General features: G+C 74.2%; 97 protein-coding genes and 5 pseudogenes (1 of these 102 cut by a window edge). 62 read left to right on the top strand and 40 right to left on the bottom strand.

Annotated elements, in window-relative coordinates:
• The 6 genes and pseudogenes from SM577_RS25830 to SM577_RS25855 all read right to left on the bottom strand — a co-directional run.
• The coding region (locus tag SM577_RS25830; RefSeq protein ID WP_474588195.1) for an SDR family oxidoreductase at window positions 1-426 on the bottom strand (426 nt) is incomplete at its 3' end.
• Window positions 427-512: 86 nt separating this feature from the next.
• A pseudogene (locus tag SM577_RS25835) lies at window positions 513-2,015 on the bottom strand (PfkB family carbohydrate kinase); the annotation flags it as partial.
• 11 nt (window positions 2,016-2,026) lie between these two features.
• On the bottom strand, window positions 2,027-2,710 hold the full coding sequence (locus SM577_RS25840; protein ID WP_474583002.1) for a D-sedoheptulose-7-phosphate isomerase: 684 nt from the start codon (window positions 2,708-2,710) through the stop codon (window positions 2,027-2,029).
• On the bottom strand, window positions 2,710-3,927 hold the full coding sequence (locus tag SM577_RS25845; protein ID WP_474583003.1) for a glycosyltransferase: 1,218 nt from the start codon (window positions 3,925-3,927) through the stop codon (window positions 2,710-2,712). The genes SM577_RS25840 and SM577_RS25845 overlap by 1 nt, the downstream gene beginning before the upstream one ends.
• Window positions 3,912-4,889, bottom strand: a complete 978-nt coding sequence (locus tag SM577_RS25850) for a glycosyltransferase (RefSeq protein WP_474583004.1) — start codon at window positions 4,887-4,889, stop codon at window positions 3,912-3,914. The genes SM577_RS25845 and SM577_RS25850 overlap by 16 nt, the downstream gene beginning before the upstream one ends.
• Entirely contained in the window at window positions 4,886-6,622 is a 1,737-nt protein-coding gene (locus tag SM577_RS25855) for an HAD-IIIA family hydrolase (RefSeq protein ID WP_474588245.1), read from the bottom strand. Before SM577_RS25855 ends, SM577_RS25850 begins: the two co-directional genes overlap by 4 nt.
• A 261-nt stretch (window positions 6,623-6,883) precedes the next feature.
• Between SM577_RS25855 and SM577_RS25860 the strand changes: the two genes are divergently transcribed.
• The 3 genes from SM577_RS25860 (at window position 6,884) to SM577_RS25870 (ending at window position 9,227) form a co-directional block, all read left to right on the top strand.
• Window positions 6,884-7,330 (top strand): SRPBCC family protein, encoded by a 447-nt coding sequence (locus SM577_RS25860; protein ID WP_302922940.1) that lies wholly within the window; start codon window positions 6,884-6,886, stop codon window positions 7,328-7,330.
• Window positions 7,327-8,328, top strand: coding sequence for an SDR family oxidoreductase (locus SM577_RS25865; protein WP_302922939.1), 1,002 nt, complete (start codon window positions 7,327-7,329; stop codon window positions 8,326-8,328). The genes SM577_RS25860 and SM577_RS25865 overlap by 4 nt, the downstream gene beginning before the upstream one ends.
• A 131-nt stretch (window positions 8,329-8,459) precedes the next feature.
• Complete coding sequence (locus SM577_RS25870; protein WP_302922938.1) at window positions 8,460-9,227, top strand: polyprenol monophosphomannose synthase; 768 nt, start codon at window positions 8,460-8,462, stop codon at window positions 9,225-9,227.
• 140 nt (window positions 9,228-9,367) lie between these two features.
• Here the strand turns inward: SM577_RS25870 and SM577_RS25875 are convergent, their stop codons facing one another.
• Complete coding sequence (locus tag SM577_RS25875) at window positions 9,368-10,972, bottom strand: phytoene desaturase family protein (protein ID WP_474581829.1); 1,605 nt, start codon at window positions 10,970-10,972, stop codon at window positions 9,368-9,370.
• Window positions 10,973-11,044: 72 nt separating this feature from the next.
• Between SM577_RS25875 and SM577_RS25880 the strand changes: the two genes are divergently transcribed.
• On the top strand, window positions 11,045-12,478 hold the full coding sequence (locus SM577_RS25880) for an aldehyde dehydrogenase family protein (protein ID WP_474588196.1): 1,434 nt from the start codon (window positions 11,045-11,047) through the stop codon (window positions 12,476-12,478).
• A 55-nt stretch (window positions 12,479-12,533) separates the two neighbouring features.
• On the opposite strand, the gene SM577_RS25885 is transcribed toward SM577_RS25880, so the two are convergent.
• Window positions 12,534-12,953 carry a ChaB family protein gene (locus SM577_RS25885; protein WP_109905607.1) on the bottom strand — a complete coding sequence of 140 codons (420 nt, stop codon included), beginning with the start codon at window positions 12,951-12,953 and terminating at the stop codon, window positions 12,534-12,536.
• A gap of 175 nt (window positions 12,954-13,128) precedes the next feature.
• On the opposite strand from SM577_RS25885, the gene SM577_RS25890 reads away from it, so the two are divergent.
• From SM577_RS25890 to SM577_RS25905, 4 genes are all read left to right on the top strand, one after another.
• A complete protein-coding gene (locus SM577_RS25890; RefSeq protein WP_302922936.1) occupies window positions 13,129-14,109 on the top strand; it encodes a YihY/virulence factor BrkB family protein in 981 nt (326 codons plus the stop codon).
• 46 nt (window positions 14,110-14,155) lie between these two features.
• Complete coding sequence (locus SM577_RS25895; protein WP_302922935.1) at window positions 14,156-14,572, top strand: DUF2795 domain-containing protein; 417 nt, start codon at window positions 14,156-14,158, stop codon at window positions 14,570-14,572.
• Window positions 14,573-14,624: 52 nt separating this feature from the next.
• Window positions 14,625-15,086 carry an SRPBCC family protein gene (locus SM577_RS25900; RefSeq protein ID WP_474588197.1) on the top strand — a complete coding sequence of 154 codons (462 nt, stop codon included), beginning with the start codon at window positions 14,625-14,627 and terminating at the stop codon, window positions 15,084-15,086.
• A gap of 167 nt (window positions 15,087-15,253) precedes the next feature.
• Window positions 15,254-15,514: a hypothetical protein gene (locus tag SM577_RS25905; protein ID WP_302922933.1), complete on the top strand. Its 261-nt coding sequence runs from the start codon at window positions 15,254-15,256 to the stop codon at window positions 15,512-15,514.
• Window positions 15,515-15,600: 86 nt separating this feature from the next.
• Here the strand turns inward: SM577_RS25905 and SM577_RS25910 are convergent, their stop codons facing one another.
• Window positions 15,601-16,848 carry an MFS transporter gene (locus SM577_RS25910; RefSeq protein WP_474588198.1) on the bottom strand — a complete coding sequence of 416 codons (1,248 nt, stop codon included), beginning with the start codon at window positions 16,846-16,848 and terminating at the stop codon, window positions 15,601-15,603.
• A gap of 153 nt (window positions 16,849-17,001) precedes the next feature.
• Between SM577_RS25910 and SM577_RS25915 the strand changes: the two genes are divergently transcribed.
• Window positions 17,002-17,214, top strand: coding sequence for a hypothetical protein (locus tag SM577_RS25915; RefSeq protein WP_302922931.1), 213 nt, complete (start codon window positions 17,002-17,004; stop codon window positions 17,212-17,214).
• On the opposite strand, the gene SM577_RS25920 is transcribed toward SM577_RS25915, so the two are convergent.
• Window positions 17,211-17,660, bottom strand: a complete 450-nt coding sequence (locus SM577_RS25920; protein ID WP_302922930.1) for a hypothetical protein — start codon at window positions 17,658-17,660, stop codon at window positions 17,211-17,213. The two genes, SM577_RS25915 and SM577_RS25920, sit on opposite strands and share 4 nt — an antisense overlap.
• 163 nt (window positions 17,661-17,823) lie before the next feature.
• Here SM577_RS25920 and SM577_RS25925 point away from each other — a divergent pair, with 163 nt between their 5' ends.
• On the top strand, window positions 17,824-18,201 hold the full coding sequence (locus tag SM577_RS25925) for a DUF6401 family natural product biosynthesis protein (protein ID WP_302922929.1): 378 nt from the start codon (window positions 17,824-17,826) through the stop codon (window positions 18,199-18,201).
• A 62-nt stretch (window positions 18,202-18,263) separates the two neighbouring features.
• On the opposite strand, the gene SM577_RS25930 is transcribed toward SM577_RS25925, so the two are convergent.
• The gene (locus SM577_RS25930; protein ID WP_302922952.1) at window positions 18,264-19,106 is read right to left on the bottom strand and encodes a mechanosensitive ion channel family protein; all 843 of its coding nucleotides are present in this window, start codon (window positions 19,104-19,106) and stop codon (window positions 18,264-18,266) included.
• Window positions 19,107-19,295: 189 nt separating this feature from the next.
• On the opposite strand from SM577_RS25930, the gene SM577_RS25935 reads away from it, so the two are divergent.
• The 3 genes from SM577_RS25935 (at window position 19,296) to SM577_RS25945 (ending at window position 23,544) form a co-directional block, all read left to right on the top strand.
• Window positions 19,296-21,425 (top strand): ATP-binding SpoIIE family protein phosphatase, encoded by a 2,130-nt coding sequence (locus SM577_RS25935; RefSeq protein ID WP_302922928.1) that lies wholly within the window; start codon window positions 19,296-19,298, stop codon window positions 21,423-21,425.
• Between the two features lie 45 nt (window positions 21,426-21,470).
• Entirely contained in the window at window positions 21,471-22,148 is a 678-nt protein-coding gene (locus SM577_RS25940) for an HAD family hydrolase (RefSeq protein ID WP_474581825.1), read from the top strand.
• 106 nt (window positions 22,149-22,254) lie between these two features.
• Window positions 22,255-23,544: a cation:proton antiporter gene (locus tag SM577_RS25945; RefSeq protein WP_474588199.1), complete on the top strand. Its 1,290-nt coding sequence runs from the start codon at window positions 22,255-22,257 to the stop codon at window positions 23,542-23,544.
• 27 nt (window positions 23,545-23,571) lie between these two features.
• Here SM577_RS25945 and SM577_RS25950 read toward each other — a convergent pair whose 3' ends face one another.
• The gene (locus SM577_RS25950) at window positions 23,572-24,507 is read right to left on the bottom strand and encodes an NAD(P)/FAD-dependent oxidoreductase (protein WP_474581836.1); all 936 of its coding nucleotides are present in this window, start codon (window positions 24,505-24,507) and stop codon (window positions 23,572-23,574) included.
• Between the two features lie 204 nt (window positions 24,508-24,711).
• Here SM577_RS25950 and SM577_RS25955 point away from each other — a divergent pair, with 204 nt between their 5' ends.
• A complete protein-coding gene (locus SM577_RS25955) occupies window positions 24,712-24,927 on the top strand; it encodes a DUF3072 domain-containing protein (protein ID WP_302922925.1) in 216 nt (71 codons plus the stop codon).
• A gap of 4 nt (window positions 24,928-24,931) precedes the next feature.
• On the opposite strand, the gene SM577_RS25960 is transcribed toward SM577_RS25955, so the two are convergent.
• The gene (locus SM577_RS25960; protein WP_302922924.1) at window positions 24,932-25,432 is read right to left on the bottom strand and encodes a metallophosphoesterase family protein; all 501 of its coding nucleotides are present in this window, start codon (window positions 25,430-25,432) and stop codon (window positions 24,932-24,934) included.
• Between the two features lie 146 nt (window positions 25,433-25,578).
• Here SM577_RS25960 and SM577_RS25965 point away from each other — a divergent pair, with 146 nt between their 5' ends.
• The 4 genes from SM577_RS25965 (at window position 25,579) to SM577_RS25980 (ending at window position 29,512) form a co-directional block, all read left to right on the top strand.
• Window positions 25,579-26,937, top strand: a complete 1,359-nt coding sequence (locus tag SM577_RS25965; protein WP_302922923.1) for a glycoside hydrolase family 6 protein — start codon at window positions 25,579-25,581, stop codon at window positions 26,935-26,937.
• 255 nt (window positions 26,938-27,192) lie between these two features.
• Window positions 27,193-27,774, top strand: a complete 582-nt coding sequence (locus SM577_RS25970) for a general stress protein (protein ID WP_302922922.1) — start codon at window positions 27,193-27,195, stop codon at window positions 27,772-27,774.
• A gap of 251 nt (window positions 27,775-28,025) precedes the next feature.
• Window positions 28,026-28,514 carry a MarR family winged helix-turn-helix transcriptional regulator gene (locus tag SM577_RS25975; protein WP_474588200.1) on the top strand — a complete coding sequence of 163 codons (489 nt, stop codon included), beginning with the start codon at window positions 28,026-28,028 and terminating at the stop codon, window positions 28,512-28,514.
• Window positions 28,515-28,525: 11 nt separating this feature from the next.
• A complete protein-coding gene (locus tag SM577_RS25980; RefSeq protein WP_302922920.1) occupies window positions 28,526-29,512 on the top strand; it encodes a pirin family protein in 987 nt (328 codons plus the stop codon).
• A 68-nt stretch (window positions 29,513-29,580) separates the two neighbouring features.
• Here SM577_RS25980 and SM577_RS25985 read toward each other — a convergent pair whose 3' ends face one another.
• Window positions 29,581-29,709, bottom strand: a complete 129-nt coding sequence (locus SM577_RS25985; RefSeq protein WP_302922919.1) for a hypothetical protein — start codon at window positions 29,707-29,709, stop codon at window positions 29,581-29,583.
• Window positions 29,710-29,851: 142 nt separating this feature from the next.
• Between SM577_RS25985 and SM577_RS25990 the strand changes: the two genes are divergently transcribed.
• The gene (locus tag SM577_RS25990; protein WP_302922918.1) at window positions 29,852-31,441 is read left to right on the top strand and encodes a phospholipase D family protein; all 1,590 of its coding nucleotides are present in this window, start codon (window positions 29,852-29,854) and stop codon (window positions 31,439-31,441) included.
• Here the strand turns inward: SM577_RS25990 and SM577_RS25995 are convergent.
• Entirely contained in the window at window positions 31,390-32,187 is a 798-nt protein-coding gene (locus SM577_RS25995) for an acetoacetate decarboxylase family protein (RefSeq protein ID WP_302922917.1), read from the bottom strand. The two genes, SM577_RS25990 and SM577_RS25995, sit on opposite strands and share 52 nt — an antisense overlap.
• Before the next feature lie 378 nt (window positions 32,188-32,565).
• On the opposite strand from SM577_RS25995, the gene SM577_RS26000 reads away from it, so the two are divergent.
• Window positions 32,566-33,387: a SigB/SigF/SigG family RNA polymerase sigma factor gene (locus SM577_RS26000; protein WP_088994961.1), complete on the top strand. Its 822-nt coding sequence runs from the start codon at window positions 32,566-32,568 to the stop codon at window positions 33,385-33,387.
• Between the two features lie 119 nt (window positions 33,388-33,506).
• Here the strand turns inward: SM577_RS26000 and SM577_RS26005 are convergent.
• The 3 genes and pseudogenes from SM577_RS26005 to SM577_RS26015 all read right to left on the bottom strand — a co-directional run.
• Window positions 33,507-33,659 (bottom strand): annotated as a pseudogene (locus SM577_RS26005) (GNAT family N-acetyltransferase); the annotation flags it as partial.
• A 52-nt stretch (window positions 33,660-33,711) separates the two neighbouring features.
• Window positions 33,712-33,858, bottom strand: a complete 147-nt coding sequence (locus SM577_RS26010) for a hypothetical protein (protein WP_474581821.1) — start codon at window positions 33,856-33,858, stop codon at window positions 33,712-33,714.
• Window positions 33,859-34,114: 256 nt separating this feature from the next.
• Window positions 34,115-34,723 carry an ABATE domain-containing protein gene (locus SM577_RS26015; RefSeq protein ID WP_474588246.1) on the bottom strand — a complete coding sequence of 203 codons (609 nt, stop codon included), beginning with the start codon at window positions 34,721-34,723 and terminating at the stop codon, window positions 34,115-34,117.
• A gap of 80 nt (window positions 34,724-34,803) precedes the next feature.
• Between SM577_RS26015 and SM577_RS26020 the strand changes: the two genes are divergently transcribed.
• The 4 genes and pseudogenes from SM577_RS26020 to hrpB all read left to right on the top strand — a co-directional run bounded on the left by SM577_RS26020 (window position 34,804) and on the right by hrpB (window position 39,395).
• Complete coding sequence (locus SM577_RS26020; RefSeq protein ID WP_474588201.1) at window positions 34,804-35,598, top strand: MBL fold metallo-hydrolase; 795 nt, start codon at window positions 34,804-34,806, stop codon at window positions 35,596-35,598.
• A gap of 187 nt (window positions 35,599-35,785) precedes the next feature.
• Window positions 35,786-36,555, top strand: a pseudogene (locus SM577_RS26025) (helix-turn-helix domain-containing protein).
• Window positions 36,556-36,634: 79 nt separating this feature from the next.
• A pseudogene (locus tag SM577_RS26030) lies at window positions 36,635-36,799 on the top strand (DUF397 domain-containing protein); the annotation flags it as partial.
• Window positions 36,800-36,827: 28 nt separating this feature from the next.
• Window positions 36,828-39,395 (top strand): ATP-dependent helicase HrpB, encoded by a 2,568-nt coding sequence (gene hrpB, locus SM577_RS26035; RefSeq protein WP_474588247.1) that lies wholly within the window; start codon window positions 36,828-36,830, stop codon window positions 39,393-39,395.
• A gap of 40 nt (window positions 39,396-39,435) precedes the next feature.
• On the opposite strand, the gene SM577_RS26040 is transcribed toward hrpB, so the two are convergent.
• The gene (locus tag SM577_RS26040) at window positions 39,436-40,161 is read right to left on the bottom strand and encodes a PP2C family protein-serine/threonine phosphatase (protein WP_302922914.1); all 726 of its coding nucleotides are present in this window, start codon (window positions 40,159-40,161) and stop codon (window positions 39,436-39,438) included.
• A 220-nt stretch (window positions 40,162-40,381) separates the two neighbouring features.
• On the opposite strand from SM577_RS26040, the gene SM577_RS26045 reads away from it, so the two are divergent.
• Window positions 40,382-42,991 carry a glycoside hydrolase family 9 protein gene (locus tag SM577_RS26045; protein ID WP_474581820.1) on the top strand — a complete coding sequence of 870 codons (2,610 nt, stop codon included), beginning with the start codon at window positions 40,382-40,384 and terminating at the stop codon, window positions 42,989-42,991.
• Window positions 42,992-43,210: 219 nt separating this feature from the next.
• Window positions 43,211-43,744: a GNAT family N-acetyltransferase gene (locus SM577_RS26050; RefSeq protein WP_474588202.1), complete on the top strand. Its 534-nt coding sequence runs from the start codon at window positions 43,211-43,213 to the stop codon at window positions 43,742-43,744.
• A gap of 12 nt (window positions 43,745-43,756) precedes the next feature.
• On the opposite strand, the gene SM577_RS26055 is transcribed toward SM577_RS26050, so the two are convergent.
• From SM577_RS26055 to SM577_RS26075, 5 genes are read right to left on the bottom strand one after another with little or no spacing between them, the layout of a single operon-like run.
• Complete coding sequence (locus tag SM577_RS26055) at window positions 43,757-44,014, bottom strand: UBP-type zinc finger domain-containing protein (RefSeq protein WP_474581818.1); 258 nt, start codon at window positions 44,012-44,014, stop codon at window positions 43,757-43,759.
• Window positions 44,014-45,585 carry a Na+/H+ antiporter gene (locus SM577_RS26060; RefSeq protein ID WP_302922910.1) on the bottom strand — a complete coding sequence of 524 codons (1,572 nt, stop codon included), beginning with the start codon at window positions 45,583-45,585 and terminating at the stop codon, window positions 44,014-44,016. The genes SM577_RS26055 and SM577_RS26060 overlap by 1 nt, the downstream gene beginning before the upstream one ends.
• 37 nt (window positions 45,586-45,622) lie before the next feature.
• Window positions 45,623-46,588, bottom strand: a complete 966-nt coding sequence (locus tag SM577_RS26065) for a TIGR03885 family FMN-dependent LLM class oxidoreductase (RefSeq protein WP_302922909.1) — start codon at window positions 46,586-46,588, stop codon at window positions 45,623-45,625.
• A gap of 57 nt (window positions 46,589-46,645) precedes the next feature.
• Window positions 46,646-48,058 carry an NADP-dependent succinic semialdehyde dehydrogenase gene (locus tag SM577_RS26070; RefSeq protein ID WP_474581817.1) on the bottom strand — a complete coding sequence of 471 codons (1,413 nt, stop codon included), beginning with the start codon at window positions 48,056-48,058 and terminating at the stop codon, window positions 46,646-46,648.
• A 12-nt stretch (window positions 48,059-48,070) separates the two neighbouring features.
• Window positions 48,071-48,334 carry a DUF6343 family protein gene (locus SM577_RS26075; protein ID WP_302922907.1) on the bottom strand — a complete coding sequence of 88 codons (264 nt, stop codon included), beginning with the start codon at window positions 48,332-48,334 and terminating at the stop codon, window positions 48,071-48,073.
• 217 nt (window positions 48,335-48,551) lie between these two features.
• Here SM577_RS26075 and SM577_RS26080 point away from each other — a divergent pair, with 217 nt between their 5' ends.
• Both SM577_RS26080 and SM577_RS26085 read left to right on the top strand, forming a co-directional pair.
• The gene (locus SM577_RS26080; RefSeq protein WP_302922906.1) at window positions 48,552-49,160 is read left to right on the top strand and encodes an antibiotic biosynthesis monooxygenase; all 609 of its coding nucleotides are present in this window, start codon (window positions 48,552-48,554) and stop codon (window positions 49,158-49,160) included.
• 136 nt (window positions 49,161-49,296) lie between these two features.
• Complete coding sequence (locus SM577_RS26085) at window positions 49,297-50,136, top strand: GDSL-type esterase/lipase family protein (protein WP_474581816.1); 840 nt, start codon at window positions 49,297-49,299, stop codon at window positions 50,134-50,136.
• A 111-nt stretch (window positions 50,137-50,247) separates the two neighbouring features.
• Here SM577_RS26085 and SM577_RS26090 read toward each other — a convergent pair whose 3' ends face one another.
• From SM577_RS26090 to SM577_RS26100, 3 genes are all read right to left on the bottom strand, one after another.
• On the bottom strand, window positions 50,248-50,991 hold the full coding sequence (locus SM577_RS26090; protein WP_302922904.1) for an EcsC family protein: 744 nt from the start codon (window positions 50,989-50,991) through the stop codon (window positions 50,248-50,250).
• 40 nt (window positions 50,992-51,031) lie between these two features.
• Complete coding sequence (locus SM577_RS26095; protein WP_302922903.1) at window positions 51,032-51,175, bottom strand: hypothetical protein; 144 nt, start codon at window positions 51,173-51,175, stop codon at window positions 51,032-51,034.
• Window positions 51,176-51,279: 104 nt separating this feature from the next.
• The gene (locus SM577_RS26100) at window positions 51,280-52,122 is read right to left on the bottom strand and encodes a peptidase M23 (RefSeq protein ID WP_302922902.1); all 843 of its coding nucleotides are present in this window, start codon (window positions 52,120-52,122) and stop codon (window positions 51,280-51,282) included.
• Between the two features lie 420 nt (window positions 52,123-52,542).
• Between SM577_RS26100 and SM577_RS26105 the strand changes: the two genes are divergently transcribed.
• From SM577_RS26105 to SM577_RS26115, 3 genes are all read left to right on the top strand, one after another.
• The gene (locus tag SM577_RS26105; RefSeq protein WP_302922901.1) at window positions 52,543-53,463 is read left to right on the top strand and encodes a proteasome assembly chaperone family protein; all 921 of its coding nucleotides are present in this window, start codon (window positions 52,543-52,545) and stop codon (window positions 53,461-53,463) included.
• Window positions 53,464-53,573: 110 nt separating this feature from the next.
• Entirely contained in the window at window positions 53,574-54,371 is a 798-nt protein-coding gene (locus SM577_RS26110) for an exodeoxyribonuclease III (RefSeq protein ID WP_302922900.1), read from the top strand.
• Window positions 54,372-54,453: 82 nt separating this feature from the next.
• Window positions 54,454-54,765 carry an antibiotic biosynthesis monooxygenase family protein gene (locus SM577_RS26115; protein ID WP_302922899.1) on the top strand — a complete coding sequence of 104 codons (312 nt, stop codon included), beginning with the start codon at window positions 54,454-54,456 and terminating at the stop codon, window positions 54,763-54,765.
• Between the two features lie 64 nt (window positions 54,766-54,829).
• On the opposite strand, the gene SM577_RS26120 is transcribed toward SM577_RS26115, so the two are convergent.
• Both SM577_RS26120 and SM577_RS26125 read right to left on the bottom strand, forming a co-directional pair.
• A complete protein-coding gene (locus SM577_RS26120; RefSeq protein WP_302922898.1) occupies window positions 54,830-55,495 on the bottom strand; it encodes a class F sortase in 666 nt (221 codons plus the stop codon).
• Window positions 55,496-55,505: 10 nt separating this feature from the next.
• Entirely contained in the window at window positions 55,506-56,039 is a 534-nt protein-coding gene (locus tag SM577_RS26125) for a hypothetical protein (RefSeq protein WP_302922947.1), read from the bottom strand.
• Between the two features lie 132 nt (window positions 56,040-56,171).
• On the opposite strand from SM577_RS26125, the gene trmB reads away from it, so the two are divergent.
• The 6 genes from trmB (at window position 56,172) to SM577_RS26155 (ending at window position 65,082) form a co-directional block, all read left to right on the top strand.
• The gene (gene trmB / locus SM577_RS26130; RefSeq protein ID WP_474581813.1) at window positions 56,172-56,885 is read left to right on the top strand and encodes a tRNA (guanosine(46)-N7)-methyltransferase TrmB; all 714 of its coding nucleotides are present in this window, start codon (window positions 56,172-56,174) and stop codon (window positions 56,883-56,885) included.
• Window positions 56,886-56,967: 82 nt separating this feature from the next.
• Entirely contained in the window at window positions 56,968-59,472 is a 2,505-nt protein-coding gene (locus SM577_RS26135; RefSeq protein ID WP_302922897.1) for a DEAD/DEAH box helicase, read from the top strand.
• Between the two features lie 196 nt (window positions 59,473-59,668).
• A complete protein-coding gene (locus SM577_RS26140) occupies window positions 59,669-62,407 on the top strand; it encodes an ATP-binding protein (protein WP_474588203.1) in 2,739 nt (912 codons plus the stop codon).
• 222 nt (window positions 62,408-62,629) lie between these two features.
• Window positions 62,630-63,121: an SRPBCC domain-containing protein gene (locus tag SM577_RS26145; protein WP_474588204.1), complete on the top strand. Its 492-nt coding sequence runs from the start codon at window positions 62,630-62,632 to the stop codon at window positions 63,119-63,121.
• Window positions 63,122-63,313: 192 nt separating this feature from the next.
• Window positions 63,314-63,958, top strand: coding sequence for a hypothetical protein (locus SM577_RS26150; RefSeq protein ID WP_302922894.1), 645 nt, complete (start codon window positions 63,314-63,316; stop codon window positions 63,956-63,958).
• A gap of 218 nt (window positions 63,959-64,176) precedes the next feature.
• Window positions 64,177-65,082, top strand: a complete 906-nt coding sequence (locus SM577_RS26155; RefSeq protein WP_474588205.1) for an endonuclease domain-containing protein — start codon at window positions 64,177-64,179, stop codon at window positions 65,080-65,082.
• 107 nt (window positions 65,083-65,189) lie between these two features.
• Here SM577_RS26155 and SM577_RS26160 read toward each other — a convergent pair whose 3' ends face one another.
• From SM577_RS26160 to SM577_RS26175, 4 genes and pseudogenes are all read right to left on the bottom strand, one after another.
• A complete protein-coding gene (locus tag SM577_RS26160; protein ID WP_302922892.1) occupies window positions 65,190-66,134 on the bottom strand; it encodes an ABC transporter substrate-binding protein in 945 nt (314 codons plus the stop codon).
• 236 nt (window positions 66,135-66,370) lie between these two features.
• Window positions 66,371-67,222: pseudogene (locus SM577_RS26165) on the bottom strand (ABC transporter ATP-binding protein); the annotation flags it as partial.
• A gap of 62 nt (window positions 67,223-67,284) precedes the next feature.
• Window positions 67,285-68,376: a FecCD family ABC transporter permease gene (locus SM577_RS26170; RefSeq protein WP_474588206.1), complete on the bottom strand. Its 1,092-nt coding sequence runs from the start codon at window positions 68,374-68,376 to the stop codon at window positions 67,285-67,287.
• Window positions 68,373-69,419: a FecCD family ABC transporter permease gene (locus tag SM577_RS26175; protein ID WP_474581809.1), complete on the bottom strand. Its 1,047-nt coding sequence runs from the start codon at window positions 69,417-69,419 to the stop codon at window positions 68,373-68,375. Before SM577_RS26175 ends, SM577_RS26170 begins: the two co-directional genes overlap by 4 nt.
• A gap of 153 nt (window positions 69,420-69,572) precedes the next feature.
• On the opposite strand from SM577_RS26175, the gene SM577_RS26180 reads away from it, so the two are divergent.
• Complete coding sequence (locus SM577_RS26180; protein ID WP_302922889.1) at window positions 69,573-69,932, top strand: YciI family protein; 360 nt, start codon at window positions 69,573-69,575, stop codon at window positions 69,930-69,932.
• Between the two features lie 22 nt (window positions 69,933-69,954).
• Here the strand turns inward: SM577_RS26180 and SM577_RS26185 are convergent, their stop codons facing one another.
• Entirely contained in the window at window positions 69,955-70,395 is a 441-nt protein-coding gene (locus SM577_RS26185) for a cytidine deaminase family protein (RefSeq protein WP_302922888.1), read from the bottom strand.
• Window positions 70,396-70,662: 267 nt separating this feature from the next.
• Here SM577_RS26185 and hrpA point away from each other — a divergent pair, with 267 nt between their 5' ends.
• Window positions 70,663-74,721, top strand: a complete 4,059-nt coding sequence (gene hrpA / locus SM577_RS26190; RefSeq protein ID WP_474588207.1) for an ATP-dependent RNA helicase HrpA — start codon at window positions 70,663-70,665, stop codon at window positions 74,719-74,721.
• 13 nt (window positions 74,722-74,734) lie between these two features.
• On the opposite strand, the gene SM577_RS26195 is transcribed toward hrpA, so the two are convergent.
• On the bottom strand, window positions 74,735-75,667 hold the full coding sequence (locus SM577_RS26195) for a LysR family transcriptional regulator (RefSeq protein ID WP_302922886.1): 933 nt from the start codon (window positions 75,665-75,667) through the stop codon (window positions 74,735-74,737).
• A gap of 35 nt (window positions 75,668-75,702) precedes the next feature.
• On the opposite strand from SM577_RS26195, the gene SM577_RS26200 reads away from it, so the two are divergent.
• The 7 genes from SM577_RS26200 (at window position 75,703) to SM577_RS26230 (ending at window position 83,831) form a co-directional block, all read left to right on the top strand.
• Window positions 75,703-76,434, top strand: coding sequence for a succinate dehydrogenase cytochrome b subunit (locus SM577_RS26200; RefSeq protein WP_474588208.1), 732 nt, complete (start codon window positions 75,703-75,705; stop codon window positions 76,432-76,434).
• A gap of 1 nt (window position 76,435) precedes the next feature.
• The gene (locus SM577_RS26205) at window positions 76,436-78,373 is read left to right on the top strand and encodes a fumarate reductase/succinate dehydrogenase flavoprotein subunit (RefSeq protein ID WP_302922884.1); all 1,938 of its coding nucleotides are present in this window, start codon (window positions 76,436-76,438) and stop codon (window positions 78,371-78,373) included.
• Window positions 78,370-79,131, top strand: coding sequence for a succinate dehydrogenase/fumarate reductase iron-sulfur subunit (locus SM577_RS26210; RefSeq protein ID WP_302922883.1), 762 nt, complete (start codon window positions 78,370-78,372; stop codon window positions 79,129-79,131). The genes SM577_RS26205 and SM577_RS26210 overlap by 4 nt, the downstream gene beginning before the upstream one ends.
• A 230-nt stretch (window positions 79,132-79,361) precedes the next feature.
• The gene (locus SM577_RS26215; protein ID WP_302922882.1) at window positions 79,362-80,546 is read left to right on the top strand and encodes a zinc-dependent alcohol dehydrogenase; all 1,185 of its coding nucleotides are present in this window, start codon (window positions 79,362-79,364) and stop codon (window positions 80,544-80,546) included.
• Window positions 80,543-81,487 (top strand): SDR family NAD(P)-dependent oxidoreductase, encoded by a 945-nt coding sequence (locus SM577_RS26220; RefSeq protein ID WP_302922881.1) that lies wholly within the window; start codon window positions 80,543-80,545, stop codon window positions 81,485-81,487. The genes SM577_RS26215 and SM577_RS26220 overlap by 4 nt, the downstream gene beginning before the upstream one ends.
• 87 nt (window positions 81,488-81,574) lie before the next feature.
• Entirely contained in the window at window positions 81,575-82,591 is a 1,017-nt protein-coding gene (locus SM577_RS26225; protein ID WP_474588209.1) for a serine hydrolase, read from the top strand.
• Window positions 82,592-82,685: 94 nt separating this feature from the next.
• Window positions 82,686-83,831: an MBL fold metallo-hydrolase gene (locus SM577_RS26230; RefSeq protein WP_302922879.1), complete on the top strand. Its 1,146-nt coding sequence runs from the start codon at window positions 82,686-82,688 to the stop codon at window positions 83,829-83,831.
• Window positions 83,832-83,930: 99 nt separating this feature from the next.
• On the opposite strand, the gene SM577_RS26235 is transcribed toward SM577_RS26230, so the two are convergent.
• Window positions 83,931-85,442 carry a deoxyguanosinetriphosphate triphosphohydrolase family protein gene (locus SM577_RS26235; protein ID WP_302922878.1) on the bottom strand — a complete coding sequence of 504 codons (1,512 nt, stop codon included), beginning with the start codon at window positions 85,440-85,442 and terminating at the stop codon, window positions 83,931-83,933.
• A 93-nt stretch (window positions 85,443-85,535) separates the two neighbouring features.
• Here SM577_RS26235 and SM577_RS26240 point away from each other — a divergent pair, with 93 nt between their 5' ends.
• On the top strand, window positions 85,536-88,037 hold the full coding sequence (locus SM577_RS26240) for a Tex family protein (RefSeq protein WP_474588210.1): 2,502 nt from the start codon (window positions 85,536-85,538) through the stop codon (window positions 88,035-88,037).
• 550 nt (window positions 88,038-88,587) lie between these two features.
• Window positions 88,588-89,022: a hypothetical protein gene (locus SM577_RS26245; RefSeq protein ID WP_474588211.1), complete on the top strand. Its 435-nt coding sequence runs from the start codon at window positions 88,588-88,590 to the stop codon at window positions 89,020-89,022.
• A gap of 145 nt (window positions 89,023-89,167) precedes the next feature.
• Here the strand turns inward: SM577_RS26245 and SM577_RS26250 are convergent, their stop codons facing one another.
• The gene (locus tag SM577_RS26250; protein ID WP_302922875.1) at window positions 89,168-90,124 is read right to left on the bottom strand and encodes a DUF389 domain-containing protein; all 957 of its coding nucleotides are present in this window, start codon (window positions 90,122-90,124) and stop codon (window positions 89,168-89,170) included.
• A 215-nt stretch (window positions 90,125-90,339) separates the two neighbouring features.
• Here SM577_RS26250 and SM577_RS26255 point away from each other — a divergent pair, with 215 nt between their 5' ends.
• The 10 genes from SM577_RS26255 (at window position 90,340) to SM577_RS26300 (ending at window position 103,448) form a co-directional block, all read left to right on the top strand.
• On the top strand, window positions 90,340-91,083 hold the full coding sequence (locus SM577_RS26255) for a sugar transferase (RefSeq protein WP_474588212.1): 744 nt from the start codon (window positions 90,340-90,342) through the stop codon (window positions 91,081-91,083).
• A 107-nt stretch (window positions 91,084-91,190) separates the two neighbouring features.
• Window positions 91,191-92,339, top strand: a complete 1,149-nt coding sequence (locus SM577_RS26260; RefSeq protein ID WP_474588213.1) for an aminotransferase class I/II-fold pyridoxal phosphate-dependent enzyme — start codon at window positions 91,191-91,193, stop codon at window positions 92,337-92,339.
• An 11-nt stretch (window positions 92,340-92,350) separates the two neighbouring features.
• Window positions 92,351-92,980 carry an acetyltransferase gene (locus tag SM577_RS26265; protein WP_474588248.1) on the top strand — a complete coding sequence of 210 codons (630 nt, stop codon included), beginning with the start codon at window positions 92,351-92,353 and terminating at the stop codon, window positions 92,978-92,980.
• 131 nt (window positions 92,981-93,111) lie between these two features.
• Window positions 93,112-95,676 (top strand): O-antigen ligase family protein, encoded by a 2,565-nt coding sequence (locus SM577_RS26270; protein WP_474588214.1) that lies wholly within the window; start codon window positions 93,112-93,114, stop codon window positions 95,674-95,676.
• The gene (locus SM577_RS26275; RefSeq protein ID WP_474588215.1) at window positions 95,673-96,875 is read left to right on the top strand and encodes a glycosyltransferase family 4 protein; all 1,203 of its coding nucleotides are present in this window, start codon (window positions 95,673-95,675) and stop codon (window positions 96,873-96,875) included. The genes SM577_RS26270 and SM577_RS26275 overlap by 4 nt, the downstream gene beginning before the upstream one ends.
• 5 nt (window positions 96,876-96,880) lie before the next feature.
• Complete coding sequence (locus tag SM577_RS26280) at window positions 96,881-97,786, top strand: D-glucuronyl C5-epimerase family protein (protein WP_474588249.1); 906 nt, start codon at window positions 96,881-96,883, stop codon at window positions 97,784-97,786.
• On the top strand, window positions 97,779-99,023 hold the full coding sequence (locus tag SM577_RS26285) for a glycosyltransferase family 4 protein (protein WP_474588216.1): 1,245 nt from the start codon (window positions 97,779-97,781) through the stop codon (window positions 99,021-99,023). Before SM577_RS26280 ends, SM577_RS26285 begins: the two co-directional genes overlap by 8 nt.
• A gap of 12 nt (window positions 99,024-99,035) precedes the next feature.
• Window positions 99,036-100,298 carry a glycosyltransferase family 4 protein gene (locus SM577_RS26290; protein WP_474588217.1) on the top strand — a complete coding sequence of 421 codons (1,263 nt, stop codon included), beginning with the start codon at window positions 99,036-99,038 and terminating at the stop codon, window positions 100,296-100,298.
• A gap of 138 nt (window positions 100,299-100,436) precedes the next feature.
• Entirely contained in the window at window positions 100,437-102,305 is a 1,869-nt protein-coding gene (locus SM577_RS26295) for a polysaccharide biosynthesis protein (protein WP_474588218.1), read from the top strand.
• Window positions 102,306-102,518: 213 nt separating this feature from the next.
• Entirely contained in the window at window positions 102,519-103,448 is a 930-nt protein-coding gene (locus tag SM577_RS26300) for an NAD(+)/NADH kinase (RefSeq protein WP_302922862.1), read from the top strand.
• Window positions 103,449-103,464: 16 nt separating this feature from the next.
• Here the strand turns inward: SM577_RS26300 and pgm are convergent, their stop codons facing one another.
• A complete protein-coding gene (gene pgm, locus SM577_RS26305; RefSeq protein ID WP_302922861.1) occupies window positions 103,465-105,108 on the bottom strand; it encodes a phosphoglucomutase (alpha-D-glucose-1,6-bisphosphate-dependent) in 1,644 nt (547 codons plus the stop codon).
• A 74-nt stretch (window positions 105,109-105,182) separates the two neighbouring features.
• Window positions 105,183-106,415 carry a glucose-1-phosphate adenylyltransferase gene (glgC, locus tag SM577_RS26310; protein WP_302922860.1) on the bottom strand — a complete coding sequence of 411 codons (1,233 nt, stop codon included), beginning with the start codon at window positions 106,413-106,415 and terminating at the stop codon, window positions 105,183-105,185.
• Window positions 106,416-106,486: 71 nt separating this feature from the next.
• On the opposite strand from glgC, the gene glgA reads away from it, so the two are divergent.
• From glgA to glgB, 4 genes are all read left to right on the top strand, one after another.
• Window positions 106,487-107,695 (top strand): glycogen synthase, encoded by a 1,209-nt coding sequence (glgA, locus tag SM577_RS26315; RefSeq protein WP_474588219.1) that lies wholly within the window; start codon window positions 106,487-106,489, stop codon window positions 107,693-107,695.
• A gap of 123 nt (window positions 107,696-107,818) precedes the next feature.
• On the top strand, window positions 107,819-108,883 hold the full coding sequence (locus tag SM577_RS26320) for a golvesin C-terminal-like domain-containing protein (RefSeq protein WP_474588220.1): 1,065 nt from the start codon (window positions 107,819-107,821) through the stop codon (window positions 108,881-108,883).
• Between the two features lie 157 nt (window positions 108,884-109,040).
• Window positions 109,041-111,137: an alpha-1,4-glucan--maltose-1-phosphate maltosyltransferase gene (locus SM577_RS26325; protein ID WP_474588221.1), complete on the top strand. Its 2,097-nt coding sequence runs from the start codon at window positions 109,041-109,043 to the stop codon at window positions 111,135-111,137.
• Window positions 111,125-113,227, top strand: coding sequence for a 1,4-alpha-glucan branching protein GlgB (gene glgB, locus SM577_RS26330; RefSeq protein ID WP_302922856.1), 2,103 nt, complete (start codon window positions 111,125-111,127; stop codon window positions 113,225-113,227). Before SM577_RS26325 ends, glgB begins: the two co-directional genes overlap by 13 nt.
• A 54-nt stretch (window positions 113,228-113,281) precedes the next feature.
• Here glgB and SM577_RS26335 read toward each other — a convergent pair whose 3' ends face one another.
• A protein-coding gene (locus tag SM577_RS26335) for a family 10 glycosylhydrolase (protein WP_474588222.1) crosses the window boundary here: on the bottom strand, window positions 113,282-113,896 show its 3' end. It continues 1,410 nt past the right edge of the window; the window shows 615 of its 2,025 coding nt (coding positions 1,411-2,025); the start codon falls outside the window, past its right edge; it ends in the stop codon at window positions 113,282-113,284.

Genomic DNA, 113,896 nt, shown 5'->3' on the forward strand with positions numbered 1-113,896 from the left:
GGCGTCGCTGACGGCCTTGATGCCCAGCGTGGAGGCGACCGTGACGATGGTGCCGCGGGAGGCCTCCAGGAACGGCAGCGCGGCGCGGATCACCGCGGCGGTGGCGAGCAGGTCCACGGCGACGATGCGCTCCCAGGTCTCGCTCGGGACGTCGGCGAGCTTGCCCGGTACGTCCATGCCGGCGGCGGTGACCACCGCGTCCAGGCCACCGGAGCGTTCGGCCAACTGCCGGGTGGCGGCCTCGGCGGCCCGGGTGTCGGCCAGGTCGCACTCCACCCACGGCACCCCGTCCGCCGGCGGCCGCCGGTCCAGCACCAGCGGCCGGCCACCGGCCCGGGCCACCGCGGTGACCACCGCCGCGCCCAGCCCGCTCGACCCGCCCGTGATCAGGACTGTCGGCCCGGCGCCGGGCGGCCCCCCGCTCACCGGGTGCCGTCCGACGGGGTCGGCCGGCGGGTGGACGCCCCGGGCGGCGGCACGGTGTCGGTGAGCCGCCGATCCGTCGCCCGGGCGGCCGCGTCGGCCGGTCCCGCGCCGGCCGGCGGCCCGGGCTCGGCCGCGGCGTGCCCGGCCGAGGCGGCGCAGCAGGCGTCGCCGGACCGGCCACCGGTGGACCGGGCCGCGTCGATCATCGCCGTGGTGGAGCGCCCGTCCAGGTACGGCACCACCACGGTGTGCCCGCCCCAGCGGCGCAGGATCTCCGCCTCCGGCAGCGCCGAGGTGTCGCCGGCTCCGGTGGCGTAGTCGCCGCCCTTGACCCAGACGTCCGGACGCAGCCAGGACAGCGCGGCGTGCGGGGTCGGCTCGTCGAAGATCATCACCGCGTCGACGCAGCTCAGTGCCGCCAGCAGCCGGGCCCGGTCGCCCTGCGGGATGACCGGCCGGTCGGGCCCCTTCAGGCCGCTCACGCTGGCGTCGGAGTTGAGGCAGACCACCAGGCAGTCGCCGAGCTGGCGGGCGGCCTGCAACGTCGCCACGTGCCCGGCGTGCAGCAGGTCGAAGCAGCCGCCGGTGGCCACCACGGTGCCGCCGGCCGCGCGGACCCGGGCCACCACCGTCGCGGCCGAGGCCACCCCGACCCCGTCCCCGGCGCTGACCACCGACACCGGCGCCGGACCGGCCGGCGGGGGCAGCGCGGTCGCCACTCCCCCGTTCGCCACGTACGCCGACGCCTCGCCGACCGCCTCCTGGACCGCCTCGGAGACCAGCGCGCCCCGGGCCAGCGCCACGCTCGCGGTGGCCGCGAACCGGTCGCCGGCACCGCAGGTGTCCCCCTCGGCGGCGGCCGGCGAGGGCACCACCAGCGGCGTCGACCCGGCGTGGCAGAGCAGCGCGCCGTCCCCACCCAGGGTCACCGCGACCGCGCCGGCCCGCCAGCGCCGCCGCAGCCCCTGCGCGCCCCGGGACGCGGTGGCCAGCCGGGACCCGCCCGGCGGGGTGGGCACCAGTTCCCGTACCTCCGCCTCGTTCGGGGTGGCCAGGTGCACCCCGGGCACCGCGGCCGGGCCGCGCGGGTGCGGGTCCCACACCACCGGCGCGCGGGTGTCCGCCAGCGCCGCGCGCAGCGCCGGCTGCCGGGCCACCCCCCGGCCGTAGTCGCTGACCAGCACGGCGGAGGCGGTGGCGAGCAGCCGCAGCACCGCGTCGGACGGCTCCCCCGGATCGCCGGGCGGGCCGCCCCGGTCGTGCCGCAGCAGCACCCGCCCACGGGCCCGCAGCCGGATCTTCTCGGGCGTGGCGCCGGCCAGCCCGAGCGGGTACACCTGCACGCCGGCGGCGGTGAGCAGGGAACTCAACCGGGCGCCCCCGGCGTCGTCGGCCAGCGCGGTGACCAGCACCACCTCCGCGCCCTGCGCGGCGGCGAAGACCGCGGCCAGGCCGGCGCCGCCGGGCCGGTCGACGTACCCGGTCTCGTCCAGCACCGGCACCGGAGAGTCCGGACAGAGCCGGTTGACCACCCCCTCGACGTCCCGGTCGAGCAGGGTGTCACCGACCACCACCACGGGTCCCGCCACGCTTGCCCTCCTCACGCCTCGACCTGTCCACCGTCGAGCACCACCTCGACCCCGGTCCGCACCGGCCGCCCCGAGCGGGTGTGCCCGGCCGGCGTGCCACGGCGGGTCGCCGCCGCGGCCAGCGCCGCCGGCAGCGCCTGCTCGACGTATTCGCAGAGCAGGTGGGTGGAGACGAGGTGGAGTTCCTGGACGATCTGGCTGTCGTCGGAGGGGATGGCGAGGGTGTCGTGGCAGGCGTCGGCGAGGGGGTTGGGGGTGGGGCCGGTGAAGGCCCAGCAGCGTAGGCCGGTGTCGTGGGCGGCGTGGGCGGCGTGCAGGAGGTTGGTGCTGGTGCCGCTGGTGGAGAGCAGGAGGAGGATGTCGTCGGGTCGGCCGTGGGCGCGGACCTGGCGGGCGAAGACTTGGTCGTAGCCGTAGTCGTTGCCGATGGCGGTGAGGGCGCTGGTTTCGGCGTGGAGGGCGATGGCGGACAGGGGTTGGCGGTCGTCGCGGAGTTTGCCGACGAGTTCGGCGGTGAGGTGTTGGGCTTCGGCGGCGCTGCCGCCGTTGCCGGCCACCAGCAGCCGACCACCGGCCACCAGCCGGTGGGCCAGCGTCTCACCCCACCGGGCCAGCAGCTGCTCGCACTGCCGGTACGGCAGCAGCGCCGCGGCCAGGTTCGCCAGGTGGGCGTCGAGCAGGGTGCCCGCCGTCATCAGGCCACCACCCGGGTCGGCCGGTGCACGGCGGCCACCTCGTCGTAGACCTCGGCGAGCCGGTCCGCGGTCGCCGCCCAGGAGTAGCGCCGCCGGGCCCGTTCGAGCGCCGCGGTGGCGTACGCGAACCGGCGGATCCGGTCGTCGAGCAGGCGTTGCAGCGCGGTGCCGAGCGCGCGCGGGTCCCGGGCCGGCACCAGGTCCCCGGTGACCCCGTCGACCACCGTGTCCTTGATGCCGCCCACGGCGGTGCCGATCACGGGCACGCCGCAGGCCATCGCCTCCAGCGGGGTGAGCCCGAACGGCTCGTACCAGGGCGCGGCCACCAGGATGTCGGCCGAGCGGTACCAGCGGCCCATCTCCTCCCGCGGCACCGCGCCGACCAGGCGCACCCGGTCGGCCACCCCGCAGGTGCCGGCGAGCGCCCGCAGCCGGCGGGCGTACGGGTCGGTCTCCAGCAGGCCGGCCGGCGGGCCGCCCACCACCACGCACTCGGCGTCCGGCACCAGGGCCATCGCCCGGATCACGGTCTGGAAGCCCTTGCGCTCCACCAGCCGGCCGACGGTGAGGATCCGCGGCCGGCCGGGTTCGCGGTCGGCGACCGGGCCGAGCGGGGCGAAGGTGCCCAGGTTGACCCCGGACGGGATGACGGTCATCCGGGACCGGGGCACCCCCATCCGGACCAGCTCGCCGACCTCGTCCTGGCACTGCGCGACGACCCGGTCGACGGACCGGCCCAATTCCCGCTCGTAGGCCACCCGCCGGGCCGGGCTGGTGTCCTGTACGCCCTGGTAGCGCCGCTTGACAGTGCCGAGCGCGTGGTAGGTCTGGACCACCGGCACGCCGGTCTGGTGGCTGGCGGCCAGCGCGGCGAGGCCGCTCATCCAGAAGTGCGCGTGGATCACCTCGGGTGCCCAGTCGTCCCCCCGCCACCGCTGCACCAGCCAGGTGCTGAAGTCCTTCATGTGCGGCAGCAGCGCGTCCTTGGCCACCGGTTCGGCCGGCCCGGCCGGCACGTGCACCACGTCGTAGCCGTCCGGGCTGCGTACCGTCACGGGCAGGTCGACCGCGTCGCGGCGGGTGTAGACCCGCACCTCGTGCCCGGCGGCGGCGAGCGCCGCGGAGAGTTCGGCGACGTGGGTGTTCTGGCCCCCGGCGTCCTCGCCGCCGAGGATGGCGAGCGGGCTGGCGTGCTCCGAGATCATCGCGATGCGCATACTTCCTCCTCCAGCAGCCGGTCCCAGTCGGCGAGGAAACGGTCGAGCCCGTAGCGGTCCCGCGCGGCCACCCGGGCCTCGGCGCCCGCTCGACGCGCCGCCGCCGGCTCCGCCAGGAACCGGCCGGCGGCGTCCAGCAGGACGTCGACCCGGGTGGACAGCGCACCGCCTCCCGGCGGCACCGCCATCACCGCCTCGGTGGTGGCCAGCGCGACGACCGGCATGCCGATCGCCATCGCCTCGATCAGGCTCAGCCCGAGCGAGGTCCACCGGCACAGGTGCAGGTACGCGCGCCGCCGCGCCAGCTCGGTGTGCATCCGGGCCTGCGGCACGTCGTCGTGGACGGTGACCCGGTCGGCGGGCAGGCCGAGCCGCTCCGGCAGCCCGGCCACCCCCATGCCGAAGACGTCCAGCGGCGCGATCTCGGCGAACCGGGGCAGCAGGTCGGTGCCGGTGACCCGCCAGCGCCGCACCGGCTCGTTGATCACCACGGCGAGCCGGTCCAGTTCGCCGGTGTACTCCACCGTCGGGGCCACGATGCCGTGGTCGACCACGGTGGTCCGGGTCGCGCCGGTGTCCCAGAACAGCTCGTTGAACCCGGTCACGTGCGCGATGAGCAGGTCGTCGCGGTCGGCCATCGGGTGCCGGCTGTTGGGCACCTGGCCGTCCTTGGGGGTGTTGTGTTCGACGTAGATGGCGGGCAGGTCGTGCCCGGGTCGGCGGCCGAGCCATTCGGTGGCGAGGTCGAGTTCCTCGGGTCGTTGCAGGATGACCAGGTCGACGTCGGTGGTGGCGAGGTGGTCGGGGGTGATCTCGACGGCGGTGTCGGGCCAGGGGTAGGTGCGGGCGCGGCCGAGGCCGTAGGGGCCGCGGTCGGGGGTGACCGGGATCAGGTAGCGGTGCTTGCCGTGCACGAACGAGGTGGTCCATGAGCCGTGCACGTGCCAGAGCAGGACGTTCATCGGCCGCTCCCGCCGGCGGCGCCGACCGGGGCCGCGCCGGCTCGCGTCGGCGGCGGCCGGCCGTCCGTCGCGGCCCGCGCGTCCGGCCGCCCCGCCGGGCGTACGCCGAGCAGCCGCAGCGCGTCGAGGACCTGCTCCGGCCGGACCCCGCTGAGGCAGGGGTGCCCGGGGACCGGGCAGCGGGCGGCCCGGGTGTCCCGGCAGGCGGCGGTGGCGTCGCCGAGGCGGACGGTGGGCACCCGCCAGGGCCCCCACTGTCCGAACGGCACGGTAGGGGCGAAGAGGCTGACCACCGGCGTGCCGAACGCGGCCGCCAGGTGCGCCGGGCCGGTGTTGCCCACCACCAGGGCCCCGGCGCCTGCCACGACGGCGGCGAGTTGGGCCAGGTCGGTCCGCCCGCCGAGGTCGACCGCGCCGGCGGCGGCGACCCGGGCGGTCAGGTCGGTCTCGTCCGGGCCGCCGGTCACCACCACCCGGTGACCCGCGGCGACCAGCGTCCGGGCGATCCGCTCGGCCAGTTCGGGCGGGCAGCCCCGGGCCTGGGCGGCCGAACCGGGGTGCAGCAGCACGTAGCCCGGATCACCGAGCCCCGCCGGGGGCGGTGGCACCGCGTCCGGGCGCAGCCGGAGGGTGGGTTCGTCGTCGTCGGTGAGTGTGTAGCCGGCGGCGGCGGCGAGGGAGAGGGCGCGTTCGGGTTCGGGGACGCCGACAGGGACGCGGTGGCGGATGTCGAGCAGGCTGCCGGGGTAGTCGTCGCTGATCGCGGCGATGCGCGGTACGCCGGCCATGCGTAGCAGCAGGGCCAGGGGCAGGGGGGACTGGTGGAAGCTGGTGAAGATCACCGCTTCGTCCGCGTCGACGGCCGTGAGCCGGTCGGTGAGGGTGTGCATGGTGGCCGGGTCGACCGGGTCGGGAGTGGCCTCGATCCAGGGCAGCGGGTGCTCGATGACGGCGTCGACTCCGGGCAGCAGGTCCGCTGCCGCGCGTCCCCGGGGCCCGCACAGCAGCACCACCCGGTCCGCGCCGGCCGCGACCGCCCGGATACCCGCCCCGGTGACCAGCACGTCCCCGGCCGAGTCCGACCGCACCACCAACACCGTCCGCCCCCGCCCACCCGCAGCAGCGGCGCCGCAACGCGTCCCCGCCCCGCCGACGGCGGCACCGGTGGTGGCAGGCGGCGGGGAGACCGAGGTGGCAGCAGCCGACCGGTAGGTGGCCGGATCGACAGCGGCCTGCCGGCGCAGGATCTCGTCCACCGCCGCCGGCAGATCGGCGGCCACCCACCCCGCGGCCGCGACCTCCTGCGGGCGGGTCACCGGCGTCGGCACCAACACCCCCGACGCCCCGGCCGCCAACGCCGCCGCAACGTCCCGCCCGATATCCCCCACCACCACACACCGCGCCGGCGTCGTCCCCAACTCCCGCGCCGCCGCCCACACCAACCCCGGCAACGGCTTACGACACCCACACCCGTCACCGTCATCATGCGGACACACCAACCACGCATCGAACGACCCCAACAACCGCTCGACCCGCGCGTGCACCGCCCGCATCTGCGCCTCGGTGAACAACCCCCGCGCCAACCCCGACTGGTTCGTCACCACCGCCAGCCGCAACCCCGCCGCCCGCAACCGATCCAACGCCACCCGCGCCCCCGGCACCGGCCGCACCTTCTCCGGATCACCGTTGAACGGCACGTCCTCCACCAACGTCCCGTCCCGATCCAGCAACACCGCGTCGAACAGGACGGGCCCGGACCGGCCAGCACCGGCGTTCACCCCGGCTGACCTGCACTGATCCGGCTCCACCTGGTCCTGTCGCACAGCCGGCGGGTTCCCTGCGCCCCGGGGAGTAAACATCATCTTCGACGCGGTGCCGCACCGCGCGCGCCCGGGGCGTCCACCCGTCCGCCCGCGCTGGCCTTACCCGCCGCCCCGGAGAAGCTAACCCGGCCCGGTCGTTAGCGAGGGCGGCCACGCGGGTATGGGAGCGCAGTGGCGATTGTGGAGAAAGTGATCGACGCCCCGCCGGAGCAGGTGTGGGCGGTGCTGGCCGACGGCTGGACGTACAGCGACTGGGTGGTCGGGACGGTGCACGTCCGCGACGTGGACGACGCCTGGCCGCGGGTGGGCAGCGAACTGCACCACCGGGCCGGGCCGTGGCCGTTCTCGCTGGAGGACTCGTCGACGGTGCTGGCCTGCGAACCGCCGCACCGGCTCACCATCTCCGCCGGGCTCTGGCCGGCGGGTGAGGCGATCGTGGCCTTCACCCTGGAGCCGGTCGGCGACGGCAGGACCCGGGTCCGCATCGGTGAGGACTTCGCGGCCGGACCGCTGCGCTGGGTGCGCAACAAGCTCAACGACCTGGTGCTGCACCAGCGCAACAAGGAGACGCTGCGCCGCCTCGCCGACATCGCCACCCGGCAGAAGGCGGACGAATGACGCAGACGGTGGTGGTCACCGGGGCGAGCGCGGGCGTGGGCCGGGCGGTGGCCCGGGCGTTCGCCGCGCGGGGCGCGCGGTTGGCGCTGCTGGCCCGGGGCGCGGCCGGGTTGGCCGCCGCCGAGCGGGACTGCCGGGCCCTGGGCGCCGCCGACGTCAGCACGCACCCGGTCGACGTGGCCGACGCGGGCGCGGTGCAGCAGGCCGCCGACGCCGTGGTGCACCGGTATGGCGGCATCGACGTGTGGGTCAACAACGCCATGGTCTCGGTCTTCGCGCCGGCGTGGGAGATCACCGCCGCCGAGTTCCGGCGGGTCACCGAGGTGACCTACCTCGGCACCGTGCACGGCACGCTGGCCGCGCTGCGGCACATGCGGGCCCACGGCCGGGGCGCGATCGTGCAGGTCGGCTCCGCGCTCGCCTACCGGGGGATCCCGCTGCAGTCCGCGTACTGCGCGGCGAAGCACGCCGTGCAGGGCTTCAACGACTCGCTCCGGGCCGAACTGCTGCACGACTGCCCGGGGGTCACGCTGTCGATGGTGCAGCTGCCGGCGATCAACACCCCCCAGTTCTCCTGGGTGCGCACCCGGCTCCCCCGCCACCCGCAGCCGGTGCCGCCGATCTTCGCCCCGGAGGTGGCCGCCCGGGCCATCGTGTGGGCGGCCGACCACCGGCCGCGTGAGCTGAACGTGGGTGGCCCGACCTGGCGGGCCCGGCTCGGCGACGCGCTGCTGCCCGGCCTGCTCGACCGCAAGCTCGCCCGCGACGGCTACGACAGCCAGCAGACCGGCACCCCGGTCGACCCGGACACCTGGCGGGACAACCTCGACCACCCCGGCGACGACGAGCGGGACCGGGGCGCGGCCGGGGTGTTCACCGACCGGGCCCGCGGCCGCTCCGCCGCGCTCTGGGTCGGTACGCACAAGCCCGCCGTCTCCGGCCTGCTCCTCGCCGGTGTCGGGCTCGCCCTCACCGGGCTGGCGCGTCGGCGTCGCTGACCGGCCGCCGGCGCGCCGGCGGCCGGTGTTCGGCCCGGCGCCGGCCGCCCGGACGGGGAGCCTTTTCCACCGTGATGTGGCAAGTGGCTACCCTCTCAGGGAGCCCTGTCCGCAAACCGAGGATGTCCGACATGATCGAACCCGTGCAGTTGCCCTCGCCCTGGCGGGACGCACGCCTGACCGTCGTGGTCCCCACCTACAACGAGGCGGGCAACCTTCCGGTGCTGGTCGAGCGGCTCCTCGCGCTGCCGCTGCCGGGCCTGCGGATCCTGGTCGCCGACGACAACTCCCCCGACGGCACCGGCGAGGTGGCCGACAAGCTGGCGATCGAGCACCCGGAGCGGATCGAGGTCGTGCACCGGGCCGGCAAGGAGGGCCTGGGCCGGGCGTACGTGGACGGGATCGGGCGCGCGCTCGACGGCGGCGCCGAGTACGTGGCGCAGATGGACGCCGACCTGTCGCACCCGCCGGAGGCGTTGCCCGGCATGCTCGGCGCGCTGCTCTCCACCCAGGCCGGCGTGGTCATCGGCTCCCGGTACGTGCCCGGCGGCGAGCTGGACGAGAACTGGCCGCTGTACCGGCGGGCGCTCAGTGGCTGGGCCAACCTCTACGTGCACACCCTGCTGCGGGTGCGGATCCGCGACCTCACCGCCGGTTTCAAGATCTGGCGGGCGGACGCGCTGCGGGACATCGGGCTGGAGCGGGTGCAGTCCAACGGCTACAGCTTCCAGGTGGAGATGCACTACCTCGCCACCAAGCTCGGGCACACCATCCTCGAGGTGCCGATCCGCTTCGAGGAGCGCCGCGACGGCGCGTCCAAGATGACCACCGCCACCAAGATCGAAAGCGCGCTGATGCCGTTCAAGCTGCGCAGCAAGCACCGCCACATCGAGCGCTGACCGGGCGGCCGGTTCGGCGCCGGGCGCCGACCGGCGCTGGTCCGGTCACGGCTTCACGGGGCCCGGCCGGGCAGCGGGCGCCAGCGGGTTGCCGGGTTCGGCCCGCGCCGCTGCCGGCGGGACGCCGCCGACGGGCGGGATCAGCGGTAGATGGCGCGATGGGCGGCGTCGACGACCGCCGCGTACAGCCGGCCGGTGCCGGCCCGGTCGCGGGCCAGCGCGGCGCGCGCCGCGTTCGCGCCCGGCGCGCCGTGCACCCCGCCGCCCGGGTGCGCCGACGCGCTGGCCAGGAACAACCGGTCCACCGGCGTGTCCGCGCGCCCCAGGCCGGGGATTGGCCGCAGGAACAGCTGCTGGTACGCGGCCGAGGTGCCACCGCCCACCGCGCCGCCGACCAGGCTCGGATCACCCGCCTCCAGGTCCGCCGGGCCGGCCACGTGCCGGCCGACGACCAGGCTCCGGAAGCCGGGGGCGGCCGCCTCCAGCACGTCCTCCATCCGCTCCACCTGGGCCAGCATCTCCTCCGCCCGCCAGTTGCGGCGGAACGGCAGGTGGGTGTACGCCCAGAGCGACTCGGTGCCCGGTGGCGAGTGGCTCGGCTCGGCCACCGACATCTGCCCGAGCAGCAGGAACGGGTCGCGCGGCAGCTCGGAGCGGGCCAGCGCGGCGGCGTAGCTGGTCAGCCCGTCCAGGTCGGCGCCGAGGTGCACGGTGCCGGCGGTGGCCACCGCCGGATTGCGCCACGGCACCGGGGCCGACAGCGCCCAGTCCACCTTGAGCGTCGAGCCGTCCCAGCGGAAGTGCGCCAGGTCCTCCACCAGCCGGGGCGGCAGCGCCGCCGCGCCGACCAGGTCGAGGTAGAGCGCCGGGGCCGGCACGTCGGCGAGCACCGCGCGGCGGGCCCGCCACAGCGTCCCGCCGGCCGTGCGCACCCCCATCGCCCGGCCGCGGGCGGTCAGCACCCGGTCCACCCGGGCGCCGTAGAGGATCCGCCCGCCCCGCTCGGTCAGCCGGTCCACCAGCGCGTCGGTGATCCGCTGCGCGCCGCCGGCCGGCACCGGCCAGCCGACCTGCTGGCCGAGCATCGCCAGCAGCCAGCCGTACACCCCGGAACCGGCCTCCTCGGGCGACAGGTCGGTGTGCAGGGCGCAGCCGGCCAGCAGCGCCGGGCCGCCGACGCCGTCGAAGAGTTCGTCACCGAGCTTGCGCACCGGCACCACCAGCCGCCGGGCCAGCCGGAGCGCACCGGAGACCCGCAGCCGGCGCAGCAGCGTGAGGCCGCCGCGCACCGGCGGGAACGGCGTGGTGATGGTGTCCAGCATCGGCTCGGCCACCTCGAGCCAGTCGGTGTACGCGTTCAGCCAGCGCTTGCCGTCGCCCGGCGCGAACGCCTCCAGCGAGGCCGCGGTGACCTGCGGGTCCCGGTTGAGCACCGCCGCCCGGCCGTCGGGGAACAGGTGGGCCAGCACGTCCGGGGCGTGCCGCCAGCTCAGGCCGTGGCGCTCCAACTCCAGCCCGCGCAGCACCGGCGAGGCGTAGCCGAGCGGGTAGAACGAGCTGTAGAGGTCGCTCAGGTAGCCGGGGGCGGTCACCTCGGCCGAGCGGACCGCGCCGCCGGCCGCGGCGGTGGCCTCCAGCACCAGGACGTCCCAGCCCGCGTCGGCCAGCATGTTGGCGGCCACCAGGCCGTTGTGGCCGGCCCCGACGACGACGGCGTCCGCGCTCTCCGCGCCGGTGGAACTCATCCGATCCGCCTACCCGACGCGGAACCGGGCGAAACGCGTTTGCCTCGCCGGGACCGGGGCATCCACTGCCGCATGTACACGGTTGCGCAGCTCATAGGTGGCGTGTGGGGCGCGGGTGGCGAAGGGGGCGAGCTGGTCGTACACGACCCGGCGGACGGTACCCCGGTGAGCACCGTGCCGTTGGCGACGGCGGACGAGGTGGGCAAGGCGGTGGAGGCGGCGCGCGGCGTCGCGACGGAGTGGGCGACGACCGATCCGGCCGAGCGGGCCGCGGCGCTGCACCGGGCGGCGGACGCGGTGGCGGCGGTCGCCGACCAGCTGGCCGAGGCGACCACGGCCGAGATGGGCAAGCCGCTGGCGGACGCCCGCGGCGGCGTCGAGGCGGGAATCGGCACGCTGCGACAGTACGCCGAACTCGCCCCGGTGCGGGGCGGGCGCACCCTGCACGGCGGCCACCACGCGCTGGACTTCATGGCGCCGCAGCCGCGCGGCGTGGTCGCCGCGATCACCCCGTGGAACGACCCGGTGGCGGTCTCCTGCGGGCTGCTCGGCGCGGCCCTGGTGACCGGGAACGTGGTGCTCTACAAGCCGAGCGAGCGCACCCCGGCCACCGGCTGGCTGCTGGCCAAGGCGCTGGACAGCGCGTTGCCCGCCGGGGTGCTGTCGCTGCTCACCGGCGGGCCCGAGGTCGGCGCGGCGCTGGCCGCCCAGGAGGTGGACGTGGTGGCCCACGTCGGCTCCACCGCCACCGGCCGGGCGATCGCGGCGGCCGCCGCCCGGACCGGCGCCAAGGTGCTGCTGGAGAACGGCGGCAGCGACCCGCTGGTGGTCGACGCCGACGTCGACCCGGTCTGGGCGGCCGAGCAGGCGGCGATCGGGGCGTTCGCCAACGCCGGCCAGATCTGCGTCGCGGTGGAGCGCGTCTACGTGCACCGGGACGTGGCCGAGGACTTCGTCGAGGCGCTGGTGGACCGCGCCCGGGCGCTGCGGACCGGCCCCGGCCGCGACCCGGCGACCGAGTTGGGGCCGCTGGTCGACCGCCGGCACCGCGACCACGTGCACGGTCAGGTGACCGCGGCGGTGGCCGAGGGCGCCCGGATCCGCGCCGGCGGCACCCTGCCGGAGGGCCCGGGGGCGTTCTATCCGGCGACCGTGCTGGCCGACTGCCGGCACGACATGGCGGTGGTACGCGACGAGACGTTCGGACCAGTCGTCCCGGTGGTGGTGGTCGACTCGTTCAGCGAGGCGCTGCGCTGCGCCGCGGACTCGCCGTACGGGCTGGCCGCGACGGTGCTGACCGGGTCGATGAGCCACGCCCAGCGGGCCTGGCGCGAGCTGCCGGTGGGCACCGTGAAGGTCAACGCGGTCTTCGGCGGGGCGCCGGGCGGTGCCGCGCATCCGCGCCGCGGCAGCGGCCACGGCTTCGGGTACGGCCCGGAACTGCTGGACGAGTTCACCGCGACCAAGGCGGTGCACATCGAGGCCCCGGGCGGCGGCCACTGGTGACACCAGGGGCGGCTGTCCGGTCCGGACAGCCGCCCCTGTCGTCGTACGCCGGATGTCACCGGCTCCGCGACCGGCCGCTCTCCCGGGCCTTGGCGGTCTGCCGGTTGTTCGCCTTCTCGATCGCCTTGACCAGCTCGGGCTTGGTCATGCTGGACCGGCCCGGGACGTCCAGCTTGCGGGCGACCTTCATGAGGTGGTCCTTGGTGGCGTTGGCGTCCACCCCACCGGCGGTGGGCGCCCGACGCTCCGGCCCGCCGCCGGCCGCCTGGCGGTCGCTCGGGCCCTTGCGGCCCTTGGGCTCCCAGTGGTCGCCCACCTTCTCGAACTCGTGCTTCACCGCGGCGAAGGCGGTCCGGTGCGCCCGCTCCCCCTCGCCGTAGGTCTCCACCGCCGAGTCGTGCGTCTTCTCCCACGTGCGCTGGGCCTTCGCCGGGGAGCGCCGCAGCGTGCTGGGCAGTACCTCGCGCCCGGGCATCTCGTCCTCCTCCGTTCGACGGTTCCGTGTGACCGGTATGAGTTCCCGAGGATTCCGGGCGCAAACCGCGCCCGCCCGAGGGGCCCGTTTGCCGGCCGGCGGGCCTGGGTACCGGCGGGGCCAGGCGAAGCCGGATGGACCGGTCATCCGGTGGCCGGGGCACAGGGAGCGGGCCATGACGACGACGGAGCCCGGCGCGGCACCCGGCACCCAGCGCGGCCTGCGGATGCCCCGCCGGGTACGCCAACTGAGCTGGCGGACCTGGCGCGGAGTGCTGGTCCGCAGCGCGCGCAACTTCGTCACCGACAACTGCGCGGACTGGGCCGCCGCGCTGACCTACTACGGGGTGCTGGCGCTCTTCCCGTCCACCATCGTGGTGGTCTCCCTGGTCGGGCTGGTCTCCGACGGCGAGCGGACCGTCGACACCGTGCTCGACCTGGCCCGGGAGATCGGCGCCGGGTCGGTGGTGGGCAACGAGAGCTTCGTCGGGGTGGTCCGTGACGTGGTCGACCAGGAGAGTTCGGCCGGGGTGCTGCTCAGCTTCGGCCTGCTCGGCGCGCTCTGGTCGGCCTCCGGGTTCATCGGCGCGTTCACCCGCGCCTCGAACGCCATCTACGGGGTGACCGAGGGGCGGCCGGTCTGGAAGCTGCGCCCGTTGCAGATCGGCCTGGCCGGGGTGTCGCTGGTGTTGCTCGCCGTGGTGGCCACCGGGCTGATCGTCAGCGGCCCGGTCACCGACGCGGTGGGTGACCTGATCAACGCCGGCGGGCTGGCCCGGACGGTGTGGAGCGTGAGCAAGTGGCCGGTGCTCGCCGCGATCATGATGGTGCTGCTCTCGCTGCTGTTCTGGATCGCGCCCAACGTGCGCCAGCCCCGCTTCCGCTGGCTCACCCCCGGCGGCGCGGTGGCCCTGCTCGCCTGGGTGCTGGCCAGCTTCGGCTTCGGCCTGTACGTGGCCAACTTCGGCTCGTACGACGCCACCTACGGCAGCCTCGGCGCGGTGATCGCGTTCCTGGTCTGGCTCTACCTGTCCAACTCGGCGCTGATGCTGGGCGTGCAGATCAACGCCGAGTTGCAGCGCGGCCGGGCACTCCAGGCCGGCGATCCGGACCCCGCGGAACCGGTGCTGCCGCCGAAGCAGCCGGCCGGTACGTGACCGCTTGCCGGGTTTATCGCCGGTCCCCCCGGGTAGCGCAACAGGCATGGAGCGTGGCAACAGCAAGCACGGACCCAGGCTCGACGAGCAGATGAGCCAGGAGGTCAGCGGCCTCGTGCAGGGGCCGGGAACCGGTGGTTCCCGGGTCGACGAGGCCCGGGTGCCGGAACCGGCGGGCGAGGACCAGCCGGAGGCGACCACCGCACCGGCGGGTGAGCTGCGCACCGGCGCGCCGAAGGGGATGAGCTCGCAGGACGTCGAGCGGCGCAGCCGGCTCGGGCGGTTCATCACCATGGCGGCCCTGCCCGGTGACCGCGCGGCGCTGATCGCCAACGCGCGGGACAACGACGCGCCCGACGACATCGTCGCCGAGCTGGAGCGCCTGCCGGACGGGACCCGGTACGAGACGGTCTCGGAGGTGTGGGCCGCGCTCGGCCACAAGAACGAGACGACCCGCTGGTGACCGGACCGCCCCACGATCCGGACCGATCCGGCGGAGAAGAGGAGGATGCCTGATGAGTGGCGTTACCGAACACGTGGACGTTTCCGTCCCGGTGCGCACCGCGTACGACCAGTGGACCCAGTTCGAGGAGTTCCCCCAGTTCATGGAGGGGGTGCAGGAGGTCCGGCAGCTCTCCGACACGATGACCCACTGGACGGTCGAGATCGCCGGGGTGAAGCGTGAGTTCGACGCCGAGATCACCGAGCAGCTTCCGGACGAGCGGGTGGCCTGGCGGTCCACCGGCGGCACCAAGCAGGCCGGGGTGGTGACCTTCCACCGGCTCGACTCGGAGCACACCCGGGTCACCCTCCAGCTGGAGTTCGAGCCGCACGGCGTGGTCGAGCAGGCCGGCGACAAGCTCGGCATCGTCGACCGGCGGGCCAAGGGCGACCTGGAGCGGTTCAAGCAGTTCATCGAGCGGCGCGGTCAGGAGACCGGCGCCTGGCGCGGCAAGGTCGACCGCCCGCAGCCCTGACCAACCCCTCGGAACCGAACTCGGATGGCCGCCGGTGCTCCCGGCGGCCATCGCCGTGTCCGGACCCGCCGGCCGGCCGGTGACCGGCAGCAGGCCGGCGGGTGAGCGGCAGCCCGGCCGTCCCGGGCGTGTCGTTTGCGCCAACCGGGCCGGGGTACCGCGATGGCATGACCGACGACAACAAGGTGTGGCGGAACGAGGAACGGACTTCCCTGGAGGAACTGGACAGAGCCGTCGCGCGGTCGACCCTGGACGGCCAGGCCGACGACGTGACCGCCAACGACGCCGGCGAGGAGGCCGCGTTCGGCCACGGGCCGGAGGCGGTGGACCGGGGTGGGGAACCGGCCGGCGCCGGCCGCGAGCCCACCGACCGGGAACGCGCCTACCGCCCCTCCACCACCGGCCGCACCGGCCCCGACACCCTGTAGCGCTCGCCGGACTCCCGGCGTCGCCGCGCCCGGATCCGCCCGAGCGGGTCAGCGGCGATGCCGGGTGGTCAGCGGCGGCGGGCGGGTCAGCGGCGGCGGGTGCTCGCGGTGTGCAGGGCGACGAGGGCGAGGGCCAGCAGGAGCAGCGCCGGGCCGAGCAGTTCCACCGAGGTGTTGCCGAGCAGCACCCCGATCCCGGCCGGGATCAGCGCCCCGCCCAGCCCGGCCGCGCCGATCTGGAGCCCGATGGTCCGGTCCGCGTGCGCCGGGCCGACCCGGTCGACGGTGGTGAGGGTGAGCAGCGGGAAGACCGGGGCGGCGGCGAAGCCGACGACGGCCAGCCCGGCCACGGCGAGCCAGGCCGGCCCGGGCAGCGCGATCAGCGCCGCGCCGGCCGCCATGCCGAGCAGGCTCGCCCGCAGCACCACCGGCGCACCCAGCCGCTCGGCCACCACCCCCTGCACCACCCGGCCCAGGAACAGGCTGCCCCAGTAACCGGACACGCACAGCCCGGCGACCGCCGCGCCCAGCCCTCTCCCCTCGGTGAGCAGCAGGAACGCCCAGAGCCCGGCGGCCACCTCGATCGCCACGTAGACGGCGAACGCCAGCGCGCCGAACCAGACCGCCGACAGGCGCAGCGTCTCGCGTACCCGCACCGGCGCGACCGCCACCGCGGCCGGCGCCCCGTCCGGGCCGGCGGCCGGCACCCGGACCTCCGCCGGCAGACCGCCCTCCCCCGGCGCGGCCGGCGCGGCGCCGGGGACCGGCGCACGGTCCCGCCACGCGCGTACGGTCAGCGCGAACGCCGCGGCCAGCACGAGCTGGGCGGCGGCCACCACCCCGTACCCCCACCGCCAGGACAGCCCGCCGCTGAGCGCCCCGGTCATGATCAGCGGCCCGATCGCCACGCCGAGGCCGAAGAAGGCGTGCATCCAGTTCATGTGCCGGGGACCGAAGGCGCCCGCCGCGTACGCGTTGAGCCCGGAGTCGATGGCGCCCGAGCCGAGCCCGAGCAGCAGCGCGCAGCCGACCATCAGGGCCAGCGCGGGGGTGGTGGCGTACCCGGTCAGGGCCAGGCTGGCCAGCAGCGTGCTGCCGGCCAGCAGCCGGCCGACCCCGAGCCGGGCCAGCGTGAAGCCGGCGAGCACGCTGGAGCTGAGGTACCCGACGGTGCCCGCGGTGAGCACCAGGCCGACCGCCTCGGTGGGCACGCCGAAATCCACCCGGATCGACGGCCAGCCGACCCCGATCAGGCCGTCGGGCAGGCCGAGGCTGACGAAGGCGAGGTAGGCCAGCAGGAGCAGGGCGGCGCGGGGTCGCGGGGTGGTGGGCACGGACGACAATCCTGCCCCAGCCGCCGGCGCCGGCCCGGGCCCTCCCCCGGCGGGTGCAGAATTACCGTCCGGACGGTCGGGAAAACGGACAGCTCATCCAGAATCGGCCGTTCGGCTGACGGCAAGCCCGGATCACCGCGTAAGACTTTCGGGATGCAACAGGGCTCCGGCATCCTCACCACGCGTCAGCGCCGCCTCGCCTGGCTGGGCTTCCTCCTCGCCGCCATCCAGGCGCCGGTCTCCGCCAAGCTGGTCTCAGACAGCTCCTGGCTGTTCAGCCTCTGCGTCGCGTTGATGGTGGCGACCGTGATCATCGCCGACGACGCCGCCCGGCGCCGGCCGGCCGACGCCCACTCCGGCGACTAGCCCGCGGCGCCCGGCCGCGCCTCGTGTCCGGGGCGGCCCTTGGTCCGGCGGCGTTCCTTCATCTCCGCCTCGTACAGGTGCCGCCGGCCGCCGACCAGCTGGTCGCGGGCCTGCCGGTCCAGGTCCCGGAAGAGCGCGTAGTAGCCGTCGTCGAAGTCCTCGACGATCTGGAAGGTCCACCGCCCGGCGATGACGTTGCGGCCGAGCAGGTCGGTGACGATCCGCTCGGCGATGTCGGGGTGCCCGGCGGCGCGGAACATCTCCACCGCGTCGTCCAGCATCAGGTCGGCGTGCCCGACCAGCTGGTGCAGCGAGTAGAGGTGGCCGCGGACCCGCTCCACGCACTCCAGCGCCTCGCTGAGCTTGCCGAGGGCGGCCACCGTCTCGTCGCTGACCCCGGCCGGCCGGCGGTGGGCCTCGTCGGGGCCGTCCGGCTGCTGTCCCATCCGTCCCTCCCTGGTATCGGTCGGCCCGCTCCGGGCGGTTCTCCTAGTGCCCCGCGAACGCCCGGTTAAGCCCCTCGGCCGGCACCGGCCGACCGGTGGAGGAACCGAGACCGCCCGAGCGGCCGAGGTCGCCGGGGCGGTCGGTTGGCTAGCCTCGTTCCCCATGCGTGTGCCGTCGAACCGGGTCGCCGCCCGTGCCGTCGTCGACTCGGCGCGGTCCACCCTCGCCGCCCTCACCGCCGCGATCGGCGCCGACGGCCTGGCCGCCGCGGCCGCCCGGCCGGGCCTGCTCGCCCTGGTCGACCAGCACGCCGCCGCGGTGCGGGACAGCCTGGCCGGCGACCGGCGGCCGCTGAGCGCCGCCGCGCTCGCCGGCTACGCCGAAGGGGTGCGCTCCGCCGCCCTGGAGCACGGCTGGCAGCCGCCGAGCGGGCCGGTGGACTGGTCCGAACCCGACTGGCCGCTCACCCGGCTGCTCGCGGTCTGCGCGCTGTCCAGCGCGCTCGGCAGGCCGGCCCCGGGTCCGCTCCCGGCGCTCTGAGCGGACGCCCGGGAGGGCGCCCGCCACCGGCGGACACCCTCCTCGGTGCGTACGGGCGCCGCTCAGCGACGGAACTGCTGCGTCTCGTCGCTCGCCGCGCCGGACTGGTAGGTGCCGCCGCCGGCCATCGACTGCTCGCGCATGGGCTGCGCCGCCCGGTCGGCCATCTGCCGCTCCGTGTCGCCACGACCGGCCGCCTGGGCCTGCCGGTGCGCCTGCACCGCCCGCGACTCCTCGGCCATCCGGTCCAGCCAGCGGTCCCAGCGGTTCTGCATCGGCCGCACCAGGCCACCGCCGACACCGATGATCAGGATGCCGGCCACGGTGGCGAGCACCGCGATCAGCACCGGCGTGGTGACCGTCGTGGCGATCCCCACCTGGTTGAGCGCGGCGATCACACCGAGCGCGATGACGAAGATCGCCGCCAGGTCGGCCAGGATCCGGCCGTACGACAGCCCGCCGAGCGCGCCGCTGACCAGGTCCCGGACGGCGTTGGCGATCGCGGCCGCCACCACCACGATGACGATCGCCACGAAGGCCCGCGGCAGCCAGGCGACCACGCCCGAGATCAGGTCACTGATCGCGTTCGGGCCCCAGACGCCGAAGGCGAACTGCAGGGTGAACAGCAACACGGCGTAGTACGCCAGCTTCGCCAGGATGTCACTGGCGTCGTACTTCGTGCGTTCCAGTGCGCGCTTGATGCCGCCGCGCTCGACGGCCCGGTCGAAGTTCACCCGTTCCAGTACCGTGTCCACGATCTTCAGGACGGCTCTGGCGATGAGCCATCCGACCACGAGGATCGCGATGAACGCGATGGCCCTCGGTATGAACAACAGCACCGACCTCCACATGTCGGCCACGGCATCGCCGATGTCGACCTGCCTGACCGCCAGGGTTTCCGGCATGATGTCCCTCCTGTCGCATGGTCTGCGCCGCGCGCTTACCCCGTCACTCACCCGGCACGCCGCGCCGGTCACCACGTTTTTCCCGACATGCCGCGGCAGACCGCCCCTGACCTGCATGAACAGGCATACGACGCGACGCGCGGCGGATGATCCGGAATGCCGGACCGGTGCTCGGGCTAGGCTGCGGTCATGCCAGGAACGGTCGGGCGCGTCCCCACGCCACCAGCGCCGGTCTCCGGGGCGCCGACCGCCCCGGGTGCCGCGACCGCCGTCCTCGGGCACCACTGGGCCGGCACCCCGCTGGGCGCGCCGGAGACCTGGGACCCGACCCTGCGCGCGGCGGTCGACGTGGTGCTGGCCTCCCCGGTGCCGATGGCCCTCATCCTCGGTGACGACTTCCTGCTGCTCTACAACGACGGCTACGCCGAGCTGATCGGCGACAAGCACCCGGAGGCGATCGGCCGGCCGGCCCCGGAGGTGTTCGCCGAGGTCTGGCGGGCCCCCGGCTTCGGCGACGCGGTCGAGCACACCTACCGCACCGGCGAGCCGTTCCTGGAGAAGGAGACCACCCTGCCGCTGCACCGCCGCGGCTCCGGGGTGGTCGAGCACGTCGTCTTCACCCGCGGCTATTCAGCGGTCCGCGACGGCGCCGGCCGGATCGTCGGGGTGCTCGCGGTGGCGGCGGAGACCACCCAGGTCACCCAGCAGTTGCAGAGCCTCAGCGACTTCTCCGCCGCGCTCGCCGGCACTCTCACCCTGGACGACGTGGCCCGGGTCGCGCTGCGCTACGCGATCACCTCGTTCGACGCCGACCTGGTCACCTTCGCCGTGGACGAGGGCGGGGGCGGCTGGCGGCTGGTCCGGCGCATCCGCGGGGAACTGCTGGACGAGGCCGACGAGCGGCTGCCGCCGCTGTGGCGGCGCACCCCGGCGGACTGGCCGGCACCGGTGGTGGCCGCGGCCCGCAGCGGGGTGCCGCACTTCACCGCCGACGGGCAGCCGCTGCGGGAGACCGCGGTGGACCGGCACGACCAGAAGATCCGGGCGCTGGCCACCGTGCCGCTGCGCGCCTCGGTGGTCCGCGGCGGCCTGGCGGTCGGCTACCAGGCGGCGCACAGCTGGTCGGCCGCCGAGCGCGCGCTGCTGGCGGCGGCCGCCGAGCTGGCCGGGCAGGCGGCCGAGCGGGCCCGCCGGTTCGAGACCCAGCACGGCACCGCCCAGCTGCTGCAACGCAGCATGCTCCCGGAGCACCTGCCGGACCTGCCCCGGCTGCGGATCGCCGCCCGGTACGACCCCGGAGTGGACGGCAACGCCGCCGGCGGGGACTTCTACGACGCCTTCCTGCTGCCCGGCGGTGAACTGGGCGTGGTGCTCGGCGACGTCGCCGGGCACGACGTGCAGGCCGCCGCCCGGATGGGGCAGGTACGGGCCGCGCTGCGCGCGCTGGCGCTCAGCGACCCCCGGCCGGACGCCGTGCTGGCCGGGCTCGACCGGCTGGTCACCAGCCTGGGCGCCGAGGCCGGCACGCACGAGCTCTTCGTGACGGTGGTGCTCGGGGTGGTCGACGCCGACCGGCAGCGGCTCACCCTGGCCAGCGCCGGCCACCCGGCCCCGCTGATCCGGCGCTGCCCCCCGAACGGCGAGCCGCTCGCCGAGTACGTGGAGGTGCCCACCGGCGCCCCGCTCGGGCTGGGCTCCCGGCCGGCCACCACCACCGTGCGCTTCGCGCCCGGCGACACCCTCCTGCTGTTCAGCGACGGCGTGGTGGAACGGCGGCGGCAGGGCCTGGCCACCGGCCTGGGCTCGCTGGCCGAGGCGGTGGCCGGCGCGGGCAGCGGGGACCCGCGGGCGCTGTGCGCGGTGGCCAGCGCGGCGGTGCCCGGCGCCACCGAGGACGACGTCGCGGTGCTCGCCGTGGAGCACGCGCTGCGGCCGAGCCGGTCGGCGAGCATGGAGGTGCCGGCGGAGCCGACCGCGCCGAGCCGGGTGCGGCACTGGATGACCGGGCAGCTCACCGAGTGGCAGGTGGCGGAGTCGGTGATCGGCGCGGCGGTGCTCTGCACCAGCGAGCTGACCACCAACGCGCTGCTGCACGCCGGCACCGCCGCCCGGGTGGAGATCGACCTCAGCCCGGAGCGGCTGCTGGTGTCGGTCGCCGACTCCGGCACCCGGGGCACCGTCACCCGGGCGCAGACCGACACGTTGAGCAGCCGGGGGCGCGGGCTCGGGTTGATCGAGGAGCTCAGCGACGCCTGGGGGACGGACCCGACCGTACGCGGGTCGACCGTCTGGTTCGAGATCCTGCTGCCGTCCGACTGACGCCCGGGGGCGTCGGCCGGGCCCGGAGAGGGTAGGAGGCGACTCATGCCTACCGACAACCCCGCCGGTGTCCTCTTCGACGTCGACGGCACCCTGGTCGACACCACCTACCTGCACACCGTGAGCTGGTGGGAGGCGCTGCGCCAGGACGACCGGCCGGTGCCGATGGCGACCATCCACCGGGCCATCGGGATGGGCTCGGACAAGCTGCTCGACCACCTGCTCGGCCCGGAACGCGACCGGGACGCCGACGGCCGGCTGCGCGACGCCCACGACACCCTGTACGGCGAGTACTGGGAGCGGCTCCAGCCGCTGCCGCGCGCCGCCGACCTGCTGCGCGCCTGCGCCGAGCACGGGCTGCGGGTGGTGCTCGCCACCTCGGCCGCCGAACACGAGGTGGGCGCCCTGCGCCGGGCGCTGGCCGCGGACGACGTGATCGACACCGTCACCTCGTCGGCGGACGCCCGGCAGAGCAAGCCGGCGCCGGACATCCTGGTCGCCGCGCTGGAGCAGTCCGGCCTGGACGCCGCCCGGGTGGTCTTCGTCGGCGACTCGGTCTGGGACGTCGCCGCCGCCGGCAAGCTGGACATCCCGTGCGTGGGGCTGACCTGCGGCGGCACCAGCCGGGGTGAGCTGGCCGGGGCCGGCGCGGTCGCCGTCTACGAGGACCCGGCGGCGCTGCTGGCGGCGCTGCCCGACTCGCCCGTGCTCGCCCGGAGGTGACCATCACGCCGTACCGGCGCGGCGGGGAGGAATACCGGCGCCCCCGGCGGGGCATGGACTGACACCACCTGCCCGTGCAGCGCGGGCGCGGCGAAGGGTGGTGGTCGTGGAGCCGGTGGACGTCGCGTTCGCGGTGGTCGGTGTCGGTGCGCTGCTGGCGGGGGTGTTGCCCCGGGCGCTGGAACACCGGCCGCTCTCCATGCCGATCGCGTTCCTGGCGCTGGGCATGCTGGTCTTCCTGCTCCCCACCGGCCTGCCCGACCCCGACCCGCTGCTGCACAAGGAGATCGCCACCCACCTCACCGAGATCGGCGTGATCGTCGCGCTGATGGGCGCCGGCCTGAAGATCGACCGGCCGCTGAGCTGGCGGCGGTGGTCGTCGACCTGGCGGCTGCTGGCGATCGCGATGCCGCTGTGCATCGCGGCGGTGGCCCTGCTCGGCTGGTGGTGGGCCGGCCTGGTGCCGGCCACCGCGCTGCTGCTCGGCGCGGCCCTCGCTCCCACCGACCCGGTGCTCGCCTCGGACGTGCAGGTCGGCGAGCCGACCGACGTGGAGGACTCCGAGGACGAGGTGCGCTTCGCGCTCACCTCCGAGGCCGGGCTCAACGACGGCCTGGCCTTCCCGTTCGTCTACGCGGCGATCGCCATCGCCGCCGCCGGCCTCGCCCCGGCCGACTGGCTGGGCCGGTGGCTCGCCGTCGACGTGCTCTACAAGGTCGCGGTCGGGGTGCTCGGCGGTTGGCTGATCGGCTGGCTGCTGGGCAAGCTCTTCTTCCGGGCGCCCAGCCACTTCCGGCTGGCCCGGCACGCCGAGGGCTTCCTCGCGCTGGCCGCCACCTTCCTGGCGTACGGGCTGGTGGAACTGGCCGGCGGGTACGGCTTCCTGGCGGTGTTCGTGGCCGCCCGGGCGATCCGGGCCGCCGAGCGCACCCACGAGTTCCACTCCGTGCTGCACGACTTCGCCGAGCAGGTCGAGCGGCTGCTGACCGTACTGCTGCTGCTGCTCTTCGGCGGCGCGGTGGTGGGTGGCCTGCTGGCCCCGCTGACCTGGCCGGCCGCCGCGGTCGGGCTCGCCCTGGTCTTCCTGGTCCGGCCGCTGGTGGGGTGGCTGTCGCTGCGCGGCGCGCCCGGCCGCCCGGCCGAGCACTGGGTGATCGCGCTGTTCGGCATCCGCGGCGTCGGCTCCCTCTTCTACCTGGCGTACGCCACCACCGCGGCGGACTTCCCGCAGGCCGACCTGGTCTGGGCGACCACCGGGCTGGTGGTGATCGTCTCCGTGGTGGTGCACGGCGTCGCGGCCACCCCGGTGATGCGGCTGCTGGACCGGGCGGGCGAGCGCACCGGAGACCCGGGGGAGCGGGCGGCCGAGCCGGTCGCGAACACCGCCCCGGCCTGACCCGGCCGCGACCCGCCGGGCCGGGGCTCAGCTGAGCCGCTCGACCAGCGCCCGGCCCAGGTCACGGCCGGACCGCCAGGCGCTCTGCACCCGGGGCGGGCCGAACGCGTCCCCGGCCAGCCCGACGCCGTCGGCGTCGAGGTGGTACGTCCCCGCCGGGCGGGCGGTCGGCTTGGCGTACGTCCAGCGGTGCACGTGCACCAGCTCCGCCGGCTCGGGCAGCCCGAGCAGGTCCCGGACGGCCTCCTCGACGGCCGGCCCGGCGGCGGTGGGCTGAGCCAGGTGACCGGCGGCGAACCCGGGCGTGGTGTGCGCGACCAGCACCGGAGCGTCGTCGCCGCGCCGGTCGCCGTCGTCGCAGACCAGGCCGAGCACCGGGTGGTCGTTGACGAACGCGCCCCGGAACCGGGGCCACCGGCGCGCCGGGAAGCGCAGCACCGCGGCGAGCGACGGCGACCAGCGCTGCGCCTGGGTGGCCCGGGTGGCCGCGGTGAGCGCCGGGTCGAGCAGCAGGGCGGCCTGCGGGCCGGGCATGGCCAGCGCCACCGCGGCGCAGGGCGTCCCGTCGACCACCGGCCCCGGTTCGACGCCGAGCACCAGCCGGTCCACCGTCACGGGCAGCTCGCGGGCCAGGTGTTCGACCAGGGACCGCAGCCCGCGCGGCGCGGCCCAGCGCATCGGGCCCGGCACCTCCCGGCGACCGTCCGCGCCGTACGCCACGAAGGTGTCGGTCCACTCCCGGACCAGGCCGGCGGCCCGCCACCGGTCGACCACCGCGGCGAAGTCGGGGTCGCTGACGGTCAGGTACGCCGCGCCGGTGTCCGCCGGCCGGCCGTCGAAGCGCCGGCTCGCCATCCGGCCGCCCGGCACCCGGGCACGTTCCCGGATCTGGACCGGGACACTTGCGCGGTGCAGCTCAGCGGCGCAGGCCACCCCGGCGATCCCGGCGCCGACCACCACCACCCGCGCCCGGTCCGCCGTCACCCGGTGATCGTATGCGCCCGACGGGCCTCCCCCGGCAGGCGACGCTCGGCGGGTCCCGCCCGGCGGGTCCCGCCCGGCGGGTCAAGCCGGCGGGTCGCGGCCGGCGGCGAAACCGGGCGGTCGCTCGCATGAATCGCCGCCGGTCCGGGTATTGGAACGCCTGTTCGAAGGAAGGTGGAGATCATGACGGACCGCAGCAACGACCAGCCGGACCCGCGGGGCGCGATCAAGGACCCGGACGAGTGGGTCACCGGCGAGGAGCCGCCGACCGCGGCCCAGGAGTCCTACCTGTCCACACTGGCCCGGGAGGCCGACGCGGAGGTGCCGGAGGGGTTGACCAAGGCGGAGGCCTCGAAGCGGATCGACGAACTCCAGGCGGAGACCGGCCGGGGCCGGTGAGCCGTCACCGCGGTGGCAGGCGGTGCAGCTCGACCTCGTCGAGCCGCCCCGCCGCCACCCGGGCGGTCAGGTAGGTGGCGTACGGCTGGGCTCGGCGGTCGGTCGGCGACCCCGGGTTGAGCAGCCGCAGCCCGCCCGGGGCCACGGTGTCCCAGGGGATGTGCGAGTGCCCGAAGACCAGCAGGTCGCAGTCGGGGAACCGGGCGGCGCACCGCTGTTCGCGCCGGTCGCGCGGGCCGGTCTCGTGCACCACCGCCACCCGCAGCCCGGCCAGCTCCACCCGGGCGATCTCGGGCAGCCGGGCACGCAGCGGCGGACCGTCGTTGTTGCCGTACACCCCGACCAGCCGGCGGGACCGGGCCAGCATCGCGTCCAGCAGCGCCTCGTCCACCCAGTCGCCGGCGTGCAGCACCACGTCGGCGGCGTCGATCGCCGCCCAGAGGGGTGTCGGGAGGTCCTTCGCGCGCTTCGGCACGTGGGTGTCGGCGGTGATGACCAGGCGCATGACCGCATTGTCCCGGCTCGCCGGCGATCCCGCCGGGAGCGCGCGGGCAACCGGGTCTTCACACGGCGGCAATCAGCCCGTAGGTTGACGACCATCCATGGGAGCGCTTCCAGCGGCGCTCGTCGATCTACCCCGGGAGAGAGAACATGAGAAGCAGACCGGCGATCGCCGCGGCCGCCGCCGCGCTCACCGTCGCCGCCACCGTCGGCATCCTCCGGGCCCCGGCGGCGTCCGCGGCCGACTCGACCTTCTACGTCGACCCGGCCACCGCCGCGGCGGCCTGGGTCGCGGCCAACCCGGGCGACCCGCGCGCGGCGGTGATCCGGGACCGGATCGCGAACGTGCCACAGGGTCGCTGGTTCACCCGGACCAACACCTCGACCGTGCGCGGCGAGGTGGACGCCCTGGTCGGCGCGGCGGCCGCCGCCGGCAAGGTGCCGATCCTGGTGGTCTACAACATCCCGAACCGGGACTGCAGCGGGGCGAGCGGCGGCGGCGCCCCGGACCACGCCAGCTACCGGCAGTGGGTCGACCAGGTGGCGGCCGGGCTGGCCGGCCGCCCGGCCACCATCGTGCTGGAGCCGGACGTGCTGCCGCTGATGACCAACTGCCAGACCGCCGCCCAGCAGGCCGAGACGATGGCCTCGATGGCGTACGCCGGCAAGCGGCTCAAGGCCGCCTCGGCCGCCGCCCGGGTCTACTTCGACACCGGCCACTCGGCCTGGCTCTCCCCCAGCGAGGCGGCCGCCCGGCTCACCGGCGCGGACATCGCCAACAGCGCCGACGGCATCTCGCTCAACGTCTCCAACTACCGCCGCACCGCCGACGAGGTCGCGTACGCCAAGGCGGTCATCGCGGCCACCGGGGTGTCCCGGCTCAAGGCGGTCATCGACACCAGCCGCAACGGCAACGGCCCGGCCGGCTCGGAGTGGTGCGACCCGGCGGGCCGGGCGATCGGCACGCCGAGCACCACCGCCACCGGCGACCCGGCGATCGACGCGTTCCTCTGGGTGAAGCTGCCCGGCGAGGCCGACGGCTGCATCGCCCCGGCCGGCCAGTTCGTGCCGCAGCGGGCGTACGACCTGGCCATCGCCGCCGGACCCACCACCGCACCGCCCACCACCACGCCACCCACCACCACGCCGCCGAGCACCCCTCCCCCGACCACGACCCCGCCGACCACCCCGCCGGCCGGTGGCTGCGCCGTGACGTACACGCCGAACTCCTGGCCCGGCGGGTTCACCGCCGAGCTGCGGCTGACCAACCACGGCGCCGCCCGAACCGGCTGGACGCTCACCTTCACCGTCGGCACCGGGGTGCGGCTGAGCAACGGCTGGAACGGCGAGTGGAGCCAGTCCGGCGATCGGCTCACCGTCCGCAACGCCGCCTGGAACGCCAGCCTGCCCGCCGGCGGCACGGTCACCCTCGGCTTCCAGGGCACGTACTCCGGCGGCACGCTGCCCGCGCCGGGCGGCTTCGCGCTCGACGGCACCGCCTGCTCCTGACCGCTCGCCGCACGCCGGCCGGGCCCGCCACCGGGCCCGGCCGGCCCCGCCCGTACCGCACGGCCGGTCCCGCCCCGGCACCCCCTGACGGCTGGTCCGCACGTTCGGGTGCATCCGTTGTCGCTGGAACGACAACGGATGCACCCGGTCCGCTCACCGGACCCGGCGTCCGGGCCCCCGCCGCACTCCGTGACCGGGTCGGCGTTACCGGCGCTGGCTGCGGGGAACGTAGCGGGCTGACGAAGGAGGACGCTCATGACCAATCCGACCTCGGCCTGGCGTCCCGGGATGCCGGGCGGTGACACCCTGCCCACCGGGCCGGCGGGCCGGCTGGCGGCGCCCAGCGGCGACGGACACGGGCCGGAGACGGGCCCACCCACCGTGACGATCGGCTCGTATCCGGACTATCCGTCCGCCCAGCGGGTGGTGGACTACCTGGCGGACAACCGGTTCCCGGTGGAGCACACCGCCATCGTGGGCACCAACCTCACCCTGGTCGAGACGGTGCTGGGCCGGATGACCACCGGCCGGGCCGCGCTGGTCGGCGCCGGCACCGGGGCCTGGTTCGGGCTGTTCATCGGGCTGCTCTTCGGCATCTTCACGGTGGGCAACTGGCTCGCGGTGATCCTGGTCGGGCTGGTGATCGGGGCCATCTGGGGCGCGGTCTTCGGCGCGGTGGCGCACGCGATGACCGGCGGCCAGCGGGACTTCACCTCGGCCAGTTCCCTGCGCGCGGGCCAGTACGCGGTCATCGTCGACGTCCAGTTCGCCGAGCAGGCCCGGCAGTTGCTGGGCCGGATGCACCTGACCGGGGGACGCCAGCAACCGGCCACCTGATCGCCCCACGGACGACACCGACGGCCCCGGGACACACCCCGGGGCCGTCGCCGTGTGTCGAACCGGCGGGCAACGTGCCGAGCGGGCGGGTCAGGGGCCGGTGGCCCAGCCGGCGAGGACGGCCGGCCCGCCGCGCCCTCCCGAGCCAGTTCTTCAAAGCTGCACTAACGAGTCTTCGCGACCCATCGACCCACCACTGCCTTCCACCTGAGGGCACTAGTCAAAATTTGAAAGAGTGCTACTCTGGTGGCGTGACCGAGAGCCTGGACCGCACCCGCCTCGCCGCCTGGCGGGCGTACATCGAGGCCAGCCAGCGGCTGTTCACCCAGCTGGAGGACGACCTGCGCGCCGACAGCGAGTTGAGCTTCGCCGACTACCACGTGCTGGTGCTGCTCTCCGAGGCGCCGGGGCAGCGACTGCGGATGGGCGACCTGGCCAGCCGGCTGGTCTTCTCGCCGAGCCGGCTGACGTACCAGATCTCGTCCATGCAGAAGCGCGGCCTGGTGGCCCGGCAGCCCTGTCCGGACGACCGGCGCGGCAGCGAGGCGGTGCTCACCGCCGCCGGGCTGCTCACCCTGCGCGAGGCCGCCCCGCACCACCTGAAGTCCGTCCGCACCCACCTGATGGACGACCTCGACGACGCCGAGGTCGCCTGCCTCACCCGGGTCTTCGATCGGCTCGGCCGGCGCCTGCGCGCCGGACGCGACGCGTCGACCACTCCCGGCGACAGCGACAGTTAAGGAGACCCGCGATGCCCGCCATCACCGTCGACAACGTGCTCGTCCTGCCCCGCCTGCCCCGGCTCGACGACTCCACCACCTTCCGGCCGGTCCGCCGGCTGACCACCGCGCCCAGCGGCTACGAGGGCGAGGGCTTCCCGGTCCGCCGGGCCTTCGCCGGGGTGCCGCTGAGCGAGCTGGACCCGTTCATCCACCTCGACCAGATGGGCGAGGTCGACTACGCCCCGGGCGAGCCGAAGGGCACGCCGTGGCACCCGCACCGCGGCTTCGAGACGGTGACGTACATCATCGACGGCGTCTTCGACCACCAGGACTCGCACGGTGGCGGCGGCACCATCACCGACGGCGACACCCAGTGGATGACCGCCGGCAGCGGGCTGCTGCACATCGAGGCTCCGCCGGAGCACCTGGTGGTCAGCGGCGGGCTGTTCCACGGCACCCAGCTCTGGGTCAACCTGCCCCGGGTGGCCAAGATGATCCCGCCCAAGTACCAGGACATCCGCGGCCGGGAAGCCGCCCTGCTGACCACGCCCGACGGCGGCGCGCTGATCCGGGTGATCGCGGGCGAGATCGCCGGCCACCGGGGGCCGGGCGCCACGCACACCCCGATCGCCGTCACGCACGTGACGGTCGAGCCGGGGGCGCGGGTCGACCTGCCCTGGCGGCCGGACTTCAACGCCCTGGTCTACGTGCTGGCCGGACGCGGCACGGTCGGCACGGACGCCCGCCCGGTGCACACCGGCCAACTGGCCGTGCACGGGCCGGGCGACGCGCTCCGGTTCACCGCGGACGCCCGGCAGGACAGCCACACCCCGGCGCTGGAGCTCTACATCATGGGCGGCGAGCCGATCCGGGAGCCGGTGGCGCACTACGGCCCGTTCGTGATGAACACCCGGGACGAGTTGATCCAGGCGGTCGAGGACTTCCAGGCCGGCCGGCTCGGCGTCATCCCGGCGCAGCGGCTGCCGCACACCGGGGGCCAGGGCCCCCGGCCCTGACCCCGCCGCTCGACTGAGCGCCCCGGCCCAGGCCGGGGCGCTCAGCGCCGTCGAGGGGTGTCCCGGGATCAGGACACGGCGAATATGCCGGCGACGCCGAGGATCACCATCACCAACACGGCCACCAGCGCCCCCCGCTCGCTCTCCACCGCCTGCTCGCGGTACTCGGTCGCGGAGTTCGTCGTCTCGCCGGGCATGGTGGGGCCTCCTCGGTGGTTTCGCGTCGTTTCGTCTCGGTGTGCCGGGGGCGGCCACCGGTCAGCACCGCGCTGCCGGCGTGCGGACCTCCGGCGGGGGTCCTACCGTGAGGACGTCGTCGACCTCGGGAGGGCTGGAGCGGTGACGCTGCGCGACTGGTTCCTCACCGCGCCGGAACGCGCCAACCCGGTGTCTGAGTTACCCGTCTGGACCAGTGGAAACCTTGCCGAGCCGTTGATTCACGGCGCGGCGTACTTCGACCGGCTGGTCGACGAGGTGGAGGCGCTCGACGCCGGCGACCACCTCTTCTTCACCGACTGGCGGGGCGACCCCGACCAGCGGCTGCGCCCGGACGGCCCGACCGTGGCCCAGCTGTTCGCCGGGGCCGCCCAGCGCGGGGTGGTCGTGAAGGGGCTGATCTGGCGGTCCCACCTCGACGCGCTGGCGTACAGCGAGGAGGAGAACCGCAACCTCAGCGAGGCGATCTCCGCGGCCGGCGGCGAGGTGCTGCTGGACCAGCGGGTCCGCCGGGGCGGGTCACACCACCAGAAGCTGGTGGTGCTCCGGCACCCCGGCGCGCCCGAGCGGGACGTGGCGTTCGCCGGCGGGATCGACCTGTGCCACAGCCGGCGGGACGACCTGGCGCACCGCGGCGACCCGCAGGCGGTACGGATGTCGGCCCGCTACGGCGACCGGCCGCCCTGGCACGACGTGCAGCTCGCGGTCCGCGGCCCGGCGGTCGGGGCGCTGGACCGGGTGTTCCGCGAGCGGTGGACCGACCCGATGCCGCTGGACTCGGAGAACCCGATGGCCTACCTGCGGGACCGGCTGCGCGGGGCGGACCTGCGCCCCGACCCGCTGCCCGAGCAGCCGGCCGACCCTCCGCCGCGCGGCCCGCACCACATCCAGGTGCTGCGCACCTACCCCGCCGTGCGGCCCCGGTACTCGTTCGCCCCGGACGGGGAGCGGACGGTGGCCCGCGGCTACACCAAGGCGGTCCACCGCGCCCGCCGGCTGATCTACCTGGAGGACCAGTACCTCTGGTCGCGCGAGGTGGCCGAGCTGTTCGCCGGGGCGCTGCGCGACAACCCGGACCTGCACCTGGTGGCGGTGGTGCCGCGGTACCCCGATGTGGACGGCCGGCTGGCGCTGCCGCCGAACACGGTCGGTCGGGAGCAGGCGCTGTCGCTGTGCGAGCGGGCCGCCCCGGACCGGGTGCACGTCTTCGACGTGGAGAACCACGCCGGCGTGCCGGTGTACGTGCACGCCAAGGTCTGCGTGGTCGACGACGTCTGGGCCAGCGTGGGCAGCGACAACTTCAACCGCCGGTCCTGGACGCACGACAGCGAGCTGTCCTGCGCGGTGCTCGACGAGACGCGCGACGAGCGGGCCCCGACCGACCCGGCCGGGCGGGGCGACGGGGCCCGGTTCTTCGCCCGCGAGCTGCGGTTGCGGCTGTGGCGTGAGCACCTGGACCGCGACCCGGACGGCGGCGAGGACGCCGACCTGCTCGACCCGGCCGACGCGGTCGCCGCGATCACCGCCGCCGCCGAGGCGCTCCAGCGGTGGTACGACGGCGGCCGGGTGGGCCCCCGCCCGCCGGGCCGGCTGCGCCCGCACCGCCCGGAGCGGCTGCGCTGGTACACCCGCGCCTGGGCGCTGCCCGCGTACCGGCTGGTCTACGACCCGGACGGCAGGCCGCTGCGGGCGCGGCGGGCCGGCACCTGGTGAGCCGCCGGCGTGCGCTCGCCGCCGCGCTGCGGCTTCACCCGCTCCGCCGGTACGCCGACCGGCCCGGCGTGACCGCCCGGGTGGACGGTGAAGCCGCCGGGATAGGCGAACGAGGCGCGCGGCGCGTAGAAGCCGAAGCCGATGGTGAGCGGGTTCGCCGGGCGGAGCGCGTAGGTGGAGTGCCCGGGTTCGAGGAACTCCACCGACTCGATCAGGAACGGGGTGACCGGCTCGGCGACGTACGGGTACACCGAGCTGAGCAGTTGGCCGTCGCGGGCGGTGAGGTAACGGTGGTGCCCGCTGCTGATCACGCTGCCGGTCTCCCCCACCTGGCAGCGGGCCCGGATCACCGGCACCCCGTCGATCTCCGTCTCGGCGACCAGGCGGCCGCCGTGCACCTCGATGGTGGTCCGGCCGAGCGAGGTCGGGGCGCCCCGGGCGACCGCGTACTCGCGCACCCGGCGGCTGGAGGTGACGTAGTGGGTCCACCAGCCGCCGGCGTTCTCGCCGCCGGGGGCGTCCACCCCGCTCAGTGACACGCCGAGGTAGGTCAGCGAGTACGCCCCGAAGCCGGAGGTCTGGCTGTCGTCCTCGACCACGTACTGGTTCATGAAGACCTGCCGGTCCGGCTGCGCGCGCAGCCCCGGCGGCAGCAACGCGGCGACCGCGTCCGGATCGGCCGGCAGCCAGCTGAAGTAGAGCGTACGGCTGTTCACCACGAGCTGGGGAGCGGCTGGATCGAGCACGACGCCTCCGAACCGGACGATGTACAGGCGACGCTAGGCCGGTCCCGTCGATGGGACAAGGGCAGAAAGTCGACAATCCTGCCGACCTGTCGGATTCCCGGATGCCCGGTCGGCGGGTTCCGGGTGGGCCGGGCGGTCACGGGTGGCGGATGTCCGGGCGGCGGCGCGTCGGCCGTCCGAACCGGTAATCACTCTCACAATCATCCCTGATTCTGTCCGGTTCGCGCCCTTGATGACGGAAAATAACTTAAGTACATCGTACTTTCGGCTAGCTTTGGCCAAGCCGATCAGGCTAAGGTGAGTCGCGAACGGCCCATCTGAAGCTAAACCAAAGCGTCACGTCTCATATCCGCGGACGAGGTGCAGGGAGGACCACCCATGACCGCGCCAACGATCAGCGAGCAGGCGACGAGCGCACCGACGACCGAGAAGCTCGACCCGCGAGCGCTCACCGACAGCGCCGCCGACCTGCTGAACGCGATGGCCGCACTGCCCGCCAACCACCCGTCGCGCGCCGCGCTGCGCGACCGGGCTATCGAGGCCTGGTTGCCGCTGGCCAACCACCTCGCCCACCGCTACAGCGGGCGCGGCGAGCCCACCGACGACCTGGCGCAGACCGCCGCCGTCGGCCTCATCAAGGCCATCGACAAGTTCGACCCGTCCCGTGGCGTCGACTTCGCCGGCTACGCGATCCCCACCATCATCGGCGAGCTCAAGCGGCACTTCCGCGACCGCACCTGGGACATCCGGGTGCCGCGCCGCCTGCAGGAGCTGCGGCTGGCCATCTCCGACGCGAACAGCACGCTGCTGCAGACCCTCGGCCGCTCGCCGACGGTCGCCGACATCGCCGCCCACCTGAAGATCACCGAGGAAGAGGTGCTGGAGGGCCTGGAGGGCGCCCGCGCCTACAACGCGGTGTCGCTGTCCACCCCGACCGGCGACGGCGACCGCGCCACCGAACTGGGCGACATGCTCGGCGGCGAGGACGGCGAGTTCGAGCTGGCCGAGCTGCGGGTGGCCCTCGGCCCGGCGCTCGCCACCCTCGACGAGCGCGAGCAGAAGATCCTCACCCTGCGCTTCTACGGCAACCTGACCCAGTCGCAGATCGCCGAGCAGATCGGCGTCTCCCAGATGCACGTTTCCCGGCTGCTGGCTCGGGCGCTGACCAAGCTGCGTGGGCAGCTCGACGGCACCTACTGACGCCGGTGGTGGACGGTGGCCGGGTCGGCGGGCCCGGCCACCGTCGTGTCCGGCCACCGGGCCGCCGGGCCACCCGACCCCGGCGGCCCGGTTCGGCCGGCCCTGCCCCAGGCGGCCTGGTCCTCGGTGGCGTGGGCCAGGCCGTGCCGCATCGCGTGGTCGACCACGATCTCGAAGTCGCGCGCCAGCACGGCCCGCCGCCGGGCGTCGTCGGGCACCAGCCACCGGGTCGCGTCGAGCACCAGGAACGCCTCCGCGATCCGCCCGGCCATCAGCGCCGTCTCCGCCGGCCCCAACCGCCGCACGGCCACCTCGGCCACCCGGTCACCGCCGCACCGCCGTGCCGGGCTCGCCCGCCCCGGCCACGTCGCCCGGCGCGGGCGCCACGACCGCCGCCGGGCTCTCCGCGCCCAGCCCGATCCGGGCGTACGTCTCCGGCCGGCGCCGGCGCAGCAGCAGCGCCTGGAGCACGCCGCGCAGCGCGGCGGTCAGGTAGGTGACCGGGACTGGTTGACGCCGAGTTGCGTGAGCAGATCGGAATGGAGCCCGCCGGGGGCCAAAAGCGACCTGGAACGAACCGGTCCCGCCCCAGCGGGGACGACCGGCGCAGTACGCGGCGTTCTACGAGGGGCTGACATGGTCGAGGGAGTGGTCGACGACGCCCGACTGCACACGTAGCCCCGAGGATAGCCACCGGCTTGGGGTTACCAGCCCGGGGAGGCGTTTGTCAGTCGGCCTTCGACTGGGTGCGTCGGGCGTAGGCGCGGGCGGCGCGGGCGCGGTCGCCGCAGCGGGTAGAGCACCAGTGGCGGCGGCCGCGGCGCAGCAGGTAGCGATTGCAGGGAGTGGAGTCGCAGGCGGTCAGGCAGCCGGAGTGGGGGCCGGTGAGGAGGTCGGCCGTACTGGCCGCGAGGGCCGCTAGGGCGTGCTCGAGAACCTCGTTGGTGGGGCACGGTGCCGCTCGGTAGAGGCCTTCTTTGTCGTTCCACAGCAGCAGAGCGGCCGTGGGAGCCCTGCTCAGTGCGTCATTAACGGCGGATAGAGCTGCGGGCAAGGGGGGAAGCCCGGCGACGTGGGCGGCGAGCAATGCCCTGACGTGTTCGCGCAGCGAGCGTAGCTGGGTCGCGCACATCTCCTGCACTCCGGCACCGGCCGGAGCGAGGCCGCGTTCTGTGAGCCAGTGATTCGTCGCCTCAGGAGTACCGAGGAGATCGATGAACTGCCCACCGGGTAGCGCGATGGCGCTGTTGACGAAGTCGAGAGCGAGGTACTGCTCCGCCCCCGGCGCGGACGGCAGCACAGGCTCGACAGTCCAGCTCTCTGTCATGGCTCTCATGGTACGGCTTGCGTTCATCCGTGAGGAGCTACTACCGTCACTTCACGGATAGCCAAGCCCCCATCCGTGAGGACTTTCCCGTGACTTCTGCCGACACCACCACTGAGCAGTTCTCCGTCCGCGTCTTCGGCGGCCCGACCGCCCTCTTTGAATACGGCGGGCTGAGGTTCCTCACCGACCCAACCTTCGACGCTCCCGGCGACTATTACGAATCAGGCCAGAGAATCCTGACCAAGACCGCGCCTCCCTCCGGCAGTTCCGCAGACCTCGGCCGCATCGACGTAGTCCTGCTCTCCCACGACGAGCACCCCGACAACCTCGACAAATCCGGCCGGGTCCTGCTCGCCGACGTTCCACTGACCCTCACCACGCCCGAGGGTGGGCGCCGCTTGGGGAATAGGGCCAAGGGGCTGGCGGACTGGGAGTCGATCGAGCTGGACCGCCCCGGCGGCGGCAGGATCACCGTGACGGGCGTACCCGCCATCCACGGACCCGGCGCTCGCGAGGATGTCGAACCGATCACCGGTCAGGTCGTCGGATTCGTCTTGACCGGGGAGGGCCTGCCCACGGTCTATGTCAGCGGCGACAACGCCTCGCTCGACGCCGTGAAGGAGATCGCGGAGCGCTTCGGGCCGGTGGACACCGCCATTCTCTTCGCCGGCGCTCCGCGCTTCCCCGGCGTCCTCTTCGACGGCGCGCTTATCGTCCTCGACAGCGCCCAGGCCGCCGAGGCTGCCAAGATCCTCGGCACTCGCCGGGTGGTCCCCGTCCACTACGACAGTTGGGCCCACTTCACCGAGGGCCGTGACGAACTGGTCACCGCCTTCACCGCCGCCGGGCTGGTTGATCGCCTGGACCTAGGCGACGTGCGCTGATCGAGGCGGGCCGGGCGTCGACATACCACGGCCGGAGCTATCGGCTCGGCCCGCCACAGCGCTCCTTCGCCTTCTCCCGTGTGGCCTAGACGCCGCCCGGCCTGGAGCGGCTGCTCGTCGACGCGCCGCCCCAGCTCACCCTGACGCCGCAGACGGCGGACAGCGCCAGTTGCGCGAGCGCGCGGGGATGACCCTGGACGTCGCCGCCCGGCAGCTGGACATGTCCAAGAGCAACCTGTCCCGGATCGAGACCGCCCAGATCGGCATCAAGCCGCGCGACGTGCGGGCCGCGCTGGCGCTCTACCGGGTCACCGGCGTGGACGCCGAGGGGCTCATCGAGATCGCCCGCGGCGCCCAGCAGCGCGGCTGGTGGCAGAAGTACAGCGACGTGCTGCCCGACTGGTTCGAGTTCTACGTCGGACTGGAGGCGGAGGCGGCGACGCTGCGGACGTACGAGGCCGAGGCGGTGCCCGGGCTGTTGCAGACCGAGGCGTACGCCCGGGAGGTCTACCGGCTCACCGCGGGCGAGGAGGGCATCGAGCGCAAGGTCGCCGCCCGGATGCACCGGCAGAACGTGCTGCACCGGGAGAACCCGGTCGAGCTGTCGGTGGTGCTGAACGAGGCAATGCTGTGCCGGCCGGTCGGCGGGAACGCCGTGATGGCCGCCCAACTCGCCCACCTCGGCAGGATGGCTCGACTACCGAACGTGACGTTGCAGGTACTTCCGTTCACCGCCGGCGGGCACCCCGCGATGAACTCGCCGTACGTCGTGCTGACCTTTCCGGACACTGCCGACGACGCCGTGGTCTACCTGGAAAACCTCAGCACAGGGCTGGCTCTGGAGGAGGCCGCCCAGGTGCGCGGGTATAGCCTGGTGCACGAGGAGCTGTGCCGGATGGCACTGCCTCCGGCGGCGTCGTTGGCCCGCCTGGAGGAGGCTCTCGTCACTTTGCGTGACCGCAATGGCTGCGGCGCGCCGGCACAGACGAGGGGTACCGCGATGACCGCGCTCGACCTGACCCGGGCCCACTGGCGCACCAGCACGCGCAGCGTGGGCAACGGCAACTGCGTCGAGGTCGCCGCCGCCGACGGTCGGGTCGCCGTGCGGGACAGCAAGGACCGGGGCGGGCCGGTGCTGGCCTTCCCGCGGCCGGCCTGGCACGCCTTCCTCGCCGGCCTGCCCGGGGTACGCCGCGACTGACCCCGCGCCCGCGGTGCGAGACTGGGCCGTGCTCCGCGACGTCTCCCTCGACCTGCCGGTCCGGCCGGTGCTGCCGGAGCTGGTGGCCGCGCTGCGGGCGACCGGGGCCGGGGTGCTGGTGGCGCCGCCGGGCACCGGCAAGACCACGCTCGCCCCGCTGGCGGTGGCCGACGAGGTGCCCGGCCGGGTGCTGGTCGCCCAGCCGCGCCGGGTGGCCGCCCGGGCGGCGGCGCACCGGATGGCCGCGCTGCTCGGCGAGCGGGTCGGCGACCGGATCGGGTACGCGGTTCGCGGCGAGCGCCGGGTCGGCCCGCGCACCCGGGTCGAGGTGGTCACCACCGGGCTGCTGGTGCGCCGGCTGCACCACGACCCGGAACTGGCCGGCACCGGCGCGGTGCTGCTCGACGAGTGCCACGAACGCCACCTCGACGCCGACCTGGCCCTCGCCTTCACGGTCGAGGCGCGCGCCGCGCTCCGCCCGGACCTGTGGCTGCTGGCGATGTCCGCCACCCCGGAGGCGGACCGGTTCGCCGCGCTGCTCGGCGGCGAGGGCGGTCCCGCGCCGGTGGTCCGGGCGCCGGCGGCGCTGCACCCGGTGACCCGGATCTGGGCCCCGCCGCCCCGGCCGGTGACCGCGCCCGGCGCCGGCCCGGTCGACCGGGCGCTGCTCGACCACGTCGCGGCCACCGTCCGGCGGGCGCTGCGCGAGCGCGACGGGGACCTGCTGGTCTTCCTGCCCGGCGCGGGCGAGATCGCCGCCGTCACCGCCCGGCTGGCCGACCTGCGCGACGAGGTGGCGGTCCTGGCGCTGCACGGCCGGCAACGGGGCGCCGAGCAGGACGCCGCGCTGCGCCCGGCCGACCGGCGGCGAGTGGTGCTGGCGACCGCGGTGGCGGAGAGCAGCCTGACCGTGCCCGGGGTGCGGGTGGTGGTGGACGCCGGGCTGGCCCGGGTGGCCCGCACGGACCTGGCCCGCGGGCTCGGCGCCCTGGTCACCGTGCCGGTGTCCCGGGCGGCGGCCACCCAGCGGGCCGGCCGGGCCGGTCGGGAGGCGCCCGGATACGTCTACCGCTGCTGGCCGGCGGCCAGCCACGAACGGCTCGCCGCCCAGCCGGCGCCGGAGATCGCCACCGCCGACCTGACCGGGTTCGCCCTGGAGCTGGCCGCCTGGGGCCGGCCCGACGGCGCCGGGCTCGCCCTGCCCGACCCCCCACCGGCGGCCGCGCTCTCGGTGGCCCGGGACACCCTGGCCGCCCTCGGCGCGATCGACCCGGACGGCCGGATCACCGACCGGGGCCGGGCGATCGCCGCGGTCGGCACCCATCCCCGGCTGGCCCGGGCCCTGCTCGACGGCGCCGACCGGGTCGGTGCCGACCGGGCGGCCGAGGTGGTGGCGCTGCTCGCCGAGGACACCGTCGCCGGGCCGGGCGACGACCTGGCCGCCGCCTGGCGCCGGCTGCGCGCGGGCGCCGATCCCGCTGCCACCGCCCGCTGGCGGGCCGAGGTACGCCGGCTGCGCGCCGCACTGCCCGCCGGGGCCGACGCCAGCGGCCGGACCGGCTCGGCGGGCGCCCGGCGCACCAGGGAGGCTGGCCCGGCCGGCCGGAACCGCCTGCCCGACGACCTGGCCGCCGGGCTGCTGGTCGGGCTGGCCCACCCGGAGCGGCTGGCCCGGGTGCGCCGGCCGGGCGGCTCGGCGTACCTGATGACCGGCGGCACCGCCGCGGAGCTGGCGCCCGGGTCGGCGCTGGCCGGATCCGGCTGGCTGGCGGTCGCCGTCGCGGACCGCTCCCCCGGCGCGCCGACCGCCCGGGTGCGGCTGGCCACCCCGCTGGACGAGGCGACCGCCCGGGAGGCGGCCGGCCCGCTGCTGCGCACCGAACGGGAGGTCGCCTGGTCCGGCACCGACGTGGTGGCCCGCGAGGTGGTCCGGCTCGGCGCGGTCGAGCTGGTCGAGCGGCCGCTGGCCCGGCCCGACCCGGCGGCGGTCACGGCGGCCCTGCTCACCGGGCTGCGCCGCACCGGCCTCGGCCTGCTGGACTGGACCCCGGCGGCGCGGGCGCTGCGCGAGCGGCTGGCGTTCCTGCGCCAGGCGCTCGGCCCGGACTGGCCGGAGGTGACCGACGAGGCGCTGCTGGCCGCCGCGCCCGACTGGCTCGGCCCGGAACTGGCCACCGCCCGGCGCCGGGCCGACCTGGCCCGGGTCGACGTCGCCGCGGCGCTGCGCCGGCTGCTGCCCTGGGCGCGGGCGGCCCGGCTGGACGAACTGGCCCCGGAACGGATCACCGTGCCGAGCGGCTCACGGATCCGGGTCGACTACACCGACCCGGCCGCCCCGGTGCTCGCGGTCAAGCTCCAGGAGACCTTCGGCTGGCAGGACGCGCCGCGGGTGGCCGGCGGCCGGGTGCCGGTGCTGCTGCACCTGCTCTCGCCGGCCGGGCGGCCGGTGGCGGTCACCGCCGACCTCGCCTCCTTCTGGCGGTCCGGCTACCCGCGGGTGCGCGCCGAGTTGCGTGGCCGCTACCCGCGCCACCCGTGGCCGGAGGACCCGACCACGGCCGAGCCCACCCGGCGCACCACCCCGCGCCGCCGCTGAACGCACCGCCGTGCGGTCGGGGCGCCTGGTCCGCGCGCGCTCACTCCTCGACGACGTCGGCGATGACCACCGTGACGTTGTCCGGGCCGCCGGCGCGCAGCGCCAGGTCGATCAGCTTCCGCGCGCACTCCTCCCGGTCCGGTTGCTCGGCGAGCACCTCGGCGATGGTGTCCGGCCGGACCACGTTGGAGAGCCCGTCGCTGCACAGCAGCCAGCGGTCGCCGGCCCAGGGCACCATCGTGGCGTACGTCGGGGACACCTCGTCGCCCTGCAACGCCTGGGTGACCACGGCCCGGCGGGGGTGGCTGCTGGCCTGGTCGGGGGTGATCAGGCCCTGGTCGACGAGCATCTGCACGTAGGTGTCGTCCCGGGTGATCTGCTTGAGCACCCCCTCCCGGAACAGGTAGGCCCGGGAGTCGCCGACGTGGGCCAGGGCCAGACAGCTGCCCGTCCGGGCGAAGAGCAGGGCGGTCAGTGTGGTGCCCATGCCCTGCCGCTCCGGGTCCTCGCTGACCGCCTGGCGGATCCGCGCGGTGGCCAGCTCGATGCCGCTCTGCAAGGCGGCCACCAGGGCGTCCTCCGGGGTCTCCACGTCCAGCGGAGCGACCGCGGCGATGGCGATCGCGCTGGCCAGGTCGCCGGCCGCCATCCCGCCCATACCGTCGGCGACGGCGACCAGCCAGGCGCCGGCGTGCAGGGCGTCCTGGTTCCCGCTGCGGATCAGCCCACGGTCGCTCGTTCCGACGGAACGCAGCTTCAGGGTCATGGGAGGCAGCCTGCCAGGAGAAGGCCGCAGTTGTCTCTAGGAGATCAGGACGACGCGGGCGTGGCGCGGTGAATCTCACTGCCGGCGGGGGTGGTTCGCCATCCAGGTGGATCGATTGACACGACGGCCGGCGGCTGGAACCATCGAGCCCGACAATTGGGAGCGCTCCCAGGTCATCACCGCCGCACGCCCGTCCCCCGCCGTCCCGGAAGGACATCCCGTGACGCCATCCCGACGCCGCCTCGCGTTGCTCGCCGCGGCCACCCTGGCGCTGACCGGCGGCACCGCCGCCCCGGCCCAGGCCGATCCCCCGCCCGACGCCCCCGAACAGATCGACAACGGCGACTTCAGCGCCGGTGTCTCCCCCTGGTTCTCCTACGGCACCGGCCCGCTCGCGGTGACCGACGGCCGGCTCTGCACCACCGTCCCCGCCGGACTGGCCAACCCCTGGGACGCCGGCATCGGCCAGGACGGCGTGCCCCTGCTGGCCGGATCCGAGTACACCCTCGGCTTCGACATCTCCGCCACCCCCGGCACCCCGGTCACCGCCGTGCTGCAACTGGGCAGCGCCCCCTACACCACGTACGCCAGCGTGACCGCCACCGCCACCGGCACCGCCCAGCGGGTCGAGAAGACCTTCACCGCGCCGGCCGACAACCCGACCGCCCAGCTCATCTTCCAGGTGGGTGGCAGCGCCGACGAGCAGACGGTCTGCCTGGACGACGTGTCGCTGCGCGGCGGCGAGCCGCCCGAGCCGTACGAGCCGGACACCGGGCCGCGGGTCCGGGTCAACCAGGTCGGCTACCTGCCCGGCGGGCCGAAGCACGCCACCGTGGTCACCGAGGCGACCGACCCGCTGCCGTGGGAGCTGCGCTCCGCCGCCGGCACCGTGCTGGCCACCGGCAGCAGCACCCCGCGCGGGGTGGACGCCGCCTCCGGGCAGCGGGTGCAGACGGTGGACTTCTCCGCGTACCGCACGCCGGGGGCCGGGCTGACGCTGACCGTCGACGGCGAGACCAGCCACCCGTTCGACATCTCCGGCACCCTCTACGAGGCGCTGCGCGCCGACTCGCTCCAGTTCTTCTACGCCCAGCGCAGCGGCATCGCCATCGACGGCGACCTGATCGGCCCGGCGTACGCCCGCCCGGCCGGGCACCTGGGCGTGGCGCCCAACCACGGCGACACCGACGTGCCCTGCCAGCCGGGCGTCTGCGAGCACCGGCTGGACGTGCGCGGCGGCTGGTACGACGCCGGCGACCACGGCAAGTACGTGGTCAACGGCGGCATCGCCACCTACCAGCTGCTGAACACCTTCGAGCGGACCAAGACCGCGCGCACCGCGGGCGGCGGCGCGGGACTCGCCGACGGCACCCTGCGGGTGCCCGAGCGCGGCAACGGCGTGCCGGACATCCTCGACGAGGCCCGCTGGGAACTGGAGTTCCTGCTGCGCATGCAGGTGCCGGCCGGCGAGCCGCTGGCCGGGATGGCCCACCACAAGGTGCACGACCGGAACTGGACCGGGCTGCCGCTGCTGCCGCACGACGACCCGCAGCCCCGCGAGCTGCACCCGCCGTCCACCGCGGCCACCCTCAACCTGGCCGCCACCGCCGCCCAGTGCGCCCGGCTCTACGCCCCGTACGACGCGGCCTTCGCCCGCCGCTGCGCGACCGCGGCGCGGACCGCGTACGCCGCCGCCAAGGCCAACCCGACCCGGTACGCCGACCCGCAGGACGGCAACGGGGGCGGCGCCTACAGCGACGGCGACGTCAGCGACGAGTTCTACTGGGCCGCGGTGGAGCTGTACCTGACCACCGGCGAGCAGCCCTACCTGGCCGACCTGACCGCGTCCCCGCACCACACCGGCGAGGTCTTCGGCGCCCAGGGCTTCGGCTGGGCGAGCACCGCCGCGCTCGGCCGGCTCGACCTGGCCACCGTGCCGAACGGGCTGCCCGCCGCCGACCTGGCCCGGGTACGCACCTCGGTGACCGCCGCCGCCGACTCCTACCTGGCCACCTCGAACGGTCAGGCGTACGGGCTGCCCATGCCCGGCGACCGGGGCAGCTACTTCTGGGGCGCGAACAGCAACATCATCAACAACGCGGTGGTGCTGGCCACCGCGTACGACCTGACCGGGGACGCGCGGTACCGCGACGGCGCGGTGCAGGCGATGGACTACATCCTCGGCCGCAACGCGCTGAACATCTCGTACGTGACCGGCTGGGGCGACCGGACGGCCCGCAACCAGCACAGCCGGATCTTCGCCAACCAGCTCGACCCGGCGCTGCCCAACCCGCCGGTCGGCTCCATCGCCGGTGGCGCGAACGCCAACCTGGAGGACCCGTTCGCCGCGCAACTGCTCGCCGGCTGCGCGCCGATGTTCTGCTACGTCGACGACATCAACTCGTACGCGACCAACGAGGTGGCGATCAACTGGAACTCGGCACTCGCCTGGATCGCCTCGTTCCTGGCCGACCAGGGCGACGCCGGGGCGGTGCCGGCCGCGACCTGCACGGCCACGTACACCAACTACGGGACGTGGCACGGCGGCACCGGCTTCACCGCCCAGGTGACCATCCGCAACACCGGCGCCACGGCGGTGCAGGGCTGGACCGCCCGGTTCGCCTTCACCGGTGACCAGAAGGTGCGCGAGGCGTGGCTGGCCACGGTGACCCAGTCCGGTGCCACGGTGACCGCCCGGAACGAGTCGTACAACGCCCGGATCAACCCGGGCGGCACGGTGACCTTCGGGTTCAACGCGGTAACCGGCGGCGGCGCCAACCCGGCGCCCGGCCTGATCACCGTCAACGGCGCCCCCTGCACCACCGGCTGACCCGCACCCCCACCACGCAGCGGTGGTGGCCCCACGCCCGGGGCCACCACCGCCCACCCGCACCCGCACCCGCACCCGAAGATCCGCGCAAATTCAGTGAAAGAGTGGCCTCCGGACGCCGGAAGGCCACTCTTTCACTGTTCGTGCGGGAAGGAGCCGCCGGGCGGGGCGGGTGGGGTGGGGGGATCGACGGGGATGGGGTGTAGGAGCATGGCGGGCATGATCGACGGGCAGGGTCTGACGGTGCGGCGGGGTGGGGCGGGGGACGCGGGGGCGGTGCTGCGGCTGCTCGACGACGCGACCGCGTGGCTGGTCGCCCGGGGCCGCACCGGCCAGTGGGGCACCGAGCCGGCCTCGACCGACCCCCGGCGCATCGCGCAGGCCGACGCCTGGGCCACCGGTGGCGGGCTGTGGCTGGCCGTGCTCGACGAGCGGCCGGTCGGCGCGCTGGTGGTGGGCGCGGCCACCGAGTACGTGCCGCCGGCCACCGAACCCGAGCTGTACGTCAACCTGCTGGTGACCGACCGGGCGCACGCCGGGCTGGGCATCGGTGGCCGTCTGCTGGCGCACGCCGCCGACCTGGCCCGGGAGCGCGGTGTGGGCCTGCTCCGGGTGGACTGCTACGCGGGCGACGACCGGGCCCTGGTCGGCTGGTACACCAGGCAGGGCTTCACCCCCACCGACCCGTTCACCGTCGAGCGCCCGGGGCGTCCGCCGTGGCCCGGGCAGGTCCTCGCCCGCCGGCTCGACTGACGGCCGCGCCGCTCAGCCGATCTCCTCGTCCACGAAGCACCAGCGCCAGGACTCCCCGGGCTGGACCGAGCGCATCACCGGGTGCCCGCTCTGCTCGAAGTGCTTCGTCGCGTGCTGGTACGGCGAGGAGTCGCAGCAGCCGACGTGCCCGCAGGTCAGGCAGGCGCGCAGGTGCACCCAGTCGGGGTTGCCGATGGCCACGCAGTCCGGGCAGACCTCGGTGGTGGACGGCTCGGCGGTGCCCGCCTCGGTCAGGTGCGAACAGCTCATCAGTCGATCTCCCGGCGCAGCATGGACTCTTCCAGGTCAAGGTCTCGGTAGGCGCGCACCAGCACCTCCTCGGGAATCCGGCCGGCGTCCCGGGCGGTGCGGAACACCTCCCGCTCCGCGTCGATCATCTCCTGCCGCAGCCGACCGTACGCCTGCGACGGCGTCTCCCGCGCGGTGCCGCCCAACTGTTCCCAGGCCATGTTGGTCCGCTCGTCGAGCAGCCGGCGCAGCCGCTCGACGACCGCGGCGGGGGCGGTGTCGGCGAGCGCGTCGAGGCGTTCCCGGGCGGCCCGGCTGGCCTGCTGCTGCGCGCCGGCGGCGGAGAGCGCGTCCTGCACCGGGTCGTCCGGCGGCAGCCTCAGCCGGCGGGCCACCGCCGGCAGCGTGGCGCCCTGGCCGACCAGGGTCGCCACGATCACCGCGAACGCCAGCCAGACGAACAGCGCCCGCGGGTAGGGCTGGTCGTCGGCCACGGTGAGCGGCAGGGCGAGCGCGCCGGCCAGGGTGACCACGCCGCGCATCCCGGCCCAGCCGATCACCAGCGGGTAGCGCACCTCCTTCGCGGCGCCGCGCTGCCGCACCCGCGGCACCAGCCGGGTCAGGTAGGTGGCCGGGAAGAGCCAGGCGAACCGGGTCAGGAAGACGGTGGCCAGTACCGCCACGGTGATCACGGCCAGCGAGCCGAGCGGCTCGTCCAGGTCGCGCAGCACCTCCGGCAGTTGCAACCCGACCAGCAGGAAGACCAGCCCTTCCAGCAGGAACCGGACCAGCCGCCAGACCGCGGCGAGCTGGAGCCGGGACGCCGCCGACATCAGCCGGGGCAGCTGGTGGCCGAGCGCCAGCCCGGTCACCACCACGGCCATCACGCCGGAGGCGTGGATCGCCTCGGCGGCGAAGACCACCGCGAACGGGATGATCAGCGACAGCGCGTTGTCCAGCAGCGGGTCGCTGATCCGCCGGTGCAGGAAACCGAAGAGCAGCGCGCCGAGCGCGCCGACCAGCACCCCGCCGCCGGCGGACCGGAGCACCTCCAGCCCCACCTCGCCCACCCCGACCGCCGACCCGACGGCGGCCAGGGAGGCCACCCGCAGCAGCACCAGCGCGGTGGCGTCGTTGAGCAGGCTCTCGCCCTCCAGGATGGTCAGCACCCGGCGGGGCAGGCCGATCCGCCGGGCCACCGCGGTGGCGGCGACCGCGTCCGGCGGGGCGACCACCGCCCCCAGCGCCAGGCAGACGGCGAACGGCGCGGCCGGCACCAGCAGGTGCACGACGAGGCCGACCGCGAACGCCGTGAAGATCACCAGCCCGACGGCGAGCAGCAGGATCGGTCGCAGCGCGAGCCGGAACGCCGGCACCGAGGTCTCCAGCGCCGCGACGTAGAGCAGTGGCGGCAGGATGCCGACCAGGACCAGTTCGGGGTCCAGCCGCACGTGCGGCACGCCGGGCACGTAGGAGAGCCCGAGGCCGACCACCACCAGCACGATCGGCGCGAGCAGGCCCAGCTTGCGGGCCAGCGCCGCGCCGATCGTCGCGATCGCGAGGAAGACGACGACCTCGAACAGTGCCTCCATGGGGTACGAGCCTAGGCGGCCCCATCCCACCGGAGGATCATCGGGCGGCGCGCACCTTCGGCAGCACCTCGGCGCCGAACGCGTCGAGGAAGGCGCGCTGCTCCTGCCCCACGTGGTGCAGCGCGATCTGGTCGAAACCGAGGGCCAGGTACTCCTCCAGCCAGCCGACGTGCCGGCCCAGATCGGCGGAGACGTTGACCACCTGGGCCACCTTCGCCATCGGCACGTCCGCGGAGACCGCGTCGAAGTGCTCGGCGGTCTCCAGGTCCCAGCAGACCGGCGGAGCGAAGACGTTGCTGCGCCACTGGTCGTACGCGATCCGCTCGGCCTCGGCCTGCTCCGGCGCCCAGCTCACGTGCACCTGCAGGTGCAGCGGGCCGCGGCCGCCGGCGTCCCGGTAGGCGTCGATCATCTCCCGCAGGTGCGGCAGCGGGGCGTTGACGGTGATCAGGCCGTCGGCCCACTCGGCGCACCAGCGGGCGGTGGCCACGCTGACCGCCGCGCCGACCAGCGCCGGCGGCTGCTCGGGCCGGGTCCACAGCCGCGCCCGGTCCACCCGGACCAGGCCGTCGTGGCTGACCTCCTCGCCGGCCAGCAGCGCCCGGATCACCTCGACGCACTCGCGCAGCCGGGCGTTGCGGACGTCCTTGCGCGGCCAGCCGTCGCCGGTGATGTGCTCGTTGCTCGCCTCGCCGGTGCCCAGCGCGGCCCAGAACCGGCCCGGGTACATCGCCGCCAGGGTGCCGATCGCCTGGGCGATGATCGCCGGGTGGTAGCGCTGGCCGGGCGCGTTCACCACGCCGAACGGCAGGCTGGTGGCCTGCAGCGCGGCGCCGAGCCAGGACCAGGCGAAGCCGGACTGGCCCTGCCGGGCGCTCCACGGCGAGAAGTGGTCCGAGCACATGCCGGCGTCGAAGCCGACCCGCTCCGCGTGCGTCACCGCGTCCAGCAGGGCGCGGGGATGGATCTGCTCATGGGACGCGTGGAAGCCGAACACCGTCATGGGGTCGTTCCGTACCCATGACGGCGCCCGGCTACGCAGCGAATCCCGCCGGCGCCCCTACTCGGCGTGCGCGCCGGCCCCGGCCGAGGCCGCTCCCTCGCCCACCCAGACCGTCTTGGTGTTGCAGAACTCCCGCATCCCCAGCGCGGACAGTTCCCGGCCGTAGCCGGAGTTCTTCACCCCGCCGAAGGGCAGTTCGGGGAAGGACGTGGTCATCCCGTTGACGAAGACGTTGCCGGCGTCCAGGTCGGTGGCGAACCGCTCCTGCTCGTCCGGGTCCCGGGTCCAGGCGTTCGAGCCGAGGCCGAAGCTGGTCCCGTTGGCCACCTCGATCGCCTCGTCGTACGACGACACCCGGTAGAGGCCGGCGACCGGCCCGAACACCTCCTCGCGCCACATCCGCATCTGCGGGGTCAGGTCGGTGACCACCGTCGGCGGGTAGTACCAGCCCGGGCCGGCCGGCGGCTCGCCGCCGCAGAGCACCGTCGCGCCCCGGTCGACCGCGTCGCGCACCTGGGCGTGGATCTCGTCCCGCCCGCCCTCGCTGGCCAGCGGCCCGACGTCGGTGTCGTCGTCCATCGGGTCACCCACCCGCAGCGCGGACATGTTGGCGGCGAACCGCTCGGCGAACGCGTCGAAGACGTCGGTGTGCACGATGAACCGTTTCGCGGCGATGCAGGACTGCCCGTTGTTCTGGCAGCGGGCGGTGGTGGCCACCTCGGCCGCCCGGTCCAGGTCGGCCGAGGGCATCACCACGAACGGGTCGCTGCCGCCGAGTTCCAGCACGGTCTTCTTCAGTTCCCGGCCGGCGATCTGGGCGATCGACCGGCCGGCGCGCTCGCTGCCGGTGAGCGTGGCGGCCCGTACCCGCGGGTCGCTGAGGATCCGGTCGACGGCCTCCGAGCCGACCAGCAGGGTGGTGAACGCGCCCTCGGGGAAACCGGCGCGGCGGAACAGGTCCTCCAGCAGCAGCGCGGTCTGCGGCACGTTCGAGGCATGCTTGAGCAGGCCGGTGTTGCCGGCCATCAGCGCCGGGGCGGCGAACCGCATCACCTGCCAGAGCGGGAAATTCCACGGCATCACCGCCAGCACCGGCCCGATCGGCTGGTAGCGGACGAACGCCCGGGTCGCCTTGACCGCCGGCGCGTCGGCCGGCTCGTCGGCGAGGAACGCGGCGGCGTTGGCGGCGTAGAACCGGCAGGCGGTGGCGCACTTGGTCACCTCGGCCCGCGCCGCCGCGTACGTCTTGCCCATCTCGGTGGTCATCAGCCGGGCGGTGGCGTCGCGCTCCGCCTCCAGCAGGTCGGCCGCCGCGGTGAGCCACCGGCCCCGCTGCTCGACAGTGGTGCCGCGCAGCTGCCGGAAGGCCAGGTCGGCGCGCTCGATGGCGGCGTCGATCTCCTCCTCCGGCATCGCCTCGTACGTCTTGAGCACCTGTCCGGTGGCCGGGTTGGTGGTGGCGATGGGCATCTCGTACTCCTGTCACTCGAAGAGTGAGTGCCGCGCGCCCGGCTCCTCCCGGCGGCGCGCGGCCCGGCGGCGCTGGATGACGACCAGGTCGACGACGGCGACCACCGCGAAGACCACGCAGAGGACGCCCAGCCAGACCAGGTCGGCCCGGAACGCCAGCACGGCGAAGACGGCCATGGTCACCAGGCCGAAGCCGGCGAGCACGAGCCGGAGGTTCAACGCGCTGTAGGCGTGGCCGACCGTGCCACGGGCGCGTCGGGGCTGCGCTCTCGTCATTGCCTCGACCTACCCCCGCAGCGCCGCGGCTAACCGGCGTTCCGGGCAGGTCCGGTGGCGGCGGCGGGTCGACGCGGACCGCGCGGTGTCCCGGCCGCCGGAGCGGGTAACCAGGGCGCGCCCGCCGCCGGTCGACCCCGTGCGGGGCCGGTGGGGTGCGTTACAGCGGTGCGCCGCGACCGGGGCCGCCCCGGCCGGGCCGGGGAGGATGGGGGGCATGACCACGACCCACGCGGCGCCGGTGACGGTGGCCATGACCCGGCGCGTCGACCCCGCCCGCAGCAGCGAGATGGTGGCGTGGATGCGGGCCGGCACCGCGCTGGCCGAGGCGTTTCCGGGTTTCCTCGGCGCCGGTTGGGTGCAGACCGCGCCCGGCTCGCCGGAGTGGCACATGCTCTACCGCTTCGCCGACGCCGAGACGCTGCGCCGGTGGGAGGAGTCCCCGCAGCGCCGGTGGTGGCTGACCTCGGCCCAGGGCATCGTCGAGCACACCCGGGCCGAGCGGCGCACCGGGATCGAGGGCTGGTTCGACCCGCCCCGGGAGCGCAGCGTCGAGGAGCTGGCGGCCGCGGTCCAGCCGCCCGTGCCGCCGTCGCCGCCGCGCTGGAAGCAGGCGGTGACCATCTGGCTGGCGTTCTTCCCGCTCAGCCTCACCGCCACGCTGCTCACCGGCCGGCTCATCGCCGACGTGCCGGTGGCCGCGCGGGTGCTGCTGATGACGCTCTGCCTGACCCCGCTGATGACCTACCTGGTGCTGCCCCGGATCACCCGGGCGCTGCACTGGTGGCTGCACGGCCAGCCGATGCCCTGGCGCACCCGCCGCTGACCGGCCGGGGCCGTTACCACGTACGGCTCGGGGGCGGCAGCCGTCTGCCGTATAGCCGACACGAGCCGACCCTTCCCCGCCGACGCGCGCATAGGGTTACCGAGCTGTCGCTCTCCGCTGCCGGACTGGGGAAGCCATGCCTCGACGCTGGGTCGCCGCCGTCGCCTGCCTGCTGGCACTGGTCGCGCTCGCCTGCGAGGGTGGCCGGGCCGCACCCCGGCCGACCGGCGCCCCACCGGGCGCCGGCGGGATCGCCGCGCTCGGCGACTCGATCAGCACCGGCTTCGGCTCCTGCCTGGTGCTCACCTCCTGCGCGCGCAACTCCTGGTCGACCGGGGACGGGCTGCGCGTCGACAGCCACTACCGGCGGCTGCTCGACCGCGACCCGGCCATCCGGGACCGGGCCTTCAACCACGCCCGGCCGGGCGCCCGGGCGGCGGCGCTGGCCGGGCAGGCCGAGGCGGCGGTACGCGACCGCCCGGACCGGGTCACCGTGCTGATCGGGGCGAACGACGTCTGCCGGGGCGGGGTCGAGGCGATGACCCCGGTGGCGGAGTTCCGGGCGCAGGTCGACCGGGGGCTGCGGGTGCTGCGCACCGGCCGGCCGAAGGCGCGGGTGCTGGTGGTGAGCCTCCCGGACCTGTACCGGCTCTGGCAGGTCGGGCACACCGACCCGCGGGCGGTCCGGGCCTGGAACCGGGGGGTCTGCCCGGCGCTGCTGGCCGCCCCCACCTCGCCGGCTCCGGCCGACCGGGCCCGCCGGGCGGCCGTCCGGGACCGGATCACCGCCTACAACGCCCAACTCGCCGCGGCCTGCCGGGCGTACGGATCGCGCTGCCGCTATGACGGCGGGGCGGTGCACCGGGTGCGGTTCGGCCTGGACCTGGTCAACCCGCTGGACTGGTTCCACCCGAACGCGGCCGGGCAGGGCCGGCTCGCCGAGGTCACCTGGCGCGCCTGGGGCCGCACCGACTGACCGCCGTGGCGCGCGCGCCACGGCACGTGTGCAGCCGCCGCCGGCACGCGCTCGTCGGCGGCCCGGAATGACCGACCGGTGGCCGGCGGCGGTTCCCGCCGGCCACCCGGGTCAGGGCTGACGGGGTTCCGGGACGGCGGTGCCGTGCTGGCGGTACAGGGCCCGGGACCGCTCGGCGAGGTCCTTGGTGGCCGACGAGTTGGCCCAGGTGCCGAGGATGATCGCGGCGCCGGGCACCACCTTGGCGAAGACCCGCTTCGCCGCCCGCACCCCGGCCATCTGGGCCAGCCGCACGCCCAGCCGCAGCATCACCTTGCCGAGCGCCTGCTGCCCGCCGGAGCCGAACAGGGCACCGGCGCGCTCCCGGCCGGCGGCCACCCCCAGCGCGAGCCGGGCGCTCTCGGCGACCTTGTGCACCCGTTGCAGGACCAGCAGGTCGGTGGCCCGGTCGGGGTGCACCGGGTCGACCCCGTACGCGGCGGCGATGTGCAGCACCATCCGGGCCTGGGTCCAGGCCAGCACCCCGACGTCGATCACCGCGCCGGGCAGGCCGGCCGCCCCGCTCACCGCGCCGGAGAGGCGGGCCCGGTTGACGAACCGGCGGGCCGCCTGGTCGGCCAGCGCCTCGGCGGGCACGCCGGGCTGCTCGTACCGGACCCGGGCGGCCCACTGCGCCGCCTCGGGGCCGAGCCGGCGGACGGCCTCCAGGGCGAGGTGCTCCGGGGCGTACTGCGGGTCCTCCCGCATCCGGTCCCAGAGTTTCGCCGGCGGCCCCTCCGGGGCGTCCTGCGGTGGCGCGGGCACCATCGCGGGCGGGGTGACGGGCTGGCCGTCGGCGGGCGCGGGATCGGTCACGTCATCTCCTGAGGGGGTCGGTGCGGGCGGAGACGGCGGGTCAGCGGCGCTTCTGCAGCCTGGCCGCGAGGCCCCGCAGCTTCTGCTGGGTGGCCGGCTTGGCCAGCTCCCGGCGCCCCCGGTCGACCAGTTGCTGCCCCTTCGGCGAGCGCAGGAACGCGCTGATCCGTTGCATCAGAGCCATGACGTCCTCCTGTCGGTGGTGCCTCACTCATGTGTACCCCGCGCCGACAAGGTGCGAACCCCGGAACCGCGGATCCGCCTCCGTCCACTGTGGTCTCCGGGAGACTACTTCCCGGCCGGGACGATGGCCTCGACGACCTTGCTGGCCCGCCACTCGTGCTTGGCGTAGTGCTCCGGGTAGGCGGAGATCTGCACCGCCTGGGCGGCGTCGGTCAGCCGCATCCGCTGCCAGCCCGGCACCTGCTCGAGCGCGGAGAGGAACTGCCGGGTGGCGAACTCGGGCTCCATCAGGCGCCCCACCGGGCCCCAGCCGCTGCTCGGGCGCTGCTGGAACAGCCCGACCGAGTCGTGGTCCCAGCCGATGGCCTGGTGCGGGTAGTTCTGCGACTCGGGCAGCACGCCGCTGGCGTAGTTGTAGAGGTTGCTCTCCTGCATGGCGGTGGCCACCGCGATGACCAGCGCGCGGCGGGGCACGCCCATCTCCCGGCCGGTCCGCACGATCGCCTCGGCGTTCTCCATCTGGGCCTCGGTGAGCCCGGCGACCGGGGCCGGGTCGACCGGCTTCGGCTTGCGGGTGGGCCGGGCGTCGGTGTCCGGGTCGGCGGCCGGCGTGGCCGGGGTGGCCGAGGTGGCCGTCCGCTCCGCGTCCCGGCTGGGCCGGTCCTGCTCGGCCCGCTGGACGGCACCGGCGCTGGCGGTGAGCGCGTCGGCCCGGGTCGCCGCGTCGGCGCTCTCCCCCTGGGTCTGGGCGACCGCCGCCAGGCCGAGGCAGCAGAGCACGCCGGTGGCGAGCGCCACCCGGGCCCGGGCCGGCCCGTACAGCAGGTTCCGGGCGTACCCGGCGGAGGCACGGAGGGCTGTCCACCGATCAGTGGAGGGGGTATCGTCCGAACGGTCAGTCGGGTCACCAGGGGTGATCTGGGTGTCGAGGGTGCGGTCGTCACGCATCAGCCGAGGCTAGGCAGGCCAAAACCCCGATCACCCACGGTGATCACGTGGTCCTCGTTACAGTATCGGCGCCCGCGCCCGGACGGCCGGGGCGAGCCGGGCGGGACCGGGCACGGACCTCGCGGAACCGGCAGACCTCCGGATCGCCGCAAGCTCCGGAGCGCGGGCGGAAACCTCGCGATCCTCCGGCGACCACCCCATGATCGACGAGATCCACCGTACGGCCGATGGGCGGTTCGGCCGAACAGCCAACACTGGCCGGCCGCCGGCCGAGATCAGGCGATACCCACCCATCCCCACCCACCCGCCGGCCGCCCGACCGAGGCGGGAAGGAATGCATCAGGATGGCGGGTACGTTCCCCGAACCGGGTGCCGTCCCCGAGCGGCGACCCGTACGCGCCTTCAGGGAGGTCCGCACCGGTGCTCGACCCACACGAGCTGTACGAACTCACCGACGAGCTGCCCGACCTCGGTCAGCCGGTCCTGATCCAGGCGCTGACCGGTTTCGTCGACGCCGGCAACGCCACCCGGTTGGCCCGCGAGCAACTGCTCAGCTCGCTGGAGTCCCGGCCGATCGCCCGGTTCGACGTCGACCAGGTCTTCGACTACCGCTCCCGCCGGCCGGTGATGACCTTCGTCGAGGACCACTGGGAGGCGTACGACGCGCCGAAGCTGGAGCTGCACCTGCTCCGCGACGACGACGAGACCCCCTTCCTGCTGCTCACCGGCCCCGAGCCGGACCTGCAGTGGGAGCGGTTCGTGGCGGCCGTCGCCGGGCTCTCCGCCCGGCTGGACGTCCGGCTCACCGTGGGGCTGAACTCGATCCCGATGGCGGTGCCGCACACCCGGCCCACCGGGGTGACCGCGCACGCCACCCGGCGCGACCTGATCGCCGGTTACGAGCCGTGGTTGCAGCGGGTGCAGGTGCCGGGCAGCGTCGGCCACCTGCTGGAGTACCGCCTCGGCGAGCAGGGCCGCGACGCGCTCGGCTTCGCCGCGCACGTGCCGCACTACGTGGCGCAGAGCGAGTACCCGGCCGCCGCCGAGGTGCTGCTCGCCTCGGTCTCCCGCAGCACCGGGCTGCTGCTGCCGCGCGACGGGCTGCGCGCGTCCGCCGAGGTGGTCCGGGTCGAGATCGACCGGCAGGTCGCCCAGACCGAGGACGCCGCCGCGCTGGTCCAGGCGCTGGAGGAGCAGTACGACGCGTTCGCCCGCGGCCGGGGCGAGAAGAACCTGCTGGCTCCCGAGACCGGCCCGCTGCCCACTGCCGACGAACTCGGCGCCGAGCTGGAACGCTTCCTGGCCGAGCAGACCCGCCCGGGCGACAACCCGCCGAGCTGACCGGCGACGACCCGCCGAGCCGACCGGGGCGACGACCCGCCGAGCCGACCGGCGCGACACCCCGGGCGGCTGACCCGGCGGCGGGGCGGCGGATACGGCAGGCTGGTGCCATGCGCCTGGCGACCTGGAACGTGAACTCGGTGAAGGCCCGCCTGCCCCGGCTGCTGGACTGGTTGGCCGGCACCGGCCCGGACGTGGTCTGCCTGCAGGAGACCAAGTGCCCGGACGGGGCCTTCCCGGTGGCCGAGGTGGGCGAGCTGGGCTACACCGTGGCCAGCCACAGCGACGGCCGGTGGAACGGGGTGGCGATCCTGTCCCGGGTCGGGCTGTCCGACGTCACCGTCGGGTTCGCCGGCGAGCCCGGGTTTCCCGACCCGGAGGCCCGGGCCATCTCGGCCACCTGCGACGGGCTGCGGGTCTGGTCGGTGTACGTGCCGAACGGGCGGTCGCCGGAGGACCCGCACTACGCGTACAAGCTGGCCTGGTTCGCCGCGCTGCGGGACGCGCTGGAGACGGAGCTGACCGGCCCGCTGCCGGTGGCCGTCTGCGGCGACTTCAACGTCGCCCCCACCGACGCCGACGTCTGGGACCCGGCGGTGTTCCGGCACTCCACCCACGTGACCCCGGCCGAGCGGGCCGCCCTCGCGGCGCTGCGCGACCTCGGCCTGGTCGACGTGGTGCCGACCCCGATGAAGGGCCCGCACCCCTTCACCTACTGGGACTACCGGGCCGGGATGTTCCACCAGAACAAGGGCATGCGGATCGACCTGGTGTACGCCTCGGCGCCGTTCGCCCGGGCGGTCCGCTCGGCGTACGTGGACCGGGAGGCCCGCAAGGGCAAGGGCCCCTCCGACCACGCCCCGATCGTGGTCGACGCCGACCTGGTGCCGGCGGTCGAGTCGTTCTGAGCCGGCCGGCCCGCGCCCTGAGCCGGCCGGCCCGCGCCCTGAGCCGGCCGGCCCGCACCCGGGGGCTGGTTAGGGTGAGGGCATGGCAGTCGTGAAGATCAACGCGATCGAGGTGCCGCCCGGTGCGGGCGAGGAGCTGGAGAAGCGGTTCGCCGCCCGGGCCGGCGCGGTGGAGAACTCCCCGGGCTTCCTCGGCTTCGAGCTGCTCCGCCCGGTCGGCGGGGAGAGCCGCTACTTCGTCTACACCAAGTGGGAATCCGAGGAGGCGTACCAGGCGTGGGCCGCCGGCCCCTCCCGCGCCGCCCACGCCGCCGCCCCCGGCGAGCCGAAGCGCCCCCCGGTCGCCTCCGGCGCCACCCTCCTGGAGTTCGAGGTCGTCCAGCAGGTCCCCTGACCCACCGCGGTGATCATGGAGTTGGCGGCGGTGTCGATCTCCTCGGCTGCCGCCAACCTCATGATCAACCCTGGTCGTCCCGGCGGTTGGCGAGGGAGGCGAAGGCGATGACGTTGTCGGTGTAGCCGGTGCGACCGCCGACGAACTGGCCGCCGCAGGTGATCAGGCGCAGGCCCGGCGGGCCGTCGTCGCGGTAGACCCGGTCGGCGGGCAGGCGGTCCTTCGGGAACCGCTCGACCGAGTCGACCCGGAACACCACCACCGAGCCGTCGGCGCGGGTCACCTCGATGGTGTCGCCCGCGCGCAGCTCGCCGAGGTCGTGGAAGACCGACGGGCCGTCCTTGGTGTCCACGTGCCCGACGATGACCGCCCAGCCCGGTTCACCGGGGGTCGGCCCGCGGTCGTACCAGCCGGTCTCGTGGTGCCGGCTCAGCGGCGGTACGGCGATCGACCCGTCCCGGGCCTGGCCGACCGGCTCCACCGGCGCGGCGACCTTGATCGCCGGCACCGAGAGGCGCACCGGCCGGCTGGCCTTCAGCGCGCCCGACTCGCCGCGGGCCGGCCGGTCCCCGCCGGCGGCGACCCAGTCGAGCGGTCCCACCGAGCGGCCCAGCCCCGCCCCGGTGGCGAAGACGCCGACCAGCACCAGCACCACGGCCAGCGGGATCGTCCACGGGCTCCGGCCACCGGCCCGGCGACGGTCCGGCTGCGCGCTGCGGGTGGTGGTCATGGCGGCGGCCTCAGCGTCGGGCGCGGACGGTACGGGGCCGGCGCAGCGCCAGCACCCAGACGACCAGGCCGACCACGGTGAGCGCCAGCCCGCCGGGGATCAGCAGCCCGCCGGTCATCCCGCCGGCACCGCCGCCGAACCCGGTCGCCGGGCCGCGGCTGGGCTTCACCGCCTTGACCACCTGGAGCATGGTCGAGGCGGTCTCGCCGTCCGGGCACTCCAGCTTGACCCGGTAGTTGCCCGGCCGGGTGCGCTCGCGGACCATCGGCGCCGCGGTCAGCAGCCCGCGCTGCGGCTGCACCTGCACCCGGCCGAAGGCGTCCGAGACGACGATCGCCGGGATCGAGTTGTCCTTGCAACTGGCCTTGATGCCGACCAGGAAACCCGGCTCGACGGTGCTCGGGCTCACCTCGACGAAGACCGTCGGGCCGGGGATCGGCTGGGGGGCGGCCAGCGGTGCGGCCTGGGCCGGGGCAGCGAGCAACGGGCCGGCGAGCAGGGCCGCGGCCGAGAGCGCCAGACCACCGCGGGTCACTGACACGATGCCCCCTCCCGGCGCGCTGGAGCAGTGCCGGACAGCCGAGGCGCCCGGGCCTGCCGTACGGGATGGATCCTCTCATCCCCGGTCGTACATCACATCCGATCCGGCGCGGCCGTCGCGTACGCTCGGGTCGCTGTGACCACCACCGACTCCGAACCCGCCACCGTCGCGCCGCCCGCGCCCCGGTCGATCCGCACCTTCCACCCGCGCCGCGGCCGGATGACCGACCGCCAGCGCGAGGCGCTGGAGCAGCTCTGGCCGGCGTACGGCCTGCCGGTCCCGGACGACGGCCGGACCGCCGTCGACCCGGCCGAGCTGTTCGGGCGCCGGGCCCCGCTGGTGCTCGAGATCGGGTCCGGCATGGGTGACGCCACCGCCGCGATGGCCGCTGCCGACCCGGATCGAGACTATCTGGCGGTCGAGGTGCACACGCCCGGAATCGCCAACCTGCTGGACCTGGTCCGGCGGCTCGGGCTGGGCAACGTGCGGGTCGCCCGGGGCGACGCACTCGACCTGGTCCGGGCCCTGCCCGCCGGTTCGCTGGACGCGGTGCACGTCTTCTTCCCCGACCCGTGGCCGAAGGCCCGGCACCACAAGCGGCGGCTCATCCAGCCGGCGCACGTCGCCCTGCTGCGCTCCCGGCTGGCGCCCGGCGGCACGCTGCACTGCGCCACCGACTGGGCCGAGTACGCCGCGGCGATGCGGGAGACGCTGGACGCCGACCCCGGGCTGGTGAACGCCCACGACGGCTACGCGCCGCGCCCGGCGCACCGGCCGGTGACCAAGTTCGAGCGGCGTGCCCTGACCGCCGGGCGGGAGATCTTCGACCTGGTGCACCGCCGCCGCTGACCCCGGTGCCGGCGGCTCCGTCCGGCCAGCCGGTGGGCCCGGTTGGCGCGCGGGGTCATGATCCAGGCACCATGGACGCGCTATGACGCTCACCGCCGCGCTGCCGAGAAGCGCCGACCCCGACACCCTCTACGACGCGTTCGCCGGCTGGGCGAAGGAGCGCGGCCTCGACCTCTACCCCCACCAGGAGGAGGCGGTCATCGAGATCGTCTCCGGCGCCAACGTGATCATGAACACCCCGACCGGCTCCGGAAAGAGCCTGGTCGCCATCGCGGCGCACTTCGCGGCCCTGGCCGACGACCGGACCACCTTCTACACCGCGCCGATCAAGGCCCTGGTGTCGGAGAAGTTCTTCGCGCTCTGCGAGGTGTTCGGCGCCGAGAACGTCGGCATGCTCACCGGCGACGCCAGCGTCAACGCCGACGCCCCGATCATCTGCTGCACCGCGGAGATCCTGGCCAACCTCGCGCTGCGCGAGGGCGACCGGGCCGACGTCGGCCAGGTGATCATGGATGAGTTCCACTTCTACGCCGAGCCGGACCGGGGCTGGGCCTGGCAGGTGCCGCTGATCGAGCTGCCGCAGGCCCAGTTCGTCCTGATGTCGGCCACCCTCGGCGACACCACCCGGTTCGTCGAGGACCTCACCCGGCGCACCGGGCGGCCGACCGCCGTCGTGCGCTCGGCCGAGCGGCCGGTCCCGCTGCTCTTCTCGTACGCGATGACGCCGCTGCACGAGACCCTCGAAGAACTGCTGGAGACCAAGCAGGCCCCGGTCTACGTGGTGCACTTCACCCAGGCCGCCGCGCTGGAACGCGCGCAGGCGCTGATGAGCGTGAACGTCTGCACCCGCGCCGAGAAGGACATGATCGCGAGCGCGATCGGCAATTTCCGGTTCACCTCCGGCTTCGGCAAGACGCTGTCCCGGCTGGTCCGGCACGGCATCGGCGTGCACCACGCGGGCATGCTGCCCAAGTACCGCCGGCTCGTGGAGACCCTCGCCCAGGCCGGCCTGCTCAAGGTCATCTGCGGCACCGACACCCTCGGCGTGGGCATCAACGTGCCGATCCGCACAGTGCTCTTCACCGGCCTGAGCAAGTACGACGGGACGCGGACCCGGCTGCTCAAGGCCCGCGAGTTCCACCAGATCGCCGGCCGGGCCGGCCGGGCCGGCTTCGACACCGTCGGCCGGGTGGTGGTGCAGGCCCCCGAGCACGTCATCGAGAACTCCAAGGCCCTGGCCAAGGCGGGCGACGACCCGAAGAAGCGGCGCAAGGTGGTCAAGAAGAAGCCGCCGGAGGGGTCGATCGGCTGGGGCGAGCCGACCTTCCAGCGCCTGGTGGAGGCCGAACCGGAGCCGCTCACCTCCAGCTTCCAGGTCAGCCACTCGATGCTGCTGAACGTCATCGGCCGGCCCGGCGACGCGTTCGCCGCGATGCGGCACCTGCTCACCGACAACCACGAGGACCGCGCCGCCCAGCGCAGGCACATCCGGCGCGCCATCGCCATCTACCGGGCGCTGCGCGCCGGCGGGGTGGTCGAGGAGCTGCCCGAGCCGGACGAGACCGGGCGGCGGGTCCGGCTCACCGTCGACCTCCAGCTCGACTTCGCGCTCAACCAGCCGCTGTCGCCGCTCGCGTTGGCCGCGATCGAGCTGCTGGACCGGGAGTCCCCGTCGTACGCCCTCGACGTGCTCTCGGTGATCGAGTCGATCCTCGACGACCCGCGCCAGGTGCTCTCCGCGCAGCAGTTCAAGGCCCGCGGCGAGGCGGTCGCCGCGATGAAGGCCGAGGGCATCGAGTACGAGGCCCGCCTCGAACTGCTCGACGAGGTGACCTGGCCCAAGCCGCTGGCGGAGCTGCTGGAGTCGGCGTACGAGATGTACCGGCAGGGGCATCCGTGGGTGGCCGACCACCAGCTCTCGCCCAAGTCCGTGGTGCGGGACATGTACGAGCGGGCGATGACCTTCACCGAGTACGTGCAGTTCTACGGGCTGTCCCGCTCGGAGGGGCTGGTGCTGCGCTACCTCGCGGACGCGTACAAGACGCTGCGGCAGACAGTGCCCGAGGACGCCAAGACCGAGGAGCTGGTCGACCTCATCGAGTGGCTCGGCGAGCTGGTCCGGCAGGTCGACTCCAGCCTGATCGACGAGTGGGAGCGGCTGCGCAACCCGTCCGACGTGGCCGAGGTCGCCTCCACCCTGGACGAGCGGCCGCCGGCGGTCACCCGCAACGCCCGCGCGTTCCGGGTGCTGGTGCGCAACGCGCTGTTCCGCCGGGTGGAGCTGGCCGCCCTGCGCCGCTGGGATCTCCTCGGCGAGCTGGACGGCGCGGACGGCTGGGACGCGGACGCCTGGGCGGACGCGCTGGAGCCGTACTTCGACACCCACGACGCGATCGGGACCGGGCCGGACGCCCGCGGGCCGGCGCTGCTCATGATCGAGCAGGGCCGGGAGCGCTGGACGGTCCGGCAGATCCTCGACGACCCCGAGGGCGACCACGACTGGGGGATCAGCGCCGAGGTCGACCTCGCGGCCTCGGACGAGGTGGGCGCGGCGGTCGTCCGGATCACCGCGGTCGGCCAGCTCTAGGCGCGCCGCCGGCCGCCGTGCGCATGCCGCCGGCCGGCGCTGGGCACGCCGCCGGCCGGCTCCGGGCGCCAGGCACGCGGTCGGGGTCTGCGCGCCGGCGGCGGTGCGGACGGCCACTCGGCCCGACGCCGTACCCTGCCAACGTGGGAGACCGAGCAGCGCGCCACGCCGGCCCGCGGTGGCACCGCACGGGCCGATGAGCGGACCGCGGGAGACGCAGGTTTCCGCCCGGGAGGCGGAGGTGCTCGCCCTGCTGGGTGAGCACCGCACCAACGCGGAGATCGCGGCACGGCTGTTCATCTCCGTCCGTACCGTGGAAAGCCACGTCTCGTCGCTGTTGCGCAAGCACGGCGTGCCCGACCGGCGGGCGCTGTCCGCGCTCGCCGCCCCGGCCGGCGGGGGGCCGCCGGCCGCCCCGCCCCGCGTCACCGGACTGCCGCCGACCGCCAGCAGCTTCGTCGGCCGAGGGCAGGAACGCGAGCAGGTGGCGGCGGTGCTCACCGAGGCCCGGCTGGTGACCCTCGTCGGGCCCGGCGGGGTGGGCAAGACCAGACTCGCCACCGCGCTGGCGGCCGAGCTCGCGCCCCGGTTCCGCGACGGTGGCGCCTTCGTCGACCTGGTGCCGGTCCGCAGTGGATACGTCGTTCCCGCGGTGGCCGCCGCGCTCGGGGTCACCCCGGCCCCGAGTCAGCCGCTGCTCGGCGCGGTGACGGCGGAACTCGGTACCCGGCGACTGTTGCTCGTGATCGACAACTGCGAGCATCTGCTGGACGCGGCGGCGGCGTTCGTGACGGAGGTCCTGTCCGCGTGTCCCGGGGTGACCGTGCTGGCCACCAGCCGGGAGCAGTTGGGGGCCGCCGAGGAGCGGGTGGTCCGGATCGGACCGCTCTCCGGCTCGGAAGGGCGGACCCTCTTCGACGACCGGGCCCGGGCCGCCGGTGCGGACGTGCCGGGCGACCCGGCGCTCGTCGGCGAGCTGTGCGGCCGGCTCGACAACATGCCGCTGGCCATCGAACTCGCCGCCGCGCGCAGCGCGTCACTGGGCCCGGCCGGTCTGCTCACCGCGCTCGCCGACCCGCTCCGGGCACTGGCGGGCGCGCGCCGGGCCGACGCCCGGCACCGGTCCCTGCGGGCGGTCCTGGGCTGGAGCTACGACCTGCTGCGACCCGCCGAGCAGGCGCTGTTCCGGCGCCTCTCGGTGTTCGCCGGCGGCTTCGACCTGGCCGCGGCGGCGGCGGTGTGCGGCGCGGGCGACCCGGCGGGCAGCGCCGACCTGCTCGGCCGGCTGGTCGACAAGAGCCTGGTGACCCGGGAGCGGGATCCCGGCCGCTGGCGGCTGCTCGGCACCGTCCGCGCCTTCGCCCGGGAGCAACTCGACGCCGACCCGGCGCGCGGGGACGTCTCCGACCGTTACCTGGAGTGGGCCGCCTCGGTGGCGGCAGACCTCGCCGGGCGGCTGGACGGCCACTGGCGCGACGACTACGACCTGGTCGCCGACGACCTGCGCGCCGCGCTGCTCGGTCGCGCGCCCGGCCGCGACCCGGCGGCGCACCGGCTGGCCCGGGCCCTCGGCCGCCTGACGTACGCTCGTCGCTTCCTGGCCGAGTCGCTCGACTACTACCGGCAGGCGGCCGTGCTGGCCGGTGATCCGGCGGAGGCGGCCCGGGACCTGCGCAGCGCGGCGGACTGCGCGTTGATCGGCACCGAACCGGGGGCACGGGTGCTTAACCTGCTGCTGGCGGCCGCCGACCAGGCCGGCGTGGCGGGCGACGGCAAGGCCGAGGCGCTCGCCCTGGCCCGGGTGGTCGAGCTGGTCCACCGCTTCGACGGCCGGATCGCCACCGGCATCTCCCGGGAACGGCTCACCGGACTGCTGGAACGGGCCCGCGCCGCCGGGGACGCCGCCGACCCGGTGGTCGCGGCGACGCTCGCCATCGCCGCGGCGTGGCACGCCGGCGCTCGGCCGTACGACCCGGATCCGGCCCTGGCCGAGGACGCCGAACGGATCGCCCGCCGCAGTGGCGACCCGGTGCTGGTGAGCGCGGGCCTGGACGTGCTGGGCACGGCCGCGACCCAGCGCGGTCGGGCGGAGCAGGCCCGCCGGATCGGCGAGCAGCGGCTGGCGCTGCTGGACTCGCTGGACCGCACCGACCCGCGGACGGCGCCGGAGATCGGTGACATCCTCCTCGTCGCGGCCACCGTCGCGCTGCGGGCCGGGGACCTGCCCGGCGCGCTGCGGGTGGCTCGCCGGATGGACCGGGACGACCTGCTGGGCGACCGTTCCTACCGGTCGATCGGCACGATGGTGCCGGCCCTGGTCCTCAACGGCGAGCTGGACGAGGCGCTGGCGCGGGCGGAGACGCTGTGGGACGGCTGGCGACGCAACGGGCGTCCGCCGAGTGGCGACGTGGCCAGCGCGATGGCGTTCGCCCTGCTCGCCTGCGGACTGCGGGGTGACCGGGCGGGCCTGCCGTACTGGCGGCAGCGGCTGCGCCGGTGCACCTCCGGCGTGGACGTCTCCTCGCTGGCGTCGGCGGTGTTCGCGGCGGGGCGGGTCGCCCTGCACCTGGCGGACTTCACCGAGGCGGCCGGCCTGGTCGAGCAGAGCTTCGGCGAGTTCCCCAACTTCCGCTACGACACGTACGCCCGCGCCGTCGGTGCGGAACTCGCGGTCGCCGCCGGCCTGCCGGACGCCGCCGGACGGCTCGCGGCCGCCGAGCGGTCGACCGCCGGCAACGCCTGGGCCGCCGCCTGCCTGGCCCGGGCGCGGGGCCGGTTGACCGGTGACCCCGACGCGATCGCCGCCACGCTCCCCCGGTGGGAGCGCCTCGGTGCCCGCGCCGAGTACGCCTGCACGCTGGCGCTGCTGCCCGGCCGCGAAGCCGAGGCGCGGACGGAGTTGACAGCTCTGGGCATCGCGCCGCCGCACCGCTGACCCAGGTTCACGCTCTCCGACCGACCGGGTCGAGGCACCGACCGACCCGGTGGTCCGGTCGCCGGCGGCGGTCGGGTCGCCAGCCGCTGGCACGGTCCGTGGCCCGATCCGTGGCTGGATCCGTGGTCGGCACGGATGTCCGTCCAGCCGGTGCGGCGGAGGCTGACGGGGACGCCGGCGCCAGTCGGGTGTCGGCCAACCGATCCGCGAGGAGCAGCAAGGATGAGCACCCTGCAACAGACCGAGGTACAGACCTACCGCGTCTACCTGAAGGCGACCCCGGAGCAGATCTGGACGGCGCTGACCCAGTCCGACTGGACCCAGCGCTACGGCTACGGCGGGCGCGTCGACATCGACACCCGCCCGGGCGGGGCGTTCCGCCAGTACGCCAGCGAGGCGATGGTCGGCCCGGGCGTCAGCGTGGTCGTGGTCGAGGGCGAGGTGATCGAGGCCGACCCGAACACCCGGCTGGCGCTGACCTGGCGGATGATCGGCGATCCCGGCATGGCCGTCGAGACGCCCAGCCGGCTGACGTACGAGATCGGCCAGGACGAGCGCGGGCTGACCACCCTCACGGTCACCCACGACGTGACCGACGCCCCGCAGACGGCCGCCCTGGTCGGCGGCGCCCTGCCCGGCACCGGCGGCGGCTGGTCCTTCGTCCTCAGCGACCTGAAGTCGCTGCTGGAGACCGGCACCGGCGTGGCGGGCTGACGGTGTGGCGGCCGGGAGCCGGGGCGTTCCCCACCGGCTCCCGGCCGCCCCTGCGCCACCGTCGTGCCGGTCGCCACCGGCTGCGTGGACCGGCCGGACCGGGCCGGATGGCGGCCAACTTTCCCTGGGCGATGTCAGACCCGTCTATTAGAATGTATGTACTAATCGACGCCCTGACCTGGGAGGACGACCGTGACCGCGCCCGCCTCCACGCCGCTCACCCCCTACGCCACGCTGCTCGGCTTCACCCGCTACGTCGACCGCACCGGCCCCACCAAGGCCACCTTCGTCGGCGGGCTGCGCAAGCAGCGAGCCAGCCGTTCCGGCTTCAACCCGCACGGCCAGTTCGTCAAGGCGCTCAAGGCCGACATCGCCTTCCACACCGGCGGCACCCACCTCGACCAGGTGGTCGACGTGGTCAAGCCCCGCTGGCGCCCGCTCTACCAGGCGCTGGTGCCGGGCGCGACCGCCTGGCTGCGCTCGTTGGGCGAGCCCACCGCCGTCGACCTGGCCCAGACCCGCGACGCACTCGCCATGCTCGGCGACCTGCCCGTCAAGATCAACCCCCACTTCGGCGTACGCCACGCCGACGGCCGGGCCGAGGCCGTCCGGCTGCACTTCGACGAGACCCCGCCGAGCGAGGAGGCCGTGCTCGCCACCCTGCACCTGATGGCCCGGCACATGGACCACATCCTCCCGCACGCCGAGCCGGTCCTGGTCGACGTACGGCGCGGCCAGGCCCACCGGATGCCCGAGGGCGCCAAGTTCGACCAGATCGAGCACTGGCTGGCCGGTGAAGCGGCCGCCTTCCGCGCCATCTGGTCCACCGCCGCCTGACCCCAGGCACGCCCGTGATTCGGTCCACCTACTGATCCCTACTGATCCGCAAGATCGCGCTACAGCAAGGAAGTAGTGGCCTCCCACGACCCGGAAGGCCACTACTTCCTTGCTCGAGCACGATCTTCGGCCGGCAGGACGCGGCGGCCCGTTCCGGGACGGGCGGGGTTATCCACAGGGGTCAGCGTCGCCGGCCACCATCGGTCAGCGTGGACGGCATGCCGAAGGCCCCTCGCCGTCCGCCGCAGTTGCGCGGGCGGATCTTCCGTGGTTCGGTCGCCGTCTCCAGCGGCCTGCTGACCCGTAACGACCTGCGCAGCTCGGCCTGGCGGCCGCTGTTCCGCGATGTCTACGCCGACGCGCACCTCACGGTGACCCACCGCACCCGCTGTGCGGCGGTCGCGCGATGGTTGGTACCGCCCGGCTCGGCCATCGCGGGCCGCTCGGCCGCCGCCCTCTACGGCGTCGGCCGGCCCGCGTCGACCGAGCCGGTCGAGGTGCTGGTGCCGCCGACGGCCCGCACGGGGCCGGCGGCCGGCCTCCGGGTCCGGCATGCTTCGACGGATCCTGGCGACATCGTCGACTGGGCCGGCATCCCGGTCACCAGTACGGCCCGGACCTGCTGGGACGTCGCCCGCTGGCTCGACGTGGTGGAGGCGGTGGTCGTGATCGACGGGTTGCTCGCCCGCCGGCTCACCGACCTCACAGCGCTGCGCGAGTACGCCCTGGACCGGGCTGGTCGTCGCGGGTGGCGGTCGCTGTTGCGGGCGGTCGACCTGGCCGACCCGGGCGCCGAGTCGCCCCAGGAGTCGCGGGCCCGGGTTCGGCTCGTGCTGGCCGGGCTGCCCCGCCCGCGGACCCAGTACGTCGTCACCGACGCGGGCCGCTTCGTCGCCCGGCTCGACCTGGCGTGGCCCCGGTACCGGGTCGCGGTCGAGTACGACGGGCTCTGGCACGACGATCCCGAACAGTTCCACCGGGACCGTCGTCGCCTCAACCAGCTCCTCGGCGGCGAGTGGATCGTCCTGCACCTGACCGCCCGGCGTCTCCGCGACGACTTCGACGGCTTCCTCGCCGAGGTCCGGGCAGCTTTACGCGCCCGGGGTCACCGGCCGCGCGGATGACCCAGAAGATCCCGCTACAACACGGATGTAGTGGCCTCACATCGGGTGCGAGGCCACTACATCCGGGATCGAGTGCGATCTTGGACGCGCCGAGGCGCGCAGGGGGGTCAGGCGGTGAGGTACTTCTGGAGGTCGTCGAGGATCTTGTTGGCGGCGCCGACACCGATGCCGGTCATCCAGATCTCGTCCGAGACCACGTGCGCCTTGCCCGCCTTGACCGCCGGCAGAGCCTTCCAGAGCGTCCCGCCGGTGACCTTCGCCTGCTCGGCCGCGGCCTTCTCGCCGTACGCGGTCACGAAGATGACGTCGCCGTCCACCTCGCCGATCCGCTCCGGGCTGACCCGGTCCATCCGCCGGTCCTCCTTGCCGGTCAGCTGCTGCCGCTCGGGGCGGCCCAGGCCGGTGTCGCCGATCACGATGCCGGAGAACGAGTCCGGCCCGTAGACCCGGATCTCGGTCGGCATGAAGCGGACGATGGAGATCTTGCGGTTGGCGGCGTCGCCGAGCTTGGTGCCGAACTCCTTGGCCCGCGTCTCGTACGTGGTCAGCAGGTCCTTGGCCTGCTGCTCCTTGCCGAGCGCCTTGCCGTCGAGGAGGAAGTTCTCCTTCCAGGTGACGCCCACCTTCTCGGTGAACACGGTCGGCGCGATGGCCTTCAGCTCGTCGTAGAACTTCTCCTGGCGGAACTTGCTGCCCAGGATCAGGTCCGGCTTGAGGGCGTTGATGGCCTCCAGGTCGGGCTCGGTGAGCACCCCGACCTCCTTGATGCCGGCGAGCTTCTCCTCGCCGAAGTAGGTCGGCCAGCTCTTCGCCTCACCGGCGGTGGCGGCCCCGACCGGCGTGATGCCGAGGGAGAGCGCGGTGTCGATCTTGTCGGTGTCGAGCACGACGACGCGCTTCGGCTCGGCCGGCACCTTGGTGGTGCCCATGGCGTGGGTGATCTCCCGGGTCTCCCCGGTGGTGGTGCCGGCGACCGGGTCGCTCTCACCGCAGGCGGTGAGCCCGACGCCGAGGACGGCGGCCGCGGCGAGGGCGGCGACGAGACGACGCATCAGATTCCTTCCGAGGGGTACGAGCCGGCGAGAGCGTTCCCGCCGACGGCTGGGGTGGCGCCGGACGGCGCGGCACCGGAGGGGGCGCCGCCGGACCGGGCGGCGCCCGGGGCGGCGTCGGGCGACGCGGCAGCCGAGGAGGTGGCACCGGCCGAACCGGCGCCCGGGGCGGCGTCGGACGACGCGGCACCCGAGGAGGTGGCACCGGCGGAACCGGCGCCCGGGGCGCGGGCCCGGCCGGCACCGGCAGGCCCGGCAGCCGGGGCGGCGGCGCCGGCCGGGGTGGACTGTGCCGGCGGGGTGGCCAGGGTGGGGCTGGTGAGCGCGGGCACCACCAGCGGCGCCCCGGTCACCGGGCAGGGCACGACCACGCAGTCCAGGCCGAAGACGTCCCGGACCAGGTCGGCGGTGAGGATCTCCCGGGGCGGCCCGGCGGCCACCACGGCACCGGCCCGCATCGCGATCAGGTGGTCGGCGTACCGGGCGGCCTGGTTGAGGTCGTGCAGCACGGCCACCACGGTGCGGCCGCGCTCGACCCGCAGCCGGTGCAGCAGGTCCAGCACCTCGACCTGGTGGGCGAGGTCGAGGAAGGTGGTCGGCTCGTCGAGCAGCAGCGCCTCGGTGTCCTGGGCGAGGGTCATGGCGATCCAGACCCGCTGCCGCTGGCCGCCGGAGAGGGTGTCCACCGGCCGGTCGGCCAGCCCGGCGACGTCGGCGAGCGCCATCGCCCGGTCGACCGCGGCGCTGTCCTGCTCCGACCACTGCCGCCACCAGCGCTGGTACGGCTGCCGGCCCCGGCCGACCAGGTCGGCGACGGTGACGCCCTCGGGCACCAGCGGGCTCTGCGGCAGCACGGCGAGCCGGCGGGCGACCTCCCGGGTCGGCAGCTCCCGGATGGCGGTGCCGTCCAGCAGCACGGTGCCGCGGCGGGGCGTGAGCAGCCGGGCCAGGGTGCGCAGCAGGGTGGACTTGCCGCAGGCGTTCGGGCCGACGATGACCGTGAACGCGTCGGCGGGCAGTTCCAGGTCCAGCCCGTCCAGCACGGTCCGCTCGTCGTAGCCGGCGACCAGGTCGCGGGTGGAGAGCATCGCGCCTCCTTCGAGGGGTCGGCTGTCGGGGGCCGGACCGCGACGGCCCGGGTCGGCGGACGTCACGACGACCGCCGGCGGCCGCGGAGCAGCAGGAACATCAGGTAGGGGCCGCCGATCGCGGCGGTGAGCACGCCGGCGGGCAACTGGGTGGGGGCGAACAGCCGCCGGCCGGCCAGGTCGGCCAGCACCAGCAGCAGCGCGCCGAGCAGCGCGGCGCAGAGCAGCGGCGGGCGCTCCGCGCGGACCAGCCGCCGGGCCAGTTGCGGGGCGACCAGGGCGACGAAGTCGACCGCGCCGACCTGGGCGGTGACCGCCGCGGCGGCGAGCACCCCGGTCACGGCGAGCCCGATCCGGCGGGCCACCGGACGCAGCCCGATCCCCCGGGCCGTGTCGTCGTCCAGGGCCGAGCTGTTCAGCGCCCAACCGGCCCAGAGCAGCACCGGCAGCAGCGCCAGCAGGGTGAGCGCGATCCAGACCGTCTCGGTCCAACCCTTGCCGGCGAGCGTGCCGATCAGCCAGATCTGCGCCCGCAGCCCGTCGATCGGGTCGGCGGTGAGCATGACCACCTCGGTGAGCGCCCGCAGCGCGAAGGCGACCGCCACCCCGGCGAGCACGAACCGCTGCGCGGCCAGCCCGTGCCGGGCCCCGAGGACGAGCAGCAGCAGCGCGGCGGCCAGCCCGCCGGCCAGCGCGGCGGGCGCCACCACCACGGCCGCCGCCCCGGTGGTCAGCGCCACCGTGGCGGCCAGGCCGGCGCCCTGGGTGATGCCGATGACGTCCGGGCTGGCCAGCGGGTTGCGGGCCACGCTCTGGATCAGGGTGCCGGCCACCCCGAACGCCGCGCCGGCCACCGCGGCCAGCACCAGCCGGGGCAGCCGCAGGTCGAAGACCACCAGGTCGTACGGGGTGCCGGCGCCGGAGAGGGCGCGCAGCACGTCGGCCGGGGCGACGTACGGGGTGCCGAGGGAGAGGCTGAGCACCCCGGCGACCAGCAGCAGCACGACCAGCGCGGCGGCGACCAGCACCGAGCGGCGGCGCGCCTGGAGGCTGACCGGGCCGACCCGCAGCAGCGAGCGGCCGGGCAGGCCGGCGATCCCGGGCCCGGCGGTCGTCGGCTCGGCGGCCGGGGCCGGCGCTACCGGGGCGCTCACGCGGTCACCACCTTGGCGCGGCGGACCAGGAAGGCGAGCAGCGGGGCACCGATCAGCGCGGTGACGATGCCGGCCGGCACCTCCCCGGGCGGGGCGACGAGCCGGCCAACCACGTCGGCGCCGAGCAGCAGGGCCGGCCCGAGCAGCGCGGAGACGACGAGGGTCCAGCGGTGGTCGGCGCCGACCAGGGCCCGGGCCAGGTGGGGCACGGCGAGCCCGACGAACGCGATCGGCCCGGCGGCGGCGACCGCGGCGCCGGTGAGCAGGACGGCGGCCGCGCCACCGCCGACGCGGACCAGCCCGATCCGGTGCCCCAGGCCCCGGGCGACGTCGTCGCCGAGGGCGAGCGCGTCCAGGCCGCGGGCGACCAGGGCGGCCAGCGCGAGCCCGGCGAGCACGAACGGCAGCACCTGGGCGGCCACCGTGAGGTCCCGGCCGGTCAGCCCGCCGACCACCCAGAACCGGTACTCCTCGAAGGTGCGCGCGTCGATGCTGAGCAGCGCGTACACCACGGAGGCGAGACTGGCGTCGAGGGCCGCGCCGACCAGCGCGAGGGTGACCGGGCTGGCGCCCTCCCGGGCCCGGCTGGCGACGGCGAAGACGAGCAGCCCGGCCAGCAGCGCGCCGCCGATGCCGAACCAGACGTAGCCGGCGAGGGTGCCGATGCCGAAGACGGAGATGGCCAGCACCACGCCGGTCGACGCGCCGGCGCTGATGCCGAGGATCCGGGGTTCGGCGAGGGGGTTGCGGGTCAGTGCCTGGAACAGCACCCCGGCGACGGCCAGCGCGAGCCCGACGGCCAGCCCGAGGGCGGTCCGCGGCATGCGCAGCTCCCGGACGATGGTGCTGGCCTCGCCGCCGTCCGGGGCGACCAGCGCGTGCCAGACCTGGTCGACCGCGAGCGGCCGACTGCCCAGCGCGAAGCTGGCCAGCACGGCGAGGAGTAGGGCGAGCGCGGCGGCGAGGGTGACCGCCACCCGGCGGCCGCCACGGCCGCCGATCCGGCCGCCGGCGGGCGCCGGTCGGGTGGCGAGGGTGGTCACGGATCTCCTGCACGTTCACGCTTAGGTACGCCTTACCTTAGCTGACCGACTTAGCCCGACCTAACTCGCGGACGTCGATCCGCGGCCCCTCCGAGCTGGGCGGACCGCGCCGGTTCGGGGCGCGGCGGGCCCGCACCGCCCTAGGGTGTGGGCATGCGATTCGACCAGCACACGGTCGTGCTCCTGGTCCGCCCGCCGGACGCCCCGGACCTGCCACTCGACGCGCTCGACCGGTTGCAGGACGCGCACCTGGCCCACCAGGCGGGGCTGGTGGAGCAGGGCCTCGTCCTCGCCGCCGGCCCGTTCGTGGACGCCGACGACGAGCGGCTGCGCGGTTTCGTCGTCCTGTCGGTCAGCCCGGACGAGGCCCGCGAGCTGTACCAGAACGACCCGGCGGTGCGGGCCGGGCGGCTGGCCGTGCGGGTGATGAGCTGGATGGTGCCGGAGGGCAACCTGCGGTTCGAGAGCGTGCCGATGCCGCGCTCGATGCTGGAGGCCGCGGCCGGCGACTGACCGGCGCGCCCGCCGGGGGCGGTCAGTCGCCGGAGCGCGGCGCGGGCACCGGGCCGGCCGCCGCGTCGAGCTGGTGGTCGGCCCAGACGTAGGTGTCGGGCAGCAGGTCACCGATCGGCACCACGCGCGGCGCGTCCGGCGGCCCGACGATCACCCGCAGGTCCGGGAAGTAGTCCCGCAGCACCTGCCGGCAGCGCCCGCACGGCGGGATCACCCCGCGCCCCCGGTCGCCCACCGCGACGATGGTCTCCAGTTCGGTCACGCCCTGGGTGGCGGCGGCGCCGATCGCCACCACCTCGGCGCACGGCCCGCCGGTGAAGTGGTAGACGTTCACGCCGCTGAAGACCCGGCCGTCGGCGCTGCGGACGGCGGCGGCCACGGTGTGGTTCTCGCTGCGGCAGCGCAACTTGGCCACCGCCGTGGCGGCCTGCACCAGCGCCCGGTCGGTCTCGCGCATCGTCATCCCGCTCCCCCACGCCTCGATCGGCGGTCAACTCTAGACCGGGCGGCGAGCCGCGCCACGGGCCGGCGACCCCTGACGTCACCCGCCGACGTCCCCGCCGCCGACCGCCCGACCGGCGCCACCCGTCGACGTCCCCGCCGCCGACCCGGCGACCGGGGCGCCCCCGGGGGCGCCGCGGCGCCCGACCGGCACCCCGCGCGGCGGCCGGTGCGGGGCCGGATAACCCGGGGGCGGTCCCGCGCCCGGCTGCCTATCCTTGGCCACGACATGCAGAATCCAGCCGCACCCGCCGGGACCGACGTCCGCGACCTGCACCGCCGCCTGAACCCGCTGATGTTCCGTGACCAGCGCCGCCTCCAGCGGCGGCTGGACGGGGTGCGGAAGCTGCGGGACCCGCAGCGCCGGGAGTCGGCGCTCGCCGAGATCGCCGCCGAGGTCACGGCGGCGGAGCTGCGGCTGGAGTCGCGCCGGGCCGCGGTGCCGGTGATCACCTACCCGGCCGGGTTGCCGGTCAGCGAGCGCTCCGCCGAGATCGCCGCCGCGATCCGCGACCACCAGGTGGTGATCGTGGCCGGCGAGACCGGCTCCGGCAAGACCACCCAGCTGCCGAAGATCTGCCTGGAGCTGGGGCGCGGCGTGCACGGGCTGATCGGGCACACCCAGCCCCGCCGGCTGGCCGCCCGTACGGTGGCCGACCGGATCGCCGAGGAGCTCGGCACCGAGCTGGGCGACGTGGTCGGCTACAAGGTGCGCTTCACCGACCAGGTGAGCGACCGCAGCCTGGTGAAGCTGATGACCGACGGCATCCTGCTGGCCGAGTTGCAGACCGACCGGATGCTGCGCCAGTACGACACGCTGATCATCGACGAGGCGCACGAGCGCAGCCTCAACATCGACTTCATCCTCGGCTACCTCCGGCAACTGCTGCCCCGCCGCCCCGACCTCAAGGTCATCATCACCTCGGCGACCATCGAGACCGAGCGCTTCGCCCGGCACTTCGCCGGCCCCGCCACCGACGAGCATCCCGAGGGCACCCCGGCGCCGGTCGTCGAGGTCTCCGGCCGGACCTACCCGGTCGAGGTGCGCTACCGCCCGCTGGTCGAGGTCACCGAGGCCGAGGAGGAGGACGCCGAGGACGAGGAGAACGTCCGGGACCAGATCCAGGCGATCGGCGACGCGGTGGAGGAGCTGGCCGCCGAGGGGCCCGGGGACATCCTGGTCTTCCTCAGCGGGGAGCGGGAGATCCGGGACACCGCCGAGGCGCTGGGCAAGCTGGTGCAGTCCAAGCGCGCGCTGCTCGGCACCGAGATCCTGCCGCTGTACGCCCGGCTCTCCACCGCCGAGCAGCACCGGGTCTTCGCCCCGCACTCCGGGCGCCGGGTGGTGCTGGCCACCAACGTGGCGGAGACCTCGCTCACCGTCCCCGGCATCAAGTACGTGGTGGACCCGGGCACCGCCCGGATCTCCCGCTACAGCAACCGGCTCAAGGTGCAGCGGCTGCCGATCGAGCCGATCTCCCAGGCGTCGGCCAACCAGCGCAAGGGGCGCTGCGGGCGTACCTCGGACGGCATCTGCATCCGGCTCTACGACGAGCAGGACTTCCTCTCCCGCCCGGAGTTCACCGACCCGGAGATCCTGCGGACCAACCTGGCCTCGGTCATCCTCCAGATGACCGCGATCGGCCTCGGCGACATCGCCGCCTTCCCCTTCATCGACCCGCCGGACCGGCGCAACATCACCGACGGCGTCAACCTGCTGCACGAGCTGGGCGGGCTGGACGTCACCGAGACCGACCCGGCGAAGCGGCTCACCCCGCTGGGCCGGCGGCTGGCCCAGCTCCCGGTCGACCCGCGGCTGGCCCGGATGGTGGTCGAGGGCGAGCGCAACGGCTGCGCCACCGAGGTGATCGTGATCGCCGCCGCGCTGTCGATCCAGGACCCCCGGGAGCGGCCGGCCGACAAGCAGGCCCAGGCCGACCAGGCGCACGCCCGGTTCACCGACCGGGAGTCGGACTTCGTCACGCTGCTCAACCTCTGGCGGTACCTGCGCGAGCAGCAGCGCGCGCTCTCCTCCAGCGCGTTCCGCCGGATGTGCAAGGCCGAGTTCCTCAACTACCTGCGGGTGCGCGAGTGGCAGGACATCGTCAGCCAGCTGCGCCAGGTGCTGCGTACGCCCGAGGGGGACGGGCGGGGACGCGGCCGGCGCGGCGCCGGCGAGGCCGCGGCGGACGGCGGCCGGCGTGCCACCGCCGGCGCGGACCTGCCGGAGGAGATCGACACCCCGAAGGTGCACCAGTCGCTGCTGGCCGGCCTGCTCTCGCACGTCGGGCTGAAGGACGCGCAGAAGAACGAGTACCTGGGCGCGCGGGGGGCGAAGTTCGCGCTCTTCCCCGGCTCGGCGCTGTTCCGCAAGCCGCCGCGCTGGGTGATGGCCGCCGAGCTGGTGGAGACCTCCCGGCTCTGGGGCCGGGTGGCCGGCCGGATCGAGCCGGAGTGGGTCGAGCCGCTCGCCCAGCACCTGGTGAAGCGCAGCTACAGCGAGCCGCACTGGGAGAAGAAGCAGGCGGCGGTGCTGGCCTACGAGAAGGTCACCCTGTACGGCGTCCCGCTGGTCACCTCTCGCAAGGCCAACTTCGGCCGGATCGACCCGGCGCTGAGCCGCGAGCTGTTCATCCGGCACGCGCTGGTCGAGGGCGACTGGTCCACCCACCACCAGTTCTGGCGGGACAACCAGCGGCTGCTGGCCGAGATCGAGGAGCTGGAACACCGGGCCCGACGGCGGGACATCCTGGTCGACGACGAGACGATCTTCCAGTTCTACGACGAGCGGATCCCGGCCGACGTGGTCTCCGGCCGGCACTTCGACGCGTGGTGGAAGAAGACCCGGCGGGAGCGGCCGGAGCTGCTCACCTTCACCCGCGAGCTGCTGGTCAACGCCGGCCGGGGCGGGGTGGACGAGGCCGACTACCCCGACGAGTGGTCCGCCGACGGGGTGAGCCTGCCGCTGACCTACCGGTTCGAGCCGGGCACCCCGACCGACGGGGTGACCGTGGACATCCCGCTGCCGCTGCTCAACCAGGTGCCGGCGGAGAGCTTCGACTGGCAGGTGCCGGGGCTGCGCGAGGAACTGGTGGTCGCGCTGATCCGCTCGCTGCCGAAGGCGGTGCGCCGCAACTTCGTGCCGGTGCCCGACTACGCCCGGGCGGCGCTGGCGGCGATGCCGGCCGGCGAGGAGCCGCTGCTCGACGCGCTGACCCGGCAGCTGCGCCGGATGACCGGGGTGACCGTGCCCCGGGACGCGTGGGACCTGGAGAAGCTGCCGCCGCACCTGCGGGTCCGGTTCCGGGTGCTGGACGAGGAGAACAAGCCGGTCGCCGAGGGCAAGGACCTGCCGGCCCTGCAACGCCAGCTCAAGGCGGAGGTACGCCAGGTGGTGGCGGCCGCCGCGCCGGACGTGGCGCGCACCGGGCTGCGCGAGTGGGGTATCGGCACCCTGCCGCGCACCATCGAGCAGGTCCGCGCCGGCTACGCGGTGACCGCGTACCCGGCGCTGGTGGACGAGGGCGTCACGGTCGGGGTGAAGGTGTTCGACTCGCCGGCCGAGCAGGAGACCGCGCACTGGGCCGGCACCCGGCGGCTGCTGCGGCTGACCGTGCCGTCGCCGGCGAAGTTCCTCCAGGGGCGGCTGTCGAACGAGGCGAAGCTGGCGCTCAGCCGCAACCCGCACGGCGGGGTGCAGGCGCTCATCGAGGATGCCGCGGGTGCGGCGATCGACAAGCTGGTCGCCGACGCCGGCGGGCCGGCCTGGGACGCCGACGGCTTCGCCGCGCTGCGCGAGAAGGTGCGCGCCGACCTGGTGGACACCGTGGTCGACGTGATGGACCGGGTGCGCCGGGTGCTCGCCGCCGCGTACGCGGTGGAGCAGCGGCTCGGCCGGACCCAGAACCTGGCGGTGGTGGCCGCGCTGGCCGACATCCGGGCCCAGCTCACCGGCCTGGTGCACGCCGGCTTCATCACCGAGACCGGGTACGCCCGGCTGCCCGACCTGCTGCGCTACCTGACCGCGATCGAGCGGCGGCTGGACCGGCTGCCGGGCAACCCGCAGCGCGACAAGCAGCAGCAGGACCGGGTCGCGGTGGTGTGGAAGGAGTACCAGGACATGCTCGCCGCCCTGCCGCCGACGAAGCGGAACTCGGCGGCGGTCCGGCAGATCCGCTGGATGATCGAGGAGCTGCGGGTGAACGTCTTCGCCCAGGCGCTGGGCACCCCGTACCCGGTCTCCGAGCAGCGCATCTACCGGGCGATGGACGAGGCCGAGGGCCGCTGACCCCGACGGCCGGCTACGGCAGGGGCTCGACGCCCGCCGGGAGCTGGCCCTCGGCGGTCGCGTCGCGGACGTAGTCGAGCAGGATCCGGCGCAGCTCCCGCCCGGCGTGGGTGGGCACCACGTCCCGGCGGCGGGCCACCGCGATGGTCCGGGTCACCCCCGGCGGCGCCAGCCGGGTGAACCGCATGCCCGGGCGGCGGGCGACCACGATGCCCGGCACCAGCGCGATGCCCAGCCCCGCCTCGACGAAGCTGAGCACCGCGTCCATCTCGCCGCCGTCGACCGCGACGGTCGGCTCGAAGCCCGCCGCCCGGCACGCCTGGAGGGTGGCGTCGCGCAGGTCGTATCCCTCGCGGAACATCACCATCGGCTGGTCGCGCAGGTCGGTGATGAGCAGCCGCCCGGTCGGCACCGCGGCCGGCAGCTCCTGCACCGACGCCACCACCAGGCTCTCCCGCAGGATCGGGTCGGCGCGCAGGCCCGGGTCGATCCCCTGCGCCGGCATGATGATCAGGGCCAGGTCGAGGTCGCCGCGGAGCAGGTCGCGGACCAGGTCCTGCGAGCCGCCCTCCTCCACCCGCAGGTCGATGGTGGGGTGCGCGTCGCGGAACCGGCGCAGCACCGGCGGGGCGAGCGAGGTGGCCAGGCTCGGGGTGGCGCCGAGCCGGACCCGGCCGCGCCGCAGCCCGACCAGCTCCTGCACCTCGCGGGTGGCGGTGTCGACGTCGGCGAGGATGCGCTTGGCCAACGGCAGCAGCACCTCGCCGGCCGCGGTGAGGCTGATGTTGCCCCTTACCCGCTCGAAGAGCGGGGCCCCGAGGTCGGTCTCCAGGGCGTGAATTTGCTTACTCAACGAAGGCTGGGTTATCCCCACCAGGTCGGCCGCTTGGGTGAAATGTCGTACTTCTGCGACGGCGACGAAGTACCGGAGCTGATGGAGTTGCATCTACATAGCTTATGGCTATCAAGACTGCGAGGTCGATGCATTGGACGACTGATCAAACTGCTCCTAGCGTCGATCGCGTGGTAGTCACGAGAACACGGTCGCCCATCCGCTCCAACGTCGGCCTCAAGGCCGTCATGGCGGTGACGGGCATCATCCTGGTGCTGTTCCTGATCCTGCACATGCTCGGCAACCTGAAGGTGTTCACGGGGGAGACCTCGTTCGACCACTACGCGCACTGGCTGCGCGACATCGGCAAGCCGCTGCTGCCGGGGGTCTGGTTCCTCTGGATCCAGCGCGGCGTGCTGACCGTCGCCGTGGTGGCGCACATCGCCGCCGCCACCGCGCTGGCCCGGCGCTCCCGCGCCGCCCGCCCGGTCCGCTACGCGCACCGCCCGAAGGTCCAGGGCAGCTACGCGGCCCGCACGATGCGCTGGGGCGGCGTGATCATCCTGCTCTTCGTGATCTACCACCTGCTGGACCTGACCACCGGCCACCTCAACCCGGTCGGCGACCCGACCAGGCCGTACGCCAACGTCGTCGCCGACTTCGCGCCGGAGCGCTGGTACGTCACGCTCTTCTACACCCTGGCGGTCGTCGCGCTCGGCTTCCACCTGCGGCACGGTGCGTTCAGCGCGTTCCGCAGCCTGGGGCAGCAGACCCCGAAGGGCGAGCGCCGGGCGCGTACCGCGGCGCTGGTCTTCGCCGTCGCGCTCTGCGCCGGCTTCCTGGTGGTCCCGTTCGCCGTACTCACCGGATTGGTGTCCTGACATGGATCTCTACACCGAGGGCGACCCGATCGCCGACACCAAGGCTCCCGACGGCCCGATCGAGACCCGCTGGGAACGCCGCCGCTTCGAGGCGAAGCTGGTCAACCCGGCCAACCGCCGGAAGATGACGGTGATCGTGGTCGGCACCGGCCTGGCCGGCGGCTCGGCCGCCGCCACGCTCGCCGAGCAGGGCTACCGGGTCAAGTCCTACTGCTACCAGGACAGCCCGCGCCGGGCCCACTCGATCGCCGCCCAGGGCGGCATCAACGCCGCCAAGAACTACCGCAACGACGGCGACTCGGTGCACCGGCTCTTCTACGACACCGTCAAGGGCGGCGACTTCCGCTCCCGCGAGTCGAACGTGCACCGGCTGGCCGAGGTCTCGGTGAACATCATCGACCAGTGCGTGGCCCAGGGCGTGCCGTTCGCCCGCGAGTACGGCGGCCTGCTGGACACCCGCTCGTTCGGCGGCGCCCAGGTGCAGCGCACCTTCTACGCCCGGGGCCAGACGGGCCAGCAGCTGCTGCTCGGCGCGTACCAGGCGCTGGAGCGGCAGATCGGCCTGGGCAACGTGGAGATGAACGCCCGGCACGAGATGCTGGAGCTGATCGTGGTGGACGGCCGGGCCCGGGGCATCGTGGTCCGGGACCTGGTCACCGGCGAGATCACCACGGAGTTCGCGGACGCGGTCGTGCTCGCCTCCGGCGGCTACGGCAACGTCTTCTACCTCTCCACCAACGCCAAGGGCTGCAACGTCACCGCCACCTGGCGGGCGCACCGCAAGGGCGCGTACTTCGCCAACCCCTGCTACACCCAGATCCACCCGACCTGCATCCCGGTCTCCGGCGACCACCAGTCGAAGCTGACCCTGATGAGCGAGTCGCTGCGCAACGACGGCCGGGTGTGGGTGCCGAAGGCCAAGGGCGACAACCGCCGCCCGAAGGACATCCCCGAGGACGAGCGGGACTACTACCTGGAGCGGATCTACCCCTCCTTCGGCAACCTGGTCCCCCGGGACATCGCCTCCCGGGCCGCGAAGAACGTGTGCGACGAGGGGCGGGGCGTCGGCCCGACCGGGCTCGGCGTCTACCTCGACTTCGCCGACGCGATCCAGCGGCTGGGCCGCAAGGCCATCGAGGCCAAGTACGGCAACCTCTTCGAGATGTACGAGCGGATCACCGGCGAGGACCCGTACGAGGTGCCGATGCGGATCTACCCCGCCGTGCACTACACGATGGGCGGCCTCTGGGTCGACTACGACCTGCAGTCCACCATCCCCGGCCTGTTCGTGATCGGTGAGGCGAACTTCTCCGATCACGGCGCCAACCGGCTCGGCGCCTCGGCGCTGATGCAGGGCCTGGCCGACGGCTACTTCGTGCTGCCGAACACCATCGCCAACTACCTGGCCGCCGGCCCGTTCGAGACCGTCGACCCGAGCCACCCGGCGGCGGTCGAGGCGCGGCGCGACGTGGAGGACCGGATCCAGCGGCTGCTGGCGGTCAACGGCGACCGGACCGTCGACTCGTTCCACCGCGAGCTGGGCCAGATCATGTGGGACCACTGCGGCATGGAGCGCAGCGAGGCCGGCCTGCGCAAGGCGATCGACGAGATCCGGGCCCTGCGCGAGCAGTTCTGGCAGCGGGTCCGGGTGCTCGGCGACGGCGACGGGCTCAACCAGTCGCTGGAGAAGGCCGGCCGGGTGGCCGACTTCTTCGAGCTGGCCGAGCTGATGTGCATCGACGCCCTGCACCGCGAGGAGTCCTGCGGCGGCCACTTCCGGGCCGAGCACCAGACCCCGGACGGCGAGGCGCAGCGCGACGACGAGCGGTTCGCCTACGTCGCGGCCTGGGAGTTCACCGCCACCGGCGAGCCCTCGGTGCTGCACAAGGAAGACCTGAAGTTCGAATACGTCCACCCCACGCAGCGGAGCTACAAGTGAACCTGACCCTGCGCATCTGGCGCCAGTCCGGCCCCGAGGACAAGGGTCGGATGGTGACCTACCAGGTCGACGACGTCTCCCCGGACATGTCGTTCCTGGAGATGCTCGACGTGCTCAACGAGCGGCTGATCCTCGCCGGCGAGGAGCCGGTGGCGTTCGACCACGACTGCCGCGAGGGCATCTGCGGCATGTGCGGCCTGATGATCAACGGCAACGCGCACGGGCCGCAGCGCGGCACCACCGCGTGCCAGCTGCACATGCGGCAGTTCAAGGACGGGGACACGATCGACATCGAGCCGTGGCGCGCCCGGGCCTTCCCGGTGATCAAGGACCTGGTGGTCAACCGCAGCGCGTTCGACAAGATCATCGCAGCGGGCGGCTACATCACCGCGCCGACCGGCAGCGCCCCGGAGGCGCACTCGGTGCCGGTGGCCAAGGCCAACGCGGACGCGGCCTTCGAGTCGGCGGCCTGCATCGGCTGCGGCGCCTGCGTGGCGGCCTGCCCGAACGGCTCGGGCATGCTCTTCACCGCGGCGAAGGTCACCCAGCTCTCGCTGCTGCCGCAGGGCCAGCCGGAGCGGTACACCCGGGTGATCGGCATGGTCGACGCGCACGACGAGGCCGGCTTCGGCGGCTGCACCAACGCCGGCGAGTGCACGGTGGTCTGCCCGAAGGGCATCCCGCTGAACACCATCGGCCGGCTGAACCGGGACTACCTGAAGGCCACCGCCAAGCGGGGCGACACCCCCGGCTCCTGAGCCTGGCGGCTCCGCGGACGGGCCGTCGCACTCCCCGATCGGGAGCGCGGCGGCCCGTCCCCCTTTCCCGGCTCCCCGCGGAACGGCGGCCCGGCCGAACGGCGGCCCGGCACAGCGGCAGCCCCAGCCCGAGCGGCGGCTCCGGCCGGGGACCGCCCGGCCGGCGGCCGGTTCAAGCCGGCCTGCCGGGGTAGCACCCGGGGGGACGCCCACGGCGAAGGGAATCGGGCATGAAGGCACTGACCTGGCAGGGCAAGCGGGACGTACGGGTGGAGGAGGTGCCCGACCCGCGGATCGAGGAGCCGACCGACGCGATCGTCCGGATCACCTCCACCGCGATCTGCGGCTCGGACCTGCACCTGTACGAGGTGCTCGGGCCGTACCTGAAGCCCGGCGACGTGCTCGGCCACGAGCCGATGGGCATCGTCGAGGAGGTCGGCGCGGGGGTGACCCGGCTCAGGCCCGGTGACCGGGTGGTGGTGCCGTTCAACATCGCCTGCGGCTCCTGCTGGATGTGCGACCGGCAGCTCTACGCGCAGTGCGAGACCACCCAGGTCACCGCGCACGGCAAGGGCGCCGCCCTGTTCGGCTACACCTCGCTCTACGGGTCGGTGCCCGGCGGGCAGGCCGAGTACCTGCGGGTGCCGCACGCCGAGTTCGGCCCGATCAAGGTGCCGGCGACCGGCCCCGACGAGCGGTGGCTCTACCTCTCCGACATCCTCCCCACCGCATGGCAGGCGGTGAAGTACGCCGACACCCCGCCGGGCGGCACCCTGGCCGTGTTCGGGCTGGGCCCGGTGGGGCAGTTCTGCGCCCGCGTCGGGCGGCACCTCGGCGCGGGCCGGGTGATCGGGCTGGACCTGGTGCCGGAGCGGCTGGCGATGGCCCGCCGGCACGGCATCGAGGTGCTCGACGTCAGCGAGCTGGACGACGTGCCGGGCACGCTGATCGACCTGGTCGACGGGCGCGGTCCGGACGCGGTGATCGACGCGGTCGGCATGGAGGCGCACGGCGCGCCGCTGGGCAAGATCGCCCAGACCGCCGCCGGGCTGCTGCCGGACGCGCTCGCCCGGACCATGACCGACAAGCTCGGCGTGGACCGGCTCGTCGTGCTCAAGGCCGCGCTCAAGGCGGTCCGCCGCGGCGGCACCGTCTCCATCTCCGGGGTGTACGGCGGCGAGGTCGATCCGCTGCCGCTGATGGAGATGTTCGACCGGGGCGTGCAGCTGCGGATGGGGCAGTGCCACGTGCGCCGCTGGGTCGACGAGATCATGCCGCTGCTCGCCGACGACAGCGACCCGCTGGGCGTGGCGGACCTGCGTACCCACCGGGTGCCGCTGGCGCGGGCGCCGCAGGCGTACGAGATGTTCCAGAAGAAGGAGGACGGCTGCGTCAAGGTCGTGCTCGAACCGTGAGCCGGGTGGTGGTGGTCACCGGTGCCACCAGCGGGATCGGCCGGGCGGCGGCCCGGGCGTTCGCCGGGCGCGGGGACCGGCTGGTGCTCGCGGCCCGCTCCCCCACGACCCTCGCCGAGGTACGCGCCGAGTGCGCCACCGCCGGCGCGGAGGCGCTGGACGTGCCGACCGACATCACGGCCGGCGGCGCGGTGGACGCGCTCGCGGCCGCGGCGGTGGACCGGTTCGGCCGGGTCGACGTCTGGCTGCACACCGCCGCGGTGATGGCGTACGGCCGGTTCGAGGAGACCCCGGAACGGGTTTTCGAGCAGGTGGTACGCACGGACCTGCTGGGCGCCGCGACGGTGGCCCGGGTGGCGCTGGGGCGGTTCCGGGCGGCCGGTGGCGGCACGCTGATCCTCGTCGGCTCGGTGCTCGGGCACATCACCGCCCCCTACCTGAGCGGCTACGTGGCGAGCAAGTGGGGGGTGCAGGGGCTGGCCCGGGTGCTGCAGCAGGAGGCCCGGGACGTCCCCGGGGTCGAGGTGTGCCTGATCAGTCCGGGCAGTGTGGACACCCCGGTCTACCAGCGGGCCGCGAACCACCTGGGTCGGCTCGGCCGCCCGCCGCTGCCGGTGACCAGCCCGGAGCGGGTCGCCCGGGCCATCCTGGACTGCGCCGACCGGCCCCGCCGGGAGGTCTCCGTGGGTCGGGCCAACACGGTGATGCGGGTCGGCTTCACCGTGCTGCCCGGCCTCTACGACGTCCTGGTCGGACCGCTGATGCGGCTGCTCGCGCTGACCGACCGGCGGATCCCGCCGGGCGACGGGGTGGTGTTCGTCCCCGACCCGTCCAGCGAGGTGGTTCGCGGCGGCTGGCTGCCCGGCCTCGGACAGGTGGCCCGCGCCGTCGGCGCCCTGCCCGGCGCGGTCGGCTCGGCGCTGCGGCGGCGGCCGTGGTGAGCACGGGATCACCCGTTTCGATCTCTTCCCCTATGGTGGCCGGAGGACACGATCCACGCCGGACGGGAGAGACGATTGGCGATCAGAGTGAACCGCAGGACCGCACTGGGCATCGGCACGGTGGCCACCGCCGGCACCGTGCTGGGTGGCGCCGTGCCGGCCGCCGCTGAGCCGGGGTCGTCGGCCGTCGCCGGCCGGTCCACCCGGGTCGCCGCCCGACCGGAACTGGTCGCGCCGCTGATCGAGGCGGCCTACCTGCGGGAGACGACCACGGCCGGCGGGAACTGGCAGGCCTATCTCAGCCTGGCCACCGCCGAGGGACCGCTGGAGGTGGTGGCCGACTCGCCCGACCAGGTGCTCGAGGCGTACAGCGTGAACAAGATCGCGGTCGCGGTGGCGGTGCTGGACAAGGTCGACCGGGGGCTGCTCACGCTGGACCAGCGGGTCGACGTGACCGCCGCGATCGTGGTGCCGGGCGGGGACGGCATCTTCAGCCTGGACAACGCCTACCCCAGTTCGGTCACCCTCGGCCACGCGCTGGCCGCCCTGCTGACCGTCTCGGACGACACGGCGGTACGCCTCTGCGGCCTGGTCTGCCCGGCCGCCGAGCTGAACAGCATCCTGGTGGCCAAGGGCTTCCCGAAGACGCAGGTGCAGCCGGTGGCCAACCCGAACCGGTTCTTCCTCGGCACCAGCACGCCCCGGGAGACGCACGACCTGCTGCGGGCGCTGGTCGCCGGCACCCTGCTCACGCCGGCCTCCACCGCGTTCCTGCTCAAGCTGCTGCGCTCCCCCATCGCGTTCAACGAGGGGATCCGGCGCACCACCTCGTCGGCCGAGCGGGCCCGGATCGCCACCAAGGCCGGCTGGTTCGCCGACGCCCGGCACGAGGCCGGTGTGATCTTCGACGCCGCCGGGGCGCCGCTGGTGACGTACGTGCTCTTCGCCGACGGGCAGGCCGACCCGGACAACTACGGCGCCACCCACCCCGCCGTGGCGGCCCGGGCCCGGCTGGGCCGGCGGATGCTGGACGTGACGGCCAACCTCACCGGCGCCGGGGTGACCCACCGGGTCGCCGCCCAGCGGCCGAGCAACGGCGGCTGAACCGCCCGCGTACCGCCGTGGCCGCCGGTTCGCCGGGCCACGGCGGTACCGCGGTGGCTACCGTGTAGGGCGGGAGACGGCGGAGGGGACGGCGATGCGGCGACCAGCGGGGCGATCGGAACTCGACCGGGCGTGGGGGCGCCGGCTGCGCGGCAGCGCCGGGCTGGCCGCCCTGGCCGGGCTGGCCTGGGCCGCCCGGGACGTGCCGGCGGCCCTGGGCGGCCGGCTCACCGGCGCCCGCGCCGAGCGGGCCGCCCGCTCGCCGCAGTTCCGCGACGGCACCTTCCACAACCGGGAGAGCACCCGGACGATGGTCGCCGACCCCGGCCGCAACCTGCTCTGGGAACTGGTCTTCGGCAAGCAGCGGCGCCGGCCCCGCTCGGCGGTGCCGCTGCTGCGCCCGGCCGAGCCGCCGGCCACCGACACCGACCGGCAGCTCAACGTCGTCTGGTACGGCCACGCCTCCGCGCTGATCGAGATCGAGGGCCGGCGGGTGCTGCTCGACCCGGTGTGGAGCGAGCGCTGCTCGCCGTCGGCCGTGGTCGGCCCGCGCCGGCTGCACGAGCCCCCGGTACGCCTCGACGAACTGCCGCCGGTCGACGCGATCCTGATCTCGCACGACCACTACGACCACCTCGACATGGCCACCGTGCGGGCGCTGCTGGCGAGCCAGTCCGCGCCGTTCCTGGTGCCGCTCGGGGTCGGCGCGCACCTGGACCGCTGGGGCGTACCGGCGGAGCGGATCGTCGAGCTGGACTGGTCGGAGTGCCACCGGGTGGCCGGGCTGGAGTTCACCGCCACCGCGGCCCAGCACTTCTCCGGGCGGGGGCTGCGCCGCGACGGCACGCTCTGGAGCTCCTGGGTGATCGCCGGGGCCCGGCGCAAGGTCTTCTACACCGGCGACTCCGGCTACTTCGACGGGTACGCCGAGATCGGCGCGGAGCACGGGCCGTTCGACGTGACCCTGATGCAGATCGGCGCGTACGACCGGGCCTGGCCGAGCATCCACATGTTCCCGGAGGAGGCGGTCGACGCCCACCTGGACCTGCGCGGCGGGCTGCTGATCCCGGTGCACTGGGCCACCTTCAACCTGGCCCTGCACGACTGGTCCGAGCCGGTGGACCGGCTCTGGGCCGAGGCGAAGGCGCGCGACGTGCGGCTGGCCGTGCCGCGGCCCGGCGAGCGGGTGGTGGTGGACGACCCGCCCGCGGTCGACGGCTGGTGGCAGTCGGTCGCCTGAACGGGCGCCACGGGCGGGGTGCCGCCGGTTTCCGGGTGCGGGGCTCGGCCGCGTTCCGGGCTCGGGGCGCCGCCGGAGGGCCGGACGCCCGGCCGGGGGTCAGAGCACGAAGGCGTCGGTCCAGAGGGCACCGGAGCGGCCGGAGAGCGCGTCCAGCATGGCGACCGCCTGGTTGTCGGTGAGCTGCGCGACGAAGTCGACGATGGCCCGGCCCCGGGCCTTGCCGATCCGGTCCGGGGTACGCGGGTGAAGCTCCGCCTCGGCCAGCTCCACCAGGTCGTGCAGCCGGCGCGGCAGGCGGGACTCCTCCTCGGGGTCGAGCAGCCACTCCAGCAGCGCCTCCACCAGCGTGCCCAGCAGCCGGGCCTGGCCGCGCTGGTGCAGCGCCAGGTCGGGGCGGGCCAGCACGAACCGGTGGTGGACGAACTTGAGCACCTGCACCTCGTGCCACTGCGCCGGGGCCAGCAGCACGTGCCCGGAGCGCACCGAGGGGTGCTCCACCACGGTGATCGCGTCGACGAGCCGGGTGGTCCACCGGGCGGAGAAGCGGGCCACGTACTGCTCGGCCTCGATCGAGCCGTCGAACGGCACCGCGAGCAGCCCCTCGACCAGTTCCTCGCGGACGTGCTCGACCGCGGCGGCGAACGCGTCGTCGTCGGCGACCCAGGAGTCCTTGCGGTGCAGCTGCCGGCGCAGCCGCTCGATCGCCGCGCCGGGTCGGCGCGACGCGCTGGCCAGCGCCGCGTCGGTGATGGCCCGGAAGTGCCCGCTCTCGCGCTGCCAGGCCATCAGCTCTGCGGCCACCGCGCCCTGCTGGAGCACGCCGACCCGGTAGAAGTCCTCCACGTCGTGGATGGCGTACGCGATGTCGTCGGCGGTGTCCATCACGGAGGCCTCGACGGTCTGCTGCCAGTCGGCGATCCGGCCGACGAACGGCTCCCGGGCCTGGCGCAGGTCGTCCACCTCGGTCCGGTACGCGCCGAACTTCGCCGAACCGCTGGCCGGGTCGTCCGGCGGTGGGGTGGCGCCGCGCGGCGGCGGCTCCATCAGCCGGGGGTGCGGGTCGGGGTGGTCGAGCCGGGTCCACGGGTACTTCAGCAGCGCCGCCCGGACCGCCGCGGTCAGGTCCAGGCCGGTGGTCGCCGCGCCGCGGATCTCGGTGCTGGTGACGATCCGGTACGACTGCGCGTTGCCCTCGAAGCCGTCGGCGAGCCCCAGCCGGTGCCGGGCCAGCCGGTCCAGCACCCGCTCCCCCAGGTGCCCGAACGGCGGGTGGCCGAGGTCGTGCGCGAGCGCTGCCGCCTCCACCACGTCCGGATCGCAGCCGCCGAGCTTCGCCAGCAGGTCGCGGTGCTCGCCGTCGGCGGTGAGCCGTTCGGCGATCGCCCGGGCCACCTGGGCGACCTTGAGGCTGTGGGTGAGCCGGTTGTGCACCAGCAGACCGGAGCCGACCGGGCTGATCACCTGGGTGACCCCGCCGAGGCGGGCGAAGAACGGCGAGCCGACGATCCGGTCCCGGTCCGACCGGAACGGGCTGGTCGCCAGGTCGCCGAGGGCCCGGGCGCTGCCGCCGAAGAGCCGCCGGGCGCGCGGCTCCGCAGGTTGCTCCATGATCGCCACGCTAGCGCAGGGTGGCCGGCGCCGACGACGGGTCGCCGGCGTCCCGGCCGGGCGCGACGACGGTCGTCGGGGCCGGCCGGCACAATGCAGGGCGGAACCCAGACCCGAAGGCGGATCGAGATCGTGACCCTCTCTGTTCATCAGCGGATCGCCGAGGAGCTCGGCGTCGCCGAGCGTCAGGTGCGGGCGGCCGTGGAGCTGCTCGACGGCGGCGCCACCGTGCCGTTCATCGCCCGGTACCGCAAGGAGGCCACCGGCCTGCTCGACGACACCCAGCTGCGCACCCTGGAGGAGCGGCTGCGCTACCTGCGCGAGCTGGACGAGCGGCGGGCCGCCGTGCTGGAGTCGATCCGCGGCCAGGGCAAGCTGGACGAGGCGCTGGAAGCGCAGATCATGGCCGCCGACTCCAAGTCCCGGCTGGAGGACATCTACCTGCCGTACAAGCCGAAGCGGCGGACCCGGGCGCAGATCGCCCGCGAGGCGGGGCTGGAGCCGCTCGCCGACGCGCTGCTGGCCGATCCCTCCCGAGAGCCCCGGGAGGTGGCCGCCGGTTTCGTCGACGCCGACAAGGGGGTGGCCGACGCGGCCGCCGCGCTGGACGGCGCCCGGGCCATCCTGATCGAGCGGTTCGCCGAGGACGCCGACCTGATCGGGTCGCTGCGCGAGCAGATGTGGTCGCGGGGCCGGCTGGTCTCCCGGGTACGCGAGGGGCAGGAGCAGGCCGGCGCGAAGTTCGCCGACTACTTCGACTTCGCCGAGCCGTACCCGAAGCTGCCGTCGCACCGGATCCTGGCGATGTTCCGGGGCGAGAAGGAGGGCGTGCTCGACCTGACGATGGACCCGGAGCCGGAGGGTGACTCCGACGCCGTGGCCACCGGCCCGACCCGCTACGAGGCGGCCATCGCCGGCCGGTTCGGGATCACCGACCACGGGCGCCCGGCCGACCGGTGGCTGGCCGACACGGTGCGCTGGGCCTGGCGTACCCGGATCCTCATCCACCTCGGCGCGGACCTGCGGATGCGGCTGTGGCAGGCGGCCGAGGAGGAGGCGGTGCGGGTCTTCGCCACCAACCTGCGCGACCTGCTGCTCGCCGCCCCGGCGGGCACCCGGGCGACCATGGGCCTCGACCCGGGCCTGCGCACCGGGGTGAAGGTCGCCGTCGTGGACGCCACCGGGAAGGTGGTCGCCACCGACACGATCTACCCGCACGAGCCGCGCCGGCAGTGGGACGCCTCGATCGAGACGCTGGCCCGGCTCGCCGCGGCGCATCGGGTGGAGCTGGTGGCGATCGGCAACGGCACCGCCTCGCGGGAGACCGACAAGCTCGCCGGTGAGCTGATCAAGCGCCACCCGCAGCTCAACCTCACCAAGGTGGTGGTCTCCGAGGCCGGCGCGTCGGTCTACTCGGCGTCCGCGTACGCCGCCCAGGAGCTGCCCGGGCTGGACGTCTCGCTGCGCGGGGCGGTCTCCATCGCCCGGCGCCTGCAGGACCCGCTCGCCGAGCTGGTCAAGATCGACCCGCGGTCGATCGGGGTCGGCCAGTACCAGCACGACCTGTCGGAGGTGAAGCTCTCCCGGTCGCTGGACGCGGTGGTGGAGGACTGCGTGAACGCGGTCGGGGTGGACGTCAACACCGCGTCCGCGCCGCTGCTGACCCGGGTCTCCGGCATCGGCGCCGGGCTGGCGGAGAACATCGTGCTGCACCGGGACGCCAACGGTCCGTTCCGTTCCCGGGCCGAGCTGAAGAAGGTGCCGCGGCTCGGCCCCAAGGCGTTCGAGCAGTGCGCGGGCTTCCTGCGCATCCCCGACGGCGACGATCCGCTGGACTCCTCCAGCGTGCACCCGGAGGCGTACCCGGTGGTGCGGCGGATCCTCGCGCACACCGGGCAGGACCTGCGGTCGCTGATCGGCAAGAGCGCCATCCTGCGCGGGCTGCGGGCCACCGACTTCGTCGACGAGACGTTCGGCCTGCCCACGGTCACCGACATCCTCGCCGAACTGGAGAAGCCGGGCCGCGACCCGCGCCCGGAGTTCCGCACCGCCACCTTCGTCGAGGGGGTGGAGAAGATCAGCGACCTGACGCCGGGCATGGTGCTGGAGGGCGTGGTCACCAACGTGGCCGCGTTCGGCGCGTTCGTGGACGTCGGGGTGCACCAGGACGGCCTGGTGCACGTCTCGGCGATGTCCCGGACGTTCGTGAAGGACCCCCGCGAGGTGGTCAAGTCCGGTGACGTGGTCCGGGTCAAGGTGCTCGACGTCGACGTGCCCCGCAAGCGGATCTCGCTGACCCTGCGGCTGGAGGACGACGCGGAGCCCGGCGCCCGCCGGGAGCGCGGCGGTCCCCGTGGCGAGCAGGGCGGCCCGCGCGCCGAGCGCGGCGGCCAGAGCGGGCGCGGCAGCGGCCAGGGCGCCCGTGGCGGGCGGGACGGGCGGGACGGCCAGGGTGGGCGCGGCGGCGGCCAGGGCGGTCGCGGTGGCGGCCAGGGCGGTCGCGGTGGGGCACAGCGGCAGGGCCGCGGTGGTGCCGCCCCGGCGCCGGCGAACGGCGCGATGGCCGACGCGCTGCGCCGGGCCGGCCTGGCCTGACGGGTCGCGCCGGCGCGGCGCGACGGGAGGCGATGCTGCGCCGGCCCGGCCGGGCCAGACCGGGCCAGCCGGGCAAGCCGGGCAAGCCGAGCCAGACCGGGCCGGGCCGGCGCAGCGCAGCGCGCACGGCGTCGGGCGGCCCGCTCTGGTCGGGCGGACGCTGTGGAGCAGATGTCGCAGACGGATCACCGGGGGGCGTCAGGATCGGTCAGGTCGAACCCGACAGGACCTGATCCGCTGGCGGGGGGCCTGCGGCGGCGGTCGTTGGCGGTGTCGCCCCCGTCCGGTCTGGCCGCCGGCGGTGCGCCGGGGTGGTCGCGCCCTTTGGAGCTGCCCGCACAGACGGGGGCAGACCAGCCGGTGAACCGTCGACCCGTGGGGGCGGTTCGGGGCGGCCGCTCACCGCGGCCGAAGGACGGCACCGACCGCCCGTGCGCCACGACCGAAGGACGGACGAGGCGTCCACCCGACCAGGAGCACCGGACGACCGCCACCACGACCCGCCGCACCTGGCCGCAGGGCGGACGGCGGGTGGGCGTACGGTCGCGTCGTGGGTGAGGGTGACGGCCTGGACTGGCGGGAGCGGCAGCGGCGGGCGGTGCGGGCGCACGCGGCGGCCGACGAGCGGCGCCGGGCGGCGGAGCGGGCCGAGGCCGCCGAGCTGGTGGCCGGGTTCGTGGCCGAGGCGACCCGGCGCGGGTTGGCCACCACCCGGCTGGTCGCCAGCGACTACGCCGGGCGCGGCCGGTACCGGACCCGGCTCACCGGCTGGTACGTCGACCGGGCCCGCAGCCGGGCGGTGGACATCGACGGGCGGTTCCACCTGCTGACCGTGCCGGGTGGTCTGCGGGCGCGGCTGTTCGGCGCCGAGCCGCAGCCCAGCCCGCCGCCGCTGATCGTCGGGGAGGGCGGCCGGGACGGCGAGTCGGTCCCGCTCCGGACGCTGCTCGCCCGCCGGCTCGACGCCGGCGACACCTGGCCGTGACCTGATCCAGCGCCCGCGCCGCGCGAGCGGCCCGCGCTCGCCCGCCGGCTCGACGCCGGCGACACCTGGCCGTGACCGGGCTCAGCGCCCGAGCCACGCGAGCCGCCCGGGCTCGCCCGCCGGCGACACCTGGCCGTGACCGGGCTCAGCGCCCCCGCCGTGTGGGCCGCCCGGCCTCGCGCCGGGCCAGCCGCCACCAGCCGAGCTGCTGCACGGCGAGGGTGAGCAGGCCGGCGAGCACGATCGCGCACAGGTTGATCAGCAGCTGGAGCGCCGAGCCGGCCGCCTCGTGCCAGACCCGGTACGCGGCGGCCACCGCGACGTTCGCGGCGGCCGGGACAGTGGTGACCGAGATCAGCACGCCGACCAGGCTGCCGGACTTCTTCGAGGTGAGCGAGAGCATGCCGGCCACCCCGGCGAGCAGACCGACCACCCAGGAGAGCGCGTCGGGCCGCCAGATGAAGTCGGTCAGCGGCCGTTCGGCCAGCAGCATGTCGCGGCTGACCAGGCCGGCCGCGTCCAGCGCCCAGGTGCTCAGCACCGTGGCAACCATGGCGGCCAGGAACCCGACCACCAGCGCCTGCACCGACCGGAGGATGACCCGGCCGCGGCGCCGCAGCAGCGCCACGCAGAGCGCGGCCAGCGGGCCGAACTCCGGGCCCACCACCATCGCGCCGACGACGAGGATCGGCTGGTCCAGCAGCACGCCGATGCCGGCGATCATCGTGGCCACGATGAGCAGCACCAGGTAGGTCGCGGAGAGTTCGGTCTGCTCGCCGGTCTTCGCGGCGATCTCGTCCCAGACCACCGCGTCCGCCCCGCTGCCGGGGGCGGTGCGGGCGGCCCGGTCCGCGGCCGTCGAGATGGTCAGCTCCACGTCGTCGGCGGCGATGCCGCCGCGCGCCTCCACGCCGAGCTGCCGTAGCCCGTGCAGCACGCTGTCGGCGCTCTCCCGCACCACGTCGCAGAGGATCAGGTCACCCCGGGGCTGGCGCGCGGCGTCGGTGAGCACCACCAGGTGGGTCACCCCCGGATCGGCGGTCAGCAGATCCGCCACGGCCGAGGACTGGTCCGACGGCACGATGACCCGCAGGTGCAGCACGGCACTCCCCTCGCCCGATCGGCCGCCGAGCACTCTACTGCCCGGCCGCCAGCCCGGCCGTCCCGCGGGATCCACCTGGTCAGGGCCGTTTCCTCGGCGGGAGTTCTGTGGTTGATCCGACTGGTTACCGCCCGACTGTCGCGATTCGGTGCCGGTGCGAGCTATTTGCCTGATAAAACCCTTTTATCCAGACGACTGTTGCGGGAGGTCGAACCGTGCCTGGTCTCGTGATTGCGCCCGAGCGCCCGCCGCGGCAGCAGGGCCGGCTCGACCGGGGCAAGCGGATCCTCGACGTGACGGTGGCCGCCGTGCTGCTGGTGCTCGCCACCCCGGCGCTGGCCCTGGTGGCGCTCCTGGTGGCGCTGGGCCTCGGCCGCCCGGTGTTGTTCCGCCAGCGCCGCGCCGGGCTGCACGGCCGGCTCTTCGACGTGGTCAAGTTCCGCACCATGCGGCCACCCGACCCGGGTCGCGGGCTGGTCACCGACGGCGACCGGCTCACCCCGCTGGGCCGCTGGCTGCGCGCCACCAGCCTGGACGAGCTGCCCACCTTGTGGAACGTGCTGCGCGGCGACATGAGCCTGGTCGGGCCGCGGCCGCTGCTGCCGGAGTACCTGCCCCGCTACTCCCCCACCCAGGCCCGCCGGCACGAGGTCCGCCCCGGCGTCACCGGGCTGGCCCAGGTCCGCGGCCGTAACGGCCTGAGCTGGGAGGAGAAGTTCGACTACGACGTCTGGTACGTCGACAACCGGAGCCTTCGCCTCGATCTGTCGATCCTGCTGGAGACCGCCCGCACCGTCCTCCGTCGGGAGGGCATCAGCGCATGCGGGATGCCAACCGCCCCGACCTTCCACGGCAGCCCCGGCGAGATTGTCGCCCGCCGGCCGCACTTCTCGCCGGCCACCAGGACCATCGCGGCGCCGCCCGCAGTGCAGACGAACCGCCGTCCATCAATGAAGTGATCCGCCGATTCGGTCGCGATCCAGCCGGCTCGACCGAGCCGCCGCAACCCACGCGGACGCCGAGCGAATGCCCAGTGCTGTGGCGATCCTCAAGGGGAAGGGAACCCATGAGCCGACCTGTCCACCTGTCACCGCCCGATGTCGGGCCACTGGAGGAGTCGTACCTGATCGCCGCGTTGCGCTCGGGGTGGGTCGCTCCGGTCGGTCCTGACCTGGATGCCTTCGAGCGGGAGGTAGCCGCCCGCGTCGGCACCCGCGGCGCCGTCGGGGTCACGACCGGAACGGCTGCCCTCCATCTCGCTCTCCTGGGGGTGGGAGCGGGACCCGGCGACGTGGTGGTCGTCCCGACCCTCACTTTCATCGCCACCGCCAACGCCGTCCGCTACACCGGCGCGCGACCGGTCTTCGTGGACTGCGACCCGCAGACCGGCAACCTCGACGTGGGCCTGCTCGTGGACCTGCTCAACAACCTCACCTCGGCCGGCGAGCGGGTTGGTGCCGTCGTTCCGGTGGACATGTTCGGTAGCTGCGTCGACTACACCGCCCTGCTGCCGGTCTGCGCCGAAGCCGGGGTACCGGTCGTGGAGGACGCGGCCGAGGCACTTGGCGCCAGCCACCGAGGCCGGCCGGCCGGATCGTTCGGGAGGGTGGGGGCCCTCTCCTTCAACGGCAACAAGATCATCACCACGTCCGGCGGCGGCATGCTCGTCTCCGACGACACCGAACTGCTCGCCCGCGCCCGGCATCTCGCAACCCAGGCACGGGAGCCGGTACCGCACTACGAGCACCGGGAAACCGGCTGGAACTACCGGCTGAGCAACCTGCTCGCCGCTCTCGGGCGGGCCCAGTTGGTGCGGCTGGACTCGATGATCGGTCGACGCCGGCGACTGCGCGACCAGTACGCCAAGCTGTTCGCGCCGGTCCCGGGTGTGCGGTTGCTCGGGGAGGACGACGCTTCGTCCAACTGCTGGCTCACCAGCATCGTGGTCGACCCCGAGCAGGCCGGATGGCAGGCGTCGGAACTCGGTGCCCACCTGGCGGGTCTCGGTGTCGAGACCCGTCCGGTGTGGAAGCCGATGCATCTGCAACCGGTCTTCGCGGGCGAGCAGAGCCTGCTCACCGGGGCCGCCGAACGGCTCTTCGCCCGGGGCCTGACGCTGCCCAGCGGCTCCGCCCTGAACGACGGCCAGGTGAGCCGCGTCCTCAACGGAATCGACGAGTTCGTCGCGCAGCGGACGGGGGCGGCGCGAGCGTGACGACCAACTTGGTGATCGTCGGGTGTGGCGGGCACGGACGTGAGGTGCTGACGATCGTCCGCGCGATGAACGACCTCCGGCCGGAACCCCGATACCGGTTCCTCGGCTTCGTCGACGACCGTCCCGCGGAAGCGAACCTCAAGCGGGTGCGGCAGCTCGACGCGGCGTTCCTCGGCGGCCTCTCCTGGCTGCGGGAGGCACCCGCGGACACCCACTTCCTCATCGGCATCGGTGATCCGCGGGTCCGCCGCGTGGTGGGAGAACGGCTCGACGCCTACGGGCTACCCGCCGCCACCGCCGTGCACCCTGACGCCACCGTCGGGTCGGACCTCGCGCACGGTGAGGGTCTGGTGGTCTTCGCCGGCGCTCGGGTCACCACCAACGTGACCCTCGGCCGGCACGTGCACCTCAACCAGAACGCGACCGTGGGGCATGACAGTCAGCTCGATGACTACGTGTCCGTCAACCCGCTGGCCGCCGTCTCCGGCGACTGCCACCTTGCCGAGGGCGTGCTCGTGGGAACCACCGCCGCTGTCCTGCAGGGGTTGCGGGTCGGTGCCGGCAGCGTCGTCGGCGCGGGGGCGTGCGTGGTCCGCGACGTGCCAGCGGGCGCGGTGGTCAAGGGGGTGCCGGCCCGATGAGCGGCGGCAGCACCTTGGTCAGCCCGCCCGTGGACCCGACCACCGGTCGGCACGCCGCTGGCGGGCGAACCAGCGGCGATCCAGGACGGAACACCTCGGGACCGAGCCTGGGCAGCTTGGCCGGTGCCGCCATGAGCACTGCCGGGGCACGGGTCACTTCGCTGTTGATCAGCCTCGTCGCCGGCGTGCTGACGGCCCGGGCGCTCGGCCCGCACGACCGCGGTCTGCTCGCTGTCGCGATCGCGAGCACCGCGGTGTTCAGCACCCTCTGCGCGGCCGGCCTGGACACCGCGAATCTGAGGCTGGCCGGCCGCTCCGCGGCGGCACACCGGCACACCGTCCAGACCACCCGGCGATACGTCGTCACGGTAGGCGCCGGACTGGCCGCGCTCTGGGCCGCGGCCGGGCTGATGATCGGCCCGGAGGTCCGGCTCGGACTCGACCCGGTGACGTTCGGTCTGACGCTCGCCATGTGCCCGGTGGTACTGCTGAGCACGCTGCTGGGTGCGACCGAGATCGGTCGGGGGCGTGCCTCGGCGTACAACCTGGTGGTGGTGGCGTCCCTCGGCGTCTACCTCCTCGGTCTCGGGGCCGTGGTGGCCGCCGGTCGGGCCACTCCTGCGACCGTCATGGCGATGTACGCCGTGGGCCAGTTCGTCGGCCTCGTGACCCTGCTACGGCGGGCCCGACCCGCCGGATCGGCCGGTGCGGAGCCCGGCGTAGACGACGAGTACCGGTCGTCGGCCCGCCGCGCGTACCTGCCGAACCTCGCCCAGTTCGGCATGATCCGCACGCAGATCCCGGTGATCCAGATGCTGGTCGGGGCGAGCACGGTCGGCGTCTACTCGGTGGCGCTGGCACTCGCCGAGGTCCTGCTGATCGTTCCGGTCGCGGTGAGCCTGGTGCTGGTGCCCACGGTGGCCAACGGTGCCGCCGACTGGCGGTCGGTGGCTCGGCTGGGCACCCTGACCCTGCTGGTCACCACCGCCGGCGCCGGGGCGCTCGCGGCCGTGGGACCGACAGTGGTGCCGATGCTCTATGGCGCCGACTTCGCGTCCGCCGTGCCGGTTCTCTGGGCGCTCCTGCCGGGCGTCGCCATCTTCGCCCTCGCCCGGGTGCTGCAGAGCTACCTCACCGCGACCGACCGGCCGGTCGCCACGACCATCGCGGCGCTCGCCGGAACGGTGGTCGGGCTGTCCGGCATGGCCGTGCTGGTGCCGGACCATGGTGCCACCGGCGCTGGGCTGGCCGTGTCCGCCGGCTACCTGGTGTACGCGGTGGTGATAGCACCCGCGTTCCTTCGTGCCGATCCGACCCGCCGACATGTCGGACGGCGACGGAGAAGCCCCCGGCCTCCCGAGCCGAGCGGTTCACGCCCGTTGCTGTTCGCCGGCCTGGTCCTGGCCGCGGCGGTAGCCTGCGGGCTGATCGCCGTCCAGACGGGGACGAGGCCCGGACCGCTGACCCTGCTGGTCCTCGGCGCAGTGCTGGTGGCGGCCGTGCTGCTGGTGCCGGTGCTGGGCGTATACGGCCTCGCACTTGGCGCACCCGCCACGCAGCTACCGGAGCCGTACACGGTAGGCACCACCGAACTGCTTCTACTGTCGCTGTGCTGTCTGGTCGGCACCATCCTGCGCCGTCAGGCATGTTGGCGCGATCCCACCTGCGGCTGGCTGGTCGCGGGCCTGATCGCTCTGCTGCTGGTCGGCACGATGGTCAATGACGCCCAGTTCCAGCCGTTGACCGCGATCGCTCCGGTAGCGGTGGTGGCCGTACCGGTGGTCTGCCTTCCGCTGGTAATGCGCGGCACCCCCGGGGACCGGCGAGCAGTGCTGGTGTTCGCCTTCGCCGCCACGGCCGTCGGTGTGCTGCACACCCTGGAGACGCTGCGCTCCGGCGGGCCGGCGCAGATCACCGAGATCACCCCTACGGCGGTGAATCGCAACGCCTGGGGGCCCATGCTGGTGCTCGCCCTCGCCGTCCTACTCGCCCGGCTGTCCCGGCCGGCGCCACTGGTCCTACGGCTCGTCTCCATCGCCGCGCTACTGGGGGCCGTGCTGGGGATCGGCTACTCCTACAGCCGCTCCTCGTACCTCGGCGCGATCGCCGTGCTGCTCTGCTTCGCCGTCCGTCGGCTGCTCCGGGCCGGGCTGTGGGTCGGGGTGACAGCGGTGGTGGCCGCCGCATTCGGCGTTTCCGGTTCCGCCCTCCTGCCGGACACGATCGCCAACCGGATCAGCGAGACCAGTACCGGAGGCGCCCTGGACCTGTCCGCCGCGCTCCGGGTCGACCTGTGGTCGGCCGCCCTGCGCATGGCGATGGACCACCCGTTCGTCGGCGTGGGCTACCTCGGGTTCAACAGCAGGCTTCCCGACTACTTCGCTCAGCAGGCCACCAACGCCTGGTACCAGCCCACGTCACAGCTGAGCCTGCTGTCGCATCCGCACAACTTCTACCTCACGGTGCTCGTCGAGACCGGCGTGCTCGGGGTGGTGCTGCTCGGCGTCCTGCTCTGGCGCATCTACCAGCCGGTCTGGCGGGACTACCGGTCGCGGGCAGGTTGGACGGCCGAGGGGGCGATACTCGCCGGCATCGGCGTAGCGGTCTGCTCGCTGACCGGCGAGCCCCTGCTCACGCTGCCGGTCCTCATTCCGTTCGTGATCCTCCACGCCGTAGCCACGAGGAGAACTCCATGAGCCCATCGCGCGCCGACACCGGTACCGACCGCCCGCTCCGGATCCTCCAGGTGACGACGACTCCCGACGGCGGCTCCTGGTTCCACGACCAAGTGGTCGGTCTGGCCCGTCGTGGGCACCAGGTCCGGGCCGTGCTGCCCGGCGAGGGGCCGCTGGCCAACCGGCTGCGGGCGGCGGACGTACCCACCGAGATCGTCCCGCTGTGCGGCTGGCGTCCCGGACAGTTGCCCCGGGTCGCGGCGGCCGAACTCCGCCTGGTGCGGCTGATCCGCCAGTTCCGGCCGGACGTGGTGCATGCGCACCTGCTCAAGGCCAACGTCGCGTGCCGGATCGCCAGCCTTGTCGGCGGGCGCGGCCTGCACATCAACCAGGTCACCGGGATCAACCACCTGCGCAGCCCGATCCTCCGCCGGATCGACCTGGCCACGCTTTCCCGGGCAGACGTGCTGATCGGCTCCTGCACCGCCTTCGCCGAGCGCTACCGGCGGTTCGGCGCACGGCGCGTCGCGGTCAGCCACTACGGCTGTGACGTGCACCGGCTGGACCCGGCCACGTCCGGAGACGCCTTCCGAACGGAATTCGGCCTGTCTCCGGACACACCGACGGTGGGGATGGTGGCACACATGTATCCCACCCGGATGCGAGCCTTCCGGGACGTCGGCGTCAAGGGTCACGAGGTGCTGATCGACGCGGTGCCGCGGCTGCTGGCACGCGTGCCGGACACCAACGTCTTCGTGGTGGGCGACGAGTTCGTCGGCAACGGCGACTACCGCCGGTCGCTGGAGGACCGGGCCGCTCGCCTGGGGGTCGAAGGGCGGGTGCACTTCACGGGTCACCGGTCGGACATCCAGAACGTCCTTGCCGCGATGGACGTCCTGGTCAACCCCTCTCTTGAGGAGTCGGCCTGCTACGCGATGATCGAGGCGCTGCTGATGGAGAAGGGCGCCGTGGCCAGCGACGTCGGTGGCCTGCCGGACACCGTCCAGCACGGCGAAACCGGCCTGCTGGTGCCGCCGGGTGACGCGGCCGCCCTCGCCGACGCCGTCGCCGACCTCCTCACCGACCCGCAGCGTCGCCGGGAGATGGGGCGCCTCGGCCGGTTGCGCTGCCTGCGCCGCTTCGACATCGAGCAGACGGTGGCGGATGTCGAGGCCGTGTACCGCGACGCGCTCGCCGAACGGGCGGGAGTGCGGCCGTGACGGCGATGCGCACCCTGCTTGCTCGGGGCGTTCGCGACCTGCGGATACGTCGCTACCCCGTTGCGCCGGACGCGCGCCGGGACGGACGCGGTCCGTACCCCCTGGTCTGGACGGAACTGCCGGGCGGCACCGGGTTTGACGAGCACGGTGTGGTGATGGCGCTCGGACCGACCGGGAAGCCGTATCCCAATCCGGTGTCGATGTGCCTGTACGCCCTCGGCGAGCACAACCGGGCGCTGGGCGTCTCCGGCGCGGGCCCGGAGCACTTCGAACCGTTCCTGACGCAGGCCCGGTGGCTGCGCGCAAACCAGGACACCGCCGGCGGCTGGCGCTATCCGGTGCCGGTGCCTCGCTACGACGTCGCGCCGGGGTGGTACTCCGGGATGGCTCAGGGCATGGCGGCCTCGACCCTGCTGCGGGCGTACGACCTGACCGGGGACGGCTCCTTCCTGGACGCCGCCGACGCGGCCATCGACCTGCTGCTGCGTCCGGTCAGCCGGGGCGGTTGCGCTGACTACGACCAGTGCGGTCGGCCATTCCTGGAAGAGTGCCCGTCGGACCCACCGAGCCAGGTGCTCAACGGGGCGCTGTTCGCGCTCTTCGGGCTCATCGAGCACCAGCACCGCACCGGCGGCGACGCGCACCTCCTCGTCGTCGAACGGCTCGCCGACGAGCTCGACGCCTTCGACCTCGGCTGGTGGTCACGGTACGACCGGCGGTGGCCATGGCCGGCGTCGGCGAACTACCACGCACTGCACATCTCCCTGTTGCGCGCCACCGCCACGATGACCGGCCTGGCCGTGTTCGACGCCACCGCCGAGCGCTGGCAACGCAACCTGCGGGATCCGCGGTGCCAGCTACGGGCGCGGATGGTTAAGGCCATCGGTGTGTGGCGGCAGCGCAATGGGTGAGCCGGAACGCCCGTCAACCGTCCAGGGACGACCCGGCGGCGCCGCGACCACGCCGCCCGCCGTGCTGCTGCTCGGTCCGGCGCACTCGGTGCACACTCGGCGTTGGGCGACGGCGCTCGCCGACCGGGGACACCGCGTGGTGATGGCCAGTTGGGCGCCCGCCGACCCGTTGCCCGACATCGAGGTGCGCGTCCCGCCGCGGCAGGGGCGGACGCCCGGCGGACGGTTCGCCGGCGTGTGGCGGCTGCTCGGTACCGCCTGGTGGTTGCGCAGGCAGGTTCGCCAGGTACGGCCGGACGTGGTGCACGTTCACTCGGTGGGACGAGCGGGACTGCTGTCCCTCGCCCTGCCGAACGGCGCCGCTCGGGTGGTGACGCCGTGGGGCAGCGAGTTGCGAGTGGCGGTCGCCTCTCCCTTGCGCAGCCTGGTCACCCGGGCCGCATTCCGTCGGGCCGACCTGGTGCTGCCCACGTCCGAGTCGGTGACCGAGGAGGTCAGGGCCCGGTATCGCGTTCCGGCGGCTCGCACCGCGACGCTGTCCTGGGGCGTCGACGACGCGTTGTTCGACCTGCGGGACACGGTCCGGCGGGCTGAGGTACGTCGGCAGTTCGGGATTCCGGGCGAGGCCACCGTGGTGCTCTCGATGCGTAGCGCCGCACCCGTCTATCGGACCGACGAGATCCTCCGTGCCTTCGCGCGCGTCGCGAACGACCGGACCGACCTGCACCTGGTGCTGCTCGCCGGGCACGAGCCGGCCGAGGTCGCAGCGGCGGCCGCCCGCGCCGGATGCCTCGACCGGGCGACCGACCTGGCCGAGGCGTTACCCGGACGGGTGACGTTGGTACGACGGACGCTCACCCCACTGGAGACATTCGCGCTCATGCGCGCCAGTGACCTGGCCGTCTCGGTGCCCCGATGGGACCAGCGCAGTTCCTCCGTCCTGGAGGCGGCGCTCGCTGGATGCCGCCTGCTGCTGTCCGACCTGCCGCCGTACCGGGAGTTGATCGCCGAGGGTCTGGTGGCGCAGCTACTGGCCGAGCCGGTGATCGACGAGCTGGTCGGCGCCTTGCGTACGGCACGGCCGCTGCCCTCGCAGGACGGATCGACCAACCGCCGGTTCATCGAGACCTCCGAGCGATGGTCCCGACAGGTGTCGGCGATGCAGGCGTTCTACCGACGGCTGTCGACCGGATCAGCGCCGGCCGCACCGGCACTGGTTCCCGACCGCACGGCATGACGAGGAGACACCATGACGCATACGCGTCGCCCGCACGTGCTCGTACTCAACCACTACGCGAAACCCGTCTCCGAGCCGGGCGGTACCCGGCATGTGGAGCTGTTCAGCCGGCTGACCGGCTGGGACTGGACGATCATCGCCGGTGATCGGGACGTCTACTCGCGTCGCCGTTTCAGGGGCCGCGAGCCCCACTTCGTGCGGGTCCGCGTACCCGGTTACACCCGCAACGACCATCGTCGCGTGCTGAACTGGGTGGGATACTCGGCCGGGGCGCTGCTGCGCTCGGTGCTGCGCCGCCGGCCCGCCCTGATCTACGCCTCGTCGCCGCACATCCTCGCCCCGGTCGCCGGGTGGCTCGCGGCTCGCTTCTGGCGGGTTCCGTTCGTGCTCGAGATCCGGGATCTCTGGCCGGAGTCGATGGTCGGGACGGGTTACCTGCGCCGTGGCTCGTGGCTGCATCGCGTGCTCTCCGGGCTCGAACTGTGGCTGTACCGGCGGGCGAACCGGATCGTGATGGTGGCCGACGGCTGGCGGTCGTACTTCCGGTCGCTGGGTATCGACGAGAAGAAGCTGGCGTGGGTGAGCAACGGCGCCGAGCCCTCGGCATTCGCTCTCCGTCACGACCAGTACACCCCGCTACGCGACCGCCTCCCGGTCCGTGGCTGCCTGATCGTGTTCGCCGGCGCCCATGGTCAGGCGAACGGTCTCGACGAACTGCTCGACGCGGCCGCCGAGCTGCCGGAGCACACCTTCGCGCTGATCGGTGACGGCATCGACAAGCCGCGCCTGGTCGCCCGGGCACAGGCCGAAGGGCTTGCGAACGTGCACTTCCTCGATCTGATTCCCAAAGCGGAGCTGGCCGGCATCCTCGGCGGGGCGGACATCGGCGTGCATGTCCTGGCCGACGCCGAGGTGTTCCGGATGGGGGCCAGCCCGAACAAACTCTACGACTACCTGGCGGCGGGGATACCCGTGGTCACCAACTGTCCGGGCGAGCCACACGACATCGTCCGTGAGTCGTCCTCCGGTGCGGCGGTAGAACCGGGCAAGCTCGTCGTCGGCCTGCGTGAGCTGGTGGAACAGCAACCGGAAATCCTCCGGCAGATGGGGGCGCGGGGGCGCGCCTACATTGACAGACACCGCTCCCGGACCGCGATGGCGTCGCGGTTGCAGCAGGTCCTCGACGATGCCGTCGGCGGCCGACGGACGGCCCGCGCCGCCGGCCGAGAGGCGATGGACGGCCGGCTCCCGAAGGGGACGGCCAGCAAACCCTGACCGTTCGTCCGAAAAAACGGACTCTAAACGCGAAGCTTCGCATAGCCCGACAAAACTTCCTGTAAGTACTAAAGGGCTTAGACAGGCCGCTTCCGTACGTCTGCGGAAGGGACCAGGAGACCCCACAGGGAGTGGTAGATGCCGCCGGAAGCACGGAGCACCGAAGGCACCGCAACAGCTCGCCGTCGTACCAGATCGAGTCAGGTCACCGCCGCCTTCCTCGTCGGTGACGCCACTGCCTGGATCGGCGGCTTTCTCGCCGCCGCCTGGGCCCGCTACGAATTCGAGCCCACCGGAGACCAACTGGTAAATGCCGCCGGCGTGGGTGCGCTCGCCGCCGTCCTGCACGTGACGTTCTCCCTCATCCGACGGGCGCACTCCGGCCACCACCCCCTGGGCAGCGTCCAGGAGATCCGGGGTCTGGCCGGCACCACGGCCACCACGGCCGGCATCGTGCTGCTCGCCCTGGTGCCCTCGGCGCCGCGACCGGTGCCAGCGAGCACGCCACTCATCGGCGGCGCCTTGACACTGCTGCTGATGTTCGCCGCGCGCCTCGCCTACCGGCACCGGTACGACCTCGCCATGCGACCGGACGCCCGCTCCGCAACGCCGGTGCTGCTCTTCGGGCTCGGCGATGCCGGACAAGGTCTTCTACGGGCCATGCTCGGCGATCCGCTCGGCCGGTACCTGCCCGTCGGCGTCCTTGACGACGATCCCGCGAAGCGGAACCTCCGCATCGCCGGCGTACGCGTGCTGGGGGGCCGGCACGACGTCAGCGCAGCGATCCGCCGCACCGGTGCCACCACCCTGATCTTCTCCGTCGCCAACGCCGACGCCGCACTGATCCGCCAGATCCGGGAGGCGACGCTACAGACCGGCGCGGCGTTCAAGGTGCTGCCACCGGTACGGGATCTCGTCGACCACCGGATCACCGTCACAGACGTCCGCGACGTGCAGATCAGCGACCTGCTCGGTCGCCGCCAGGTGGTCGGTGACCTCGCTCTGCCGGGCAACGGGCTGACCGGGCGACGGATCCTGGTCACCGGCGCGGGAGGCTCGATCGGCTCGGAGCTCTGCCGGCAGATCATGCAGGCCGACCCCGGCGAGCTGATGATGCTGGATCGCGACGAATCGGCCCTGCACAGCCTCCAGATGGCGCTCTCCGGGCGGGCGCTGCTCGACGGTCCGGAGTTGATCCTCGCCGACCTCCGCGATGACGAGCGGATCCGGCGGATCATCGAGGAACGGCGTCCCGAGATCATCTTCCACGCTGCGGCGCTCAAGCACCTGACCCTGTTGCAGCGCCATCCGGGCGAGGCGATCAAGACGAACGTCTGGGGCACGCTGGCAGTTCTGGACGCCTGCCGGGACGTGGCCAAGTTCGTCAACATCTCCACCGACAAGGCGGCCGATCCGATCAGTGTCCTGGGCTACTCGAAGCGGATCACCGAGCGGCTGACCGCGCACGCGGCGGCCCGCTATCCGGGCACCTTCCTCAGCGTCCGCTTCGGGAACGTGCTGAGCAGTCGCGGCTCGGTGGTGACCGCCTTCCAGCGGCAGATCGAGGCCGGCCAACCGGTGACCGTCACCCATCCGGATGTCACCCGCTACCTGATGACCGTGCAGGAGGCGGTGCACCTGGTGCTCCAGGCGGCACAGATCGGACGCGACGGGGAAGCGCTGGTTCTCGACATGGGTGAGCCGGTGCGGATCGACGACCTGGCCCGGAAGATGATCAGCCAGGCAGACAGCTCCAGCCAGATCGTCTACACCGGGCTACGACCCGGCGAGAAGCTGCACGAGGACCTGCTCGGCACCGGTGAGACGGACATCCGCCCGCTACACCCGCTGATCTCGCACGTGGCGGTGCCACCGCTCGATCCGATCGAGACCAGTGGACTCGACCCCTACGACGATCCCGAGAAGATCATCGCGCAACTCGCGCTGCTCTGCGCCCAGCCGACGGAACCGGTCGTCTCTCCCCGGAAGGCACCGCTGGCCCGCTGAGGCGGGAGAGGACCGGGCGCCGCCAAGGCGCCGGCGCCCGGGCTCGAGGAGAGCGAAGTCCAGGGGCGGCAACGTCGATCGACGGGGCGTGGCCGAGGCGACCGGCACGGCCACGCCCCGTCCTCCACGGGAAACCGGGAAACCGTCTCCAGACCGCCTGACCCCTCACCGGTACGGCCGTTCCGGGCGTCCGGAATGTGGTGAGGTGGAGGCATGGAACGGATCCGGCTCGGGCTGGTGCTGCACCCCACCCGGGACGTCTCCGAGGTGGTCGGCATCGTCGCCGAGTGGGCGGCCCGGCACGGGATGGGCCTGGCGGTACGCGCCGAGGACCGGCACCGGGTGCCGGCGATGGCCGAGCCGCTGCCGGCCGCGGAGGTGGCCGCCGCGTCGAGCGCCCTGATCGCCATCGGCGGCGACGGCACCATGCTCGGCGCGCTGCGCTCCGCGGTGCGCGACCCGAAGCCCGTGCTCGGCGTGCACGTCGGCAAGCTGGGCTTCCTGGTGGAGGTGGAGCCGCCGGACCTGCCGCGGGCGCTGGACCGGCTGGCGAACAAGGACTTCACCGTCGAGCGGCACAGCTGCCTGGCCTGCGACGTGTGCGGCGACGACGTGGTCGCGTTCAACGACATCGCGCTGGTCCGCCAGCCCGGCGCCGGCTTCGTCAACGCCACCCTCTCCGTCGACGGGCAGCAGTACGGCTACTACCGCTGCGACGCGCTGGTGGTGAGCACCCCGACCGGGTCGACCGCGTACAGCTACGCCGCCGGCGGACCGCTGATCTCCCCCGCCACCGACGCGGTGGTGGTCACCCCCTCCGCGCCGATGGCCGGGATCTCCCGCTCGGTCGTGCTCTCCCCGGAGGAGACCATCCGGCTGGACCTGCGTCCGGGCTCCGGGCCGGTCGCCGTCGAGATGGACGGCGTGATCCTCCGGGACGCCGCGACCGAGGGTTCGGTGCAGGTGCGCTACCGCCGGGACGCCGGCCTGGTCGTCCGCCTGGACCCGCGCCGCTACCAGGAGCGCAACCAGCTCAAGCTGAGCCTGCTGGATCTCCCGCTGCTCCCCGAGCAGCTGCGCGAGCTGCTTCCCGAGAACCTGCGCCAGCAGCTCAACCGCCGGGAACTGCCGCCGCCGCGCTGAACCGGGCCGGGGCGGCTCAGGCCTGCTTGAGTACCTCGGAGACCAGGTCCTTCGCCTCCTGCTGGATCCGGGTCAGGTGCTCCGGGCCCTGGAACGACTCCGCGTAGATCTTGTAGACGTCCTCGGTGCCGGAGGGCCGGGCGGCGAACCAGCCCGACTCGGTGGTCACCTTGAGCCCGCCGATCGGGGCGCCGTTGCCCGGCGCGGTGGTGAGCGTCGCGGTGATCGGCTCGCCGGCCAGTTCGGTGGCGGTCACCTGCTCCGGGGAGAGCTTGGCCAGCACCGCCTTCTCCGCCCGGCTCGCCGGGGCGTCGATGCGGGCGTACGCGGGCGCGCCGAAGCGCTCGGCCAGCTCGGTCCAGTGCTGGCTGGGGGTGCGCCCGGTGGTCGCGATGATCTCGGCGGCGAGCAGGCAGAGCAGGATGCCGTCCTTGTCGGTGGTCCAGGTGCTCCCGTCGCGGCGCAGGAACGACGCGCCGGCGCTCTCCTCGCCGCCGAAGCCGACCGCGCCGTCGAGCAGCCCCGGGACGAACCACTTGAAGCCGACCGGCACCTCCAGCAGCGGGCGGCCCAGGTCGGCGGCGACCCGGTCGATCATCGACGAGGAGACCAGGGTCTTGCCGACGGCGGCCGCCGGCCCCCACTCGGTGCGGGTGCGGAACAGGTGGGCGATCGCCACCGCGAGGTAGTGGTTGGGGTTCATCAGGCCGGCGTCGGGGGTGACGATGCCGTGCCGGTCGGCGTCCGCGTCGTTGCCGGTGGAGACCTGGTAGTCGGCCCGGGCGGCGATCAGCGACGCCATCGCGTTCGGCGAGGAGCAGTCCATCCGGATCTTGCCGTCGCCGTCCAGGGTCATGAACCGCCAGGTGGGGTCGACCGTCGGGTTGACCACTGTCAGGTCCAGCCGGTGCCGCTCGGCGATCTCACCCCAGTAGGCCACGCTCGCCCCGCCGAGCGGATCGGCGCCGATCCGCACGCCGGCGGCGCGGATCGCGTCGATGTCGAGGACCGCCGGCAGGTCGTCCACATAGCGGGCGAGGAAGTCGTACGTCCCGGTGGTGTCCGCGGCGCGGGCCCGGGCGTACGGGACGCGCTTCACCTCGGTCAGCCCGCCGGCCAGGATCTCGTTGGCCCGGTCCTGGATCCACTTCGTGACGTCGGTGTCCGCCGGGCCGCCGTGGGTGGGGTTGTACTTGAAGCCCCCGTCGTCGGGCGGGTTGTGCGACGGGGTGATCACGATGCCGTCGGCGAGCCCGCTGGTGCGCCCCCGGTTGTGGGTCAGCACGGCGTGCGACAGCGCCGGGGTCGGGGTGTAGCCGTCCCGGCTGTCCACCAGCACGGTGACCCCGTTGGCGGCGAGCACCTCCAGCGCGGTCACCGCGGCCGGGGCGGAGAGGGCGTGGGTGTCCCGGGCGAGGAAGAGCGGGCCGTCCGGGCCGCGCTCGCGGCGGTGGTCGCAGAGCGCCTGGGTGACGGCGAGGATGTGGTCGGAGTTGAACGCGTTGCGCAGGCTCGACCCGCGGTGGCCGGAGGTGCCGAAGGAGACCTGCTGCGCCGGGTCGTGCGGATCCGGGTGCTCGGCGTAGTAGGCGGTCACCAGCCGCGGCACGTCGACCAGGTCGGCGGGCTCGGCGGGCTGGCCGGCACGGGGATGGGCCACTGCGGCAACCTCCTCAGGCGGGGACGGACGCTGACTCTTTCCCTCGGTCGGGCGGGGTCACACGTGGCGGTGCCTCACAGCTCGACCCGCTGGCCCTTGCCGATCACCACGACGCCGTTGTCGGACACGGTGTAGCGCTGCCGGTCCTTCTCCAGGTCGACGCCGATCTCGGCCCCCTCGGGCACGAACACGTTCTTGTCGAGGATGGCCCGGCGGACCACGGCGTGCCGGCCGATCTCGACGCCCTCCATCAGCACCGAGCCGTCGACGTGCGCCCAGGAGTGCACCTTCACCTTCGGCGAGACGACCGAGTTCTCCACCAGCGAGCCGGAGATCACCGCGCCGGGCGACACCATCGAGGCGACCGCCCGGCCGACCCGCTCGCCCCACTGGTGCACGAACTTGGCCGGCGGGAACGGTGGCTGCGCGGTGTAGATCGGCCACTCGAAGTTGTAGAGGTTGAACACCGGGTGCACGTTGATCAGATCCATGTGCGCGTCGTAGAACGAGTCGAGCGTCCCCACGTCGCGCCAGTAGCCGCGGTCCCGGTCGGTGCTGCCCGGCACCTCGTTGTCGCGGAAGTCGTAGACGTTCGCCTCGCCGCGTTCGACCAGCATCGGGATGATGCTGCCGCCCATGTCGTGCTTGCTGGACTTGTCCTCCGCGTCGCGCTCGACGGCGTCGCAGAGCGCCTTGGTGGTGAAGACGTAGTTGCCCATCGAGGCGTAGATCTGGTCGGGGGCGTCGGGCAGGCCGACCGCGTCGGTGGGCTTCTCGCGGAACGCCCGGATCCGCCGGCCGTCCTCGCCGACCTCGATCACCCCGAACTGGTCGGCCATCGCCAACGGCTGCCGGATGCCGGCCACGGTGACCCCGGCGCCGGAGGCGATGTGGTCCTCCACCATCTGCCGCGGGTCCATCCGGTAGATGTGGTCGGCGCCGAAGACGATCACGTAGTCGGGCTGCTCGTCGTGGATCAGGTTGAAGCTCTGGTAGATCGCGTCGGCCGAGCCGGCGAACCACCAGGGGCCGCGGCGCTGCTGCGCCGGCACCGGGGTCACGTAGTTGCCCAGCAGGGTGGACATCCGCCAGGTCTTGGTGATGTGCCGGTCGAGCGAGTGCGACTTGTACTGGGTCAGCACCACGATCTTGAGGTAGCCGGCGTTGGCCAGGTTGGAGAGGACGAAGTCGACCATGCGGTACATCCCCCCGAAGGGGACGGCCGGCTTCGCCCGGTCCGTGGTGAGCGGCATCAGGCGCTTGCCCTCCCCGCCGGCCAGGACGATCGCGAGCACCTTGTCAGCCATGCTCCGACGCTATCCATCCGCGTCGCACTTCACCACTCGTACAGGCACACTTCTGCACTAGGGTGCGGGGGGTGACCGACACCCCTCAGCTGCGCGTCGACCTGCTCACCCGGGAGTACCCGCCGGAGGTGTACGGCGGGGCCGGGGTGCACGTCGAGTACCTGGCCCGGGAGCTGCGCCGGCTGGCCGAGGTGCGGGTGCACTGCTTCGGCGCGCCGCGCACCGAGCCGGGCGTCACCGCGTACGCCGAGCCGTTCGGGCTGACCGGCGCGAACGCCGCGCTGCGCACCATGGGGGTCGACCTGGAGATGGCGGCCGGCTGCGCCGGCACCGACGTGGTGCACAGCCACACCTGGTACGCCAACCTGGCGGGGCACACCGCGAAGCTGCTGTACGGGGTGCCGCACGTGGTCACCGCGCACAGCCTGGAGCCGCTGCGGCCGTGGAAGGCCGAGCAGCTCGGCGGCGGCTACGCGCTCTCCTCCTGGTGCGAGCGGACGGCGGTGGAGGCCGCCGACGCGGTGATCGCGGTCAGCGCGGGGATGCGCCGCGACGTGCTGGCCGCGTACCCGGCGGTGGACCCGGAGCGGGTCCGGGTGGTGCACAACGGCATCGACACCGGGCAGTACGCGCCGGACCCGGGCACCGACGTGGTGGACCGGCTCGGCATCGACCCGGCCCGGCCGAGCGTGGTGTACGTCGGCCGGATCACCCGGCAGAAGGGGCTGCCGTACCTGCTGCGGGCGGCCCGGTCGCTGCCGCCGGACACCCAGCTCGTGCTGCTCGCCGGCGCGCCGGACACCCCGGAGATCGCCGTCGAGGTGGAGAACCTGGTGCACGAGCTGCGGGCCACCCGCTCGGGGGTGGTCTGGGTGGCCGAGATGCTGCCCAAGCACGAGGTGATCCAGGTGCTCACGCACGCCACCGTCTTCGTCTGCCCGTCGGTCTACGAGCCGATGGGCATCGTCAACCTGGAGGCGATGGCCTGCGAGACCGCGGTGGTGGCGACCGCCACCGGCGGCATCCCGGAGGTGGTCGCCGACGGCGAGACCGGGCTGCTGGTGCCGATCGAGCAGGCCACCGACGGCTCCGGCCGACCGCTGAACCCGGAGGCCTTCGTCGCCGACCTGGCGGCCCGGATCAACGAGGTGCTAACCGACCCGGAGCGGGCCGCCGAGTTCGGCCGGGCCGGCCGGCGCCGGACGGTGGAGCACTTCTCCTGGGACACCGTGGCCCGGCGGACGCTGGAGGTGTACCGGTCGGTGGGCGCCGCCGGCTGAGCGGTCGGTTGGACGGAAACCTTCGACCATTAGATCCGAACACGTAGACATCTTTCATGTGCATCGACGCTCCGCTATATTTCGGGAGTCGTTGATCTTTGCTGATCCCCAAGCGAGGTGCACATGTTCGATGACTCGGCGCTGCGGCGACGTACCCTGCTCGCGGCCCTCGCCGGCGCCGCGGCCGTCCCCCTCCTCGGCGGCCGCGTGCAGGCCGCGTCGCCCAAGGTCTACATCGACCCGGGCCACGGCGGCACCGACCCCGGGGCGGTCGGCAACGGGCTGCAGGAGAAGGCCCTGACGCTCGACATCTCCCTGCAACTGCGCACCATCCTGCAGGCCAACTGGGCCGTGGACGTCCGCATGTCCCGGACGACCGACATCACCCGCAGCCTGGCCTACCGCACCGACGACGCCAACGCCTGGGGCGCGAACCTCTTCGTGAGCGTGCACATCAACTCCGGCGGCGGCACCGGCTTCGAGAGCTACCGGTATCCGACGGCGGACGCCGCCACCGTGAACCTGCACAACGCGGTGCACCCGAAGGTGCTCGCCGCCATGCGGTCGGTCGGTTCGGTCACCGACCGGGGGCCGAAGACCGCCAACTTCCACGTGCTGCGCGAGACGACAATGCCCGCGGTGCTCACCGAGAACCTCTTCATCGACACCCTCGCCGACGCGAACCTGCTCAAGCGGGCCGACTTCATCACCGCCATCGCCCGGGGTCACGCCGACGGCATCGCCACCTACCTGGGGCTGGGCAGCCCGAACCCGCCCACCTTCAGCGTGATCGTGGACAACGCCACCGCCGGGCGGTTCACGGCGAGCACCAACTGGGGAACCTCGGCCTACTCCAGCCAGCGCTACGGCGCCGACTACCGCTTCGCCACCCCCACCCCCGCCAGCGACGCCGCCTGGTTCAAGGTCGACATCCCGGCGGCCGGGAACTACCGGATCGAGGTACGACACCCGGCCGACCCGGGTTACAGCAGCGCGGCCCCGCACGTCGTCGTCACCTCCGCGGGCAACCAGACGGTCAACGTGGACCAGCGCTCCAACGGCGGCGTCTGGCGCTCGCTCGGCACCTTCCCGCTCGCCGCCGGTGACCGCAACCTGCTCGCGGTGAGCCGGTGGACCAACGCCACCGGCTACGTCGTGGCGGACGCCGTCCGGGTCACCCGGGTCTAGGTCCGGGCCGCTCCGGCCCGCCACGGGCTCCGATACCGCGCGGGGCGTCCCGCCACCGTCCACCGGGCAGGTGGGCCGGCGGTGGTGGCGTCCGCGCGCGGGCCGGAAGGAGACGCTTGACCGAGCGCGAGACGATCTCCCGCAGTAGGTTGAAGCGGTGACTGGTCGCTTCCCGATCGAAGACGTCTCCCCCGTCGTCTCGTGCGGTCGCTACCCGGCCAAGGCAGTTGTCGGCGAGGCGGTGCCGGTCGCGGCGCGGGCCTACCGGGAAGGCCACGACGCGCTCGGCTGCAACGTGGTCTGGCGTGGGCCCGACGGGCGGCCGCGCCCGTTCACCCGGATGCGCCCCGGCGAGCCCGGCCAGGACCGCTGGCACGCCACCATCCGCCCGGACGCGGTCGGCACCTGGACCTTCGCCGTGGAGGCGTTCCAGGATCCGTACCTCACCTGGCAGAACGCCGTCAGCAAGAAGATCGCCGCGGGTCAGGGCGCGGCCGAGCTGGCCAACGACCTGGCCGAGGGGGCCCGGGTGCTGACCGCGGCGGTGGAGCTGGTGCCGGCCGCCGACCGGGACCGGGTCCGCGCGGCGGCGGCGGCGCTGCGCGACGACGAGGTCGACCTGCACCGGCGGGTCGCACCGGCCCTCGACCTGGCCGGGCTGCTCTGGGAGCACCCGGTGCGCGAACTGGTCACCACCGGCACGGAGTACCAGCTCTGGGTGGACCGGGAGCGGGCCCTCTTCTCCGCCTGGTACGAGTTCTTCCCCCGCTCCGAGGGGGCGATCCCGGCCACCGTCGACGCGCCGGCCCGTTCCGGCACCTTCGCCACCGCCACCGAGCGCCTGCCCGGCGTCGCCGCGATGGGCTTCGACGTGCTCTACCTGCCGCCGATCCACCCGATCGGCCGGATCAACCGCAAGGGCCGCAACAACTCGCTCACCGCCGGGCCGGACGACGTCGGCTCGCCCTGGGCGATCGGCGCCGAGGAGGGTGGGCACGACGCCATCCACCCCGACCTGGGTACGGCCGAGGACTTCCGGGACTTCATCGCCGCCGCCGCCGAGCAGGGCCTGGAGGTGGCGATGGACCTGGCCCTGCAGTGCGCGCCGGACCACCCCTGGGTGACCGAGCACCCGGAGTGGTTCACCACCCGGGCCGACGGCAGCATCGCGTACGCGGAGAACCCGCCGAAGAAGTACCAGGACATCTACCCGCTGAACTTCGACAACGACCCGGAGGGGATCCGCGCGGAGATCCTGCGGGTGGTGCTGCACTGGGTCGGCGAGGGCATCCGGATCTTCCGGGTGGACAACCCGCACACCAAGCCGTTCGACTTCTGGCACTGGCTGATCTGGCGGGTGAAGCAGGTCGACCCGGACGTGCTCTTCCTCGCCGAGGCGTTCACCCGGCCGGCCATCATGCACGGGCTCGGCAAGATCGGCTTCACCCAGTCGTACACCTACTTCACCTGGCGCACCTCGGCGGCCGAGATGCGGGCGTACTGCGCGGAGCTGGTCGCGGCGGCCGACTACATGCGACCGAACTTCTGGCCGAACACGCCGGACATCCTCCACGAGTCGTTGCAGCACGGCGGTCCGCCGATGTTCAAGATCCGGGCGGTGCTGGCGGCCCTGCTCTCCCCCTCCTGGGGCATGTACGCCGGCTACGAACTCTTCGAGCACACCGCCCGCCCCGGCGCCGAGGAGTACCTGGACAACGAGAAGTACGAGTTGCGCCCCCGGGACTGGGCCGGCGCGCAGGCGCAGGGGCGCTCGCTGGCCCCGTTCATCGCCACCCTCAACCGGGTCCGCCGGGACAATCCGGCCCTGCACCGGCTGCGCAACCTGGTCTTCCACGACATCGACAACCCGGCGCTGCTCTGCTGGTCCAAGCACGACCCGGACACCGGCAACGCGGTCATCGTGGTCTGCTCGTTCGACCCGCGCGAGGTGCAGTGGGGCAACACCACGCTCGACCTGCCGGCGCTCGGCTTCGACTGGCACGAGCGGTTCACCGTGCACGACGAGCTGACCGGCGCCCGGTACGAGTGGGGGCAGCGCAACGCGGTCCGCCTCGACCCGTACCTGCAACCCGCGCACGTGCTGACGGTGCGCCGCCCGGCCGCTCCCGACACCCCGCCCCCGGCGGTGCCGGCGCCGGCCGAGCTGACCGTCGCCGACGTGCCCGCCGAGCTGTCGGGCGGCACCGCCCCCACCGCCCCCGCGCAGGAGGACGACGCCCGATGGAGCAGCTGATCAGCGGCGCGACGCACGACCCGCACGCCGTGCTCGGCGCCCACCCGGCCGACGGCCGGACCACCATCCGCACCCTGCGCCGGGGCGCCGGCGACGTGAGCGTCCTGGTCGGGGAGGAGCGGCACCCGATGAAGCGGGTGCACGACGCGGGCGTCTTCGAGGCCGTCGTGCCGGGCAGCGTGCTCGACTACCGGCTGGAGGTCGACGGCACCGTCCACGACGACCCGTACCGTTACCCGCCCACCGTGGGCGAGCTGGACCTGCACCTGATCGGCGAGGGCCGGCACGAGCGGCTCTGGGAGGCGCTCGGCGCCCGCGTCTTCGACGAGGGGGTCGCCTTCACGGTCTGGGCGCCGAACGCGCGCGGGGTGCGGGTGGTCGGCGACTTCACCGGCTGGGCCCCGGACGACGGCTGGCCGATGCGCTCGCTCGGCGCCAGCGGGGTGTGGGAGGTGTTCGTGCCCGGTGTCCAGGTCGGCGCCCGCTACAAGTACCGGGTGCACGGCGCCGACGGGCAGTGGCGGGACAAGGCCGACCCGTTCGCCGCGTACGCGGAGGTGCCGCCGGCCACCGCCTCGGTGGTGCACCACTCCCGCTACGAGTGGACCGACGCCGCCTGGCTGGAGCGGCGGGCCGCCCGCCGGCCGCACCAGGAGCCGATGAGCGTCTACGAGGTGCACCTGGGCTCCTGGCGGCCCGGCCTGGGCTACCGGGAGCTGGCCGACGAGCTGACCGCGTACGTCACCGAGCTGGGCTTCACCCACGTGGAGTTCCTGCCGGTGATGGAGCACCCGTTCGGCGGCTCGTGGGGCTACCAGGTCACCGGCTACTACGCCCCCACCTCCCGGTTCGGCGACCCGGACGACTTCCGGTACCTGGTGGACCGGCTGCACGGCGCCGGGATCGGGGTGATCCTGGACTGGGTGCCGGCGCACTTCCCCAAGGACGAGTGGGCGCTGGCCCGCTTCGACGGCACGCCGCTCTACGAGCACCCCGACCCGCGCCGGGGCGAGCACCCCGACTGGGGCACGTACGTCTTCGACTTCGGCCGCCGGGAGGTGCGCAACTTCCTGGTCGCCAACGCGCTCTACTGGTTGACCGAGTTCCACGTCGACGGGCTGCGGGTGGACGCGGTCGCGTCGATGCTCTACCTGGACTACTCCCGCCAGGAGGGGCAGTGGACGCCGAACGTGCACGGCGGCCGGGAGAACCTGGAGGCGATCGCCTTCCTCCAGGAGGTCAACGCCACCGTCTACAAGCACCACGCCGGGGTGCTGATGGTCGCCGAGGAGTCGACGGCCTGGCCGGGGGTGACCCGGTCGACCGCCGACGGCGGGCTCGGCTTCGGCTTCAAGTGGAACATGGGCTGGATGCACGACACCCTGCTCTACACCTCGAAGGACCCGATCTACCGGCAGCACCACCATCACCAGCTCACCTTCTCGCTGGCGTACGCGTGGAGCGAGAACTACGTGCTGCCGATCAGCCACGACGAGGTGGTGCACGGCAAGGGCTCGCTGGCCGGGAAGATGCCCGGCGACACCTGGCAGCGGTTGGCCACCGTGCGGGCGCTGCTGGCGTACATGTGGGCGCACCCGGGCAAGCAGCTGCTCTTCATGGGCTGCGAGCTGGCCGACGACCGGGAGTGGAGCGAGGAACGCGGGCTGGACTGGTACCTGCTGCACGACCCGGCCCGGGCCGGGGTGCAGCGGCTGGTCGGCGACCTGAACACGGTCTACCGGGACACCCCGGCGCTCTGGGCGCAGGACACCGAGCCGGCCGGGTTCCGCTGGATCGCCGGTGACGACGTCGCCAACAACACCGTGTCGTTCGTCCGGATCGCCCCGGACGGCTCCACGCTGGTCTGCGTGGCGAACTTCTCCGCCCGGCCGCTGCGGGACTACCGGGTCGGGCTGCCGTCCGGCGGCGCCTGGGCCGAGGTGCTCAACACCGACGCGCACCACTACGGCGGGTCGGGGGTGGGCAACCTGGGCGAGGTGCACGCCGAGGACATGCCGTGGCACGGGATGCCGGCCTCCGCCGCGCTCCAGGTGCCGCCGCTGGGCGTGCTCTGGCTGCGCCGCGACTGAACCGGCGCGCGCCCGCCCCGACCTGCCGGGCGGGCGCGACCGACGGACGCGCGCTCAGAGCCGGGTGATCCGGACGGCGTCGGCGACGACGTACCCCTGGGTGCTGGTCCAGCGGCTGACCCCGACCACCTGGCGGGTGCCCGCGGCGAGGTCGTAGGTGCCCAGCACCCGCCACTGCCCGCCGCCGCCGCGCTGGTCGACCCGGACGGTCACGGTCCCGTTCGCGGTCGCCACCAGGTAGGGAGTGGCGCTGTTGTAGCCGGGGTCGGCCGGGTACCAGACCTCGACCCGGTAGGAGCCGGCGGCGGGCAGCGTCGCGGTGAACCAGGCCGGGTCGCTGACCGCCTGCGGCTCGGCGAACCGGTAGTTGGCGCCGTACCGGGCCGGAAGGTACGACGACGTGCCCCAGCTGCCGGCGGCGGTGAAGCCACCGGCGGTGGCGTTGTCCACGATCACGCTGAACGTGCCGCCGCTGCCGCTGACCACCCGCGCGTTGCTGGCCGGGCTCTCGTGGTGCAGCCGGTCCAGCGCGGTCACCAGGTAGCGGTACGTCGAGCCGGCGCCCGCGGTCGCGTCGGTGAACGTCCCGGTGGTGCCCGCGGCGCGGACCGTGCCGAGCAGGTGCCGGGCGTCGGCCAGGTCGCAGGGGTCCACCGCGCCGTCGCCGGG

This window comes from Micromonospora desertarenae, assembly GCF_056150265.1.

What these genes read in the sequence shown, in the direction of transcription:
- SM577_RS26095 (WP_302922903.1), bottom strand. Translation starts at nt 51,175, where the DNA reads ATGGCTCTGATGCAACGGATCAGCGCGTTCCTGCGCTCGCCGAAGGGG.
- SM577_RS26260 (WP_474588213.1), top strand. Translation starts at nt 91,191, where the DNA reads ATGAGCCGACCTGTCCACCTGTCACCGCCCGATGTCGGGCCACTGGAG.
- SM577_RS26200 (WP_474588208.1), top strand. Translation starts at nt 75,703, where the DNA reads ATGCATTGGACGACTGATCAAACTGCTCCTAGCGTCGATCGCGTGGTA.
- SM577_RS25980 (WP_302922920.1), top strand. Translation starts at nt 28,526, where the DNA reads ATGCCCGCCATCACCGTCGACAACGTGCTCGTCCTGCCCCGCCTGCCC.
- SM577_RS25985 (WP_302922919.1), bottom strand. Translation starts at nt 29,709, where the DNA reads ATGCCCGGCGAGACGACGAACTCCGCGACCGAGTACCGCGAGCAGGCG.
- SM577_RS26075 (WP_302922907.1), bottom strand. Translation starts at nt 48,334, where the DNA reads ATGACGAGAGCGCAGCCCCGACGCGCCCGTGGCACGGTCGGCCACGCC.
- SM577_RS26040 (WP_302922914.1), bottom strand. Translation starts at nt 40,161, where the DNA reads ATGACCCTGAAGCTGCGTTCCGTCGGAACGAGCGACCGTGGGCTGATC.
- SM577_RS25880 (WP_474588196.1), top strand. Translation starts at nt 11,045, where the DNA reads ATGTACACGGTTGCGCAGCTCATAGGTGGCGTGTGGGGCGCGGGTGGC.
- SM577_RS25965 (WP_302922923.1), top strand. Translation starts at nt 25,579, where the DNA reads ATGAGAAGCAGACCGGCGATCGCCGCGGCCGCCGCCGCGCTCACCGTC.
- SM577_RS26085 (WP_474581816.1), top strand. Translation starts at nt 49,297, where the DNA reads ATGCCTCGACGCTGGGTCGCCGCCGTCGCCTGCCTGCTGGCACTGGTC.
- SM577_RS25925 (WP_302922929.1), top strand. Translation starts at nt 17,824, where the DNA reads ATGCGTGTGCCGTCGAACCGGGTCGCCGCCCGTGCCGTCGTCGACTCG.
- glgB (WP_302922856.1), top strand. Translation starts at nt 111,125, where the DNA reads ATGGAGCAGCTGATCAGCGGCGCGACGCACGACCCGCACGCCGTGCTC.
- SM577_RS26070 (WP_474581817.1), bottom strand. Translation starts at nt 48,058, where the DNA reads ATGCCCATCGCCACCACCAACCCGGCCACCGGACAGGTGCTCAAGACG.
- SM577_RS26205 (WP_302922884.1), top strand. Translation starts at nt 76,436, where the DNA reads ATGGATCTCTACACCGAGGGCGACCCGATCGCCGACACCAAGGCTCCC.
- SM577_RS25885 (WP_109905607.1), bottom strand. Translation starts at nt 12,953, where the DNA reads ATGCCCGGGCGCGAGGTACTGCCCAGCACGCTGCGGCGCTCCCCGGCG.
- SM577_RS26295 (WP_474588218.1), top strand. Translation starts at nt 100,437, where the DNA reads ATGCCGCCGGAAGCACGGAGCACCGAAGGCACCGCAACAGCTCGCCGT.
- SM577_RS26015 (WP_474588246.1), bottom strand. Translation starts at nt 34,723, where the DNA reads ATGAGAGCCATGACAGAGAGCTGGACTGTCGAGCCTGTGCTGCCGTCC.
- SM577_RS25865 (WP_302922939.1), top strand. Translation starts at nt 7,327, where the DNA reads ATGACGCAGACGGTGGTGGTCACCGGGGCGAGCGCGGGCGTGGGCCGG.
- SM577_RS25850 (WP_474583004.1), bottom strand. Translation starts at nt 4,889, where the DNA reads ATGAACGTCCTGCTCTGGCACGTGCACGGCTCATGGACCACCTCGTTC.
- SM577_RS25915 (WP_302922931.1), top strand. Translation starts at nt 17,002, where the DNA reads ATGCAACAGGGCTCCGGCATCCTCACCACGCGTCAGCGCCGCCTCGCC.
- SM577_RS25870 (WP_302922938.1), top strand. Translation starts at nt 8,460, where the DNA reads ATGATCGAACCCGTGCAGTTGCCCTCGCCCTGGCGGGACGCACGCCTG.
- SM577_RS26145 (WP_474588204.1), top strand. Translation starts at nt 62,630, where the DNA reads ATGAGCACCCTGCAACAGACCGAGGTACAGACCTACCGCGTCTACCTG.
- SM577_RS26155 (WP_474588205.1), top strand. Translation starts at nt 64,177, where the DNA reads ATGCCGAAGGCCCCTCGCCGTCCGCCGCAGTTGCGCGGGCGGATCTTC.
- SM577_RS26300 (WP_302922862.1), top strand. Translation starts at nt 102,519, where the DNA reads ATGGAACGGATCCGGCTCGGGCTGGTGCTGCACCCCACCCGGGACGTC.
- SM577_RS25970 (WP_302922922.1), top strand. Translation starts at nt 27,193, where the DNA reads ATGACCAATCCGACCTCGGCCTGGCGTCCCGGGATGCCGGGCGGTGAC.
- SM577_RS26290 (WP_474588217.1), top strand. Translation starts at nt 99,036, where the DNA reads ATGACGCATACGCGTCGCCCGCACGTGCTCGTACTCAACCACTACGCG.
- SM577_RS26060 (WP_302922910.1), bottom strand. Translation starts at nt 45,585, where the DNA reads ATGGAGGCACTGTTCGAGGTCGTCGTCTTCCTCGCGATCGCGACGATC.
- SM577_RS25955 (WP_302922925.1), top strand. Translation starts at nt 24,712, where the DNA reads ATGACGGACCGCAGCAACGACCAGCCGGACCCGCGGGGCGCGATCAAG.
- glgC (WP_302922860.1), bottom strand. Translation starts at nt 106,415, where the DNA reads ATGGCTGACAAGGTGCTCGCGATCGTCCTGGCCGGCGGGGAGGGCAAG.
- SM577_RS25890 (WP_302922936.1), top strand. Translation starts at nt 13,129, where the DNA reads ATGACGACGACGGAGCCCGGCGCGGCACCCGGCACCCAGCGCGGCCTG.
- SM577_RS26285 (WP_474588216.1), top strand. Translation starts at nt 97,779, where the DNA reads ATGGGTGAGCCGGAACGCCCGTCAACCGTCCAGGGACGACCCGGCGGC.
- SM577_RS25935 (WP_302922928.1), top strand. Translation starts at nt 19,296, where the DNA reads ATGCCAGGAACGGTCGGGCGCGTCCCCACGCCACCAGCGCCGGTCTCC.
- SM577_RS26195 (WP_302922886.1), bottom strand. Translation starts at nt 75,667, where the DNA reads ATGCAACTCCATCAGCTCCGGTACTTCGTCGCCGTCGCAGAAGTACGA.
- SM577_RS26100 (WP_302922902.1), bottom strand. Translation starts at nt 52,122, where the DNA reads ATGCGTGACGACCGCACCCTCGACACCCAGATCACCCCTGGTGACCCG.
- SM577_RS25920 (WP_302922930.1), bottom strand. Translation starts at nt 17,660, where the DNA reads ATGGGACAGCAGCCGGACGGCCCCGACGAGGCCCACCGCCGGCCGGCC.
- SM577_RS26180 (WP_302922889.1), top strand. Translation starts at nt 69,573, where the DNA reads ATGCGATTCGACCAGCACACGGTCGTGCTCCTGGTCCGCCCGCCGGAC.
- SM577_RS25840 (WP_474583002.1), bottom strand. Translation starts at nt 2,710, where the DNA reads ATGACGGCGGGCACCCTGCTCGACGCCCACCTGGCGAACCTGGCCGCG.
- SM577_RS26280 (WP_474588249.1), top strand. Translation starts at nt 96,881, where the DNA reads ATGCGCACCCTGCTTGCTCGGGGCGTTCGCGACCTGCGGATACGTCGC.
- SM577_RS26230 (WP_302922879.1), top strand. Translation starts at nt 82,686, where the DNA reads ATGCGGCGACCAGCGGGGCGATCGGAACTCGACCGGGCGTGGGGGCGC.
- SM577_RS26240 (WP_474588210.1), top strand. Translation starts at nt 85,536, where the DNA reads ATGCAGGGCGGAACCCAGACCCGAAGGCGGATCGAGATCGTGACCCTC.
- SM577_RS26320 (WP_474588220.1), top strand. Translation starts at nt 107,819, where the DNA reads ATGTTCGATGACTCGGCGCTGCGGCGACGTACCCTGCTCGCGGCCCTC.
- SM577_RS25875 (WP_474581829.1), bottom strand. Translation starts at nt 10,972, where the DNA reads ATGAGTTCCACCGGCGCGGAGAGCGCGGACGCCGTCGTCGTCGGGGCC.
- hrpA (WP_474588207.1), top strand. Translation starts at nt 70,663, where the DNA reads ATGCAGAATCCAGCCGCACCCGCCGGGACCGACGTCCGCGACCTGCAC.
- SM577_RS25940 (WP_474581825.1), top strand. Translation starts at nt 21,471, where the DNA reads ATGCCTACCGACAACCCCGCCGGTGTCCTCTTCGACGTCGACGGCACC.
- SM577_RS25895 (WP_302922935.1), top strand. Translation starts at nt 14,156, where the DNA reads ATGGAGCGTGGCAACAGCAAGCACGGACCCAGGCTCGACGAGCAGATG.
- SM577_RS26110 (WP_302922900.1), top strand. Translation starts at nt 53,574, where the DNA reads ATGCGCCTGGCGACCTGGAACGTGAACTCGGTGAAGGCCCGCCTGCCC.
- SM577_RS25905 (WP_302922933.1), top strand. Translation starts at nt 15,254, where the DNA reads ATGACCGACGACAACAAGGTGTGGCGGAACGAGGAACGGACTTCCCTG.
- SM577_RS26160 (WP_302922892.1), bottom strand. Translation starts at nt 66,134, where the DNA reads ATGCGTCGTCTCGTCGCCGCCCTCGCCGCGGCCGCCGTCCTCGGCGTC.
- SM577_RS26275 (WP_474588215.1), top strand. Translation starts at nt 95,673, where the DNA reads ATGAGCCCATCGCGCGCCGACACCGGTACCGACCGCCCGCTCCGGATC.
- SM577_RS25930 (WP_302922952.1), bottom strand. Translation starts at nt 19,106, where the DNA reads ATGCCGGAAACCCTGGCGGTCAGGCAGGTCGACATCGGCGATGCCGTG.
- SM577_RS26135 (WP_302922897.1), top strand. Translation starts at nt 56,968, where the DNA reads ATGACGCTCACCGCCGCGCTGCCGAGAAGCGCCGACCCCGACACCCTC.
- SM577_RS25900 (WP_474588197.1), top strand. Translation starts at nt 14,625, where the DNA reads ATGAGTGGCGTTACCGAACACGTGGACGTTTCCGTCCCGGTGCGCACC.
- SM577_RS26080 (WP_302922906.1), top strand. Translation starts at nt 48,552, where the DNA reads ATGACCACGACCCACGCGGCGCCGGTGACGGTGGCCATGACCCGGCGC.
- SM577_RS26215 (WP_302922882.1), top strand. Translation starts at nt 79,362, where the DNA reads ATGAAGGCACTGACCTGGCAGGGCAAGCGGGACGTACGGGTGGAGGAG.
- SM577_RS26115 (WP_302922899.1), top strand. Translation starts at nt 54,454, where the DNA reads ATGGCAGTCGTGAAGATCAACGCGATCGAGGTGCCGCCCGGTGCGGGC.
- SM577_RS26065 (WP_302922909.1), bottom strand. Translation starts at nt 46,588, where the DNA reads ATGACGGTGTTCGGCTTCCACGCGTCCCATGAGCAGATCCATCCCCGC.
- SM577_RS25845 (WP_474583003.1), bottom strand. Translation starts at nt 3,927, where the DNA reads ATGCGCATCGCGATGATCTCGGAGCACGCCAGCCCGCTCGCCATCCTC.
- SM577_RS26120 (WP_302922898.1), bottom strand. Translation starts at nt 55,495, where the DNA reads ATGACCACCACCCGCAGCGCGCAGCCGGACCGTCGCCGGGCCGGTGGC.
- SM577_RS26000 (WP_088994961.1), top strand. Translation starts at nt 32,566, where the DNA reads ATGACCGCGCCAACGATCAGCGAGCAGGCGACGAGCGCACCGACGACC.
- SM577_RS26185 (WP_302922888.1), bottom strand. Translation starts at nt 70,395, where the DNA reads ATGACGATGCGCGAGACCGACCGGGCGCTGGTGCAGGCCGCCACGGCG.
- SM577_RS26055 (WP_474581818.1), bottom strand. Translation starts at nt 44,014, where the DNA reads ATGAGCTGTTCGCACCTGACCGAGGCGGGCACCGCCGAGCCGTCCACC.
- SM577_RS26140 (WP_474588203.1), top strand. Translation starts at nt 59,669, where the DNA reads ATGAGCGGACCGCGGGAGACGCAGGTTTCCGCCCGGGAGGCGGAGGTG.
- SM577_RS26235 (WP_302922878.1), bottom strand. Translation starts at nt 85,442, where the DNA reads ATGGAGCAACCTGCGGAGCCGCGCGCCCGGCGGCTCTTCGGCGGCAGC.
- SM577_RS26270 (WP_474588214.1), top strand. Translation starts at nt 93,112, where the DNA reads ATGAGCACTGCCGGGGCACGGGTCACTTCGCTGTTGATCAGCCTCGTC.
- SM577_RS25960 (WP_302922924.1), bottom strand. Translation starts at nt 25,432, where the DNA reads ATGCGCCTGGTCATCACCGCCGACACCCACGTGCCGAAGCGCGCGAAG.
- SM577_RS26050 (WP_474588202.1), top strand. Translation starts at nt 43,211, where the DNA reads ATGATCGACGGGCAGGGTCTGACGGTGCGGCGGGGTGGGGCGGGGGAC.